This window comes from Rhizobium sp. Leaf341, from assembly GCF_001424325.1.
GTDB lineage: Bacteria > Pseudomonadota > Alphaproteobacteria > Rhizobiales > Rhizobiaceae > Ferranicluibacter.
In genome coordinates, this window is sequence record NZ_LMPE01000005.1 from 262,047 (window position 1) to 377,389 (window position 115,343).

The 115,343-nt window shown below is 62.0% G+C and carries 90 protein-coding genes, 1 tRNA gene and 2 pseudogenes (2 of these 93 cut by a window edge); 55 read left to right on the forward strand and 38 right to left on the reverse strand.

The features are described from left to right. The 4 genes and pseudogenes from ASG03_RS08480 to ASG03_RS08490 all read left to right on the forward strand — a co-directional run. Window positions 1-768, forward strand: the 3' portion of a protein-coding gene (locus ASG03_RS08480) for an N-formylglutamate amidohydrolase (RefSeq protein ID WP_062693257.1). The gene continues 27 nt to the left of window position 1, outside the view; the window shows 768 of its 795 coding nt (coding positions 28-795); its start codon lies off the left edge, out of view; its stop codon occupies window positions 766-768. A 76-nt stretch (window positions 769-844) separates the two neighbouring features. Beyond that, on the forward strand, window positions 845-1,219 hold the full coding sequence (locus ASG03_RS08485) for a DUF1244 domain-containing protein (protein WP_082475626.1): 375 nt from the start codon (window positions 845-847) through the stop codon (window positions 1,217-1,219). A gap of 213 nt (window positions 1,220-1,432) precedes the next feature. Continuing rightward, a pseudogene (locus ASG03_RS21015) lies at window positions 1,433-1,552 on the forward strand (GapR family DNA-binding domain-containing protein); the annotation flags it as partial. A 225-nt stretch (window positions 1,553-1,777) separates the two neighbouring features. Continuing rightward, complete coding sequence (locus tag ASG03_RS08490) at window positions 1,778-2,038, forward strand: DUF2312 domain-containing protein (RefSeq protein ID WP_062595812.1); 261 nt, start codon at window positions 1,778-1,780, stop codon at window positions 2,036-2,038. Window positions 2,039-2,080: 42 nt separating this feature from the next. Here ASG03_RS08490 and ASG03_RS08495 read toward each other — a convergent pair whose 3' ends face one another. From ASG03_RS08495 to ASG03_RS08525, 7 genes are all read right to left on the reverse strand, one after another. Then, window positions 2,081-2,578, reverse strand: coding sequence for a hypothetical protein (locus ASG03_RS08495; RefSeq protein ID WP_156381770.1), 498 nt, complete (start codon window positions 2,576-2,578; stop codon window positions 2,081-2,083). Between the two features lie 17 nt (window positions 2,579-2,595). After that, window positions 2,596-4,800 carry a tyrosine-type recombinase/integrase gene (locus tag ASG03_RS08500; protein ID WP_162241368.1) on the reverse strand — a complete coding sequence of 735 codons (2,205 nt, stop codon included), beginning with the start codon at window positions 4,798-4,800 and terminating at the stop codon, window positions 2,596-2,598. Beyond that, a complete protein-coding gene (locus ASG03_RS08505) occupies window positions 4,772-6,739 on the reverse strand; it encodes a hypothetical protein (RefSeq protein WP_062693260.1) in 1,968 nt (655 codons plus the stop codon). Before ASG03_RS08505 ends, ASG03_RS08500 begins: the two co-directional genes overlap by 29 nt. Window positions 6,740-6,744: 5 nt before the next feature. After that, entirely contained in the window at window positions 6,745-7,875 is a 1,131-nt protein-coding gene (locus ASG03_RS08510; protein ID WP_156381771.1) for a hypothetical protein, read from the reverse strand. Between the two features lie 659 nt (window positions 7,876-8,534). Continuing rightward, the gene (locus ASG03_RS08515; RefSeq protein ID WP_062693262.1) at window positions 8,535-11,798 is read right to left on the reverse strand and encodes an error-prone DNA polymerase; all 3,264 of its coding nucleotides are present in this window, start codon (window positions 11,796-11,798) and stop codon (window positions 8,535-8,537) included. Between the two features lie 10 nt (window positions 11,799-11,808). Further along, on the reverse strand, window positions 11,809-13,320 hold the full coding sequence (locus ASG03_RS08520) for a Y-family DNA polymerase (RefSeq protein ID WP_062693263.1): 1,512 nt from the start codon (window positions 13,318-13,320) through the stop codon (window positions 11,809-11,811). Further along, on the reverse strand, window positions 13,241-13,993 hold the full coding sequence (locus ASG03_RS08525) for an ImuA family protein (protein ID WP_062693264.1): 753 nt from the start codon (window positions 13,991-13,993) through the stop codon (window positions 13,241-13,243). Before ASG03_RS08525 ends, ASG03_RS08520 begins: the two co-directional genes overlap by 80 nt. A gap of 330 nt (window positions 13,994-14,323) precedes the next feature. Between ASG03_RS08525 and ASG03_RS08530 the strand changes: the two genes are divergently transcribed. From ASG03_RS08530 to ASG03_RS08555, 6 genes are all read left to right on the forward strand, one after another. Then, window positions 14,324-15,043, forward strand: coding sequence for an SOS response-associated peptidase (locus ASG03_RS08530; protein WP_062693265.1), 720 nt, complete (start codon window positions 14,324-14,326; stop codon window positions 15,041-15,043). 164 nt (window positions 15,044-15,207) lie between these two features. Next, on the forward strand, window positions 15,208-16,173 hold the full coding sequence (locus tag ASG03_RS08535) for a magnesium and cobalt transport protein CorA (RefSeq protein WP_062693266.1): 966 nt from the start codon (window positions 15,208-15,210) through the stop codon (window positions 16,171-16,173). A gap of 63 nt (window positions 16,174-16,236) precedes the next feature. Further along, the gene (locus ASG03_RS08540; RefSeq protein WP_062693267.1) at window positions 16,237-16,866 is read left to right on the forward strand and encodes a hypothetical protein; all 630 of its coding nucleotides are present in this window, start codon (window positions 16,237-16,239) and stop codon (window positions 16,864-16,866) included. A 258-nt stretch (window positions 16,867-17,124) separates the two neighbouring features. Next, window positions 17,125-17,769: a MarR family winged helix-turn-helix transcriptional regulator gene (locus tag ASG03_RS08545; protein ID WP_062693425.1), complete on the forward strand. Its 645-nt coding sequence runs from the start codon at window positions 17,125-17,127 to the stop codon at window positions 17,767-17,769. Between the two features lie 44 nt (window positions 17,770-17,813). Then, window positions 17,814-18,530 carry a hypothetical protein gene (locus ASG03_RS08550; protein ID WP_062693426.1) on the forward strand — a complete coding sequence of 239 codons (717 nt, stop codon included), beginning with the start codon at window positions 17,814-17,816 and terminating at the stop codon, window positions 18,528-18,530. Window positions 18,531-18,607: 77 nt separating this feature from the next. Beyond that, window positions 18,608-19,156 (forward strand): carboxymuconolactone decarboxylase family protein, encoded by a 549-nt coding sequence (locus ASG03_RS08555; RefSeq protein ID WP_062693268.1) that lies wholly within the window; start codon window positions 18,608-18,610, stop codon window positions 19,154-19,156. Window positions 19,157-19,298: 142 nt separating this feature from the next. On the opposite strand, the gene ASG03_RS22185 is transcribed toward ASG03_RS08555, so the two are convergent. After that, window positions 19,299-19,505: a hypothetical protein gene (locus ASG03_RS22185; protein ID WP_156381772.1), complete on the reverse strand. Its 207-nt coding sequence runs from the start codon at window positions 19,503-19,505 to the stop codon at window positions 19,299-19,301. A 280-nt stretch (window positions 19,506-19,785) separates the two neighbouring features. Continuing rightward, window positions 19,786-21,162, reverse strand: coding sequence for an aminotransferase-like domain-containing protein (locus tag ASG03_RS08565; protein ID WP_062693269.1), 1,377 nt, complete (start codon window positions 21,160-21,162; stop codon window positions 19,786-19,788). A gap of 304 nt (window positions 21,163-21,466) precedes the next feature. On the opposite strand from ASG03_RS08565, the gene ASG03_RS08570 reads away from it, so the two are divergent. From ASG03_RS08570 to ASG03_RS08580, 3 genes are all read left to right on the forward strand, one after another. Then, window positions 21,467-21,886: a DUF983 domain-containing protein gene (locus tag ASG03_RS08570; protein WP_062693270.1), complete on the forward strand. Its 420-nt coding sequence runs from the start codon at window positions 21,467-21,469 to the stop codon at window positions 21,884-21,886. A 58-nt stretch (window positions 21,887-21,944) separates the two neighbouring features. Next, the gene (locus tag ASG03_RS08575; protein ID WP_062693271.1) at window positions 21,945-22,361 is read left to right on the forward strand and encodes a DUF983 domain-containing protein; all 417 of its coding nucleotides are present in this window, start codon (window positions 21,945-21,947) and stop codon (window positions 22,359-22,361) included. 172 nt (window positions 22,362-22,533) lie between these two features. Beyond that, a complete protein-coding gene (locus ASG03_RS08580) occupies window positions 22,534-22,764 on the forward strand; it encodes a hypothetical protein (RefSeq protein WP_062693272.1) in 231 nt (76 codons plus the stop codon). Window positions 22,765-22,791: 27 nt separating this feature from the next. Here ASG03_RS08580 and gcvA read toward each other — a convergent pair whose 3' ends face one another. Continuing rightward, window positions 22,792-23,691: a transcriptional regulator GcvA gene (gene gcvA / locus ASG03_RS08585; protein ID WP_062693273.1), complete on the reverse strand. Its 900-nt coding sequence runs from the start codon at window positions 23,689-23,691 to the stop codon at window positions 22,792-22,794. Window positions 23,692-23,811: 120 nt separating this feature from the next. Between gcvA and ASG03_RS08590 the strand changes: the two genes are divergently transcribed. Next, on the forward strand, window positions 23,812-24,516 hold the full coding sequence (locus ASG03_RS08590) for an SDR family oxidoreductase (protein WP_062693274.1): 705 nt from the start codon (window positions 23,812-23,814) through the stop codon (window positions 24,514-24,516). Between the two features lie 4 nt (window positions 24,517-24,520). Further along, window positions 24,521-25,420 (forward strand): DMT family transporter, encoded by a 900-nt coding sequence (locus ASG03_RS08595; protein WP_062693275.1) that lies wholly within the window; start codon window positions 24,521-24,523, stop codon window positions 25,418-25,420. A 461-nt stretch (window positions 25,421-25,881) separates the two neighbouring features. Here ASG03_RS08595 and ASG03_RS08600 read toward each other — a convergent pair whose 3' ends face one another. The 3 genes and pseudogenes from ASG03_RS08600 to ASG03_RS08610 form a co-directional block, all read right to left on the reverse strand. Continuing rightward, window positions 25,882-26,637 carry an SDR family NAD(P)-dependent oxidoreductase gene (locus ASG03_RS08600; RefSeq protein ID WP_062693276.1) on the reverse strand — a complete coding sequence of 252 codons (756 nt, stop codon included), beginning with the start codon at window positions 26,635-26,637 and terminating at the stop codon, window positions 25,882-25,884. A gap of 166 nt (window positions 26,638-26,803) precedes the next feature. Continuing rightward, a complete protein-coding gene (locus ASG03_RS08605; RefSeq protein WP_062693277.1) occupies window positions 26,804-27,742 on the reverse strand; it encodes a LysR family transcriptional regulator in 939 nt (312 codons plus the stop codon). Window positions 27,743-27,980: 238 nt separating this feature from the next. After that, a pseudogene (locus tag ASG03_RS08610) lies at window positions 27,981-28,333 on the reverse strand (OsmC family protein). Window positions 28,334-28,889: 556 nt separating this feature from the next. Between ASG03_RS08610 and ASG03_RS08615 the strand changes: the two are divergent. The 9 genes from ASG03_RS08615 (at window position 28,890) to ASG03_RS08655 (ending at window position 38,142) form a co-directional block, all read left to right on the forward strand. Continuing rightward, window positions 28,890-29,249, forward strand: coding sequence for an ArsR/SmtB family transcription factor (locus ASG03_RS08615; protein WP_062693278.1), 360 nt, complete (start codon window positions 28,890-28,892; stop codon window positions 29,247-29,249). Further along, a complete protein-coding gene (locus ASG03_RS08620; protein ID WP_062693279.1) occupies window positions 29,246-29,776 on the forward strand; it encodes an arsenate reductase ArsC in 531 nt (176 codons plus the stop codon). Before ASG03_RS08615 ends, ASG03_RS08620 begins: the two co-directional genes overlap by 4 nt. Beyond that, window positions 29,776-30,810 (forward strand): ACR3 family arsenite efflux transporter, encoded by a 1,035-nt coding sequence (gene arsB / locus ASG03_RS08625; protein WP_062693280.1) that lies wholly within the window; start codon window positions 29,776-29,778, stop codon window positions 30,808-30,810. The genes ASG03_RS08620 and arsB overlap by 1 nt, the downstream gene beginning before the upstream one ends. Before the next feature lie 4 nt (window positions 30,811-30,814). Next, on the forward strand, window positions 30,815-31,237 hold the full coding sequence (gene arsC, locus ASG03_RS08630) for an arsenate reductase (glutaredoxin) (protein WP_062693281.1): 423 nt from the start codon (window positions 30,815-30,817) through the stop codon (window positions 31,235-31,237). Further along, window positions 31,212-31,937, forward strand: a complete 726-nt coding sequence (gene arsH, locus ASG03_RS08635; protein ID WP_062693282.1) for an arsenical resistance protein ArsH — start codon at window positions 31,212-31,214, stop codon at window positions 31,935-31,937. The genes arsC and arsH overlap by 26 nt, the downstream gene beginning before the upstream one ends. After that, window positions 31,934-33,121, forward strand: a complete 1,188-nt coding sequence (gene arsK, locus ASG03_RS08640) for an arsenite efflux MFS transporter ArsK (protein WP_062693283.1) — start codon at window positions 31,934-31,936, stop codon at window positions 33,119-33,121. Before arsH ends, arsK begins: the two co-directional genes overlap by 4 nt. A 258-nt stretch (window positions 33,122-33,379) precedes the next feature. After that, the gene (locus ASG03_RS08645) at window positions 33,380-35,173 is read left to right on the forward strand and encodes an ATP-dependent nuclease (protein ID WP_062693284.1); all 1,794 of its coding nucleotides are present in this window, start codon (window positions 33,380-33,382) and stop codon (window positions 35,171-35,173) included. Beyond that, entirely contained in the window at window positions 35,166-36,956 is a 1,791-nt protein-coding gene (locus ASG03_RS08650) for an ATP-dependent helicase (protein WP_082475629.1), read from the forward strand. The genes ASG03_RS08645 and ASG03_RS08650 overlap by 8 nt, the downstream gene beginning before the upstream one ends. 160 nt (window positions 36,957-37,116) lie before the next feature. Next, window positions 37,117-38,142: a putative phage abortive infection protein gene (locus tag ASG03_RS08655; RefSeq protein WP_062693286.1), complete on the forward strand. Its 1,026-nt coding sequence runs from the start codon at window positions 37,117-37,119 to the stop codon at window positions 38,140-38,142. A gap of 515 nt (window positions 38,143-38,657) precedes the next feature. On the opposite strand, the gene ASG03_RS08660 is transcribed toward ASG03_RS08655, so the two are convergent. Together ASG03_RS08660 and ASG03_RS08665 are read right to left on the reverse strand one after the other, a co-directional pair. Next, the gene (locus ASG03_RS08660; protein ID WP_062693287.1) at window positions 38,658-40,040 is read right to left on the reverse strand and encodes a YncE family protein; all 1,383 of its coding nucleotides are present in this window, start codon (window positions 40,038-40,040) and stop codon (window positions 38,658-38,660) included. Continuing rightward, window positions 40,037-40,441, reverse strand: a complete 405-nt coding sequence (locus ASG03_RS08665) for a DUF305 domain-containing protein (protein ID WP_200934694.1) — start codon at window positions 40,439-40,441, stop codon at window positions 40,037-40,039. The genes ASG03_RS08660 and ASG03_RS08665 overlap by 4 nt, the downstream gene beginning before the upstream one ends. Window positions 40,442-40,638: 197 nt before the next feature. Here ASG03_RS08665 and ASG03_RS08670 point away from each other — a divergent pair, with 197 nt between their 5' ends. Continuing rightward, a complete protein-coding gene (locus ASG03_RS08670; protein WP_062595833.1) occupies window positions 40,639-41,790 on the forward strand; it encodes a TDT family transporter in 1,152 nt (383 codons plus the stop codon). Here ASG03_RS08670 and ASG03_RS08675 read toward each other — a convergent pair. From ASG03_RS08675 to ASG03_RS08695, 5 genes are read right to left on the reverse strand one after another with little or no spacing between them, the layout of a single operon-like run. Then, entirely contained in the window at window positions 41,777-42,481 is a 705-nt protein-coding gene (locus ASG03_RS08675; RefSeq protein ID WP_062595834.1) for a uracil-DNA glycosylase family protein, read from the reverse strand. The two genes, ASG03_RS08670 and ASG03_RS08675, sit on opposite strands and share 14 nt — an antisense overlap. Continuing rightward, window positions 42,478-43,371, reverse strand: coding sequence for a LysR family transcriptional regulator (locus ASG03_RS08680; protein WP_062595835.1), 894 nt, complete (start codon window positions 43,369-43,371; stop codon window positions 42,478-42,480). Before ASG03_RS08680 ends, ASG03_RS08675 begins: the two co-directional genes overlap by 4 nt. Then, window positions 43,368-44,177, reverse strand: coding sequence for an anti-sigma factor family protein (locus ASG03_RS08685; RefSeq protein ID WP_062595836.1), 810 nt, complete (start codon window positions 44,175-44,177; stop codon window positions 43,368-43,370). The genes ASG03_RS08680 and ASG03_RS08685 overlap by 4 nt, the downstream gene beginning before the upstream one ends. Next, window positions 44,174-44,689, reverse strand: coding sequence for a sigma-70 family RNA polymerase sigma factor (locus ASG03_RS08690; protein WP_062693288.1), 516 nt, complete (start codon window positions 44,687-44,689; stop codon window positions 44,174-44,176). The genes ASG03_RS08685 and ASG03_RS08690 overlap by 4 nt, the downstream gene beginning before the upstream one ends. Window positions 44,690-44,692: 3 nt before the next feature. Next, window positions 44,693-45,109: a nuclear transport factor 2 family protein gene (locus ASG03_RS08695; protein WP_062595838.1), complete on the reverse strand. Its 417-nt coding sequence runs from the start codon at window positions 45,107-45,109 to the stop codon at window positions 44,693-44,695. Between the two features lie 624 nt (window positions 45,110-45,733). Between ASG03_RS08695 and ASG03_RS08700 the strand changes: the two genes are divergently transcribed. Together ASG03_RS08700 and ASG03_RS08705 are read left to right on the forward strand one after the other, a co-directional pair. After that, window positions 45,734-46,624, forward strand: coding sequence for a hypothetical protein (locus ASG03_RS08700; RefSeq protein ID WP_062693289.1), 891 nt, complete (start codon window positions 45,734-45,736; stop codon window positions 46,622-46,624). 310 nt (window positions 46,625-46,934) lie between these two features. After that, a complete protein-coding gene (locus tag ASG03_RS08705) occupies window positions 46,935-52,268 on the forward strand; it encodes an AAA family ATPase (RefSeq protein WP_062693290.1) in 5,334 nt (1,777 codons plus the stop codon). 254 nt (window positions 52,269-52,522) lie between these two features. On the opposite strand, the gene ASG03_RS21420 is transcribed toward ASG03_RS08705, so the two are convergent. Together ASG03_RS21420 and ASG03_RS21020 are read right to left on the reverse strand one after the other, a co-directional pair. Then, window positions 52,523-52,660, reverse strand: a complete 138-nt coding sequence (locus ASG03_RS21420) for a hypothetical protein (protein WP_156381775.1) — start codon at window positions 52,658-52,660, stop codon at window positions 52,523-52,525. Continuing rightward, window positions 52,657-54,192, reverse strand: coding sequence for an AAA family ATPase (locus ASG03_RS21020; RefSeq protein WP_162241369.1), 1,536 nt, complete (start codon window positions 54,190-54,192; stop codon window positions 52,657-52,659). The genes ASG03_RS21420 and ASG03_RS21020 overlap by 4 nt, the downstream gene beginning before the upstream one ends. A gap of 629 nt (window positions 54,193-54,821) precedes the next feature. On the opposite strand from ASG03_RS21020, the gene ASG03_RS08720 reads away from it, so the two are divergent. Together ASG03_RS08720 and ASG03_RS08725 are read left to right on the forward strand one after the other, a co-directional pair. Further along, entirely contained in the window at window positions 54,822-55,064 is a 243-nt protein-coding gene (locus tag ASG03_RS08720; protein WP_062693292.1) for a helix-turn-helix domain-containing protein, read from the forward strand. Between the two features lie 521 nt (window positions 55,065-55,585). After that, entirely contained in the window at window positions 55,586-55,828 is a 243-nt protein-coding gene (locus ASG03_RS08725) for a DUF2312 domain-containing protein (RefSeq protein ID WP_110730163.1), read from the forward strand. Between the two features lie 203 nt (window positions 55,829-56,031). Here ASG03_RS08725 and ASG03_RS08730 read toward each other — a convergent pair whose 3' ends face one another. The 4 genes from ASG03_RS08730 to ASG03_RS08745 all read right to left on the reverse strand — a co-directional run bounded on the left by ASG03_RS08730 (window position 56,032) and on the right by ASG03_RS08745 (window position 63,431). After that, window positions 56,032-57,951, reverse strand: coding sequence for a methyl-accepting chemotaxis protein (locus tag ASG03_RS08730; RefSeq protein WP_062693293.1), 1,920 nt, complete (start codon window positions 57,949-57,951; stop codon window positions 56,032-56,034). A gap of 696 nt (window positions 57,952-58,647) precedes the next feature. Then, on the reverse strand, window positions 58,648-59,376 hold the full coding sequence (locus ASG03_RS08735) for a helix-turn-helix transcriptional regulator (protein ID WP_062475209.1): 729 nt from the start codon (window positions 59,374-59,376) through the stop codon (window positions 58,648-58,650). A 187-nt stretch (window positions 59,377-59,563) separates the two neighbouring features. Then, window positions 59,564-61,591, reverse strand: a complete 2,028-nt coding sequence (locus ASG03_RS08740) for a DUF882 domain-containing protein (protein WP_062475805.1) — start codon at window positions 61,589-61,591, stop codon at window positions 59,564-59,566. A gap of 229 nt (window positions 61,592-61,820) precedes the next feature. Further along, window positions 61,821-63,431, reverse strand: a complete 1,611-nt coding sequence (locus ASG03_RS08745; protein WP_062693294.1) for a sigma-54-dependent transcriptional regulator — start codon at window positions 63,429-63,431, stop codon at window positions 61,821-61,823. A gap of 296 nt (window positions 63,432-63,727) precedes the next feature. Between ASG03_RS08745 and ASG03_RS08750 the strand changes: the two genes are divergently transcribed. The 10 genes from ASG03_RS08750 (at window position 63,728) to ASG03_RS08795 (ending at window position 76,513) form a co-directional block, all read left to right on the forward strand. Further along, window positions 63,728-65,572, forward strand: a complete 1,845-nt coding sequence (locus ASG03_RS08750; RefSeq protein ID WP_062693428.1) for a M3 family oligoendopeptidase — start codon at window positions 63,728-63,730, stop codon at window positions 65,570-65,572. A 5-nt stretch (window positions 65,573-65,577) separates the two neighbouring features. Beyond that, window positions 65,578-66,762, forward strand: a complete 1,185-nt coding sequence (locus ASG03_RS08755) for an aminodeoxychorismate synthase component I (RefSeq protein ID WP_062693429.1) — start codon at window positions 65,578-65,580, stop codon at window positions 66,760-66,762. Next, window positions 66,759-67,412 (forward strand): aminotransferase class IV family protein, encoded by a 654-nt coding sequence (locus tag ASG03_RS08760; RefSeq protein ID WP_062693295.1) that lies wholly within the window; start codon window positions 66,759-66,761, stop codon window positions 67,410-67,412. The genes ASG03_RS08755 and ASG03_RS08760 overlap by 4 nt, the downstream gene beginning before the upstream one ends. A 213-nt stretch (window positions 67,413-67,625) precedes the next feature. Then, window positions 67,626-69,077, forward strand: a complete 1,452-nt coding sequence (locus ASG03_RS08765) for a homospermidine synthase (protein ID WP_062475216.1) — start codon at window positions 67,626-67,628, stop codon at window positions 69,075-69,077. A gap of 208 nt (window positions 69,078-69,285) precedes the next feature. Beyond that, entirely contained in the window at window positions 69,286-69,657 is a 372-nt protein-coding gene (omp10, locus tag ASG03_RS08770) for an outer membrane lipoprotein Omp10 (protein WP_062475219.1), read from the forward strand. 136 nt (window positions 69,658-69,793) lie between these two features. Then, window positions 69,794-71,893 (forward strand): 5'-nucleotidase C-terminal domain-containing protein, encoded by a 2,100-nt coding sequence (locus tag ASG03_RS08775; protein WP_062693296.1) that lies wholly within the window; start codon window positions 69,794-69,796, stop codon window positions 71,891-71,893. Window positions 71,894-72,189: 296 nt separating this feature from the next. Next, window positions 72,190-73,275 (forward strand): ferrochelatase, encoded by a 1,086-nt coding sequence (gene hemH / locus ASG03_RS08780; RefSeq protein ID WP_062693430.1) that lies wholly within the window; start codon window positions 72,190-72,192, stop codon window positions 73,273-73,275. An 87-nt stretch (window positions 73,276-73,362) separates the two neighbouring features. Next, on the forward strand, window positions 73,363-74,382 hold the full coding sequence (locus ASG03_RS08785) for an SPFH domain-containing protein (protein WP_062475224.1): 1,020 nt from the start codon (window positions 73,363-73,365) through the stop codon (window positions 74,380-74,382). Continuing rightward, window positions 74,382-74,852, forward strand: a complete 471-nt coding sequence (locus ASG03_RS08790; RefSeq protein ID WP_062475226.1) for an NfeD family protein — start codon at window positions 74,382-74,384, stop codon at window positions 74,850-74,852. The genes ASG03_RS08785 and ASG03_RS08790 overlap by 1 nt, the downstream gene beginning before the upstream one ends. Window positions 74,853-74,971: 119 nt before the next feature. After that, window positions 74,972-76,513: an outer membrane beta-barrel protein gene (locus ASG03_RS08795; RefSeq protein ID WP_244475203.1), complete on the forward strand. Its 1,542-nt coding sequence runs from the start codon at window positions 74,972-74,974 to the stop codon at window positions 76,511-76,513. A gap of 82 nt (window positions 76,514-76,595) precedes the next feature. Here the strand turns inward: ASG03_RS08795 and galU are convergent, their stop codons facing one another. Further along, window positions 76,596-77,477 carry a UTP--glucose-1-phosphate uridylyltransferase GalU gene (gene galU, locus ASG03_RS08800; RefSeq protein WP_062475234.1) on the reverse strand — a complete coding sequence of 294 codons (882 nt, stop codon included), beginning with the start codon at window positions 77,475-77,477 and terminating at the stop codon, window positions 76,596-76,598. A gap of 556 nt (window positions 77,478-78,033) precedes the next feature. Between galU and ASG03_RS08805 the strand changes: the two genes are divergently transcribed. Both ASG03_RS08805 and ASG03_RS08810 read left to right on the forward strand, forming a co-directional pair. Continuing rightward, window positions 78,034-79,254 carry a lytic murein transglycosylase gene (locus ASG03_RS08805; protein WP_062693297.1) on the forward strand — a complete coding sequence of 407 codons (1,221 nt, stop codon included), beginning with the start codon at window positions 78,034-78,036 and terminating at the stop codon, window positions 79,252-79,254. Window positions 79,255-79,339: 85 nt separating this feature from the next. Further along, window positions 79,340-80,692 carry an SGNH/GDSL hydrolase family protein gene (locus ASG03_RS08810; RefSeq protein ID WP_082475656.1) on the forward strand — a complete coding sequence of 451 codons (1,353 nt, stop codon included), beginning with the start codon at window positions 79,340-79,342 and terminating at the stop codon, window positions 80,690-80,692. A gap of 22 nt (window positions 80,693-80,714) precedes the next feature. Here the strand turns inward: ASG03_RS08810 and ASG03_RS08815 are convergent, their stop codons facing one another. Then, on the reverse strand, window positions 80,715-81,326 hold the full coding sequence (locus ASG03_RS08815) for an FMN-dependent NADH-azoreductase (protein ID WP_062693298.1): 612 nt from the start codon (window positions 81,324-81,326) through the stop codon (window positions 80,715-80,717). Between the two features lie 162 nt (window positions 81,327-81,488). Here ASG03_RS08815 and ASG03_RS08820 point away from each other — a divergent pair, with 162 nt between their 5' ends. Further along, complete coding sequence (locus ASG03_RS08820; RefSeq protein ID WP_062693432.1) at window positions 81,489-81,878, forward strand: winged helix-turn-helix transcriptional regulator; 390 nt, start codon at window positions 81,489-81,491, stop codon at window positions 81,876-81,878. A gap of 130 nt (window positions 81,879-82,008) precedes the next feature. Here the strand turns inward: ASG03_RS08820 and ASG03_RS08825 are convergent, their stop codons facing one another. Together ASG03_RS08825 and gltB are read right to left on the reverse strand one after the other, a co-directional pair. Beyond that, window positions 82,009-83,463 (reverse strand): glutamate synthase subunit beta, encoded by a 1,455-nt coding sequence (locus ASG03_RS08825; protein ID WP_062693299.1) that lies wholly within the window; start codon window positions 83,461-83,463, stop codon window positions 82,009-82,011. A 293-nt stretch (window positions 83,464-83,756) separates the two neighbouring features. Then, on the reverse strand, window positions 83,757-88,508 hold the full coding sequence (gltB, locus tag ASG03_RS08830) for a glutamate synthase large subunit (protein WP_062693300.1): 4,752 nt from the start codon (window positions 88,506-88,508) through the stop codon (window positions 83,757-83,759). Window positions 88,509-89,102: 594 nt separating this feature from the next. Here gltB and ASG03_RS08835 point away from each other — a divergent pair. Then, window positions 89,103-90,158 (forward strand): threonine aldolase family protein, encoded by a 1,056-nt coding sequence (locus tag ASG03_RS08835; RefSeq protein ID WP_062693301.1) that lies wholly within the window; start codon window positions 89,103-89,105, stop codon window positions 90,156-90,158. 63 nt (window positions 90,159-90,221) lie between these two features. On the opposite strand, the gene ASG03_RS08840 is transcribed toward ASG03_RS08835, so the two are convergent. Then, complete coding sequence (locus ASG03_RS08840; RefSeq protein WP_062693302.1) at window positions 90,222-90,698, reverse strand: Hsp20 family protein; 477 nt, start codon at window positions 90,696-90,698, stop codon at window positions 90,222-90,224. Window positions 90,699-91,358: 660 nt separating this feature from the next. Here ASG03_RS08840 and ASG03_RS08845 point away from each other — a divergent pair. After that, a complete protein-coding gene (locus ASG03_RS08845) occupies window positions 91,359-92,360 on the forward strand; it encodes an alpha/beta fold hydrolase (protein ID WP_062693433.1) in 1,002 nt (333 codons plus the stop codon). On the opposite strand, the gene hisN is transcribed toward ASG03_RS08845, so the two are convergent. Beyond that, complete coding sequence (gene hisN, locus ASG03_RS08850) at window positions 92,361-93,134, reverse strand: histidinol-phosphatase (RefSeq protein WP_062693303.1); 774 nt, start codon at window positions 93,132-93,134, stop codon at window positions 92,361-92,363. Between the two features lie 429 nt (window positions 93,135-93,563). Further along, a complete protein-coding gene (locus tag ASG03_RS08855; RefSeq protein ID WP_062475265.1) occupies window positions 93,564-94,448 on the reverse strand; it encodes an N-formylglutamate amidohydrolase in 885 nt (294 codons plus the stop codon). A gap of 217 nt (window positions 94,449-94,665) precedes the next feature. Here ASG03_RS08855 and cpdR1 point away from each other — a divergent pair, with 217 nt between their 5' ends. Continuing rightward, the gene (cpdR1, locus tag ASG03_RS08860) at window positions 94,666-95,028 is read left to right on the forward strand and encodes a response regulator CpdR1 (RefSeq protein WP_018327941.1); all 363 of its coding nucleotides are present in this window, start codon (window positions 94,666-94,668) and stop codon (window positions 95,026-95,028) included. 106 nt (window positions 95,029-95,134) lie between these two features. Next, a tRNA-Val gene (locus ASG03_RS08865) sits at window positions 95,135-95,209 on the forward strand. Window positions 95,210-95,317: 108 nt separating this feature from the next. On the opposite strand, the gene ASG03_RS08870 is transcribed toward ASG03_RS08865, so the two are convergent. Then, window positions 95,318-96,148 carry a DUF1206 domain-containing protein gene (locus ASG03_RS08870; RefSeq protein ID WP_162241370.1) on the reverse strand — a complete coding sequence of 277 codons (831 nt, stop codon included), beginning with the start codon at window positions 96,146-96,148 and terminating at the stop codon, window positions 95,318-95,320. A gap of 254 nt (window positions 96,149-96,402) precedes the next feature. Here ASG03_RS08870 and ASG03_RS08875 point away from each other — a divergent pair, with 254 nt between their 5' ends. After that, window positions 96,403-96,840, forward strand: a complete 438-nt coding sequence (locus ASG03_RS08875) for a plastocyanin/azurin family copper-binding protein (RefSeq protein WP_062693305.1) — start codon at window positions 96,403-96,405, stop codon at window positions 96,838-96,840. 197 nt (window positions 96,841-97,037) lie between these two features. Next, on the forward strand, window positions 97,038-97,256 hold the full coding sequence (locus ASG03_RS08880; RefSeq protein ID WP_156379864.1) for a CopG family transcriptional regulator: 219 nt from the start codon (window positions 97,038-97,040) through the stop codon (window positions 97,254-97,256). Window positions 97,257-97,349: 93 nt separating this feature from the next. On the opposite strand, the gene ASG03_RS08885 is transcribed toward ASG03_RS08880, so the two are convergent. Then, complete coding sequence (locus ASG03_RS08885; protein ID WP_062693307.1) at window positions 97,350-97,535, reverse strand: hypothetical protein; 186 nt, start codon at window positions 97,533-97,535, stop codon at window positions 97,350-97,352. Between the two features lie 31 nt (window positions 97,536-97,566). Further along, the gene (locus ASG03_RS08890; RefSeq protein ID WP_062693308.1) at window positions 97,567-98,418 is read right to left on the reverse strand and encodes an endonuclease/exonuclease/phosphatase family protein; all 852 of its coding nucleotides are present in this window, start codon (window positions 98,416-98,418) and stop codon (window positions 97,567-97,569) included. Window positions 98,419-98,566: 148 nt separating this feature from the next. On the opposite strand from ASG03_RS08890, the gene ASG03_RS08895 reads away from it, so the two are divergent. Then, entirely contained in the window at window positions 98,567-99,535 is a 969-nt protein-coding gene (locus tag ASG03_RS08895) for a lysylphosphatidylglycerol synthase domain-containing protein (protein ID WP_062693309.1), read from the forward strand. A gap of 76 nt (window positions 99,536-99,611) precedes the next feature. Here ASG03_RS08895 and ASG03_RS08900 read toward each other — a convergent pair whose 3' ends face one another. Together ASG03_RS08900 and treY are read right to left on the reverse strand one after the other, a co-directional pair. After that, window positions 99,612-101,126, reverse strand: coding sequence for a phospholipase D-like domain-containing protein (locus ASG03_RS08900; protein ID WP_156381776.1), 1,515 nt, complete (start codon window positions 101,124-101,126; stop codon window positions 99,612-99,614). Window positions 101,127-101,224: 98 nt separating this feature from the next. Then, the gene (gene treY, locus ASG03_RS08905; protein ID WP_062693310.1) at window positions 101,225-103,858 is read right to left on the reverse strand and encodes a malto-oligosyltrehalose synthase; all 2,634 of its coding nucleotides are present in this window, start codon (window positions 103,856-103,858) and stop codon (window positions 101,225-101,227) included. Window positions 103,859-104,173: 315 nt separating this feature from the next. Here treY and ilvD point away from each other — a divergent pair, with 315 nt between their 5' ends. From ilvD to ASG03_RS08935, 6 genes are all read left to right on the forward strand, one after another. Beyond that, window positions 104,174-106,012 carry a dihydroxy-acid dehydratase gene (gene ilvD, locus ASG03_RS08910; RefSeq protein ID WP_062475291.1) on the forward strand — a complete coding sequence of 613 codons (1,839 nt, stop codon included), beginning with the start codon at window positions 104,174-104,176 and terminating at the stop codon, window positions 106,010-106,012. 247 nt (window positions 106,013-106,259) lie between these two features. Then, window positions 106,260-109,628, forward strand: a complete 3,369-nt coding sequence (locus ASG03_RS08915) for a transglutaminase family protein (RefSeq protein ID WP_062693311.1) — start codon at window positions 106,260-106,262, stop codon at window positions 109,626-109,628. 6 nt (window positions 109,629-109,634) lie between these two features. Further along, a complete protein-coding gene (locus ASG03_RS08920) occupies window positions 109,635-112,070 on the forward strand; it encodes a circularly permuted type 2 ATP-grasp protein (RefSeq protein WP_062693312.1) in 2,436 nt (811 codons plus the stop codon). Between the two features lie 136 nt (window positions 112,071-112,206). Then, window positions 112,207-113,085, forward strand: coding sequence for a transglutaminase family protein (locus tag ASG03_RS08925; RefSeq protein ID WP_062693313.1), 879 nt, complete (start codon window positions 112,207-112,209; stop codon window positions 113,083-113,085). Between the two features lie 192 nt (window positions 113,086-113,277). Then, window positions 113,278-114,531 carry a vWA domain-containing protein gene (locus ASG03_RS08930; protein ID WP_062693314.1) on the forward strand — a complete coding sequence of 418 codons (1,254 nt, stop codon included), beginning with the start codon at window positions 113,278-113,280 and terminating at the stop codon, window positions 114,529-114,531. A gap of 315 nt (window positions 114,532-114,846) precedes the next feature. Beyond that, window positions 114,847-115,343: the start of a glycogen/starch/alpha-glucan phosphorylase gene (locus ASG03_RS08935; protein WP_062475303.1), read on the forward strand. 1,969 nt of this gene lie beyond the right edge of the window; 497 of the gene's 2,466 nt are visible here — the first part of the coding sequence; the start codon lies at window positions 114,847-114,849; the stop codon falls past the right edge of the window.

A 115,343-nucleotide genomic window follows, 5' to 3' on the forward strand; every position in this document is an offset into this window, starting at 1 on the left:
ATCAGAGGCGATGGACGCAAGGGTCTCGTGCTCCTCGGCGATCACGCGACCAACAGGCTGCCGCTGCGCTACGGCACGCTCGGCCTGCCCGAAAGCGCGTTCGCGCGGCACATTGCCTATGATATCGGCGTGGAACCGCTGATGCGTGGACTGGCCGCGCGGCTCGACGTTCCCGCCGTGATGAGCCGTTTTTCCCGCCTCCTGATCGACCCCAACCGCGGCGAGGACGATCCGACGCTCATCATGAAAATTTCCGACGGCGCCATCATTTCCGGCAATCACCCCATGTCTCCGGAAGAAGCCCGAGCGCGCCTCGAACAGTTCCATCGCCCCTATCACCAAGCCGTTGCGGACACGATCGCCGAGGTCGCGGACGCGGGCGGGCGCACACCGCTCATCCTGTCGCTGCACTCGTTCACGCCGGCCTGGAAGGGCGTGCCCCGACCCTGGCACGTCACCGTGCTCTGGGATACGGACGACCGCGCCGTGCTGCCGCTTCTCGCGGCGCTCCGCGATGAGGGCGATGTGGTCGTCGGCGACAACGAGCCTTATGACGGGGCGCTTCGCGGCGACACGCTCTATCGGCACTGCATGGAAACCGGCATGCCGCATGCGCTGATCGAAGTGCGCCAAGACCAGATCGGGACGCCGGAAGGCGTTGCCGCCTGGGTCGACCGGCTGGCACCGATCTTTGCGCAGTTGAACGCGCGCGACGACCTGCACCACACCAAGCGATACCCGTCCCGCACGGGCCCCTACGCCACGTGACGCCGCGACATCCCGCGTTTCCGTCACACCCCTTCCTGCGGAGCGACCGCTCCTGCGCCGACCGAAAGGACATGCCATGCCGGACGATATCCACACCCCCGCCCCCGCCCCCGCCCGTGCCTCCGACCCTGCACCGACAACCGCTGGACCCGATCTCACGCCGGAACAGCGGACGGCCTTCGAGGCCGCCGCCTTTCGTCGCCTGCTGGCGCATCTCGACGCGCGCAGCGACGTCCAGAACATCGACCTGATGAACCTTGCGGGGTTCTGCCGGAACTGCCTCTCGAACTGGTACCGCGACGCGGCCGAAGCGGGCGGCCAGACGCTGACCAAGGAGCAGTCCCGCGAGATCGTCTACGGCATGCCCTATGAGGACTGGCGCCGGAAACACCAGCGGGACGCGAGCCCGGAGCAGCAATCGGCGTTCGAGAGCTCGCGCCCGAAGGCGTGACGGTCCCGCACCGGGCGGCATGCGGGTCATCGGAGCACCGACCCGTGCGCAAAACAGCTTGACCTCGACGCCGCTTCGCGGCAGGTGACGGCCCAGCCGGGCATGAGGCCCCAAGGCCCGAACGCCTCCGAAATTCCCGCATCCCGTCGCGGCTCTTCGCCGGACGGCAGGTGCATGGTCAACCAAACAGCCGGAACGAAAAGGACAACAGGAATGGACGAAAGATCAATCCCGGAAACGGGCGTGGAAAACGTCGCCGCTGCCGAGCTTCGCCAGTTCATCGAGCGAATCGAGCGCCTGGAAGAGGAAAAGGCTGCGATTGCCTCTGATTTGCACACATTCTGACGTTGCCTACCCGACTGATTTAGCCATGAAATTAATCGCTTAACGCCATCTGACGATGCGGTAGCCTATCGATAGCAAATGAGCTGCGCTTATTTTAGATAACAATCAATAAGACACGGCGTGGCTCTGGCTGTTGTGCAGTCAATCAACCTCAACATCGCGTAGTATGCCACCCTATGCTGCGTGCTGACCCAAGAATGAAAGGCCGAATGAATGACAGACGAAATTCAAACAGATTCCACTAACGTCGCGGCAGCAGAGCTTCGCCAGTTCATAGAGCGCATCGAGCGCCTAGAGGAAGAGAAACAGGCAATACAGGATGACATAAAAGACGTTTTTGGAGAATCAAAGGGCCGCGGCTACGATGTGAAGGCTATTAAGACGATCATCCGGCTTAGGAAAAAAGATGCGAATGAGCGCATTGAAGAAGAGACCATCCTACAAACTTACATGGCTGCCCTTGGAATGGAGTAATATCGCCGTTTATGAACAGCAGAGGCCCCAAATGGGGCCTTTTTAGTTATTTGGAAGCTTTAATGCCATGCTTAACTTGAGGACTAGGTCGAGAATTTCCTCTTGTGCATTTATCAGTAGCTGCTTTTGGATCCTATTTTCCTCTCTCAACCTTTGCAGTTCGGCTCCCTCCGAAGAGACCTGGACCTTACGAATACTCTTAGTCCTAGATTCTTGAGGTCTACTTTTGCCTTTCGCTGCCTGCCCTCTAAGCCGTTGTCCAGCCACCCGCTCAAGGACCAACAGCCTGTCTCGGACCTTCTCGAAAAGATCGCTATTCGTTACTCGAAACGTCCCGGTACCAACGCGGATACGCTTGGCGAAGCCTTCGTGTGAAAACTGCAAACCGCGAGTGAGCGCCGCATCAATCTCGGCTTTCGTATTTAGCTGGTAAAGTTCATCCAGTGCGAGTTGGATACGGCGCCGAGGATCATCGATATCTTCGAACGCCGCCAGGTTTTCGTTGTCGCTAGAGCCGTGTCCCTCAACCTTACGCTTCAACCTAAATTTCTGCATACCTAAAATACCTTACTCAAAGCACGGCCGGCCATTTCAACGAAACGGTTTGCCACAGCGCGCAGAGCGCGAGATGCGCGAGGGTTTGCGGCGATGCGTGCGTGGCGCTCTGCACCGGCTTCGTAGAAGGGATCAAAAACGTGATCCCGTAAGAGATTTTGGCATCCATCGCAGTTGATGCAGGATCTCTCCGCATCAATTCTATCTGTGCCAGCTTTGCGCAACTCGAATTCTAAGCATTTTGCATATAAGGCGGCAGAGTGATGCCACGCGCAGTAGCCCCAAGCCATTGGAAACAATTCCACTCCTTGGTCCTCCACAAAGTCTGCCAGCTCCCTTGACATCTCCTCCAACGGTAGCGCGCGCACCCGAAGCTTGTCGAGAAAAGGAAGGATGCTTCCAGGCAGATTAGAAAGCTCGCCCGCACCGTCCAGTAGTTTACGGTACAGAACCTTTGCCGACAGTTTTGCCTGAGCTTGCGACAGTCGCGGCACATCGTCTCTTCGGAGGCCATAACGGACAGTGGTCGTAATCCATGCATGGTTCAGGAACCGGCGCAACGACTCGTACTTACCAGCATATTCGTAGTAATTAACCCACATCGTGGCGAAGAATCTTCGCATCTCGTTGGGCACCACGGCTCGATGCCCTTCACCTTCTATGGAACTTGCCCCTGTGCGCCTGCCGAACAATTTAAGTCGCTGTCGAACGGTACTGTCTTCGAGATTCGACGCGCCGTGCCTGTGTTCCACGAAGAAAAGGTCTTTGGTATTATGCTTCTTTCGAGCCTCAGCACTTAGCTCCGTCAGCACTTGCACTGCGCGTACGACAATGTCAGGACATGGCCGCTCGACGAGTGAGCCCCCTTCCGTATTGGCAGCCTTGGAGGTGCGATACCTAATGTAAGGGCCGTCGATACGCTCGACAATGCAGTCGACCTTTATCGTCAAGCCTTCTTCTAGCCGAACTGCTATATATGCAAGGATGAGGAGGTAGCAGGACGTCCAAAGGTCGGTCACTGCCTCCTCAACGCTACTGCCAGAAACGCCACTCGACCCAAGCGCCGTTAGTGGCCACGGTGCAAACTCTCCATCTTCTCCAGAGAACGGTAGGCCGACGCACGCAGCGGTGTTCCGCTGTTTCGGGGTACGCGCGTCGAGCTTGTTAAATTGCTCGATCTCAGCAACAAGATAAGCTTGGGCTGAGGAGAATGCTGCGGCACTTGGAACATTTAGCCAACGTTCTACTGAGGATATCATGCCTGAATACCTCTCTTTATAGAGCGTTTGAACTTCGATGCCGCAAATGGACCCAAGCTTCCTTTTGTTTACGGTATTTCCAGAAAATATTTTTCTTCGATCCGATCTGAGTAAAGCATCCAGCAGTGTTCGAGCAACATATGCAATTATCTCACCTGGACGCGCTCGCTTGCTGTCCGGCACTTTTTGCTGTGCCTCCAGCCCTCGCCTCTTCAACTGCATTATGTCTTCCGAATAGAGCTGAACGTACTCCACTGCCGCAGCTACATGCGCGAAGACGACCTCCTCTGGGACATCGTCTGTCTGACCAGTGTCTTTCCCTTTTCGTGCCATAGCTCTCCGGTCGTCTGCAGAAAGAAGGCAAGCAAACCTGAAGCCGTCGTTCAACAAGAAGCGCCCATCTTCGAGGGGGCGAGCGAAAAGCGTATGAAGATCATCGAGAACGTTGAAGGTAGTCTGTAGCCGTCCCCGCGTTACGGTGTTTTGAGTAAAACCTGTCCTACCTTCGTTGAACTCGGCCAAAAGGCCTTCGTAGTGCCGGCTGTTAAATTCTTCTAAGGATGAAAGTCCCAACCTTATAGCGTAATCGCATATAGCCAGTACGGTGTATGTTTTTTGAAAAACAGTCGAGAGGGCAATCTTTCTGCCGTTCGGGTGCAGCTCGTTCCTAAGTACTGTTTGATATCTCCGGGCGAGCTCCCAATATTTCCGGTTGTCGTTGTGACGAATCGACTTGCCGTTCGCCATCACACGACGCCAGCGAAAGATCATCGGCCGCCCAGATCTCAACAAGCTGTATTTCCACTCGATATCATCCCATCCCCCCAAGAGACCTGCGGGTCGCTCCATAGGCACCAGCAGCCTTGCATTAGGGTCGCCCTCGATGCTGCCGATAACGGTGCGCGGAGCGGAAAGCCTTTCAGACAATTGGCGGCTCCAGATATTCAATTCCCATTTCCGCAGCCACTTTCCGGCCACGTTGGCGCACGTCTGGAAGCATGGCTTCGATAGCGGCATTCAGGAATACAAGAAGAGGAAGCCAACTGGTCTCATAGTCTGGATGTCCCTTCAAGGTCGGTAGCTCGGTCACGAGATGTTCCTTGAATACAATAAGTTCTGCAGCCACTTCCGGATCCTCGAGCACGATGATTTCACCGGTAAGAAAGAACCGCACGAGTTCCGACTGAACCTCCTCGCGAACATTTTCAGCTTCTTTGTTATGTTCCAGAAACCCGAGATTCGCGGCTTGACGCAGAACCCGCTTGGCGCTCTGCTCGTTGATCCGCAGGTCGCCCCTTAGTTCGGGGCGCTTCTCCAATATCTTTAAACTTATCGCGCCCTGTACGTTCCGCGCATCTTCGGCACTGAGCTGCTCGCTCACCTGCTCATTGAGATATCGCTGCGTCGTGCCTAGCAGCTTGTGCTGCGCCACTCTGTACGCTTCGAAGATGTCTCCCCCGGAAACGATATACGCTCGCAGGATTAAGGTAGGTCTGATCTTATCTAATGTGAAACGATAGCGGGTAAGTATCGGATCACCAGCCCTGAACCGGTCCCAGGCATCGAGCCAAGCCCTGGGAGAAACAGCTTTTACAGTTTTGCGCGTCCCACCGTTCCCGAGAACCAGGAAAAGCTTATCCGCATCCTGGGCCTCGGCGAATTTGATCAAAGGCTCTCGCATGCTCTGCACGCAGCGGAAAGCGGTTGCCGGATCGATGGATCGTCGGCTACTTGAAGCTAGGGAACGATCGTCTCCAGACGCCCAGATTGTTGTGATCATCCGGTGTCCTGCTCGCTTCTTGACGTAAGTAATCTTCATATTGTTGGGATTAGCCGTACTCCTCATCGCATCGACCGCAAATCCAGCCGCGTACGACACTTCGATCGGACGATCGATGAGCATGGTGACAAGAAAGGGGATCACGTTGTCTGGAGTTGAGTGAAGCAGATTCCGGATGTGACGAACCGAGTATTGATTATAGATCCAACGAACTAACGGGTTGCCAGGCTCATCGATTGGAATGATACCGTCGTAAAGATGCTGTAAGAGGGCGATCATGTCCGTGTCGTCCGTCAGCTCATACTTCCAACCTCGTCGCAATTTCAACGGCTCGCGGGAAACACAATGTCTCTCAAGGAAGCCTATGGGGTCGAAGATACCGCTTGAAACGATTTGACGAGCTTCCTGCCAATCGTACCAGAAATGTCGGATTCGGTTTTCGATCGCCTTCCTCGTCGCACCTAGAAGAAGGTCTATCCGCCGCAGAACCTGCGCGGAGTCGGTCAGATCGTTTAAGTTATCCAGTTCCGAAAGGGCATCGCGAGTGGCAACGTCGATGATATGAATGTCTTCGCCGTCTCGAAGCGCCTTTTTAACCAGTGCGATAGACAGCTTCTTCCCCCCCTCCGGTTTTTTGATGCCGTTTAAGATTCTGAAGGCAGGAAGCACGCCTGCTGTCTGCATCCGAGCAACAAAGGCATGCACATTCGAACGGTACTGGTTCTTGGTTCTATCTCCGAGGTCAGGATCTGACAGGATAGAAAGCAACCACTCACCGGTTTGCAAACCCCACTTTTGGGCCGTCCAATCGGTAGTATTTGATCCGTCAACCCTGGCTAAGTCGGAAAGATATCTCATCCATCCCCGGATGGGGACCAAAGCGGCTAAAGCAGAGCCTTTCTCTTTTGGTGCCGTCCAGATTGTGAACTCTGCCGCCAGCTTCGCCGCCAGGGGTCCCAGACCAGAGCACGTTCTAAAGTTGAAGTAGACCCGAGTTCGTTCTGAACTGTGAGCTGAAGAGTAGACGAACAACTCGCCGTAACTCGTTGGGTTGATTTTCCCGGCCACAAATTTGAGCTTGTTAAGGTCGACATACTGCGTTGCCAAGACACCTACCTCCTTCGCTGGCGAAAGTCGCCTCCTAAGACGTCAGATAGGCTCCATCGAAGCTTCGCGAGATTGTCAAAGGCAGTCGATGCCTTCATGAACTCTGGGCTCTCCACGTTCATTTCCTCCTGTGCGATGTGCAGATAATGACACATAACATCAAAGGTCACGTCCATTTCGGCCTGAACTAACAGACAAGCTTTGACAACATCCATGCCTGCAGCCAGGTATTCTTTGATTTTCGTCGTGGCAGACCTGTGTCTGTAGAAATGAGGTCGGATCTTCTTTAAATGCTCTCCATTTTTAAGAGCCGCAACCTTCGCGGCGGCCTTCACCAAATTGGTGATCGACTGCGGGAGGTAACCCACGCCGCTTTTGGAAGAGACGAAGAGCTCGGGCGGGTCCAAGCCTTCCTTAAGCAGCCGTGGACGGATTTCATCACGAAACTCTATCAATTGCCGGACAAGGCTTACAGACATATAGGCGCGCCTTCGCCGATCTCGTTGCTTTTTAGCGCGCCAGAATGTGATCTCCATCACAGGCGGCTTGCCTTCCTTCTGAAGCTTTTCCAAGAGGCACCTAAATTCCGCAGCAGAGGGTATGTCGGCTTTTCCAAAGGTCGTGAGCTCCGATCTGCGAAGCGGTCCTCCATGTAAGAGCGCTATCATCGCGTGTCGCTGTTTCCGGAGTACCCAAGACTTGGCAGAGGTCATCTCCGCTTCGACAAGCGCAAATTCGCCATCCGCCGGAAGATCCGGGACGTCTTTCTTTTCGCCGCGCTGCTTGAGCAGTTCGTGTTTAACGCCTTCTTCGGACATCAGGGAAATACGAAAATCTCTGGATCCTTCGCGGTTAGTCCCGATCATTCCGTGACATAACCCTTGCGATTCCGCGAAAACGAGCATCCTTAGAAAGACCGAAAGTACATTCTTCCAACTGCGAACCTTTGCTCCTCTTACAGTGAGCGCATGAGCTTGAAGCAACAGCAGGGTATCTTCGCTGACCTCAAACAAAGCAATGGACGAAACTTCAAGAACTCTGAGCACAGACACAATCTGGCCTCCGTATTGAAGCACCGTCTTCGGAGACCTTCCGTATGTAAGAAGGTGCAAGAGGAACATTGTGGCTGCCAGCACGATCCTTCCCTGCCTGTCATAAACGATGAGCCGCTCTCCACGGCGGACCAGCTTAGTACGAGGGAAAACTATCGTGGCCGGCCGCATTCTCATGCGCCACCAATATCGTCTTGATCGGTATCTGAGAGTCGCTGGGAACCCGAGTAGTCATCAGAGGCCTCCAAACCCAAGACACGGCAACTTCGAAACCCAGCCAGGAAATGGACGCTCCACTGTTCAGCTATTGCCAGCGGACTACTCGATAGCGAGGCTTCCAAGTTGCAACCCCTAATCATTTCCCCTCCACGAATCGGTGACGAATGGAGCATGTAGATAATAACTTATGATGTAAACGTCGATAATCATTATTTATATGAGGATATAATCGAATTTATAATTTACATACAAAGGAAATTGTAGTATGGAGAAACCATAATTGTTGACAATTTACACTATTTTCGGATAACCCGGCCAATCCTTTTCTTTTTAAACAAAAATCTCAATTTTATATAAATCGGTTAATCTTTACAGGATTCAAAAAAAGCTTTGAGTTCAGGAATCGCGTGGCAGTGTTTTGCAAATCTGTGAGAGATGCGCACTCGGCCATAGTGCTTCAAGGATTGCGGCCGTGTCCTGCCGGGATGTTGCTTCGTTCCCTCAAGGATTCGGTTAGTCTCCTGCTAATGGAAGTTCCGCGCCTTCACCTTCAGCGTATCGATATGCAGATCGGGTACGAAGATGTCCCGCGGCTGCGGCGCTTTCTTCGGCCGGTCCCGCGCATCGCCCCCGCCCACGGAGCCATGCGCGAACTCGTCGCCACGCCCTGACGTGACCTTGAATGCCGCATCCATGTCCGCCAATGCGGACAGGTCGCCCGAGAGATCGAAGAGCTGTTGCGCCACGAGGTGAACGACCTCCCCTTCCCGCTGGATGCGCCCGTTGATCGCCATCATGGACGACCCCAGCACCACGCGCCGGCGCTTCTCGAACAGGCTTGGCCAGACCACGATATTGGCCGCCCCCGTCTCGTCCTCGATGGTGATGAACATCACGCCCTTCGCCGATCCCGGCTTCTGGCGGACGAGCACGAGGCCGGCCGTGTAGACCCAGCGCCCGTCCCTGCCCGTCATGGCCTCCTCGCAAGTAACCATGCTGCGCTTGGTAAGCTCTTTCCGCAGAAACGCGACCGGATGCTCGCGCAGTGTCAGGCCGACATGGCCATAGTCCTCGACCACATTGTGCCCCTCCGTCATCTGGCGCAGCGCCACATCCGGCTCCTGCTGTTCGGCAATCGCCTTCATCTCGCGCTCGGCCGCGGCGGCAAACAGCGGCAGGGGCTCGTCGCGCAGCGCCTTGATGGCCCAGAGCGCGTCCCGGCGCTCAAGCTTCAGACTCGGCAGAAAGGCATCTGCCTCCGCCAGCTCGACGAGCGAGGCCGCCGGCACGCCGGAGCGCCGCCACATGTCGTTGACGCTTTCGAAGGGATCGTCCATGCGGGCGGCGACGATCCGGGCGGCATCGGCAGCGGCGAGCCCCCGCACTATCCGCATGCCCAGACGCACAGCCCGCATCTTGGTGCCCGCCACCTTCTCCAGCGTGCAGTCCCAGCGGGAGCGGTTGACGCAGACCGGGCGGATTTCGACACCATGCGCACGCGCGTCACCGACGATCTGTGCCGGTGCATAGAAGCCCATCGGCTGGGAATTGAGGAGGGCCGCGCAGAAGGCGTCGGGATGATGGCACTTCACGAAGCTGGAGGCGTAGGCGATCAGCGCGAAGGACGCGGCATGGCTTTCGGGAAAGCCGTAGGACCCGAAGCCTTCGAGCTGGCTGAAGGTTTTTTCCGCGAACTCCGGCGGGTAGCCGTTCCTGACCATGCCCGAGACCAGCTTGTCCTTGAAGCGCGAGACCCCGCCTGTGAACTTGAAGGTCGCCATGCTCTTGCGCAACTGGTCGGCCTCACCACCCGTAAAGCCTGCGCAGACCATGGCGACCCGCATGGCACTTTCCTGGAAGAGCGGCACGCCGAGCGTCTTGCCGAGCACGGACTCGAGCTCGGGCGTGGGGTACTCGACCTTCTCCTTGCCCTCGCGGCGCCGGAGATAGGGATGCACCATATCGCCCTGGATGGGGCCGGGCCGCACGATCGCCACCTGGACGACAAGATCATAGAAGGTCCGGGGCTTGAGCCGCGGCAGCATGGCCATCTGCGCCCGGCTTTCGATCTGGAAGGTGCCGAGCGTGTCGGCCTTGCGGATCATCGCATAGGTCGCGGCATCCTCCTGAGGGAGGCTGCCGAGATCGAGGTCTTCATGCTTGTGCTCGCGGATGAGGTCGAAGGCCTTGGACATGCAGGTGAGCATGCCAAGCGCGAGCACGTCGACCTTCATCATCTTGAGCGCCTCGACATCGTCCTTGTCCCACTCGATGATCTGCCGGTCGGCCATGCTCGCCGGCTCGATGGGCACGAGATCATCCAGGCGATCATGGGTCAGCACGAAGCCACCCGGATGCTGGCCGAGATGTCGCGGCGCACCCATGAGCTGTTGGGCGAGCGACAGCGTCAGCACCAGCCGCCGATCGTCAGGATTGAGGTTCAGCTCCTTGACGTTCCTCTCGCTAACCGCCTCCGACCACGACCACATGCCCGACGACAGCGCCTTGATCAGATCCTCCGGCAGGCCCAGCGCCTTGCCGACATCGCGGATCGCGCCCTTTGCCCTATAGCGCGTGACGGTGGAACAGAGCGCTGCCTTCTGATGCGTGTAGGTCTTGTAGATCCACTGGATAACCTCTTCGCGCCGCTCATGCTCGAAGTCGACATCGATATCCGGCGGCTCGTCCCGCTCCTGGCTGACGAAGCGCTCGAACAGGAGATCGTTAGTCTCCGGATCGATCGAGGTGATGCCGAGGATGTAGCAGACGGCGGAGTTCGCAGCCGATCCCCGTCCCTGGCAGAGGATGCCTTGCGAGCGGGCAAAACGCACGATCGAGAAGACGGTGAGGAAGTAGGGCGCATAGCGCATGGTGCGGATGAGATCGAGCTCATGGCGCACGGTTTTCAGGACACTTGGTGGCAGACCTTCCGGATAGCGGTCTGGGATACATTCCCAGACATAGTGCTCGAGGGACTCTTGCGGTGTCTTGCCCGGAATGATCGCCTCTTCCGGATATTGGTAGGTTAGCTCTTCCAGGCTGAAGGTGCAGCGGGACACGATCTCCATCGTACGAGCGAGCGCCTCGCGGTGGCGCGGAAACAGACGCTCCATCTCATGCGGCGGCTTCAGGTAGCGGTCGGCATGGCGCTCCCGCTCGAAGCCGACCTCATCGATGGTCGTGTTGTTGCGGATGCAGGTGACGATGTCCTGGAGTTGCCGACGGCCCGGCTCGTGGAAGAGCACGTCGTTGGTCACCACGGTGCGCACCCGGTAGCGGTGGGCAAGGATCTCCAGCTCATGCAGCCGCATCTGATCGTTTGGCCGGCGGCGCAGCGACAGCGCGAGATAGGCACGGTCGCTGAAGGCCCCCGACAGCTTGCGGAGCTGCACCGCGCAGGTCTCGTCAGGCAGATCGGGCACGAGCACGGCGATGAGGCCTTCGGCGTAGAGTTCGAGGTCCTCGAACGACAGGATGCAGTTGCCCTTGCCGCCCCTGCCCTTGCCGAGCGTCAGAAGACGGGTCAGGCGGGAATAAGCGGCGCGGTTGGTCGGATAGACAAGCACCGACATGCCGTCCGCAAGATCGAGGCGGCAGCCGACCACGAGACGGATGCCGGTCGTGCGCGAGGCCTCGAGCGCCCGCACGATGCCAGCAAGCGAGTTGCGATCGACAATCCCCAGCGCCTCGATGCCAAGCGCATGGGCGGTCGCAAACAGCTCTTCTGCCGAGGACGCACCACGCAGGAAGGAGAAGTGAGTGGTGACCTGGAGCTCGGCATATCTCATACGGCGTACCTCACGCGAAGATCCCGTGCAGGAACCAGCGGTGCGAGCCGGTGGCCAGGTTCTCGCCGTCGCCGCTGCGGAACACCCAGAAGCGTTCGCCGGCCTCGTCCTCCAGCGTGAAGTAATCGCGCACGGCGGCAGTCTCGCTGTCGCGCTTCCACCACTCGCCGAACACACGTTCCGGCCCGTCCGCCCGCCTGACGCGTCTCCGCTTGCCCCGCCAGGTAAAGGACACCGGCGGCTGGTCGGGCAGGAGCGCGATGACGTCGATGGGGTCGGGGTGCGCTAGAAGACGCGTCGGGCGCGGCCAGTGTAGCGTCCATGACTCCAGCACATCGGCGGCGGCCGCAGCAATCCGGCGCACGCTACGTTCCGGCACGTCGCTGGCAACAGCGGCGTAGCGATAGACCCTGTGGCCGCGATTGCCGAAGATGTCGATCAACGGCGTGATGTCGCGATCGGTGTCATCGACAAGCGTTGACACGCTCTGCGTCTCCTCCAGCGGCTCGGCAATGACAGCGGCCAGCGACAGCTTTTCGATACCGAAGCCCGGCTCGATCTTCTCGGTGCGGTCACGGAAGAGCTTTGTCAGCCAGGCGATGTCGCGCGCGGGCTTTGCCGTGCCGGCCCGGATCGCCTGCCTCGTGCCGTCCACCGTCTCGACAAGGAGATCGGCACGCCGGATGCCGAGACCCCTCTCCTGCAGCTTCTCCACGAGTTCCACGACCAGACGACCAACATATTTGTCGATGGTCTCGGCAGCGCCAATGGGCTCGGCAAAGGAGCGCGAGACGACGATGAGGTCGGGGTCACGGACCGGATCGATCGGTTCGGACACGCGGCCGAACATCTGGTCGAGCCGGCGGCCGATCTCGGGGCCGAAGCGCAGCGCCAGCGGCGCACGTGGTGTTGCAGAGAGTTCTCCGATCGTGCGGAAGCCGAGCGTGCGAAGATCGGACACGGTCTTCTCGGGCAGTCGCAGCCGCGAGATCGGCAGGCGCTCGACGGCCTTTATTGTCTGGCCCGCAGGCACGATCACCGTTTCGCGCGTGATGGTACGCGCACAGGCGTGGGCTGCCCCCCATGTATCGGCGATGGCGACGCGTGCGGTGAGGCCCTTTGGCCGGAAGCGGTTGGCGATGCCCGAGATCATCATCGCCTCGCCGCCTTGGAGATGATCGGCGCCTTCCGTGTCGAGCACGATGCCGTCGGTGCCATCCACGGCAACGACGGGCGAGTAGATCTTCAGCGCCCAGAGCGACAACCGCTCGAGCGCCCGTGCGTCGGCCGAGGGATCGGCATCCACCATCATCAGCCCGCAGAACAGAGCCTGTGCCTTGGCCGCCGCCATGCCGACGCGCACGCCCGCGGTCACGGCTGCCGCATCCGCCGACGACACCCAGCGCCTGGCGCCGCTGCGCGCGATCACCACCACCGGCTGCTCAGGCGGAATATCCGGATCGTCGCGACGAATGCGATCGGTCGGCAGCGTCGGCAGATAGATGGATACGACCCTGGGCATCACAGGCTCCGACAGTAAATTCCGCGCATTCTCCCGACTTGACCCGCATCAGCTCCAGGAACCATTGCGGCCGGCCGACACCGGGAACCGGCAGCGCCACCGACGGCAGCACGCTGACCCGCCACCGCGTGGTGGATGCCGTCGGCTGGCCGAAGTCGTTGGCCTCCGTCTGACGTCGCCATCGCCGCACCACCAGGCCGAGCGTGCCGGACTTCTCGGCGGCAAGCTGGAGCCGGCGCGAGGCCGTCATCGGCAGGCGCACGAGTTCGCCGACCACGGCACCGAGACCGCCATGCGACAGGCCCTCCTCCATGGACGCCAGTACATCCTCCTCGCGATCGACTTCCACGAAGACGACACGATTGGCATCGAGGCCGACCTGGGCGAGCGCCGGGAAGAACAGGTCCGGCCGGGTGAGACACCAGACGACCTTGCCTTTCGTGCGGGCCGCGATCCCCGCGGCAAACAGGGCTGCCGCCGCACCGTCGACCGTGCCCGATCCGCCGCCGGCGATTTCGTGCAGGGCGCCACGGGCAAGACCGCCGCCCGGCAGCACGGCATCGATGGCCACCACACCGAACGGCAGCCAGCCGGCCTGTCGCGGAACGCTGCGCTCCAGCGTTGCGATCCGGTCGCGAAGCTCGGTGAGAACCTGTGCGCGGGCAGCCGTCATCGATCACGCACTCCTCTCGGTTTTGCGGGTTACAAGCGCGGCATCATGCCGCTTACGAAGTTGATGTTCATGACTTGTTCTTTTCGGGATAGGAGTCAAGTCCGCCGTGAATAGGAAAATAGTCGGACGAGAAGCGAGCCCAAGGATTCCGCTTTTGATTCAGAATGGTAAGTCGCGAGCCACAGCCGGATCATCAACAGGAAATGCACCGGCCTGTGGAGGACGCATCGCCGCAACCTTCCACAGGGGTGGTTGCTCGCAAAATCGCGTCCGCATGCTAGGATCGTCCGACCCGGCCTCTCGACCAGCCGTTCCCAAGGGAAGCAACAGATGTGCAACCTCTACAACATCACGACGAACCAGGAAGCGATCCGCGCCTTTGCCAATGCTGCCCGTGACATCATCGGCAACATGGAGCCGTCGCTGGATGTCTACCCCGATCGGATGGCGCCGATCGTGCGCAATGCAGCCGACGGGGCGCGCGAGCTCGCGTCGGTGCGATGGGGCATGCCGAGCTCAAGCCAGGCGCTGTACGAGGCCGCGACCAAGCGGGCGGACAAGCTGCGGGCCAAGGGCAAGGACGTGGACTTCGACGCGCTCCTCAAACAGGAGCCGGACGGTGGCACGACCAATGTGCGCAACACCGCAAGTCGCCACTGGACGCGCTGGCTGGGCGTCGAGAACCGCTGCGTGGTGCCCCTCACCCGCTTTGCCGAGCCGAACCCGGCCGCCAAGGTAGAAGGCGATCGCACGCCGAATGCCTGGTTTGCGGGCGACGCGAGTGAGCCGCTGATGTTCTTCGCCGGCATCTGGGTCAAGGACTGGACGAGTGTGCGCAAGGTCAAGGAAGGGCTGATCACCGCCGACTACTATGCGTTCCTTACCTGTCCGCCCAACGCGGTCGTTGGCCCGATCCATCCGAAGGCGATGCCGGTGATCCTGACGACACCCGACGAGGTCGAGGCGTGGCTGACCTTGCCCTGGGCTGAGGCGAAGGCGCTGCAGCGTGCCCTGCCGGATGACCGGCTGGTTTGCCTCGTGACGGCCTAGCATTCAAGTTGCTGATCATTCGGTAGCGCGGGAGGAGCCACGAGCACGTGCCTTCGCCGATTAGAAAGCACAACGGAACCTGCGAGACCGGCTGCGATACCAATGGCTATTCTGCCGCTGATCCCCTATCTCGTGACCGACCTCAACACGCAGCGGTACCATTCATGACAGTCGTCGCCTCCTACCTCTACCGTGACGGCAAACGCGAGGTGGACGTGCCGCTTGTGGAGCAACTCCACCAACCCGAAGACGGGACATTCGTTTGGGTTGGGATCACCGATCCAACCCCTGGGGAGTTGTCATGTCTAAAGACCATGTTTGGTCTGCATGCTCTCGCAGTTGAGGATGCATTAAACGGCAAGCAGGTTCCGAAGGTCGATGTCTACGGTGAGCAGCTCTTCGTGGTCGTCAAAACTGCCCACCTGGATGGCGACAAGATCGCCTACGGCGAGACCTGCATCTTCGTTGGCAAACACCACCTCGTATCTGTCAGGCATGGGTCGGCGCGTTCGCATAAGGCACTTAGGGATCAGTTGGAGCAGTCACCCCGGCTTCTCGCCCACGGACCCGACTATGTCCTTCACGGCATCATAGATTTTGTCGTGGACGGCTATCTTCCAATGGTCGAGACGCTGGAAGACAAGGTCCTGGAACTTGAGAAACATATTCTGGTTTCGTTGCTGCAGCCCGAGCAGATCCGACGGATCTTCCGCATGCGACGGCAGGTCATCCGGTTCCAGCGCGTGCTCGGGCCCATGTCCGAAGTTGTAGGAAAGCTCGGTCATCTCGAACTTCCCTGTGTCGATGATAATGCACGCCCCTTCTTCAAGGATGTTCACGACCACCTCCGTCGGGTAGAGGGCATGGTTGGAGGCCTGCGCGAAATCATGACATCCGTCTTTGAGGCCTCAAACCTTCTGGAGCAACAGCGGCAAGGGACGATCACGCGGCAATTGGCAGCTTGGGCTGCTATCCTTGCGGTGCCGACCGCCATTGCCGGCATCTACGGCATGAACTTCCAGAATATGCCCGAACTCACCACACGCTATGGCTACTACGTCGTGCTGATCGTGATAGCGACGCTGTGCGGTATCCTTTACGCGCGCTTTAGGCGCGCTGGCTGGTTGTAGCCACTGCTATTGGCTCAGTCCCGCTGCGTTGACTTGGACGGATCGGGGACCCATCTCACTGTCATGCCGAAGCTCGAACAAGATGATGTCGAACTCCTGAAATCCTGGACGTTGCCGTCAGCGGCGACGCTCGGTTCATCCGTTCGCGCGCATGGCATTCTTCTGGAGATGCGGGCCCGACTGCCGGCATCGTCGAAGAAACTGATCACTCTGGAGGCCGGAGAGCTTGTCCTGGCTATGCCGGCCAGCGCGAAATCTGAGTTCAATGCAGCAGCGGGCATTATATCTGCAGCAATGATAGGCATTGAAGGCCTCCCGGTGATCCCGCGCGAGATCCAGGACATCCTGACGATCAAGCCGGGGGAAAGGCACCGCTGGCTTGGAGACGGTCGCCTTCCAAGTGCGGGAACGAGAACAGTCCGATTGGCAGGCCGTGCAAAGAAGATCACCTTTCATGTCTTCGATCCCAAAATCGTGGAAGACCTACTCAACAGTGGCGCTGTTGACGAATGGAGAGAGGACGACGTGGCAGCAGCCACCGAGAACCGTCGCCGCGCTGCTTACAAAGCGAAGCTAACCAGATCGTTGAAGAAAGGTCTCGGTGCCGTTTCGTCTCAGCCAACGGGTCAGGATGAGCCAGCATCCGAACTCGAAGGCTGGGATGCGTTTGGACACGACGGACTCCTGCGATAGAGGGCTTCTGAACAAGGGCGCTGGTCGGTTTCGTCACCCGCTACAAGCACTCCCGAGCCGAACCGTAGAGCTAATCCGTCGCCCTCTACACCAGGTTCCTGTTCGTCCATCTTCTGCCGCCGGAATTCCCCTACCTTACCTTCATCCCAGCCGTCATCGTGACCGCTTTTCTTGCAGGCATCCTGCCGGGAGTAGATCGTTCGTTAAACTAACGGGATGCTTCTTGCGACACATAGGATTCCTATGTATATAGGCTGTATGGAAACGCCGAAAAACCCAACCTCTGTCAATCACCGCATCCGCGAGGGCCTTTCGCGTATCGCAATGGCGCTGCGGATCGACGACTGGAACAGATCAAAGACCAGCGGCGTAAACCCGACCCAGCTCGCAATCCTTGACTTGCTTGACGGGCGGCAGAACGGCCTCGCCGTCAAGGAAATCGCAGCTAACCTCGGGGTTTCGCAGCCGACGGCGACGGACTCCATCGCCGCTCTCGAGCGCAAGGGGTTCGTGGCGAAGCGTAGCGTCGGAACAGACAGACGCGGTGTCAATGTCGGCCTTACGCCCGACGGGCATTCGTTGCTCGAGGTTGGCGAGCCGACCCAAAGCTTAGCCGAGCGGACGGTCGAAGCTCTCACTGAACATGAACAGGAAGACCTGCTCATCATGCTGGTGAAGATGATCAGACACTTGCAGGAAATGGACGCGATCCCGATCCAGCGCATGTGCGCCAGTTGTCGGTACTTCGCGCCGTTCGCTCATTCCGATGCGGCAAAACCGCATCACTGCAATTTCGTCGACGCGGCATTCGGACAGCGGGACCTCCGCATCGACTGCCGCGAACACGAAGCCGCCGATCCCGCGTCACGGGCAGCCACCTGGGACGTTTTCCAACAGGGATAGTACCGCAACCCCTCCAGGCTATGGAGAACAAGGAGAATATGGAAATGATCAGGAAACTTGCAGCCGGCGCGCTTATCGCCGGAACGGCCTCGCTATGGCTGACGACCGCCGGCGCCCATTCGATCAAGGCGGACCCGGCCGATGCCGTACAGGCGTCGTTCGACATCGTGGAGACGACGATCGTGACCAAGGGAGACTCTGCGGTCTTCTCGACCCGCGTCCGCGGAAAGGCAGGCGTGGAAAAGCCCGCTGCCACGGGCAAGTTCGAAGGCTCCGACGTCTACGCCTATGTCTGGCCGACGTCTCTGAACAGCGCGGAGATCGGCTTCGACAAGGATCAGGGCATCGTCGCGCTCGCCGTCACCTTCCATCCCGACTTCGACGACGCGGCCAAGGGCGGCAAGAACCGCGATGTCTGGCACCCGCATTGGGTGGTACTCGCCAAGGACAAGGCTTGCGGTGGCGGTCTCAAGGTCATCGACATTCCGAAAGGCACCAAACCCAAGGTTCCGGAGACTTGGCCCGGCGTTCCGCTTCTGATCGACAGCCCCGACTATCCGACCATCCTCAAGGGCGACGCTGTCGACGTCACGATCCCTCTGTCTCTGATCGGCGGCATCGCAGGCGCGTCCTATGACGGCGTGACTGCGGGCCTGAAGGTCAACGGCAACCTGCACGCCCCGCTCCTGTGCGTCAGCAACGTCTTCAAGGTCGCTTCCGGCAACCTCAGCCTTCCTGGCAAGGTCATGCCCTCGAAGTGACTTGAACAGCGCGGGTCCGCCGACAGCCATCGACGAACCCGCATATTCCCCCCTCCAGGCTAATAGAGAGAAAGAACATGTCCAGAATTACACTTATCGACCCGGCCAACGCAACAGGCCAGACATCGGAACAGCTTGCCCAGATCAAGGGCGCGTTTGGCATGGTGCCGAACATGTTCAAAGCCGCGGCCAATTCACCCGCTGCGCTGAGCAGCCTCTGGGGCGCGTTCGGTGCTTTGGGCGGTGGTCGCCTCGGTGCCAAGCTCGGCGAGCAGATCGCGGTCGCCATCGCCGACCGCAACAACTGCAGCTATTGCCTCGCCGCCCACACGGGCCTCGGTCGCAAGGCCGGAGCCACGGCGCAGGAAATGGCGGAGGCACAGGCTGGTCGCTCGGCCGATCCTCGAACGGCCGCTGCCCTTACCTTCGTTCACGCTGTCGTCGATAAACGGGCGGGGGTCGAAACCGCCGATGTCGACACGCTGCGCTCCGCAGGCTTCGATGACGGGGAGATCGTCGAGATCGTCGCCCACGTCGCGCTCAACCTGTTCACCAACTACCTGAACGTCGCCCTCGACGTGCCGGTCGACTTTCCAGGTGTGAAGCTCACCCGAGCCGTCGCGTAACAATTGGGGGCGGATCGACCTGTCTATTGTTCCGCCCCACGACATCAGGAAGAGAGACATGTCTACGACATCGACAAAGCTCGCGCCGGAACTAGCGGTGAGCGAATGGTTCAACACGCCTGCCCCTTTGACGCTGACCGCCTTACGCGGTCGTCCGGTATTCATTCACACCTTCCAGCTTCTCTGCCCCGGATGCGTCGCGAATTCCATTCCGTAGGTCCAGCGCATAGAGCGCCTTTTCGGTCATACCGATCTCCACGTCATAGGTATTCACACGGTCTTCGAGCACCATGCGGCAATGTCTGCCGTGACTTTGAAGGCTTTCCTGCGCGAATACCGCATCAAGCATCCCGTAGGTGTCGATCTAGCCGACGACCGCTCCGATATTCCAATCACGATGCGGCGCTTCGCCTTGCAAGGCACCCCCTCGTCCATCCTGATTGGACGCGACGGCTGCGTTATGCATCAGCAGTTTGGGGTTGAGGACGACCTTGCGGTGGGAGCGCGGATCGCTATGGCGCTATCCGTCCGGATACCCGGTCCTGCTTCTCGGTTGACTGTGCAGGAAGACGACGGATGTGCCGCCGGCCGTTGCGAAGTCCCTTTGGGAAGCGCTGTGGGAGCGACCCTCAAACCACCATCGTAGAAGTGGCTGGCGCTTGGGAGAGCAGGTCACCGAGGATAGCCAAGCTCCGCTTCAGTTCCTCGACGGTACCCGCAGCACCTAGACCGATCCTGACTGCCTCGGGAGCGCTCGATATCGCGAAGGCATCGCTGGCCACGACGCCAACCCCTACCGAACGCAGCCTCGACACCAGTTCCCCTCGTGTCCAAGGTTCCTGTACGCGAAGCCATGCGTGGAAACCTCCAGTGGAAGCCTCGGCATTGTCAGGCAGTGTCGCTCGCAATACCTGCAGCCTCGTTGCACTCTCTCTCACTATTTCGTCGCGCACCTCGTCAGCCAATCCTGTCTCGATCCACCGCGAAGCGATCGCGCTGGTGAGTGGCGAGACGAGGGATGCCGAGGCCCTGATAGCGTTGGCGACCCTGAGGGAGCGACCTTCCGGTACCACGATGTAGGCGACGCGCAGCGCTGGCGACAGGCATTTCGACAGACTGGCGACATGAAAGACAGTCTCCGGCGCTATCGCCGCAAGGGGTGTGGGCGCATCGGGAACCAGTGCGCTGTAAGCATCGTCCTCGATTACCGGAACATCATAGGCGCGCGCCAAGATCATTAGCTCACGGCGGCGGTCAAGCGGCATGGTCCTCGTTGTGGGGTTATGAAGCGTCGGCATGCAGTACAGCGCCTTCGGCCTTGAGGCCTTGCAGGCCTCTTCAAAGGCCGTCGGGAGCAGACCATGATCGTCCATCTCCAAGGGCACGAGCTTCAGCCTTAGATGCGACGCGACGGACCGGAAGCCTGGATAGGTCAGTTGCTCCACGCAAACCGTATCCCCAGGCTCGGTAAGCACGCTGAGTACCGCATGAAGCGCCCCTTGTGCGCCGGCGGCTACGAGGACGCGTTCCGTTGGGACATCCGGAAGCTTCCGAGACAGCCATCCCGCTGCAACCGCGCGATCGCTCATGATGCCTCCCGGCTCCTGATAGCGCATCAGCAGATCGAGGCCCTGATCCTCCAGGTCTCCCGCCGCCTCCCACATTCTGCGCGTGAGAGAGCTGTTCTGAAAACGCGGTGGCAGGTTCATGCTCATGTCGACCAAGCCAGAAGGCTGTACGCGCGAGAGCGTGCTTCGCCGTGCCTTCACATACGTCCCCTGACCGACCCGCCCTTCGATCAAGCCACGGCTCTGAGCTTCCGCATAAGCGCGGCTCACTGTGGTGAAGTCGATACTGAGGTCTTCTGCCAATCTTCGCTGCGTCGGAAGACGCATACCTTCGGCAAGCACTCCGCTGGCGATGTCGGCGGCCAGTGCGTCAGCAATCGCCAGATAGATCGGCCCGTCCTTTGTGCTCAGCTTAGGTGACCATGTTTTCGAAGTCATCAGCGCTCCGGCCCCTACATCCAATCAATACCAAACTATATGGACATTATAGGCTCGTAGCAACGGCGGTCATGAACGACGAATTCCCCTGAGGGAACTGGAATGTGTGTTAGCGGCCAGCCAACGCAAGGAACGAAGTGATCGTTTCAACGGCTACATGGCGTTCGTACGGGTTCACGGGATACGCGCAGTACCGAAGAGCGAGACCGCAAATCGAGTGCGACAATTTGCACATTTTTGTATTGATCGGATTATTGTATGTAGAATCAATACATATAATCGCCGACATTGAAAGGCTTGAGCGATGACAACGCAACCACAGCCGCTTTCTCCGATGAAGACGGGTGTCCGTGGACTTTGCCCCCGATGTGGCCAGGGACACATCTTCGACGGGTTTCTGAAGCTGAAGCCGAGATGTGAGGTCTGTGGTCTCGACAACGGGTTCGCCGATCCTGCCACTGGCACAGCGTTCTTCGTGAACGCCTTCACTTTCATTCTGGTTGCCGTTGTTATCTGCGCCTGGATCGAGATCGCGTTGAGCCCATCACTGTGGGTGCACGTCCTTGTTTCTCTGCCCATTATTCTGATGGCTTGCGTACTGCCGTTGCGTCCGTTGAAGGGGTGGCTCGTAAACAGCCAGTTCTCATACAAAACCAGGAGAGGCAAGATTCCGTCGGACTCTGGAGCGCAGGAGACGGCAACTCCGGGTGCGGACAAAGGTTGAATGGACATATTTTGCCGTATCCACTCGGTAGATCACAAAACGCATAGAGGATTGATCGATGACAAGCCAATTGCCCCCATTGCCTCCCGTAAAGACGGGTATCCAAGGGCTCTGCCCCCGGTGCGGGCGGGGACACCTCTTTGATGGGTTCCTGACGCTGAAGCCAATATGCGAAGTCTGCGGCCTCGACTACAGCTTCGCTGATCCGGCTGACGGACCCGCCTTCTTCGTGATCTGCTTTACCTGTGTGCCGGCTGTCGCAGTCGCCTGCTGGATCGAGGTCGCCTTCAATCCCTCGCCCTGGCTGCACCTGTTCACAACGCTGCCTCTGACCCTTCTGTCATGCGTCTTGCCGCTCCGGCCGTTGAAGGGATGGCTTGTCAACAGCCAGTTCTTCTACAAGGCCGAGGAAGGAAAGATTGATCGCGACTACGTCAGGCCGAAGACCGTGCCCACAGACGCTGATCGGGACTGAGGCGTCCTGACTTCCAACGTCGGAGAGATGTAGCGGTATGAGTGGACGGGACGACGCGCTGCGCCCTCCCAGCCGCCTTGGAAGAACGCTTCGGCATGATCGAAGTGCCCTGAGATCGTCAGATACCCTGGGCCTCATAACAGACACCTGCTAACGACCGCTTGGAACAAAAATGTGGGATTGGGTCCCGATAGTCTTCGTCACGTTCAAGGTCCTCGCACTAGGCTTGGCCATGTTCTTCGCCATCAAGTGGCACTACGACCAGAGCAAGAAAGAGGAGAGGCGCGCGGCTCTACGCACCGGCGCAATAATGGCCGCAGCCTTCCTGCTGGCGCTCGTAGCCGTGATGCTCTTGGCTTTCGTCCTTGGCCGGACGCTGGGTTTGGACCTCAGCCTTCCTTGACAAACTACACGCTACGCAGGTGACGTCCTAATCCTTCGACGCAGTGGTCGCTACCTCTGCGATCAACCAAGCTACCAGAGCGGCGATTGCAGGGCTTTTCCGATATCTCTGCCATATGAGGTAGAAATTCGCGGGCCCTTGCAACGATCCGTCGAGAACGCGGACTAATCGTCCCTCATCGAGATCCCTCTCGACGAATTCTCTGTTCGCTAAGGCTATCCCCTGACCCGCAATCGCAGCCTCGATCGCGTGCGAGGTCTGCGAAAAGCTGATCCCCTTGAACGTGGTGTCCGTCGGACTACCCAGACGTTCAATGATCTCGGGCCAGAAATTATGGGCGTCGTGGAGTAGCGTGTGTTCGGCGAGTTCTTCGGCGGACCGAGGCGGCTCCCGGTTTATCAGCAGCGCAGGGCTCCCCACCGCGATGATCTCCTGTTCGAACAGAAGCTCGGCGGCAAGTCCTGTCCCGAAGGGCGGCTTGCCGTATCGCACGGCGAGGTCCACGCCGTCCGCCAGGAAGCTGGACATCCGTTCCGTCGCCAGGATGTGAAGATCGTAGCCGGGATGACGGGCGGTGAAATCGGGAAGACGCGGGATGAGCCAGCGGGATGCGAACGTGGGCGTCGTGCTGATTGTCAGGCGAACAGCCTGAGGTTTCAGCTCGACCGTCGCCCGCCCGATGATTTCGAAGGCGCGGCGGATGTCGGCGATATAGCTCCGGCCTTCTCCCGTTAACGCCAGAGTTCGCGGCTTGCGCTCGAAGAGCTTCACCCCGAGTTCCGCTTCAAGCCCGCGGACATGCTGCGCCACCGCTCCCTGCGTCACGCCGAGTTCTTCGGCTGCCAGTCTAAAATTCAAGTGACGCGCTGACACCTCGAAGGCCTTCAGGGCATTGAGCGATGGCAGCTTTCCGTGAACGTTCGCCATTCGATAGTTTTTCTACTGCCAGACAAAAAGGAAACTGCGTCGTGTTCGGACCGGACGAATGATAACTCAGAGGCAGCCAACAGACAAACGGCCAAACCTCGGTTGAGATAGGGAATTGCGATGCCAGTAGAAAAGGTAGCGATTATCACGGCAGGCGGTAGTGGCATGGGTGCCGAAAGCGCGAAGCGTTTGGCTTCCGACGGCTACAAGGTCGCCATCCTGTCGTCCTCCGGCAGAGGCAAGGCATTGGCTGAGGAACTGGGCGGTCTTGGTGTCACTGGCTCAAACCAGTCCACCGACGACCTGAAGCGTCTGGTCGACGGCGCGACGGACCGTTGGGGACGCGTCGACGTGCTCGTCAACAGCGCCGGTCATGGGCCGAGAAAGCAAATCCTCGAAATCACGGACGAGGACTGGCATGCGGGGATCGACGTCTATTTCCTGAATGCGGTGCGACCCGCTCGTCTGGTCACGCCAATCATGCAAAGCCAGAAGTCGGGCTCGATCATCAACATCTCAACCGCTTGGGCTTTTGAACCGAGCGCGATGTTTCCGACATCGGCGGTAGCCCGTGCTGGGCTTGCCTCCTTCACCAAGGTATTCGCCGACACCTACGCGGGGGACGGCGTTCGCATGAACAACGTGCTGCCGGGCTGGATCGACAGCCTCCCTTCGACAGAAGAGCGGCGCGACAGCGTGCCGATGAAACGCTACGGCACAAGCGCCGAGATTGCCGCCACCGTGTCATTCCTCGCCTCCGATGGCGCTGCCTATATCACGGGGCAGAACATCCGCGTCGACGGCGGCGTGACGAGGTCGGTGTGATCCGATGAAAAGGTCTGCGCTTCTCGCGTTCTGCTTTCTCGGCCTCATCTGGGGATCGAACTTCATCTTCGTCAAATGGGCCGCCGTTCACATCAACCCCGTGCAGATTACCATGTTGCGAGTGATTTTTGGCTTCGTACCAGTCTTTCTCTCTGCGCTGTGGCGAGGAGACCTGAGCTGGAGCCAGCTTCGGCATATCCATCACTTCGTCGTCATGGCGCTTATGGCGACTGCGCTTTACTACTATGCCTTCGCCCGCGGTACGGTTCTCCTGCCCTCGGGTATCGCAGGCATGCTGAGCGGAGCCATTCCCCTTTTCACGCTCGTCTGCACGTTCCTGTTCTTGCGCGAGGAGCCCCTTGGTTCCGGCAAGGTCGCTGGGTTGGCTCTCGGCTTCCTTGGCGTGCTTTTGGTCGCTCGGCCTTGGTCGGCGAGCGGAGAGATCGACATCCATGGCATAGGCTGGATGATCGGCGGCTCGCTGAGTGTCGGGTGTTCTTTCGTCTATGCCCGCAAGTTCGTCAGTCCGCTCAAGCTTCCCGCCGCCGCTCTGACCACGTGGCAGATCGGGATCGGGATGGTCCTGCTCGCCCTTGTCACCCCCACGCAGGGAATAACCGAAGTCTTTGCCGACCACCGCGCCGCCGGTGGACTGATCTTCGGCTTGGGACTTTGCGGTACTGGCCTCGCCTATGTCGCCTACTACCACATTGTCGAAAACCTCGGCGCGCTCGCCGCATCCAGCGTCACCTATGTTCCGCCCGTCGTCGCCTTGCTGATTGGCGTGGCACTTGTGGGAGAAAACGTGCCACCCACAGGGTACATGGCCCTCGTGCTGATCCTCGCAGGTGTCGGCCTGATCCAGTGGTCGTCGCCGTCCCGAGCAAGACATGGCACGAAGTAAGGACGCGCATCGTCCCGTCTCACCAGTTATCTCGCGACATGCACCAAGCTTCAATTGTGGTAGTTGCTATCGATCCTTCGTTTGCCTCCACTGGACCAGATAACCGAAGCCTGGTCCGATAAGAACTCCACGGATCACACACTCGATCAAGGTGAGAGGGCTCTCCTACTCCGCGTTGTCCTCGACGGTTGATGAAGTTCTCTGGACGACGACGCGCCATCATCTCAGTGTTGTGCGCCGTCTGATAACGCAGCAGGCGAGCCGCTCGGGCTTGCGGCAAAAACGGTGCTGAGTAGCGTCGTCGTCATTATCCTGTCTTGCCGTGGCAGGACCAAATAGCCCCGCACAAGTGCTGTGCGCTCGACCGATCTTGCGGACTAACAGGCTTGCTCAGAAATAGCGTCTTCCTATGAGGTAGCCGACCGTAACTGGGAGCGGTTATCAGCCGCTCCCTTTACGTGTCAGACCTGAGCCTGGCCGCCGTCGGCGAAGAGCTCCGCGCCGTTCACGAAGCTTGCGTCATCTGATGCAAGGAACAGGCTGGCCTTGGCAATCTCGTCCGGGTTGCCCACGCGGCCGAGCGGGATCCGGGCAGCCAGGACATCGAGGAGCCCCTGCTGTTGCGCCTTGTCATCTCCGGCCAGTTCAACGAGGCCGGGCGTGTGGGTCGCTCCAGGTGAGACCACGTTGACCCTGATGCCGGTACCTTTCAGATCGAGCGCCCAGGAGCGGGCGAGATTGCGGACTGCGGCCTTGGACGCGGAATAGACGGAGAAGGCTGCCGTTCCCTCAGTGCCGGCCGTCGAACCTGTAAGGACGACGGAGGAGCCGTTGCCCATCAAAGGCAGCGCCTTCTGGACAGTGAAGATCACGGCCTTGACGTTGCGGCCGAAAGTGTCGTCGACCTGTTGTTCGGTAATCTCACCAAGTGGCAGCATGGTGCCGCCGCCAGCATTGACAACCAGTACGTCCAGGCGACCTGCATCTGACTTTACCTGAGCGAACAGGCGATCTAGATCTGCAAGCTTCTGAGAATCTGCTTGTATGCCAACCGACCCGTGGCCGATCTCGTGAGTGGCTTGATCGAGCGCGTCTTTGCGGCGTCCGGTAATGAAGACGCGCGCACCCTCAGAGGCGAAGAGCTTGGCGGTGGCAAGACCGATGCCGCTCGTGGCACCGGTGACGACTGCAATCTTGTCTTGAAGTCTTTTGGTCATTTCGATCTCCTTTTTCTGGCCACGCGAGAGCGTTCAGCCTGAGCGCGGCCGGCCTGTTACTGCTGTATTGTTCGGGAACGCGCTGACGTTCAGACTGTCGCCGTCGTCCAATGGTCAGAAGATAGGCTTGCGAGAACAGCACCGGAAGCTGCTTTTCCTGAAAACATTATTCAGCGTGATGGACAATCCGGTCGACTTCCAGGCGGACATCGAAGTGTCTGAAGACATCCGCTGCCCAGTTGGAAAAGACCTGCAGCCGTGTGTTTGGAAAGCGCTCTGCAGGATAAACGAGGTGCAGCAGGCGATGCGCCGGCTTCCAATCGGGCAGAAGTTCGATGAGAGATCCGTCTTCGAAATGCGGCCTCGCAAGAAAGCCAAAAGTCTGCCCAATCCCGAGCCCGGCAAGAATGCAATTCAGATGTGCGGTGCTTTCATTGACGGCGATCCCTGAATTGGCAGGTGTGAAGTCACGCTTCTCCTCCCCATTTTGAAGAAGCAAGGGAAACAGCTTTCCTGACGACGCCGAGAAATAGCTGGCAACACGATGCTCCGAGAGGTCGGTGGGGTGCATTGGCATAGGCCGGCTGGCAAAGTAGGAGGGTGCCGCGCAAACTACGAAGTCGAATTCACAAAGCTTCCTGGCCTTTAGCGTTGAGTCAGTGAGCGGCCCACCGCGAATGACGCAGTCTATACCCTCACCGACGAGATCGGCGGCGCGATCGTTCACGCCGAACATCAGGTCTATGTCTGGATAGAGATCTTGGAATTCCGCGAGACGCGGAATGAGGATCTGATTGGCCATGACGGATCCGATGTCCACACGCAGCCGCCCTTTCGGCACGCTTCGGGAGCCCGCGACAGTTCCATCCATTTCATCGAGATCCGCGAGAAGGCGAAGAGCGCGCTCGTGATAGGCATCACCTTCCGCTGTTATCTTGACGGAACGCGTCGTGCGCTCGACCAGCTTGGTGCCAAGATGCGCTTCCAGATCCTGCACAAGCTTGCTGACGGAGGAACGCGGAAGGTTCAACGTGTCTGCTGCCTTGGCAAAAGAGCCAACTTCGGCGACGCGAACAAAAGTGCGTATAGCGAGGAGTTGGTCCAAGGGATGCCTCGAGCTGGAGGGGGCACGCTGTGGTTTCGGTGTATACACCTACGTTCTTGAAAATAGTCGAAGTTGCCCATGAAGAACGGCACCTACCACAGCGCTCTTAGCACGAGCTTCGGCACGCGAAAGCAGCGATAATGGTGCTGCAGTCGCTTCTATCGGCATCAGGCTCAGCGTCACGCCCCTCAAATTTGTTAGAACGAAGTCACCTACGCAGAAGGCCAAGACGCAAGGGTCAGATCATCCTCATCGTCGTCGGGACACCATGATTAAGAGACCTGGCCACCGTGCAGACTGCCCAGGCTTGACGATGATGGATTGAGGATCCGAGCCGTACAATGTCTGGCACTTGACCGAGAGCACCGCATTGGTGACGAGGAGAGGCTCACCCTCCAGCTCGAGCATGACTGTCACGGCGATCTTGCAGATATTGATGCTGCGCTGATAGGCGACATAGCGAAGGTCATTGCAATAGCAGCCACCAATTGCCAACGCGAGCAACTGGCCGCCGTTGAAACCAAGCCCTGAGCCGCCAGCCTTGCCTTCAGGTCGGTCAACAATAACCGTATGGCTGCCTACCCACCCCATCGCGGCCTCCGTGCCCACGACATTCCGCAACTCGACGACCGACTATGCCATAGCAAGACTCCGTCTATGCCAGCGCTCAGCAGGTTCGCTATAAACGTTCAACCCGTCAACCACTTTGACAGGCACTGTCCTTGGCTGGACGCCTGCCGATGACGGCTCCGCAAGCACGTGTTTATTGGGAATGCACCTCCATTGTGGTCATAGAGATCTTCGCCGTAGCTGCTCAGATGCGGCCATCGCTCCGTCGGCGGTATCATGTCCGCTTTGCGCCCCCATCTCCGACATTGGAGCGGTGATGGCGCCTACCTGAAAGCAGTCATCCGGCCGGCGGGGGATCACGTCGCCTCTGCGCCGCCAACAGCGGCCATGTCGCCCTAAGAAGACATCGGATATCAGGGAAGGATGCTGGCAACTACGGCTGACAGCACAGCAGTGGCGCCAACGGCCTTAGAATCGCGGGACATTCACTGGAAGCACAAGCGCACTGATGATGAGGTCACATCGCTAACCGGACCGCGACGATTGACAAGATCCATGCATCCAATAATCTAGATACATGGAATCAGACAATGCTATCGCGGCACTTGCCGCACTTGCCCAATCCACCCGCCTCGACACCTTCCGGCTGCTGGTCCGCCATGAACCGGAGGGCGTGCCCGCCGGTGAACTTGCCCGCCTGCTCGGCGTGCCGCAGAACACCATGTCGGCCCACCTCGCGATCCTGTCGCGCGCTGGGCTGATCAAAGGCGAGCGCCATAGCCGCTCGATAATCTACCGCGCCGAGATCGACGCCCTTCGCGACCTGACCCTTTACCTGGTCAAGGACTGCTGCGGCGGCAGCGCTGAACTATGCGCGCCTATCATCACCGCTCTCACCCCCTGCTGCGACCCGTCCGCTCCGGAGAACCTGCAATGACCACCGACCGCGTCTACAACGTGCTGTTCCTGTGCACCGGCAATTCCGCCCGCTCGATCCTTGCCGAGTCCATCCTCAACGGCGAAGGGAAAGGGCGCTTCAAGGCCTATTCGGCTGGAAGCCAGCCCAAAGGCCAGGTGCACCCGCTGGCCCTCGATACGCTGCGCGCCCTCGGCTACGAGTCCACCGGCTTCCGCTCAAAGACCTGGGACGAGTTCGCCGAACCCGGCGCACCGCAGATGGATTTCATATTCACCGTCTGCGACAACGCCGCTGGCGAAGCCTGCCCGGTGTGGCTCGGCCACCCGATGACCGCTCACTGGGGCGTCGAGGACCCGGCCGCCGTGGAAGGCACCGAGATCGAGAAGGGCCAGGCATTCTCCAAGGCCGCGCGCTTCCTCAAGAACCGGATCTCGGCGTTCCTGAGCCTGCCGCTGACGTCGATCGACAAGCTGGCGCTGGAAACCCGCCTGCGCGAGATCGGCGCACTCGAAGGCAGCACCCGTCCGCAAGGGCAGGTCGCCTGATGTCTACGTTCGAACGCTACCTGACCCTGTGGGTCGCCCTCTGCATCATCGTTGGCATCGGCCTCGGGCACCTCATGCCCGGCGTGTTCCAAGCCATCGGTGCGGCCGAAGTCGCCAAGGTCAACCTGCCCGTGGCGGTGCTGATCTGGCTGATGATCATTCCCATGTTGCTGAAGATCGATTTTGCCTCCCTGGCGCAGGTCGGTCGCCACTGGCGGGGCATCGGTGTGACCCTGTTCATCAACTGGGCGGTCAAGCCGTTCTCCATGGCGCTGCTCGGCTGGCTGTTCATCGGCTGGCTGTTCCGGCCGTACCTGCCGGAAACCCAGATCGACAGCTACATCGCGGGCTTGATTATCCTTGCGGCGGCGCCCTGCACGGCCATGGTGTTCGTTTGGTCGAACCTCACTAAGGGCGAGCCGCACTTCACGCTGAGCCAGGTGGCGCTCAACGATGCGATCATGGTGGTCGCGTTTGCCCCGATCGTTGCATTGCTGCTGGGACTTTCCGCCATCACCGTGCCGTGGAATACGCTGATCCTCTCGGTGGTGCTTTATATCGTTCTGCCCGTGATCGTGGCGCAGGTTCTACGCCGCAGCTCGGACGTTGAACGCATGGCCGGTCGCCTGCAGCCGGTCTCGCTGGTGGCCCTGCTGACCACGCTCGTGCTGCTGTTCGGCTTTCAGGGCGAGCAGATTATCGCGCAGCCCACCGTCATCGCGCTCCTCGCCGTGCCGATCCTGATCCAGGTCTACTTCAATTCGGGCCTCGCCTACCTGCTGAACCGCGTCAGCGGCGAAGAGCACTGCGTGGCCGGTCCGTCGGCCTTGATCGGGGCCTCGAACTTCTTCGAGCTCGCAGTGGCGGCGGCCATCAGCCTGTTCGGCTTCACCTCCGGCGCAGCGCTGGCCACCGTGGTCGGCGTCCTTGTCGAGGTGCCGGTGATGCTGTCGGTGGTCTGGATCGTTAACCGCAGCAAGAACTGGTACGAGCGCGGCGCCGCCGTCCGGACCAACGCCATCAAAAAGGCCTGAGACCATGGACGTCACCATCTACCACAACCCCGCCTGCGGCACGTCGCGCAACACCTTGGAGATGATCCGCAACGCCGGCATCGAACCCACCGTCGTCGAGTATGTAAAGCATCCGCCGTCGAAAGCGACGCTGGCCACCATGATCGCAGACGCGGGCCTGACCGTGCGGGACGCCATCCGCGAGAAGGGTACGCCCTATGCCGAGCTTGGTCTCGACAACCTGGATCTTTCCGACGACCAGCTCCTCGACGCCATGCTGAAGGACACGATCCTGATCAACCGGCCGTTCGTGGTCACCCCTCTCGGCACGCGGCTATCGCGTCCGTCCGAAGTCGTGCTCGACATCCTGCCGGAGACGCACAAGGGTGCGTTCACGAAAGAAGATGGCGAGCAGGTTCTGGATGCGGAGGGCAAGCGCATTGGCTGATCTGCCTGCCATCGACCGTCACCACCTGCGCCAACCGGACCTCGACGCGCTGCGACCGCCATTTTCGACCCACAAGCCGCGTATCCTGATTCTCTACGGCTCGCTACGCACGGTATCGTACAGCCGCCTGCTTGCGTTCGAGGCTGGCAGGTTGCTGGAAGAGCTTGGCTGTGAGGTGCGGGTCTTCGATCCCACAGACCTGCCGCTGCCTGATGCCGCACCGATCACCCACCCCAAGGTCCAGGAACTGCGCGACCTGACGCAATGGTCGGAAGGCCATGTCTGGATATCGCCGGAGCGCCACGGTGCGATGACCGGCATTATGAAGGCGCAGATTGACTGGATTCCGCTGGCGGTCGGCTCGATCCGACCGACGCAGGGCAAGACCCTTGCCGTCATGCAGGTGTCGGGCGGCTCCCAATCGTTCAACACGGTCAATCACCTGCGCATGCTCGGCCGCTGGATGCGGATGATCACCATCCCTAACCAGTCCTCGGTTGCCAAGGCCTTCCAGAAGTTCGACGCCGACGGCCGCATGAAGCCCTCTTCCTATTACGACCGGGTCGTCGACGTCTGCGAGGAACTGGTCAAGTTCACATGGCTGACCCGCGACGCATCCGGCTATGTCACCGATCGCTACAGCGAGCGAAAGGAAGACGCCAAAAAGCTGGAGCAGCGCGTGAGCCTCAAGTCCATATGACCGCACGGCTACCGGTTGCAGCCATCCTGGCACTCGGTGTCACCCAGATCATCGGGTACGGCACCCTCTATTACAGCTTCAGTATCCTGGCGCCGGACATGGGTGCCAGCCTCGGCTGGTCGCAGGAATGGATCTTCGGCGCGCTTTCGGTTGCCCTGCTGATCGGCGGGTTCACCGCGCCATGGCTCGGCAGCCTGATCGACCGCGCTGGCGCGGGTGTGGTGATGACCATCGGCTCGGCCGTAGCCGCCGCCGCCTTGGTTGCCTGCGCATATGCGCCCGGCAGAACCACCTATGTCGCCGCCCTGATCGGCATCGAGGTTGCCGCCAACCTCGTCCAGTACGGGGCCGCCTTTGCGCTCCTGGTTCAGCTTCAGCCGACCGTGGCCCAGCGCAGCATCACCTACCTGACCCTAATCGCGGGTTTCGCCTCGACACTCTTCTGGCCGCTCACCTCGAGCCTGCACACGCACCTCTCGTGGCAGAACGTCTATCTGGCTTTTGCAGGCCTCAACCTGTTGATCTGCCTGCCGCTACATACGTGGCTGGCAACGAGGTCGACCCACAGCCGCAAGCAGGCCGCATCATCCCCGACCAAGCCGGTGCTCGGCACACTACCGCCGGAGCACCGGCGCTCGGGGTTCCTACTCATGACCACGGCCTTCGCCCTGCAATACCTCGCGGGCGCAGCCGTGCTGGTGCACATGGTGCCGCTGCTGGCTGGACTAGGACTCGGTGCAAGCGCCGCCATCGTCGGCACACTCTTCGGTCCGTCGCAGGTGGCGAGCCGCCTGATCAATATGGTGTTCGGCAAGCGCCTCAACGCCCTGCATCTTGCCATGATCTCGTCGGCTTTGATTCCGGTCAGCGCGGTGATCCTGATCCTGACTGCTCCCTCGATACCCGGTGCCATGGTTTTTGCCGTCATCTTCGGCATGGGCAACGGCTTGCTGAGCATCGTGTCCGGCACCCTGCCGCTGGCGCTGTTCGGCAGTGAAGGCTACGGCAAGCTTCAGGGTAGGATGATGGCGGCCCGCCTGGTGGCTTCGGCACTTGCGCCCTTCGTGCTGGCCCTCACGATGGAGTGGTTCGGGATCCGTTTCTCGATCGGCGGGATTATTGTCGTGGCACTGCTGGCAGTCGCCGCCTTTACAACTCTGTTCCGCTTCCAACCACAAGCCTGATAGAACCGAAGCTGAATCCATCGTTGATGACGACCCCAAGGTTCCGGTTTGCCCGAAGGCGGCGTCGGCTTCGCGCCTTCAACTCGGCCATTGCTCACATTCTAGCAGCTTCCTAGGACCAGACATCGGCAGGAATCGTTCACAGCCGAAGCCATCCGTTGCTGTGCCTGTAGGATTGTTAAATGTGACGTCGTTGCTTGCGGACAACCCAGCCTAGAATCGGGTATCGTTTCTGAATATCATCTCGCGGGACAGCCGATGTACCTTTCAAGAATTACGGCAGATAACTTCAGGAACTTCCGGTGCCTCGACGTCTCGCTGGCTGGCAACGTCGTCATCGTCGGTGAGAACCGGGTTGGCAAGTCGAACTTGCTCTATGGCCTCCGTCTGATATTCGACCCGTCGCTGCCAGACAGCGCTCGAGAGCTGTCTCTCGGTGATTTCTGGGACGGGCTTGAAGAACTTGACGAAGGAAGTCGAATCTTGGTGTCCGTTGAGATAAAGGACTTCGATGATGACCCCGATGTCCTTGCGGTGCTGACGGACTACCGTGTCCCCGGAAGCCCGGATACGGTGGCGCTGACGTACGAATACAGGACGCGCCCCGGACTTGGGCGGGCTCCGACGAGCGAGAGGGACTTCCAGTTCTCGTGCTACGGCGGCAGGGATCCTACACGAAAATTCGGCCATGACGTGCGAAGCAGGGTTTCCATGGATGTGCTTCCCGCTCTTAGGGATGCGGAAGGGGACCTAGCTGTCTGGAGACGCTCTCCTCTTAGACCGCTGATCGAGACGGCTTTTGGTGCGATCGACCGTGACGAGTTGCAGGAAGTCGCCGACCAGATTGGCACAGCAACCTCGAGCCTGATGGAGTTCGAGTCCGTCTCCGAACTTGAGGAGGCCATAGCGACATCGTTCCGGGCCATGAGCGGGGAGCGGCAGGACGTCGAGCCGACGCTCGGCTTCTCCGCCACCGATGCCTCGAAGCTTCATCGGCAAATCAGGCTGCTGATCGACTCCGGACAGAGGGCCGTTTCCGACGCCAGCCTTGGCTCTGCGAATCTCATCTTCCTGACGCTGAAGACCATGGAGTTGCGCAACCTCATTGCAGGGGACAAGCGCGATCATTCCCTTCTCGCGATAGAGGAACCCGAAGCGCATCTGCACCCGCATCTGCAAAGACTCGTCTACCGAAGCCTGTTCCAAGATGCGAGCAGCCCGGATGAGGACGGCGAGGATCCTCCGCTGTCAGTGATCATGACAACGCACTCGCCGCACATCGCGAGCGTTGCTCCGGTGACATCGATCGTACTGCTCCGAGAATACGGCGACGAGACTGTCGGCTGTTCCACGGCCTCCCTGGATCTGTCGACCGACGAGGCGGATGACCTACAGCGCTACCTGGATTTCACGCGCGCAGAAATGTTGTTCGCTCGCGGAGTCATCCTCGTCGAGGGCGATGCGGAACGCTTTCTGGTTCCAAGCTTTGCCGAGGAACTCGCCGCCGATTTGGACGGCCTTGGGATCACGATCTGCTCGGTCGCCGGCGCGAACTTCACGCCCTACGCAAAGTTTCTTGAAGCGTTGAAAATCCCCTTTTCCGTAATCACCGATTTCGACCCTGATGGTGATCGGGGCCAGAAACGGACAGTTGCGTTGTCCCGGCTCCTGGATGGGATGCGCACCGAGAAGTACGACGAGGAATATTTCGACGAGCTCCTCGAGACCGATGACTGGCCTCGCTTCGATGAAAGCATCGAGGAGTTCGGGGTATTCACCAACGGCGACACGCTCGAGATGGATCTCTTCAAGGGCGCCTTCACGGCGTCTATCATCGAGGGCCTCAGGGAGGGCAACTTCGGCAAGGAACGAATGACACGGATCGACGCCTGGGAAAAGGATCCTACGACGGTCAACCGGAAACAGCTACTCGCCATGATGGAGGACATCGGCAAGGGCCGCTTCGCACAGCGTATGGCAGCCCGTATTAGCGGTCTTGAGGTACCCGGCTACATCGCGCGCGCAATCAGCTACGTGGTCGACCGTGTCTAGCAGCGCACTTTATCTCGACGCTGCGGAAGAACTAAGGCCGAACAACGCCCAGTGGCAGGCCTATGAGTCTACCGGGCACTGCGTCGTTCTCGCAGGTCCCGGAAGCGGCAAGACCAAGACACTAACGATTAAACTTGCCCGGATCCTTGCCGAGGATGTGAAGGCTCCGCGTGGCGTCGCCTGCATCACCTACAACAACGAATGTGCGCGGGAATTGGAGGAACGGCTTGGCGCCCTCGGGGTCGAACCGGGAAAGCGAGTATTCGTCGGCACGGTCCACTCCTTTTCCCTGACACAAATCCTGATCCCATATGCCGATTCCCTAGATGTCGGACTTCCTTCCCGGTTCCAGATAGCAAACGCCCAGCAAAAGGGACTGGCGATGGCCAGGGCTCACCGGGACGTGGTCGGCGGTCCCGGCAATCCAGAGGATTTTCGGTTCGGCATGGACCTCCACCGTCGCACCTACTTGGACAGAACCAAGCCGATATGGATGGAAGCTAACCCGCAACGAGCTGCGCTCGCAACGTCATACGAGCAGTATCTGCGCGAAGCTGGCTTGATAGACTTCGAGGACATGCCTCTTCTTGCGCTGCGTGCCCTTGTCAGGAATCCATGGCTGCGCGATGCGTTGCTTGCCAAATTCCCTGTTCTCGCCGTCGACGAATATCAGGATCTCGGTACCGCACTTCACCTGATGGTGCTAGGACTTTGCTTTCGCACCGGAATACGCCTGCTCGCGGTCGGCGATGCCGATCAATCGATCTACGGCTTCATTGGAGCGAGACCGGAGCTGCTGCAGCAGCTTTCGCAGCGTGAAGACGTGGAGACGGTGAGACTGGCGCTGAACTACCGAAGCGGCACACGGATCGTTGCCGTTTCGGAATATGCCCTCGGAGAGGTGCGCGGCTACCAGGCGGCTGAAGGCGCCGCTGAAGGCACGGTCTACTTCCACCCGCTGGCTGGAAGCTACGAATACCACGCCGCTTGGATGTTCTCAACGTTGCTTCCTGAAGTGGAGGTGAGAAATCCCGGCCTTCAGCGCGGTAACATCGCTGTCCTCTATGCGGCGGCGTTCATGGGCGACGCCGTTGCCGAGGCGGCTGCTGATCATGGCTGGGCATTCGTGCGGGCTGACGCGAATGCCCTTTATTCCAGGTCGAACAAATTGATGCGATGGATCGAGCGCTGCGCTGCGTGGTGTTGTGGCGGATGGGAGGTCGGCGAGCCACGCTGGTCAAGGATTGTCTCCGAAGGTAGGCGCCTGTTCTCCGAGACGATCTTGTCCGATCAAGATTGGCGGGAGTTCAAACGGGCCCTGCTCGCCTTCACTTGGTCGTCGCGGGACAGCACCCTTCACCTTTCCGCCTGGCTTCGGGCGCTAGACGCCGCGATCGTCCAACGGTTTGCGATCGGTTGCAGAGGCTTGTCCGACGATGTGTCCGCGATGAGATCCCTCATACAGCGGCTTGAACAGGATCAGGGATTGTCAGGCATGACACTTGGCCAGTTCTCGGGAGCTGGCGAAGGAAACGATCGCGTCAATCTCAGCACTCTCCACAGCTCGAAGGGCCGGGAATTCGATGTCGTGGTGATGTTCGGCATCGACGAAGGCAGAATCCCTCGATCCAATCCGGCACCAAGGGACATCATCGAACAGCGTCGCCTTTTCTACGTAGGGTTCACCCGCGCACGCTCGGAAGTTCACCTAGCATTCTCGTCCACCCGTCCATCGAGGTTCGTCCTCGAAGTCGACGAGCGCATCCAGGCGGAAGATGATTGAACTGCCAGCGATCGATCGATTGCAACCATCCAATCCTGCCGCGTGGTGAACAGCCGACGGCAGTATCAATCCACTTTGCGGGGACGTCCTGCCAGAGGAGGGACTCGATTCGCCCGAGGGGGCAGTCTTAGAAGGGTAGAGGGACGTAGTAAGGGAATCAATGCAGAAGTATTTCATAGCCTTTAGGAGGAATTTCGACCAGTTCATAGGTGTCGAAACGGGTCAGAAAAGCCATTCTGGACTGTTTTACCTTTTCATCACCGCTATAACTGTATCGTTGTTCATTTTACTGACGGCAATTGTAGCCAGAGCGTTTGGAAAGGACCTTGGAACGTTCGGCGATTTCATCGGGGGCACGTTGAACCCCGTCCTGACGTTCTTAACGTTTATGGGCCTGCTTATTACCATCGTTTTGCAGCAAACGGAATTGCGCGAATCTCGTGTGGAGCTTGGCCGGTCAGCAACGGCTCTCGAAAGCCAGCTCGCCGCCACCGATCGACAGAATTTCGAGTCAACCTTTTTTCAGATGCTCACGCTGCACAACACAATCGTAAACTCGATTGATCTCTATTACAGCGGGCGCGAGCGTGCCATGGGCCTCGACATCAACAAGGCGGCACGAGAAACCAAGGGCCGTGATTGCTTCGAGCAGTTCTTCCGCAATTTCGAGGCTGCTTATGCTCAAGCGGCGGGTCTCCCCGATCGCGATCGCCTCCAGCAGGCCTATGATAGCTTCTGGAGCGACCGGCAGCAGGACCTCGCTCACTATTATCGATATCTGTACAACGTCCTCAGGTTTGTCCATGAGGCTAAGGGCATTAAGGACAGGGGGCCTTACGTAAAACTTTTGAGAGCACAGCTTTCCGATTATGAGCTCGTGATGCTATTCTACACAGCCCTGAACAAACATGGCATCAACTACTGGCTATACATTCATGAGTACCAGTTGTTTGACAATCTGCCGGAAGGGATGCTCATCGAGGATAGTCACCGTGCATTCTATTCTGACAGGTCATTTGGTGAGCCCAAACGAGAGCATCCTGCTCAGTGGCCTCCAAGAATCCTCGCTTTTCACTTTGATGCGGATCGAGACAAAAGGAGGGAACGAGCAGCGGCAGGTTTTCCCGAGGTCGAAGTATTGACTTCTGATGAAATTCTCCAAACGGAATTAAAGCGCGACCTCTAGGGCTTGTGTAATCCTGCTGCAGAAGGTCAATGCCTTCATACACGATCGCACTCCGAAAAGCGCGCGGCGTTGTCCCGCGACACCTGACCACGTGCGGCTCGGTTATTCTTTGAATAAATCTAATGCAAGTTCTGGTCTCCCGCTCGACCGTGCACGACTGCTTCTCCAAATCCGCTATCTAAACCGGACAGACCGTTCTCGGCCCCTTTGCGGAAATGATTTCCGCTATGCGCCCTCATTTCAGCCATCCACCGGGCCTCGGCCGAATACCGAAAGCAGATCTTCTTTTTTGGTCGGTGCTACTGCCGAAATGGGGTGGTTTTCCGCCTGTCCGCTTACTGCTGCTACTCGTCGATAGCTGACATTCAGTTGCTCCCGACGGGTTCGGCGACACCCAAATTTGAGTCCAATCATCGGCCCCAGAGACAGCGCCATACGCAGCGAACATGCCACCAAGCCAATTCGGCGCGGACTGTTGCTCGCGGCGAAAATGGCGATTTTGGACCCAGCCGTCTCTAGCGGCTGGCGAGGACCGGGGTAGCCTTGCCCTTCAGACCCTCGACCACAACCAGCCGCGGCTCCTTGCCCGCCGTCGGCTCCCTGGGGGCACCGATCGTGCGCACCGGGCCGATGCTGGAGGCCATGCCGGCGCCCTTGTCGTTGGTCTTCAGCACCACGACGGGCTCGTCCTCACCTTCGAAGAACATGCCGTATTCGGTCATCGGCTTCAGCTTGGCGACGCTGACGTCGATCGCATCGACGAGCCCGAGATTGCGCGAGACGACCATGCCGGAACCGTCCGCGCCCTCAGGCGCCTTAAGCGATAGCGTCAGGTTCTCTGGACCCGCCTTCAACGGCATGAGGTTCTCGGTGCCCGCGCCCTCAGGCACCGCGCCCGGCACGAAGACAAGGGCCTGCGGGGCCTGACCGATCGGGATCTCGGCCACAACCTTCTGCTCGGCCGTGTCGATCACGTCGGCCTTGTCGCCGTTCTCCAGCCCGACGAAGATGCGGCTGCCGTCTTCCGATCCCCAGATGCCGTGCGGTAATGCGCCGACGGGGATGGTCGCGACGAGCTGCGTTGTCTCGCCGGGCTTGTAGACCTTCACGACGTTCTCGCCGCCGATCGTCACGTAAACCAGCGTCTCGCCGTCCACCGTGCCGAAGCCGAGATGGTTGGAGATCGGTCCGCTGTCGATGACCTCCTTCACCTCGAGCGTCCTGGCATCGACGCGCGTGACCTTGCCGACGTCCTTGTGCGTCAGCCAGACGTCGCTGCCGTCAGGGCTCACCTGTACGAAGGGCACGAAGGGCGAGACGACCGGGATCCGCTTCACCAGCGCATGGCTCGCGACGTCGAAGACCTCGAGCACCGGGTTGAACGAGTTGGCGACGAAGGCGAGCTTGCCGTCTCGCGAGAACTTGGTCATGCCGGGGCCGCTTGTCGTCGGGATACGGCCCATCTCCTTGAAGGTCGTGGCATCGATCACCGAGAGGTAGTCCTCGCCGCGCACCGTCGCCCAGACTTCCCTCCCGTCCGGCGTGAAGAAGGCCTCGTGCGGGTTGCGCCCGACATAGGTCGTGCCCTTCACGGCATTGGTCGCCGTGTCGATGAAGGTGACGGAGTTCGTCACCGTCGAGACGACGACGAGCGTCTTGTGGTCCGGCGAAAATCCTAGGCCGTGGACGTTGACCTCGCCCTTGTAGAGGGGGCTCAGAACGTCCGGCCGCGGATTGCCGAGCCGGATCTGGCCCAGAAGCTTGTTTGAGACGGGGTCGATGACCGAGACCGTGTTGGAGTTCTGGTCGGCGGTGTAGACGCGGTCTGAGGCGGCGGGCAGCGCGAAGGCCGATGTCGAGACGAGGAGCGCGGCGGCGAGAATGGCGGTGCGGGTCATGGGGTTGTCTCCGGAACGGGCTTTGGTTTGTTGGCAGATGCGGCGAGCATCGAGCGCATCAGCGTAATCTCGTAGGTCTGTTCGGTGATGATGGACTGCGCGAGGTTGCGGATCGCCGGGTCCCGTGTCGAGCCGAGGACGGCCTTGGCCATGTCGATCGCGCCCTGGTGATGCGGGATCATCTGGGACAGGAAGTCGTGCTCGGGATCCCCGGTCACCGGGGCCGACATCATGCCGGCGTGCATCCTCTCCATCGCCTCCGCGGTCGCTTCGGCATAGTGTGGACCGTCGGGCGTGGCCGGCACCATCGGCGAGTGCTGATGGGCGTGCGCGTCCTGCGCCTCTGCCGAGGAGAGTGACACCCCGGCGAAGGCCAGGGTCAGGAAAAGCGTCTTCAGCATGGAATCACAAGATCCTCGAAGTACGGGTTCGACAAAAAGACGCTTGCGGAAGCCTTTTATTCCCGTGGCGGCAAAATTTATTCGGGGCGAAGCGCCTGAAGGATTAATCGCCTCCATCGATCGAAATGACCAAAACAACGCGTTGGATCGAACGATTCCCGTTGTGTATGGTCCCCAGCAGGATAAGGACCCCGCCAATGACCTTCGAACAGATGCGTGCCGTCACCCTCGGCCTCCAACCGCTGTCGCGCCTCGACAGCCCGCGCGAGGTCGTGCGCCAGTTCACCCCGAACTGGTTCGCCGCCACGATGGGCACCGGGATCCTGGCAATCGCGCTCTCGCAGTTCCAGGCAGACATGCCGATGCTGCATCCGGTGGCCGAGGGCCTCTGGATGTTCAACATCGCGTTGTTCACACTCTTCGCCGGCCTCTACGCCGCCCGCTGGATCTTCTTCTTCGACGGGGCCAAGCGCATCTTTGGCCATTCCGTCGTGTCGATGTTCTTCGGCTGCATCCCGATGGGCCTCGCCACCATCGTCAACGGCTTCCTGATCTTCGGCCTGCCGCGCTATGGTGAGGTCGCAGTCAGGATCGCAGGGACGCTCTGGTGGATCGACATTGCGATGGCAGCAGCCTGCGGGGTTGCCATCCCCTTCATGATGTTCACCCGGCAGAGCCACTCGATCGACCAGATGACGGCGGTCTGGCTCCTGCCGGTGGTCGCGGCCGAAGTCGCCGCCGTCTCCGGCGGCTTGCTCGCGCCGCATCTCGTCGACCCGCATTCACAGCTCGTGGTGTTGACGCTCTGCTATGCGCTCTGGGCGCTGTCGGTGCCGATCGCGCTCAGCATCCTTGTCGTGCTCCTCCTGCGCATGGCCATCCACAAGCTGCCGCACGCCAACATGGCGGCGTCGAGCTGGCTGGCGCTCGGACCGATCGGCACTGGCGCGCTCGGGCTGATGACGCTGGGCGGCGCGGCACCCGCGATCCTTTCCGCCAACGGGCTGGAGCGTTTCGGCGCGTTTGCGGAAGGGCTCGGCTTCTTCGGCGGTCTGCTCCTTTGGGGTTACGGGCTTTGGTGGCTGGCGATGGCTGTGCTCGTGACGCTGCGCTACCTGCGCGATGGCCTTCCCTTCAACATCGGCTGGTGGGGCTACACGTTCCCGCTTGGTGTCTATGCCGTGACTACGCTGAAGCTCGGCACCCTTTTGCCGATCGCTGCCATCCACGTCTTCGGCACGTTGCTCGTCGCGGTGCTGGCGCTGCTTTGGCTGATCGTCGGCACGAGGACGGTGCGCGGCGCCTGGAGGGGAGATCTCTTTGTCTCGCCCTGCCTCAAGGCCGACTGAGAGAAGGAGGGGCATCCGCCGGCGGTCGGTCGTTGAGGAACGCGGCGACGCCAGCCCGGAACCGGACGGCGCCGCCCTGGGCGGGGTGGCGCACGTAGGTGGCGGGGATACCGAGCCCGTCCGCCGCACGCTGCGCCACCCGGCCGATGCAGAGGATTCGGCGCGGCGCGAAGATCGCGACGATTATCTCCAGCACCTTCCGATGTTCGGCGATCTCGGTCCAGGTGGGCGTCCGGTTGCGCAAGGGCAGAACGCCGCGATGGGGATGGAAGAGCACCGCGTTCCAGAACAGCGGCAGCGGGTCGGGTATCGCGTTCCAGATCTCCAGGGAGGTTCCAGACTCCGGTGTCGGCAGGGTCTCGCGGGTCGCCCGCGCCAGCGGCGGATCGAGGCCGAGCCGCTCCGACAGGTCGGCGAGCCGCCGGTCACCGGTGAACGGCACGCCCGTCCGACGCGCTCCGAAGCGCGAGGGCGCTTCGCCGAGCCAAAGGTCACGGACGCCGCGATCCGCCAACGCGGCGAGATAGCGTTGAAGATTGCGACGGCGAGTCACCGGCGCGTCAGCGTCCTCAATCTCCGCGTCGAACCCGGCATAGGGGTTGAACAGGTTGGCCTTGCCGGGCAGCGCCGCGAGACGCTCGACGATCGCGTCGACTGAATGTCGTCCGGACGTGGTCGATCCATCGATCACGCCGGCGGCACCTTGATCGTCGGCAGCTCGGCGAGAAAGGCGGCGACGGCGCGGCTCGAGTGACGGTCCCTCGCCAACACCGAATAGAACCCGCGCGACGGCAGGTCGAAGGGTAGCGCCACCAGTGTCCCCGTGCGAAGGGCGGCATCCGCGACCACGGCGGGGAGGATCCCGACGCCGGCGCCCGCCTCGATCGCCGCGCGCACGGCCTCGTTCGAGGGCAGTTCGAGTTCGACCGACAGCGCGGTGAGATCGACACCGAAGGCTTCGAGCGCACCTTCGAGGATCGCGCGGGTGCCCGAGCCTCGTTCGCGAAGCACCCAGCGCGCCGATGCAAGATCCCCGGCCGCGACGGGAGACCCAGAGCCTCTGTGCCCTGATGCCGCGACCAGCATCAGCCGATCATCGGCGACGCGTTGCGTGCCGAGCCGGACATCGCCGAGCTCGTCCTCCACGAAGCCGAGATCGGCCGTGCCATCCAGCACCGCCTCGGCCGTGCGCGCCGTGTTGGCGATGCTCAGCCGAAGTTCGATGCCGGGATGGCGGGCCTTGAAGCCCGCGAGCACCGGCGGCAACCAGTGGTTCGCCACCGTCTGGCTGGCGACGATGCAGAGACGACCCCGCTTCAGTCCGGCAAGTTCGGAAAGCATGAGGCCGGCATCCTCGGCCCGCGCAAGCACCGCGCGGGCCTCGGGCAAGAACAGGCGCCCCGCTTCGGTCAGTTCGATCCGTCGTCCGACGCGGTCGAACAGCCGGACATCGTGGCGCTCCTCCAGCGCAGCGATAGCGGCGCTCGTCGCCGACTGCGTGAGGTTCAGCGCCTTCGCCGCCTCCGTTACATGCTCGCGCTCGGCCACGGCGACGAATACGCGAAGCTGGTCGAGCGTCACAGCGTATCGCCGGAAAGGCTCGGCGCCGAGCGGTTCAGGCTGTCGTAGACGGCGGTCGCCACCTGCATCAGCCGCTCGCGCGGTGCCTCGGCCGAGACAACGTAGCCAAGGCCGGCGTCGCGCCAGAAGAAGGCGGAGATGCCGTCCTCCTCGACGAACTGGAACGACGTCTCGGCCTTCTCGTCGGTCTTCACGAAGAGCGTCAGACGCGTGCCCTGGTCGTCATCGTACATCAGCATCGCGGCAGGACCTGCGCCCGCAGGCAGCAGGCGCCCACCCATCAGCCGATATCCGAGCCCTGTCAGGTCCGGAGCCGACAGCCGCGTTCCAAGCCGCTTCGACAGCCATTGCAGGAGATGCGCCTCCTCGTCCGCGCGCACTTCGACGGGATGGACCACCTCGACCACGAAGGTGCGATGCGCCGCGATTGCCTCGTCGGCCATGACCGCCACGCGAGGCATCTGCGGCGGCACGCGCAGGACGTCGTTCGCCAGCCACCCGCCGGAGCTGCCGAGGATCAGCCAGCCCATGACAGCCGCGAGGCGCAGACGCGTGACAGCAAACCGACCGCGCCGGGCCTCGCGGATGTTGGCGATGCGTAACCGCGCCGGGATCGGCTCCCCGGCCTTGAAGGCAAGGCGTTCGCGCAGTGTCCGGGCGATCTCGCGGTCGCGATCGAGGGCCGCGGCGATCTCCGGTCGCTCCGTGAGATAGGCCTCGACTGCGGACAGCCGCTCGGCCTCGAGCCGTCCGTCCACATAGGCTTGCAGGTCGTCCTCGCCGACTGGCGTGTCCCTGCGGCTCATTTGACTCTCCTCAAGGGCGCGCGGATCCCGGTCTCCAGGATGGCGCGCAGCTTCTCACGCGCCCGCGACAGGCGCGACATGACCGTGCCGACCGGAAGCCCGATCACCCGTGCCGCCTCGTCGTAGCTCATGTCTTCGACGCTGACGAGAAGGAGGACGGTGCGGTGCTCTTCGCTGAGCGCATCGAGCCCAGCCAGGACGTCGCGGAGCCCGGCGCGACCGTCCTGGTCGCCGTCCACCGCCGGCGGCGAGGCCATCTCGTCGAGCGCCACGTGGGGCCCACGCCGCTTGTGCTGGCGCAGGCCTGAGATGTGGAGGTTGCGCAGGATGGCGAACAGCCAGGCGCGCAGGTCGCCGTCGGGCCGGCGCAGGTGCCAGCGCCCGACGGCGCGCTCCAGGCAGTCCTGGACGAGATCGTCGGCGGCGTCGCTGTCGCGCATCAGCGCATAGGCATAGCGCCTCAGGCCCGGAATGAGCGGTTCGATCCGCGCCGCGATCTCGTCGGTGGACATGCCTTACTTCTCCAGCGCGGGGTCGATCTGCCAGATCTCATCGGTGAGCGTGCCGTCCCGGAACATCATGACGTAGCGCACCGGGATCTTGTTGTCGTTGGCGAAGACGACATCGGCGACGACGGTGGCGCCCTTCGAGTTCACGCTCTCGCGCATCTCGACGATGGTGGCCTTGAGGCCCGTCTGCGCCTTGGCGAACTTTGCCCAAGTCGCGGCGATCTCGGGGCCCGTGTAGGTGCCATCGAGCGGCCCCCCGACCCAGTGAAGCGTTGCGGACGGGGCATAGGCGGCGGTGACCGCGGCGCTATCGCCCTTGGCGATCGCTTCGATATGCGCCTTCGCCATGTCGCCGGCGGGACCCGCAAGCGCGGTCGAAGCCGCGGCGGAAAGAATGGTGATGGCTGCGAAAAGGGTCTTCATGGCTCGGTGTCCTTCGGTTCGGCCGCGATTGGCCAACGGAAGACGTTCAGCAACGGCGCTTATTCCCAAAGGACTAAAAATTAGAGACGAGCAGGTTCAGTTCGGCGTTCAGACGCAACGTCCGCTAACGGCGGCAAGCTGAAAGGGCGCCAAACGACTCCAAGGCGTCGGAATCGGTCATGAAGGTCTCTCACGCTCTATGGCAGCTAATTCTTCCTTGAGCTCCAGAACCAGTCGGTCTGCTCACGGCCCCTTTGCGGAAATGATTTCCGCTATGCGCCTTCACTCTGGTCGTTCAGGCATTTCCGGCCTGTCTCCGAAACCAGACATTTCTGCAGCCAGCCAAGGCACCATTTGGGATCGTCTCGTGGTCTATCCAAGTCTTCATTTTTCCATGGAAAACCCAGATGTCCCTACCGGGGACGAGCGATTCCACTAAGATAAGGACGATGGCAGAATTGCACTCAACCATTTGTACAATCGCTTTGAGACAATCGAGCGCCGTTAGCCACGCTCGAACCCCTACCTTCGAGCTCGACGGGACAGGAACGCCTTATCCGGCCGTAACTTGCTTCCAGTTATGCCGCAGCGCATAACACAAACCCGGTGCACGGGAGGGGCGTAATGACACAACCAGATTTCTCCGAATTCAGCTTTGGGTACGGCGTCACGCGTTATATTGAGGACCGGTTTGGTGGGCGGCGGGTTCTGCCGAATTTCCCTACCCAGAACGAGGAGGCCGACGGCGGGTATGACGTCGATCTACTGGCTCACGGGGTGCCCCTCTTCATCCAGTTCAAGCGTTCGGAAATCATGACGCGGCGCTCGGCCACGGAATACAAGTTGCATCCCGCGGATTGGGAGTTTCCGATTTTCCGGATGCATCTCCACGGGCATAACGAATTTCGCCAGCATTATCTCCTGCAGGGACTGGAGGACGAGGGCAACATTGCCGTCTACATAACCAGCCAAGTTCCCAGCAAGGCCCTGCTAAACCAGTATTATCAGGGTAACCGCATCCTCGAGGCGTCCCGGATGTTCTTTCCCAACGAGATCGTCCTGCCCAATGTTCACCAGCGGCACCATGTTTCGTTCAATTCCGGCGCACCGTTCCACCGTGTGTATTCCGAGACAGGGGAGAGAATGGAAAGCCGCATGCGCCAGCCCGCCGATCTAATCGAGGTGCTGCGCCAACGCAGTAAGGGAAAGGACGCACGCACCAGCCTTGAGGCGTTCATCACGGAAATAGAGCGCCTGACGCCGGAAGGTTTAGCTTCCCGGCAGCGGCGACGCCGGCCTGTTTGGTCCTCGGGCAAAGTAGATCGGCGCGATGATGAGCTTAACGGCCGCTTGGTCGAGGCAAGCGTCGAGTCCCCTTCACAAATGTCCATCAGCAGCCGGATCTTTTTCGAGCGGCTCAGTGGCGTTCAAAGCGTGGCGAGACGGGCGGCAATCCTGGCTCACCGCGAGGCGGACGCTCACTTGGTCATTGTCCCCCAGTCGGTGCTCGGCTGAGCGGCTATGCGCCCTCATTCCGGTCGTTCGATGGTCCTCCGCGAAACCCAGAAGCGGACATCGATGAACACGTCCTCCACTTTCTTTCTGAGGGCTTCATATTGGTTCGGGAAGTCATTCTTTTCCCAGGCAACGTGCGTTAGCGTGACCCACGCGTTTTGATCTATAAATGCCACCTGCGCGTCATTGGTCCGACCTTGCGCTCACAGCCCCGTCAATTCACTATATCCAATTGTCGCCTCCTGGTCGGCATCTCTTTCGGCCGGGTGGAATCGCTTTTTGGGCGGGTCGAGTTAGGAAGAATGGGCGAATGTCAGGGAACAAGTACAACACAAATTCTGCCCCAGCTGCATCCACCGAATTAGCGGGCGGCGCAGGCTTTACCTTTGAGGATTTGGTTGTTTCTTATTACCTCTGTGCCCTGCTTCGGGACGAGGGAGCCTTCGGCCTCAATGGTCGAGTGGTCAGCGTCGCTGTACAGCGCGCGGGCCACGATCAACCGATGGATGATCTGGTCGTCGAATTTGACGATGGAGGGACAGTCAGGACGCTCGGTTTGCAGGTGAAGCGGCGTCTCTCCGTAGGCTCAGGTAATGCTGACTTCCGTGCGGTCCTGACGGCTGCACTGGCCGTGATACAGAAGGCGGATTTCAACCCGGATAATGACTGGTACGGGTTCGTGGCGGAGTTTGTGGCTGTCGAGCCGCTACGCTCCCTTCAACGCCTGATTGAATGGGCGAAGGCCAGCCCCTCGGAGGCAGATTTTACCCGCCGTTTTGAACCCGGAGGGGCGGCAGCCGCTGCTGAAAGAAATATGCGTGCCGATCTCGCCACCATCATCGACGACAACGACCATGCCGCGTTCTTGCGACAGCTTGTTGCCCAGAAGATGGAAGGTCTTGGGGACGGCGGCCCGGCGCGGGCGGACCTAATCAATCGCCTGCGCGAAAGTTCGGCTTCTGCTGAGTTGAACGATGGCCTGCTCCTGTTTGACAGGCTGTGTCGATTAGTCAGGGAAGGCGAAGCAAGCGCAAAAAAATGGACTCGGGCGACACTTCTCAACGACCTAGGCGGTGCTATTCCCCTGAAAGTCAGCCCGAGTTATACCCGTGATATCGAGCAACTTTCGTCCTTCTCGCTTTCGGGCCTCACGGCAATACCCGGTGATATCGAGGGATTCCATGTTCCTCGCATTGCGGTCGAGCAACAGATATCCGAACGTCTAAAAGCTCATCGTCTCGTGAATATCACCGGCTTGCCCGGCTGCGGCAAATCCGTGATGCTCAAGAACATCGCAAGCGTTGCGTCGGCCACAGGTCCCATCCTGTTTCTAAAGTCGGACCAATTGGTGGGGACCAATTGGCCCACCTTCGCGGGACAGCTCGGTCTTTCGCATCCCCTTGGCGAACTGCTGACGGAAATAGGGACCAAGGGAACACCGATACTCTTCATTGACGGCATCGACCGCCTTCGGACTGACCAAAAAGCAATTGTCACAGATATACTTCATGCCGTCGAAAAACAGGAGGATGCCACCAAGTGGCGTGTCCTCGCAAGTTCCCGCGATCAGGGACTTGAGCCCTTTCGGGCGTGGTTTCCCCCCAGTTTCTACCGCGAGGGAGGCATGGGCGATGTCACGGTAGGGGCATTCTCCAATGAAGAAGTTGAGACCCTTGCAGAGCAGAAGCCAATACTTCGCCGCTTGCTGAACGGAGACACGCATGTAAGGCAGATCGCTCGCCGTCCCTTCTTCGCCGCGGTGATGGCACGGTCAATTCCCGAAGACGCGCCGGCGCCTCGCACTGAGGTGGACCTCATAGCGGCATGGTGGGCACGTGGCGGGCACGATGCCGCTCCGGGCGACGTCCTGCTGCGCCAGCGCGCGATGCTGGACGTGGCGGAATGTGGTGTGCAATCGCTGGGCAAGAATATCGCCACCCGGTCGATACCCACCGCTACGCTTCCGCAACTTGCTGCCCTTGAGTCCGACAGGATTATCCGGGGCATAAACGAGAATCTGTCCTACTCATTCGCCCACGACATATTCTTCGAGTGGGCCTTTTTCCGGCTGCTCCTTGATCTTGGTCAGGATTGGCTATCGGCGATTACGCGCGCTGGCGAGCCGCCGCTTTTGGGCCGTGTTGTGGGCCTACTAGCGCAATACTCACTGGGGACGGCCGGTGAGTGGACCAAGGGCCTGCGACTGCTCGAGGGTACATCGCTGAGGCCTCAGTGGCGCAGGGAATGGCTTACCGCACCACCATTCACCGCAACGTTTGATGAAAGTTCCGCAGAGTTCGATCAGTTTCTATTTGCGGATGAGCAGGCTCTGCTGGAAAAGGTGCTGGTGTGGTTTCAAGCCCAGCACACCACTCCCAGCCCGGTAATCTTGGCGCAGGCCTCGCCGATCGATGAATCGATGGACAAGCTGCGTATCGCGGACCTGTTAGGTTGGCCTTCGGACTTTATCAGCTGGGAGCGTTTCATCCTATGGCTGCTATCTCGTGAGGAACTGCTACCCGTCAGATTGCTCCCCTCCGTACTAGAGATTCTTGACGTCTGGCAGAACGCCTGCGCGGACTTCAAGCATCCCGTATCTAAGCTGATTATCGGCAGGGCTGAGCGCTGGCTTATGGACGTTGAGCAGGTTCGCTATGTCGATGGTCGGCGAAGGTTCGATGCAGGGAAATGGGACCCGCTGGGCGGGGAATCCCTCGACCGATTTGAAAGTTCTCTTCGGCAAATGCTGCTGCGGGCAGCGCGCGCATTTCCGGAGGCCGCCATTGCCCTGCTTGATCGCGCTGTGGCGAACAAGGCCATGCGAGAAAAGGCATACGGCGACCTGATGGGCTACTCGCTGATTATGTCGGAGGTGGCGCCGGACCGACTTGTAGCTGTTGCCAAGGCCAAAATTCTGGAAGAGTTGCCTCGCGATCGGCTCGAGCGGGAGAGACGCGAACGACGAGCGCGAATAGAGAGGCTAGACCGTATTCGCGCCATTCCGGAGAACGAACGGACGCCCGACCAGCAAAAGATATTGGATCACGCGCCAATGTCCGTGATGTTCCAGAGCTCGCCAGGCCACGACGAAATTGGCATCGACCGGCTACCAACGCACTATTTCCCCGCATCTGCATTGGAGCAGCCGTTTGCGGCTCTGTTCCATCAGAAACCAGAATTCGGATTGCAACTGGTCAAAGAACTGGCCGACCACGCCACAAAGGGGTGGGTCCAACTTCGGGAACTGGGTGGTGCAACACCTGTGCCAGTAGATCTCGACTTCCCATGGGGTAGACAGCGTTTTTGGGGTGGATGGGAGGTATATTCCTGGGCGCAAGGGCAGTTGGCCCCAGGTCCCCTTGAATGCGCTTTTCTGGCATTGGCACACTGGGCTCACAAGCAACTCGATGCTGGCAAGCCTACCGATGAGGTTATCCGATCGATTGTGGAAGGGTGCGAGTGCTATGCGATGGCCGGTCTGGCGCTCACGCTTGCCCATGAAACCCGTACAGTCTCCGACACAACACTCCCGCTTATGATGTGCCAAAGATTATGGGAGCACGACATCGCGCGGATGACACAGGCGCCAATGCGCGATATCGAAATTCCTGCATTCGGACTCATAGACCGTCTCAAGGGTGCCAAAGCAGAAGCGAAGAAGTATCTGGCACATCGACCCAGTAATCAGCGCGAGGTGAGGGAACTCGCGATGCTCTTCGCGCTCGGCCATGACGAGGGCCTACGAGAGCAATTTAGTAATGCGCTCGCACAGTTTCCTGAGAACTTGCCTTTTGAGTTCGAAGAGGAACGCGGCGATGCCGAGGTAACGGCGAACCTGCGGGAAAAAGCGGAGCGCTGGGCAGGTTTGGGAGATCGTACCAATTATCGGCAGTCACAGGTGCAGGAAAACGTCTACATCCACTACGACCCACCCGAAGGCATGTCGCCGGTACAACAGCGACGGATGGACTCAGCGACAACCTACCTGCATGAGCAGGGTGTCCTCGCGTGGGCGACACGCTACCTTGAGACAGGTACGCCTCGGGACGGCATGTCACTGGCAGAGGCCGTAGCGTTCGCGCGCGGCAAGGACAAACCGACGTTGTTCAAGCAGCGAGAGGATGTCGGAGGGCATACGGCTCAAAGCGTGGTCTCTGCCGTTGCCGCTTGCGTGATCCGTTACGGCTTCGATGACCATGTGAACTTCGATTGGGCATTCGATGTGCTGCGGCGGATAGAAAAAATGAAGGAGCTGCCCGATCAATTCATGGGTTCTCGCATTCCGTGGCACCCCGCTAATCACTTGGTCGTCAGCTTTGCAGAGCTGCGTAAGCGAAGTACTTCCGACAAGAAGCTTGTGAAGCGCCTTCTGCTGCTCACCACATACCCGTTCGAGGACGTCGCAAAGTTGGCTTTGCTTGCTCTGCTGCGTGACCCGGACGACTCTGTGTCATGGGTTGCAGCACAGTTGGCCTTTGACCTGGCTCTTTCATACAGACCTATCGTCCGCCGCGATGGCCGCCGCGACAATGCGACTGAAAGAGACGCCCATGCAAAGGCCTTAGAAAAAGCCAAGCGGCGGTTGAAAAGGGACGTCATTGGGGGCCTAGACCCACTTCCACCACCGTGGGCAAAATCATCGATCCAGAGGCGGGGCCGAGCCTGGGAAGACGAAGACAACTGGATCGATCCCGACCCGTTCTTCTACTCAAAGGGGGTGGCGGACATTGCCAAAGAGTTTCCCATTGAGGCTTGGTTGGCCTCTCCGAGGATCCGTCCACTGCTAGAAAATGCCCTTGAACAATGGGTGCAGTGGACCGCCGAAAAGCTCATGCCATCGGGCAAAGGACACAATGGCCGCGACCGGGCAGCGGCGGACACTTTCGAATGGGCTAGAGCGCTGGGTGATATCCTATCGCGTGTCGCTCCCCTGATAAACGAAACGTTGATGGCACGCCTAATTGGACCATTTCTGGTCGAAGGCGATGCCGCATTGGCGGTTCTCGCCCGTTTCACTGACCGCTTAGTCTGTCGGCACGTTCTTGATGCGGCGACGGTAGCGCCTGGAACGTTGAAACTGCTGGACGCCTGCCTAGATCGAGTTCTTGCTGATCGTGCCTTCCAGGGTGGGTGGCGAGCAGGCGAGATGTACGGTCACGATCTGCCTCGGATGGTAGATGCTCTATTGTTCGTGAATGTCGAACTGGCACCCGGTGCGGCTCAATTTGCCAACGGTGACTGGTCGCAGATCGACCTTATCATGCCGTTGGTGACAAAACTCGTTGGAGAAATCGGATGGGCGACGGCGGTGGCAAGCCGTTTCTTGACCCTATGCGAACGCGCAGGCATTTCCTATCCCGTCGCCATCTTCGCCGATCAAGCCAATGTAGTTCTTTGTTCCCTAGCTTCGCGGCAGGAGCTTTGGAGTGGCACACGGCTACCGGCTCGCATGGCGTCCGTCGTACAACGTCTCGCAGAGGCCAATTATCCTCTCACACCCGACATCGCGCAGCGGCTTCTTACAGTGCTTGATGGGTTAGTCGATCTCGGGGACCGACGTAGCGCAGCACTCGAACAAAGTGATGCCTTTCGGCGTGTGCAGAGCGCCGGCAGTCGGGATGCAACTCGAGCGCAAAGTCTCTGATTGCCGGACCGCCGCGTTTCCGACGTGAAGCTGTCGTCAGGCTGCGTCGCAGAGCGTTCAGTCTGAGACCAGCCGCCCTTGCGGTAGTGAAGTCGGAATCTCATGTCTACTTTTGAAAGACCCCCAGCAAAAGCTGACAGTCCGCCTGCGGCCCCTAACCAGCCTTTTCTTTTAATCTCAACTCCTACGAAAAGCTCTTCCTAGGGCTCCGCGCACGACGACGCGGCTCACGCAGAGTGCTCGGCGATTGCTCGTCAAGAGTTTTTAGTGCCCGGCTTCAGCCCGCCTTCGCCCTTGGCGGCGGCCAGCGTTTTGGGGATGCGCGCCGACACATCGTCGTTGCTGGCATCGACCGTTGCCAAAAAGAGTAGGCAGCCTTCGAAGAGTCTCAATGTTGCTGCCTTGCGCGTTCGCGCGCCTCCCGCAATCCCTCCACAAGACGTTCCAGCCTTCGAAGCGAACCACCTGTCCAAACGTCCGCTAACGCATCCAGCTCAAATTGTTCAAGCGGTGTTGCCCAGCGGGGATCGTGACCCGCTTCGATGTACAGCCGCTCGAGAATACGCGCAGAGAAGACGGCTAACTGGTCAGCTTCCGGATCTGGGAAACGCAGGATCCGGCACCTGTCCCGCAGAGCGCTCGGGATTGGCTCGATCGAGTTTGCAGTCATCAACCAGGATACGTGGGACAAATCACAGTTGGCCTGAAGATAGGGGTCGTGCCAGCGCTCAGACGTCTCTAGCTCCAAAAGTCCGATCAGTACATCGTGAACGTTGCCATTATGTCGACTGGTTCCGATCTTCTCGATCTCATCGAGAATGACAATCGGGTTGGCGCATCCATGTTGGCACACCGCCATGATCGGCAGGCTAGGTTCGCCCGACGACCATCGCCGAGCTGTTCCGCCAATGGCACTGTCACTCAATCCCCCGCAGGAAACGAGGTTGTAGCGCGTACCCAGCTCCTCAGACAATCGCCGGGCGTAGCGAGTCTTTCCACTTCCGGGTGATCCAAGAAAAATGACCGGCCGCATGTGGACGGTCGACCGACCGCTCAGGTCTTGTAGCAATTTGTCAGTAACCGCTGCGGCATGCGGGAACTCCGCAACCAGTCGCGATCGGATTCCGGTCAGCTCTGGTGTGGCTGACAGCGGCAACGGACGTTGGCTCAACTTCGCGAACTCCCTTGCCACTCGCTTACCGTCAGCCGTCCCCTCATTTCCAACGCCGCCGAAAACGACCACACCGTCGCAAGGGCGCTCGAGACCTTCCAACGACTTCTTTTCACAGTTGGCTACCCCAAGGACATCCAATGCTGACTCAAGGGCTTCAGACTCGTTGCCCGCAGCTTTTGTGATCGCTTTACTGAAGTGGACTTCGTACGTCCTAATCTCTGGCAAGAACCAATCAGGATATCCTTGAACGGAAATGCCAAGCCGCTGTCGCCGATCGAGAGCACGGGATTGCAGCGCCCAGCCTAGAGACCTTGAAAGTAGTTCATTCCCCCTTCCCGACCCAAGATCCTCAGACGCAAGATGCGCGATTTCGCCAGCTACCAGAGCTGTCGCTTGGCCGTTCCCAAATACCGCCCGATAGAAACGGCACCGCATGCGGCATTGATCGATGGGCAATCGCTCGGCTTTATCGCTGTGATCAAGAGCAACCTCAACCGCAAGCACACCATCTTCACTCGGATCGAGATTGAGCATGTCCAAGCTGGCAGAAAGAAGCTTGAGTCCAGCCCCGTTACGCTTCTTGACGCTCGCGGACAGTCGTCCGGAATATTCGCGGATGTCTTCAACCATGTCATCGCGGAAGAACGCCATCCCTCGTAGCAATTCTTCGATCGTCGGCAAGTGCAGTCCGGCGATTGCAGCCTTCTGGCGACGTTGGAAATGGCGGTTCAATGATGGCGATCCGTTCATCACAGGATGATCCCTTGAGAGCATTTATTGGGCAATGCGGCGAAGAAGCCGCAGCGATGCTTGGACATGTGGTGCGGTGGCACGTCCACGCATCGGGATGGCGCCATCAACCAGCAACGCGGGACAGGTAGCTTTGAGGATCGAAGGAGTTGTTGGGTTCATTCGTTTCAGCTCTCGGCCGGACGTCCAAGATGACAAGAACGCTTACCTGTTCGAGCGATACCCACTTCCGTGCCCATGTAGATATGCTGACTGGTAATGATTTCACAATCGTCGTCCAGAGTTGGATGGGTCAAATACGTACCCTGACCGGCAGGCTGTCCTGCATGAAAACAACCGGAAGACGCCTAGGATTGAAGCTGCAACAACTGTCAGCGACGGGCGAACTCCAGCCTCAATCCAGCGCATAACGCAGGCGAGTCTACGCGCATTGTCCGCTTTCAGGTACGGAAACATCATCAATCTCTTTCATTCTGATTCGCAGAAATCGATATTAAGTCGAATGGCGAATCAGTCGCAATATTTTGCTGCTGATATGCTTTTTTTTGCGATCCCATCGCAATTGTCAACATTTGTTTGCGGAAAGAAGCGTTTGATGACACCAAAGCTCTATGAGGCCGCCGTCACGAATGCTTGCTGTCGCTCGACTAGTCCTTGGTCAGACCCAGGCCGAGGTCGCCGAAGATTCCGGCATCAGCCCGCGCACTGTCTATATGATCGAAAAGGGCGTGGCCGGCATCGCGAGTGTGGAAAAACTCGTCCGGTACTACGCTAAGCGTGGCGTAGGTTTTCTTCCGCCAAGTGCAGCAGATGGCTGGGGCATCCGCACGAATTTTGTGACTGGGTCTTATGATGACGAGCGAACTGATTGACTGATGGGCCGTAGCCCTGACTGTGATACCCAAATCGCTTGTCCGCTTGATCGCAGATCGCTTCACCAGCTTTGCCAGTTGTCCGCCGTGGGCGCGTGATGAATGATAGCAGACGTCTGTAAGGAAGCATGGAGCAATGCACTCATACTTCTCTCCATAACACGGAAGCAGAGCTCCTCGGTCAAAGCACGTTGCCCAGTCGTGAAGGATCGCAACTACCATACGGGCGTACTAAACTTCAAATAACATCGATTCGCGCCGGAGAGGGGTACCATTTTCGGCGCTCTTAACGAAACCATGCGTTTCAAATCGCGGCTGTTACCGCTACTCTCGCCTCACTGCGTTAGTCAGCGCCTGCGCCACCACCCATGAGTCGGCGTAGCCAGCAACTCACCTTCTTCTTGATGCCAATCGAGTAGGCCCCTGCCTTCCGGCAGGGGTCCAACGGCTGCGCCGAACTGACGGGCTACGCCCGACACTACTTTGGTTTAGATAAGCCTGATGACACCGTAGTAGTAGTCATGGCCTCATCAGGCTTATCTAAAGACATATGGAATCCGCCTAGTCGGCGGATACTTGGTAGGCTTAATTTCAGAATGGTTGAAAACGACGATATCAAGGACGTGATGGGCGAGGCCAAGGGCCGCGGCTACGACACCAAGGCCATCCGCACGATCATCCGCCTGCGCAAGAAGGATGCAAACGAGCGGATCGAGGAAGAAACGATCCTCCAGACCTACATGGCCGCTCTCGGCATGGAATGACCCGGAACGGGACCGCGTGCCGCCGTGAGGAATGGCAGCACGCGGTCATCCGAGAAATGCGGGTCTTCTCTGACGTTAAGGAGACCCCCGCGCAGATCGAGACGCGAATGACGGGATCCCCGGTTCGCGTGCCTGCATCCCGCCACATGCGCCGGGGTCTCGCTGCACCCTTTCCTCAGCTGCGCAGGAATGCCAAGGGCGCATCAAAAGTCCTCCCAGGCTTCGCTGACGGCGGCGTTTCCGGAAAAAGCCGTTGCGACCTTCGCCGCCAGCTTTCTGACGGGTGACGCGACCGGGCGATGCGCCGCACCCGCCGCCATGACGGCAGCGGTCTGACGCAATGCGCCTCCCAGCTGGAACTGGGAAATCAGCTCGCGCAGGCGTCCGCTTTCCGTGGCGAGACTTGCGCCCGCCGCACTGGTCTCTTCGACCATGGCCGCGTTCTGCTGGGTCACCTGGTCCATCTGGTTGACGGCGGTGTTGACCTCGCTGAGCCCGACGGACTGTTCCCTTGCGGATGTTGCAATCGAGTCCATGTGCTGGTTGACGGTGACGATATAGGACTCGATCGTCTTCAGTTCTTCGCCGGTCGCGCTCACCAGCCTGACACCATTCTGCACTTCCAACGATGAATTCCGGATCAGGTCCTTGATCTCCTTGGCGGCCTTCGCCGAGCGCTGTGCCAGTTCCCGGACCTCCTGCGCGACGACGGCAAAGCCTTTTCCTGCCTCGCCTGCCCGTGCAGCCTCGACACCGGCATTCAGCGCCAGAAGATTGGTCTGGAAAGCGATCTCGTCGATCACGCCGATGATGTTGGAAATCTCGTTGGAGGACTGCTCGATCTTATGCATGGCATCGACAGCATCGGCGACGACCTTGCCCGACTGGGCCGCACTTTCATTGGCCAGAACGGCGATCTTTCGGGCCTCGTCGGCGCGTTTGGAGGAATTCGCGACGTTGACAGTAATCTCGTCCAGGGCTGCGGCCGTTTCTTCGAGAGAGGCCGCCTGCTGCTCGGTCCGCTTGGAAAGATCATCGGCACTGGCGCTGACCTCGCGGCTGCCATTGTCGATGGCGCCCGTCGCATCGGCCACGGCGCGCAGGGTCTTGGACAACTGACCAACGGCGGCGTTGAAGTCGGCCCGCAGCGATTCGAAATCGGCCGCGAAGCTCTCGGAGATCTGCACCGTCAGATCGCCTGCCGAAAGCGATCTGAGGCCCGAGGCCAGGCCCGTGGTCGCCTGGGCCATCGCTTCCGCACGCGCACGGTCTGCGGCTTCCTGCGCCATGCGGTCTTTCTCCGACTGCGAGCGATTGGCCTCGATCAGGCGATCGGATTCCATCTTGGCGAGCGCTGTCTGGCGGAAGACCTCGACAGCCGCTGCCATCGAGCCGATCTCGTCAGCGCGGCCGTTGAACGGAATTTCCTTCGCTGTATCGCCGGAAGCAAGCGTCGTCATCGACTGGGTGATCACCATGATCGGCTTGGATATGCCCATCATGGCAAAGGCCGTGGCGCCGCCCAGAAGCATCAGGATGCTTACCGACATGGCAAGCGATATCAACCGGGACAACTCGAAGTTTGCCTGCCCCGCCTCAGTCGCGGCCTGGCCACCCTGATTGTTGAACTCCAGAAGGTCGCGCGTGGTGTCGACGATCCTGTCCGTCACAGGGGTTAACTCCTGCAGATAGGCGCGAACAGCGGCGTTCTGTCCGGCCGCGGACAATTGCAGCGCCTTCGGCAGAGCGGAAATATAGTCACCCACCGCGGTCTTCACCTTGGTGTAGAGGCCACGCTCCTTTTCCGACGCGATGACCGCTTCGTAGGACGTTATGTCTCTCCGGGTGACCTCGATCTGCGCATCCAGCGCTTTCGCAATATCGGCCATGACGGCGGGGTCTTCCGCAATGACGTGATCCCTGATGATGAGCCGCAGTCCAGCGGCATCCAACGCGATCTGGGACGAAATCTGGGCACTCGGCATCCAGTTGGTCGTGATCTCGCGCGTGCCGTCATTCAATGACGACATGCGATTCATGGCGAATCCTGCAAATCCCAGGAAGATCAGGGCGACGACGGCGAAGATCGCCACCAGAGAACCCTTGATTGACGGTCTTTTCATCTCAAATTCCTTAATCGGTTGTCAGCATGTCGAGGCGCCTGCGGGACATCGATCTGCCAAGGGCTTTTTTAGGACAGGTATTTCAGGGTTTATAATATTCAGACCGCAATTCAAGGTTGCGTTAACAGTTGAGACGGGGGGCCCGTGCCGGACGGGTCGCGTTTGTCAGGGTCAGGATTGTCGGGATCAAAGAGACCGAGGGAACCGTGGGTCTTCATCCGCAGTCGGAACCGTCATCATCTCGGCTTCCGCAAGGTGGCGCAAATTTAGCCATCCCTGTTTTAGCGGAATTCCTTTACTTGACGGTTAACGCCGCGTTGCACCCCGACCGCAATCGGCAGTGTGGCGTCGGCCATGGCCTGACGTTCGGGTGTGGGAAGCGTCGGAGACCTGAAGCGCGTTGTGGAAAAAAGGATGCACGCAACGCGCTTGAAGTTCTTTCTTGGATGCATGCCGCTTCCCGAAACCGCTGCACATTTTCGGGAAACGACATGCATCATCGCTGCGCGACAGGTTCACGCCGGTGGGGCCATCGCGAAAGACGCGAGCCCTTGGACCGAGAAGGCCGCGCTGGCATGGCGTACCAAGCCAGGCGGCGAAGCGGGAAAGCAGACCAACGCCGCGCGTCGCAACCGACACGCCGCGTTGCGTGTGCGGCCTGGAGGCAAGGCTCCGGCAGGGGCCAAGGGCCGAACCTCAGTGAATGAGGCTCCGGCGGATCGCATCGGCGATGGCATGGGTGCGGTTGGCTGCGCCGAGCTTCTTGATCGCAGATTTGATGTAGCTGTTGACGGTGTCGTTCTGATAGCCCGTCACCCGTGCGATGCCTTCGCTTGTCAGCCCGTGACTGGCCTGCATCAGACAGGCGACCTCGCCGCGCGACAGCCGCAGATGCGCGGCAGCAAAGCGCTCCATCAGCGGCCGCGACACGGCTGCGTGGACGCACGGTGCGATCAGCGCCAGGAAGGCGATCTCCTCGCTGTCGAACGGCGTCTGGCGGGTGAACATGACCGCGCCGTAGACAAGGGAGGATCGCATGACCGGAACGAGCGTCCGGTTGTGGATGTTGAAGGCAGACGTCACCTGCTCGAGGCGTTCAGGCTTTGGCTGGGTCGCAAACATCTCGGCGTCGGTGACGAGCTCGCCCGCCATCAGCTTCTCGATGAGAGGGTCGATCTCGTAGAGACGCTCGCGATCATAGGCTTCGATATAGGCCGGCGGCAGGTCCGTATCCACGGATGCCCCGCGACCGATGTGGTATCCTTCGAGGTCAAGACCGCTGATCGCGATATGATCGAAAGGCACCGCCCGCCGCAGGCGGTCAACCACAGGATTGGACGTGAAATAGCGATGGCGAGGAACGGTGCGAAGATCGCGCCATTCCGAACGCAACGGCGAGAGTGGCGAAAGCGGCGTGCTGGCCATAACGGACTCCGAATGCCGACTTGCTGTAAGTCTGCAGGGACATTGTCAAATTCGGCACGGCGCCACAACCAAAAGATCTATTTCTAGGGGTTTTTACCGTATAAAGACACAAATGCCCCGGTTTCCCGGGGCATCGATGTGACAATGACGATATTTGCATGTCGGAGACGGGCGTCTGTCCGCAGCGTCAATTGAACCGTTTGACTTCCATGAAGTTGACGGCGGTCCCACTGAATCTTGCCGTGTCCGGGGCCGAGGGGCCCGTCGTGAACCCGGCGGAATAGACGGTGGTCGGCGATGCGCGCAGCGAACTGGAGACGAAACGCGGCGCCTTGACCGGCTTCGACAGCGTCGCCATGCGGCTGGTCGACAGTGCCCATTCCGCAATGATCTTTTGCGTCAGCTTCGGCTCGGTTCGCACCGAAGAGCGATGCGCTGCATCCGCCTGGACCTTTTTCGGACGCGCAGCCTTGACCGGCGCCTCGGCAGGAACGTCGAAGGCATTGCCGAAAGGATCGCGCGGCGCGGCCGATGGGGACGGCGCATAGGAGGCGAGTTCCACCGGCGGCGACGGGCGAACCGGTGCCGCAGCCATGCGGGTTGCGTCCTGCGCCGGCGGCGTTGGACGGGCCGGAACCGATGCGACCGCATCCGGTCGGGCTGCCGGGACTACACCAGAATTGAGGGCGCCAGGATTGCCGGCGCCAGGATTGCCGGCCGTCGGGGCGGCAAGGGCGACCCGGGTCTGGGCAGCCGCTGCATTGTCACGAGGCGCCTGGGCGGTCGCGACCACGGCGGGTGCCGTTGTTGCCGGAAGCTGGGCCGGAACCTGGGTCGGAAGCGGCTCGGCCGCCATGCTCGTCGGCGCACCGGCAACGTCGGCCTGGGCGACGGCCATCAGGGCGGCTTCTCCGGCCGGGCGAAGAGCGGGCACGGGAACGAAGCCGAGCGCCTCGGAATCTTCCGTCATCGCATTGGGATCGGCGCTGGCAAGAAGGGCCTCGCTACCCTGCGGATCGGTCTGGCGCGCCAGAGGCACGGGAACCTTGTAGCTCCGAAGATCGGCAAATTCCTCGCCCGCCGGCGGTGTCGCGGGGAGCGCTGCGGCAAGAGCATCCTGCGCGGCGTTTCTCGGCGGCGCGACAAGCGCCGTCTGGACGGACGTATCGGCTTCCTGGAACGCAGGACGGTTGAGCGGAACCGGCGCCTTGAGCGTCTGCTCGGCAACGAGGGGAGCGTCTTCGGCGCCCTCGACACCGGCCAGAACCGGCTGCTGGACCGGAGCGGCGGCAGGCTTGGTCGTCCGGGCCGGAGCCTGGGAAGGTGCTTCGGAATCGTCGCTGTCGGCACCGCTTGCAATCGCGGTTGCATCCTCGTCCTCGTCGCCGCTGCCAAACAGCATGGCAAAGAGGTTCTTGCCACCCCGCTTCGTGTCGCGATCGCCCGCGCCCTTGGCGCCGCCGCCCGCCACTTCGATGGCGCTGGATCCGACGCGGCGCTTGTAGTCCGCCACAGCCTGCTCATAGCCGGGAAGCGGCGAGCCGTCGGAGGGAAGGTGCATGGTCTTTCCGTCCGGGAACAGGCGAACGAGTTCGCCGCGGCTCATGCGCGGCCAGGCGCGCACGCCACCGACGTCCATGTGGACGAACGGCGAACCGGAGGTCGGGTAGTAGCCGACGCCGCCGACCTGGAACTTCATGCCGATTTCGCGCAGCGTCTTCAACTTCACGTCGGGGAGATAGAAGTCCATCGCCTTGCCGAGCATGTGCTGGCTCTTCTTGGCGACACCCTTGGTGCGCGAGCGCAGCATGCCGTTGGTGGCCGGCGAACGATAGGCGGAAACGACGTGGATGTAGTCGCGCGACCCGCTCTTCTGGTAGACTTCCCAGATGAGGTCGAGAAGACGCGGGTCCATTTTCGTCGGTTCGTTGCGACGCCAGTCGCGCAGCATGTTGTTGACCTGCTGGAGACCCTTGGGATCATAGCGGCCGTTGCGCTTGAAGGTGATTTCGGCCTTCTCGCGGGTATGAATGAAGTAGATCTTGAGCGTGCGGGTCTGGCCGGCAGCTTCGACGGCGGGCACGATGCCAGGGGTCACCATGGAAGCGGCGATCACCAGCGATCCGAGGAGGCGCGGCATGCGACGGGCCCAACGGCTGCAAAGGTCGCGCACTTTGGCGCCGAAAGGCGTTATCATTCCCGACAAATCCTGCAAACCTTCTTCCCCGTCGACGAACGCGCCGCTCCCTGCGGCCATCCAGTTGACTGTCAAATACGGTGACAGCATGGCATTTATGCCACAGTCGTCACTTATCCTTATAATATAGTGAACGGATCACTAACAAGGTCTAAACGACACCGAATGAATTTGACGAAGGCTTGGGGCAAGAATGTCCCGGCAGGCGGCTTTTTCGCACAGCTTCGGGGCGGCTTCAGGGCGGATTTCACGCGGCTTCGGAGAACGGATCGTCGGGGTCGATGCCGTAATCCTTGAGCTTGCGGTAGAGTGTCGAGCGCCCGATGCCCAGCTTGCGCGCCACCTGGCTCATCTGCCCGCGATAGAACTTCAGCGCAAAGCGGATCAGCTCTTCCTCGACCTCTGCCAGCTTGCGGACGTTGCCCCCGGCATCGACGCTCGGAATGGCCTGCTCGACAATGACCGTCTCGGCGGATCGCAACGCCCGCCGTTCGGATGGGGCGATGAACGACCCACCCTGCACCGACCCACCCTGCACCGACCCGCCCTGTGCCGGCCGACCCTCAGCCAGCGTGCCCTGCGGCGCGATGCCGTGATGGGCAACCGCGGCGATCGATGCCCCGGAACGGAACGGTTCGGGTGAGAGATGCGGGACGACACCCCGCGCATGACCCTCGGGAAGGGTGACGGCAAGCTGTGGAAAATCGGCAATGTCGAGTTCGGGGCGTTCCGCCATGACGACGGCGCGATAGATGGCGCTTTCCAGCTCCCTGATATTGCCCGGCCAGTCATAGGCCGTCAGCAGGGCCATGGCCCCATGGCTGACGGTGAGCGTCTTCGGCAGCCGCTGTTCGCTGGAAAAGATCTCCACGAAATTGCGCACCAGCAGCGGAATGTCTTCCTTGCGGCGGCGCAGCGCGGGAATGGCGATGGGAAACACGTTGAGGCGGTAGTAGAGATCCTCCCGGAACCGGCCCTCGCGCACTTCGGTGATGAGATCCTTGTTGGTCGCCGAGATCAGCCGCACATCGACCTTCTGCGGCATGCGCGCGCCCACCGTCTCGATTTCGCCCTGCTGAACGGCCCGCAGCAGCTTGACCTGAACCGCGAGCGGCAGGTCGCCGATCTCGTCGAGGAACAGCGTGCCGCCATCCGCTTCGACGAACTTGCCGGCATGCTTTTCGGTCGCGCCGGTGAAGGCGCCCTTCTCATGGCCGAACAGGATGCTTTCTACCAGATTGGCCGGGATCGCCCCGCAATTGACGGTCACGAAGGACTTGCCGGCCCGGTCGCTGCCGGACTGGATGGCGCGGGCGACCATTTCCTTGCCCACACCCGATTCGCCTTCGAGCACCACGGGAATGCTCGACTGCGCAGCGCGCTTGGCGAGCTCGAGCACGCGGATCATCGCCTCGCTGGCGGACACGACATCCTCGAACCGCACGACGTCCCCGCGGCTGCGTCGACCGGCTGCGCGGGTCGGACGGCCGGACTGCTTCAGCGCATTGCCGAGCGCGACGGCCAGGCGTTCCGGCGACACCGGCTTGACGACGAAATCGAAGGCACCGGCCTGCATGGCGAGAACCACCGTCTCGATGCCGCCCTGCCCGGTCTGCACGATCGCAGGCGTCGAGATATGGCGCTCCGCCAGGGCCGCCAGAACCGCATGGCCATCCATTTCCGGCATCATCAGATCGAGAAGGATGACATCGATGCGCGCCCCGCGGCGCAGCAAGAGCTCGAGCCCCGCGCGCCCGTTTTCCGCCACATGGGCGATATGGCCGAGGCGCTCGATCATCCCTGTCAGGATCCGACGCTGGACCGGATCGTCCTCGATCACGAGTATCTGCGCTGCCATGGAACCTCCCGCTTGACGTCGTCGGCGCGCCATCATGCACGCCACCTTGAGCGTCCATTCCTGGCACAAAGGATTGAACACGGTGTTTGGCGAAACACTTGCATTTTAACCATCGACGACGTTACGGTTCGCCCCCGCGACGGGCCTTGCCAGTGCCCTGCAGCGCGTTCTCCCGGCCTCTGGCCGACCTCTCGAAATGTCCGGCCGCCCCGGTGCGCCGAAGCCAATGAGTGACCGCAATGACCTTCTGCCCCCGGACATCGATCGCCCCCCAGCCCGTCATGAGCCAGCCCGTCATGAGCCCGCCCGACGCCGCGCCCGCCGCCAGTGCGGCCGTCTCCGCAGCGACGGACGCGGCTCTTGGCGATTTGCCGACCTGGAGGCTCGAGGATCTCTATCCCGCACCCGGGTCTCAGCTCTTCCGGAACGATCTGGAACAGGCGGGCGCGGAATGCCTGGCATTCGAGGCGAAGTGGAAGGGGCGCCTGGCGGAGGCCGCCACCAAAACCGGCGACGAGGGCCTGGGAAAAGCCGTGGAGGAATTCGAGGCGCTGGAAGAGCGCATGGGACGGATCGGATCCTATGCCGGGCTGACCTACTACACGGACACGTCCGATCCCGAGGTCGGAAAATTCTTTGGCGATGTCCAGGCCAAGCTGACCGACTATGCGAGCAGCCTTCTGTTTTTCGCGCTGGAGATGAACCGGATCGATGACGCCGTGCTCGAAGCCGCGCTTTCGGCCGATGCCCGCGCCGCGCATTACCGCCCCTGGATTGCCGACCTCCGGATGGACAAGCCCTACCAGCTGGACGACCGCCTGGAGCAGCTGTTTCTCGAAAAGTCCATGACCGGAGCCGGTGCGTTCAACCGCCTGTTCGACGAGACCATGGCCGCACTCACCTTCACCGTGGAGGGCGCGGAACTGCCACTCGAGCGCACGCTCAGCCTCCTCCAGGAGAGCGACCCGGAAACGCGCCGCAAGGCCGCGCAGGCGCTGGCCACCACGTTCAAGGCGCATATCCGGACCTTTGCGCTCATCACCAACACGCTGGCCAAGGACAAGGAGATCTCCGACCGCTGGCGCGGTTTTGCCGATATCGCGGACAGCCGGCATTTGGCCAACCGGGTGGAGCGCGCGGTCGTCGATGCCCTGGCCGAAGCTGTGCGCGCGGCCTATCCGCGCCTGTCCCACCGCTACTACGCGATGAAGGCGAACTGGCTCGGCATGGAGCGGATGAACTTCTGGGACCGCAACGCGCCGCTGCCGGAAGCGCCGAACCACGTCATTCCCTGGAGCGAGGCGCGCGAGACGGTGCTGTCGGCCTATGCTGCCTTCGATCCGGAGATGGCGGCCATCGCGCAGCGCTTCTTCGACGGCGGCTGGATCGATGCGCCGGTGCGGCCGGGCAAGGCGCCGGGTGCCTTCGCGCATCCGACCGTGCCGTCGGCGCACCCCTATGTGCTCGTCAACTACATGGGCAAGCCGCGCGACGTGATGACGCTGGCCCACGAACTCGGCCACGGCGTGCACCAGGTCCTGGCCGGCGGACAGGGCGCCCTGATGGCCTCGACGCCGCTGACGCTCGCGGAAACCGCCTCCGTTTTCGGCGAGATGCTGACCTTCCGCGCGCTCCTGGAGCGCACGACGGACCGGCGCGAACGCAAGGCGATGCTCGCCCAGAAGGTCGAGGACATGATCAACACGGTCGTGCGCCAGATCGCCTTCTACGAATTCGAGCGCAAGCTGCACACGGCGCGCAAGAACGGCGAACTGACGCCGGAGGCCATCGGTCAGCTCTGGCTGTCCGTGCAGGCCGACAGCCTCGGACCGGCGATCGCGATCTCGGAGGGCTACGAGACCTACTGGGCCTATATCCCTCACTTCATCCATTCGCCCTTCTACGTCTACGCCTATGCCTTCGGCGATTGCCTGGTGAACTCGCTCTACGCCGTCTACGAAAAAGCCGAGGGCGGATTTCAGCAAAAATACTTCGAGATGCTCAAGGCCGGCGGCAGCAAGCATCACAGCGAACTCCTCGCACCCTTCGGCCTCGATGCCACGGACCCCGCTTTCTGGGAAAAAGGCCTCTCGATGATCGAAGGCCTGATCGACGAGCTGGAAGCGCTGGACGCCGCGTGATCGCCATGACGCCGCAAACGTCCGTGCTGACCGACCCCTTTGTTCTCTTCCGGGACGACACGACGCACACGGTGACGCTCTTTGCCGAGCCGCTGGAGGTCATCACCGCCCGCACCGCCGCCGAGGTCCTCCCGGCGCTGGCCCGCATGGAGGCAGCAAAGGCGCAAGGCCGCTGGCTGGCGGGGTTCATGGCCTACGAGACCGGCTATCTGTTCGAGGAACGGCTGGCGGCGCTCGCGCAGGAGGGTGGGGAAACCCCGTTCCTCTCTTTCGGCGTCTTCTCCGGACCGGCCGACGCCGCCCATCCCCTGGCCGCGCCACGCCGGCGGCGCGACAACACGCCGTTTCTGGCCGCGCCCCGCGCCGCCTGGGATTTTGCCACCTACCGCGACCGTTTCGACAGGCTGCACCGGCACCTGCGCCAAGGCGACTGCTACCAGGCGAACCTGACGATGCCGATTTCCGCCCGCTGGAACGGAGATCCGCTCGACGCCTTCTGGTCGCTGATCGAACGCCAGCCGGTGCGCTACGGCGCACTCGTCAGGCTCGACGGCCCGACACTTCTGTCGCGCTCGCCGGAATTGTTCTTTGAGGTTCTGAACGGCGCGATCGAGACGCATCCGATGAAGGGAACCGCCCCGCGCGGCGCGTCCGCGCTCGAGGACGCGGCGATCGTCGCGGCGATGCTGGCCGACGACAAGACCCAGGCCGAAAACCGCATGATCGTCGATCTCCTGCGCAACGACATTTCGCGGATCACCGAGGTCGGAACGCTCGACGTGTCCCGTCTCTTCGACATCGAGACCTACCCGACCGTGCACCAGATGGTCAGCCATATCCGCGCGAAACTCGTGCCCGGCGTCGCCATCGCCGATATTTTCAGGGCCCTCTTTCCCTGCGGCTCGGTGACAGGCGCCCCCAAGATCCGGGCGATGGAGATCCTGCACGGGCTGGAAACCGGGCCGCGCGACGCCTATTGCGGCGCCATCGGCTTTATCGCGCCGAACGGCGACATGCGGTTCAGCGTCGCCATCCGCACCTTGTCGCTCTTCGAGACAGGCGAGGCCGTCTTCAATGTCGGGGGCGGCATCGTCTATGATTCCACCGCCGAGGCGGAATATGCCGAGTGCCTGCTGAAGGCGCGCTTCGCGCTCGGCGACGAAGCCCCTGCGCTCGGCCTTGCGTCGTGACCGAGCTTTCGCTGATCGAGACATGGCGCATCGAGCCATCCCCTGGTGGCAACCAGCCGCTCGAGACGCGCATTCCGCGTCTGCGGCTGCACGTCGCCCGCCTGTCCCGGTCTGCCCGACGCCTCGGCTTTCCCCTGCCGCCGGATCTCCTGCCGCGTCTGGAAGACGCCGCTGCGCCGGCGATCGCCCCCGCCCGCGGCCGGCTGGAACTGTTTCGCGACGGCCGGCTGGAGATCGCGGTCGTCCCCTTCACGCCGCAGCCGGCCGGAACCGTCTGGCGCCTGCGCGTGGCCGAAACCCGGCTGGCCTCGTCCGACCCGCTACTGCGCTACAAGACCAGCCGCCGTGCCGTCTACGATGCCGCGCGCGCGGAATGGCCGGCCGGAGACGCCGACGAGATCCTGCTGCTCAACGAACGCGGCGAGCCCTGCGAGGGAACCATCACTTCGCTGTTTCTCGATGACGGCTCGGGCCTTCTCAAGACGCCGCCGATCGCCTGCGGTCTGCTTGCGGGTGTGTTGCGAACGGAGCTGATCTGCGCGCGCCGCGCGCGCACCCAGCGCCTGACGCTCGACGACCTCCGCAAGGGCACCCTGTTCATGGGCAATTCGCTGCGTGGTCTCATTCCCGCCCGGCTGGTCGAATCCTGAATGGTCCGGCCGGCACGGTCGGCTGGCACGGTCGGCTGTCTCTCGGCCCGTGCGACAGGCTCTTGGCACCGGCAAAGCCTTCATTTAAGGGGTGTTGGAAAGACGCTGCCCTTTATTGTGACATCGAATTATGATCTAGGGCGCGCAGATTGCCTGGAGCCGACCGAACCCGGATCGGCTTGCCTCGAAAGAAAACGTTCAGGAGAAGACCCCATGGCGGAAGCCTCTCATCCGGTTTACGGCGAAATCACCGGCCCGATCGTCATGATCGGTTTCGGCTCCATCGGCCGCGGCACCTTGCCGCTGATCGAACGGCATTTCACCTATGACAAGAGCCGGATGGTCGTGATCGACCCGCGTGAAGACGCGGCCGACATGGAGATCCTGAAGAAGCATGGCGTCAAGCACATCAAGGCCGCCGTCACCAAGGACAACTACAAGGAGCTGCTGAAGCCGCTCCTGACGGCGGGATCCGGCCAGGGCTTCTGCGTCAACCTGTCGGTCGATACCGGCTCGGTCGACCTCGTCAAGCTCTGCCGCAAGCTCGACGTTCTCTATATCGACACGGTCGTCGAGCCTTGGCTCGGCTTCTATTTCGACAAGAACATGAAGAACTCCGAGCGCACCAACTACGCGCTGCGCGAAACCATGCGCCACGAGAAGAAGAAGAACCCGGGCGGCACGACGGCCGTTTCCACCTGCGGCGCCAACCCGGGCATGGTCTCCTGGTTCGTCAAGCAGGCCCTGGTGAACCTCGCCCATGACCTCGACATCAAGTTCGACGAGCCCGACCAGCACGACCGCGAAGGCTGGGCGAAGCTGATGAAGAAGGTCGGCGTCAAGGGCGTCCACATTGCCGAGCGCGACACGCAGCGCGCCAAGAACCCGAAGCCGCTCAACGTCTTCTGGAACACCTGGTCCGTCGAAGGCTTCATCTCGGAAGGCCTGCAGCCGGCCGAACTTGGCTGGGGCACCCATGAAAACTGGATGCCGAAGAATGCCAAGAAGCACAAGAAGGGCTGCCAGGCCGCCATCTACCTCGAACAGCCCGGCGCCAACACCCGCGTGCGCACCTGGTGCCCGACCCCGGGCGCACAGTACGGCTTTCTCGTGACGCATAACGAGTCGATCTCGATTGCCGACTACTTCACGGTGCGCGACAAGGACGACGAGGTCACCTTCCGTCCCACCTGCCACTACGCCTATCACCCGGCCAACGACGCCGTGCTGTCGCTGCACGAGATGTTCGGCAATGGCGGCACGCCCCAGCCGGTCCTCCACGTTCTCGACGAGAACGAACTGGTGGACGGCGTCGACGAACTCGGCGTCTTGCTCTATGGCCACGACAAGAATGCCTACTGGTACGGTTCGCGCCTGTCGCTCGAGGAAACCCGCCGCATCGCGCCCTACCAGAACGCGACCGGCCTGCAGGTGACCTCGGCCGTTCTCGCCGGCATGGTCTGGGCCCTCGAAAACCCGAAGGCCGGCATCGTGGAAGCCGACGAGATCGACTACAAGCGCTGCCTCGAAGTGCAGACGCCGTATCTCGGCCCGGTCGAAGGTCATTACACCGACTGGACTCCGCTCGACGGCCGCCCGGGCCTCTTCCCGGAAGAGATCGACGAGAGCGATCCCTGGCAGTTCAAGAACATTCTGGTTCGGTAAACCGCAACCAAAGACAATCCAAAGCCCGGAGCGGTCTCGTTCCGGGCTTTTTCGTGCGCCTCTCCGTCCGACTGTCTCCCGAAAGCCGCGCCTGCGCGCTTGTGTAACGGAAGGCTGCCGATAGGGCCTTGCGCCGCTTGCAAACAGGGTTCGATCACGTCATGGTTTTTCCACTTCCGATCGTTCCGAGCATCACGGAGACCTTGCCATGAACGCCAAAGCCATCATGACCGCCCTCGCCGTCGCTGCATCTCTTGCCTCGTGCCAGTCGGCCCCGCGCGAGGTCAGCCAGATGCCGAGAAGTCAGGCCATGCCGGTGGGCGTCGAGGGAACCTGGGCCGATCCGAACGGCATCGTGTCGACGTTTGCAAGCGGAACATTCTCCACCCGCACGACCGACACCAACCAGCTGCTCGCCTCCGGAAGCTATGTCAGCATCACGCCGAAGCTGGTCGAGATCAACATGACGTCGATGGTCCGCAAGACGCAGCAGAAGGTCAATTGCGCGATGGTCACGACCTCGCAGCTCAACTGCACGACGGATACGGGCGCCCAGTTCTCGCTGTCGCGTCGCGCCTGATGTGACCACGTCCGGCGGCAAAATTCGCCGGGCCTTGCTCTTTCTCCTTGATGTCGCGTCGGCGGGATGAAACGATCCCGCTGTCCGGTGCCGGATCCCCGGCAGCGGGCCTGCGTTCGACAAAGAGGAGATCGTGATGATCCGCACCCTGCAGACCGGCCTGATGGCTGCGTCCCTGCTGGCCCTGTCCACAGGCGCCGCTTTTGCCGATTACGAACTGAACATCCTTCACATCAACGACTTCCATTCCCGCATCGAGGCGATCAACAAGTCCGATGCGACCTGCTCTGCAGAGGAGGAAGCCAAGAGCGCCTGTTTCGGCGGCGCCGCCCGCCTGCTCACCGCCATCAACACGACGCGCGGCGCGCTCGAAGCTGCCGGCAAGAACACGCTCTTGCTGAATGCCGGTGACAATTTCCAGGGCTCCCTCTTCTACACGACCTACAAGGGGGCGACGGAAGCCGAGGTGCTGAATGCCATGAAGTTCGACGCGATGACCGTCGGCAATCATGAATTCGACGACAGCGACGACGTGCTCGCGACCTTTCTCGACAAGGTGCAGTTTCCCGTCGTGACGGCCAATGTCGTGCCGAGTGCGGCGGCCAAGATCGGCGACCGCATCAAGCCGTCGATCGTCATCGACAAGGGCGGCCAGAAGATCGGCATCGTCGGCGCCGTCACCAACGACACGCCCGAGATCGCCAATCCCGGGCCGAACATCACGATTGCCGACGATGTCGCAAAGATCACCGAAGCCGTCGCAGCGCTGAAGGCGCAGGGCGTCAACAAGATCATCGCGCTGACCCATGTCGGCTACCCGCGCGACCTCTCGGCCATCGCCAAGATCCCCGATGTCGATGTGGTGGTCGGCGGGCACTCCCACACCTTGCTGTCGAACACGGTCGAAGGCGCAGAAGGCCCCTATCCGACCTGGGTCGACAACCCTGACGGCCACAAGGTGCCGGTGGTCCAGGCCTTCCAGTATTCGCGCTATCTCGGCGATCTCAGGATCGTCTTCGACGATGCCGGCGTGGTCAAGGAAGCCACCGGCGAGCCGATCCTGATCGACAGCGCGTTCCAGCCCGATCCCGCCTTGACGGCCCGCATCAACGACCTGAAGGCGCCGATCGAAACGCTGAAGCAGAAGGTTGTCGGCGAGACCTCCGGACCCATCGAGGGCGACCGGAAGATCTGCCGCGCGCGCGAATGCAGCATGGGCAACCTGCTCGCCGATGCGCAGCTCGACCGCGTCAAGGATCAGGGCATCACGATCGCGCTGCAGAACGGTGGCGGGCTGCGCGCACCGATCGATGCAGGCCCGGTGACCATGGGTGAAGTGCTGACCGTGCTTCCGTTCCAGAACACAATCGCCACCTTCCAGCTGACCGGCGCGGACCTTCTGACGGCGCTCGAGAATGCGGTGAGCCAGGTGGACGACGGCGGTGGCCGCTTCCTGCAGGTTGCGGGCATGAAATACGCCTTCGACCGGTCGAAGCCGGTCGGCAGCCGCATCAGCACCGTCGAAGTGAAGGAGGGCAACGCCTTCGTTCCGATCGATCCCGCCAAGACCTACGGTGTCGTCACCAACAATTACGTGCGCGGCGGCGGCGACGGCTTCAAGATCTTTGCGACCAATGCAAAGAATGCCTATGACTTCGGCCCCAATCTCGAAGAGGCTGTCGCAGCCTATCTCGGTGCGCACAATCCCTACACGCCCTATACCGAGGGCCGCATCACCGACCTGACGCCCGCTGATTACGTCCCCCCCGCAAAACAGGCTCCCGCGGCTCCGCCGGCGGCGAGCACCCCGGCGACGACGGCCCCCGCAGCGACGGCCCCGGCAGCGACGGCCCCGTCTCCGGCAACCCCATCTCCGGCAAACCCGTCTCCGGCGACCTCGCCGGCGACCGTGCCTGCGGCGCCCCCTGCCACACCGCCGGCACCCGTACCCGCCGAACCCGCAGCGCCGGCAGCGCCCCAACCTTCAGCGCCCCAACCTGCGGCACCCGAGGCTGCGGCGCCCCAGCCCTCAACATCCGAGCCTTCAACACCCGAGCCCGCACCCTCGACCACCGCCGAAACGCGCCATGTCGTCGTCAAGGGTGACACGCTGTGGGACATCGCGAAGTCGGCCTATGGCTATGGCGAGCGGTGGAAGGCGATTGCAGCGGCCAACGGCAACCCGGTTCCCGAGAGACTGCATGTCGGCACGGAACTGACCTTGCCGCCCCGCTGAGCGCGCGCCCGGCGACATCGAGACGAAACGGGATCCGGTCGTGCGCGAGCGGATCCCGTCAAGGGCCTTCGGAGGGCCCTTGGCGGAGAATGTTCGCCTGCGCGAACCTCACCGTGATGTGTTGTCCGGTCCGACCTTGAAGAAAGGGGCCAATGAGACAATCGGCCTCATCCGCTTCCACCCGGCCGGGCTTCCCCGGCCCCGATTTTGTTTTACATAGAGACAGATGAACCGATGAGGGCCATATCCGTATAGGATGGCACCCGTCGTCCTTGCCTCAGGAAACCGCCATGAACATGACCGTCACGCCTCTCCCCGCCGATCACCCCAAGGTGGCTTTTGGAAAAGTTGGCGTTCTCCTGGTCAATCTCGGCACGCCCGACGGCACGGACAAGGTGTCCATGCGGCGCTATCTCAAGCAGTTCCTCAGTGACAAACGCGTCATCGAATGGTCGCGCGTGTTCTGGTACCCGATCCTCTACGGCATCGTGCTCAACACGCGTCCGGCAAAAGTGGGCAAGGCCTACGAGACGATCTGGAACAAGGATCTCGATGAAAGCTACCTGCGCACCTACACCCGCAGCCAAGCCGAGAAAATGGCGGCAAGCCTTGCCGGCCACGACAATGTCGTGGTCGACTGGGCCATGCGCTACGGCCAGCCGTCGATCCCCGATCGCATGGAGGCCTTGAAGCAGGCGGGCTGTGAAAAGATCCTGCTGTTTCCGCTCTATCCGCAATATGCCGCCGCAACCACGGCCACCGTCAACGACGAGGCTTTCCGGCTGCTGCTGAAATCCCGCTGGCAGCCGGCGCTGCGCACCGTGCCGCCCTATCACGACGATCCGGTCTACATCGAAAGCCTCGCCAACTCGATCCACGCGCATCTGGCGACGCTCGACTGGGAGCCGGAGGTGCTGCTGACCTCCTTCCATGGCATTCCCCAGTCCTATTTCCGGAAGGGCGATCCCTACCATTGCCAGTGCTACAAGACCGCGCGCCTCCTGCGCGAGAAACTCGGCTGGTCGAAGGAGAAACTGCAGGTCACCTTCCAGTCCCGCTTCGGCCCGGAAGAGTGGCTGCAGCCCTATACCGACAAGACCGTGGAGGCCCTCGGCCAGAAGGGCATCAAGCGGATCGCCGTGATGAATCCCGGCTTTGTCTCCGACTGCCTGGAAACGCTCGAGGAAATTGCCGTGGAAGCCGAAGAAACCTTCCACCATGCGGGCGGCGAGAAGTTCACGCATATTCCCTGCCTCAACGACAGCGATGACGGCATGCGCGTGCTGGAGCACGTGGTGCGCCGGGAACTCGGCGGCTGGGTGGACGCGACGGCACCGCAGCCCGTGTCCCTCGAGCGCGTGCTGGGCGGGCCCAGCATCTGATGTCCGTCAACGCCACATCGCGTCGACGGCACGGTTCCGCAATCTGCCCGGGCATGCTAAGCCGGAGCCTGGCCTGACACGGAGGAGATGACCTTGGGCGGACTGGATATCGTGGTAGTGGCCTTCGCGGTCCTCGTCATCCTCGTGCTCATCGCCGGGATCAAGACCGTTCCGCAGGGATATCGTCACACGATCGAGCGTTTCGGTCGCTACACGCGGACCCTGGAGCCCGGGCTCAACCTCATCATTCCCTTCATCGATCGCGTCGGCGCCCGCATGAACGTGATGGAGCAGGTGCTCGATGTGCCGACCCAGGAGGTCATCACCAAGGACAATGCCAGCGTCTCGGCCGATGCCGTCGCCTTTTATCAGGTGTTGAACGCGGCAGAGGCTGCCTATCAGGTCGCCAATCTCCAGAGCGCCATCCTGAACCTGACGATGACGAATATTCGCTCCGTCATGGGCTCCATGGATCTCGACGAACTGCTGTCGAACCGCGACACCATCAATGACCGCCTGCTGCGGGTCGTCGACGAGGCCGTCGGTCCCTGGGGCATCAAGGTGACCCGCGTCGAGATCAAGGATATCCAGCCGCCCAAGGACCTCGTAGACGCCATGGCGCGCCAGATGAAGGCCGAGCGCGAGAAGCGCGCGCAGGTGCTGGAAGCCGAGGGATCGCGCAACGCGCAGATCCTGCGGGCCGAAGGCGCCAAGCAATCGGCGATCCTGCAGGCAGAGGGACAGCGCGAGGCTGCCTTCCGTGATGCCGAGGCACGCGAGCGGCTGGCCGAAGCCGAGGCGAAGGCGACCCGCATGGTCTCCGAAGCGATCGCCGCGGGCGACGTGCAGGCGATCAACTACTTCGTTGCCCAGAAATACACCGAAGCTGTCGCCGCGATCGGCACCGCGCCAAATTCCAAGATCGTGCTCATGCCGATGGAAGCCTCGGCGCTCATCGGATCGCTCGGCGGCATCGGCGCCATCGCCCGAGACGTCTTCGGCGGTGCGCCGACCCCGCCGGAGCGTCCTCGTGGCCCGGCGCGCGCCGTCCCAGCGACTGCCCCGGCCGCCCCTTCCCCCTTTGCGACGCCGCGGACCGGCGCCTGATGGTCGCGCGCGTCATCGAGGAACTCGGCCCCTGGGCCTGGTGGGTTCTCGGACTGGCTCTTCTGGCCGCGGAAATCCTTGTTCCCGGCGTCTTTCTCGTCTGGATCGGCATGGCGGCGATCCTGACCGGCGCCCTCGCGCTGATGTTCTGGAACGCGGACATGTTCGGCTGGCATGTGCAGCTGCCGCTCTTTGCCGTTCTCTCCGTCGTCTCCGTGCTGGTCGGGCGCCGTCTGCTCGCCCGTTTCGACGCCACATCCGACGCCCCCTTGCTGAACCAGCGCGGCCGCAGCCTGATCGGGCGGACCGCGATCCTCGAGGAGCCGATCGCCGAAGGGCGTGGCCGCGTGCGCCTCGGCGACACCACATGGCCCGTCAGCGGACCCGACCTTCCGGTCGGTGCCCGCGTTCGCGTGATTTCGGCCGATGGGCAATGGCTTCGCGTCGAAGCGGCCGCCGCCACCGCCTGAGCCACCGCTAAGCCACTGCCTGAACCGGATGCGCCACCGGACGCCTCGCGGCTAAGGATTGGTTAACCACAAGCGTTTACGATTGCGAAACAATTGCTTCGAGCTTGCGGACCCGGCACATGGCGCCTTCTGATTTTCTGGACATGGATGCGTGTGCCGTTCGGCCCGCTCGTGCCGCCATGGCCGTCCTGCTTCTGTCGTCCGTCTGCCTGACGGCACTTAGCCCACCATCGCACGCCTGGGCTCAGGCCGTGGAGGACGAGGCAGCCGATACGGCGCTTGCCGGGCCGCAGGACCCCGATGCCCCCCCGACATCCGGCACGCTCAGCGCGCAGGCGGCCGGCGCGGCCGCGGCAGCCGTTCCCGCGACCGGCACGACGAGCGCCGTCTCCCCCACGGGCGACACCGAGATCACGGGTGCGATCGGTGACGACGCCGTGGTCGGCGGCGGCTTGCTACGCGACCAAGACCTGATCCGCTCGAACCTGCGCGAAACCAGCGTCGACGGCTTGAAGTCGGCCCTCGCGGACGACGACGACGTGCCCGGCATTCCGCTCGGCACCTTCACGCTGAAACCGTCGATCGGCCAGACCATCAACTCCGAAACAACCCGCAGCGGCGAGACGCGCGAGCGGCGGACCTATACCGAAACGGGCCTCAAGGGCACCCTGACGTCCGACTGGTCCCGCCATCAGCTGAGCGTCACCGGCGAAGGTTACTGGCAACGCAACCTCTCCGGCACCGGCGAGACCAAGCCCCGCGCCGATATCGACGCCGCCCTGCGGTTCGATATCAGTCGCGACACGATCGCAACCCTGCGCGCCGGCTACAGCTTCGACCGCGAGGATGCAACGGACCCCAATGCCGTGAACGGTGCGGAGACGCAGGCCGGCGTCAACCAGTACACGCTCGGCGCCGGCATCGAGCATGACTTCGGCATCCTGCGTGGCTCGGCAAAGGTCGATGTCAACCGCCTGACCTATTCGGACGTTGATCTCTCCGCCGGCACGACCCTGTCGCAAAAGGACCGGAACCGGGATGTCGGTACGTTGACGACCCGGATCGGCTACGCGCTGTCACCGGCCCTGATCCCGTTTCTCGAGGCCTCGATCGGCCGGGGCATCTACGAGCTCCGTTCGGACAGCCTCGGCTACAGCCGCTCCTACAAGAGCTATTCCGGCCGCGCCGGCGTGGAGGCCGACCTTGGCGAAAAGCTGAAGGGCGAACTGGCCTTCGGCTACAACACCTATCGTTTCGACGACGCGCGGCTGAAAGACCTGAACGGCGCCACGATCGATGGCCTCATCAACTGGTCGCCACAGCGCGGGACGGACGTGTCGACAGGTTTGTCCACGACGCTGGAGCCGTCGACCACGTCAGGCGAGAGCGGCGCCCTTGCCTACACGCTGTCCAGCCGGGTCACGCACGAATTGCGCTCGGCCCTCGTCGCGCGGCTCTCCAACAGCCTGACATTCCGCAACTACCCCTCCGGCAGCATCTCGTCCGACACCAGGGTGTGGCTGGCGGGTGCCGGGCTGACCTACGACATCAACCGCTATCTCGCGCTGACGGGCGACGTCAGCTACGAGCGGACCACGCCGGACCGAGGCCAGGCGACGTCCGTCGCCCGGATCGGTGTCGGCCTGACGCTGCGACGCTGACCGTCCCGAACGAAAAAAGCCGCGCTGCCCCGGGGGCAACGCGGCTTCGTCTTAAGAGGTCAACGCCTCAAGAGGCCATGGATCAGCGGGCGAGAAGCGCCTTGAGCGGACCTTCGACCGAGTCGCGGATATCGTCGCGCGACAGGGCGAACGCGACATTGGCGAGGATGAAACCATCCTTGGCGCCGCAGTCATAGGTTTCGCCGCGGAAGACATAGCCCGCAAAACCCTGGCTCTTCAGCAGCTTCAGCATGCCGTCCGTGAGCTGGATCTCGTTGCCGGCGCCGCGCTCCTGCGTTTCCAGGATCTTGAAGATTTCCGGCTGCAGGATGTAGCGGCCATTGATGAAGAAGTTGGACGGCGCGGTTCCCGCCGCCGGCTTCTCGACCATGGCATTGATAGCGAAGCCTTCGCCGATGGTTTCGCCCACCCCGACGATGCCGTACTTGTGGGCGACTTCCGGCGCGCATTCCTCGACGGCAAGCACGTTGCCGCCGCTCTGCTCGTAGAGTTCGACCATGCCCTTGAGGCAGCCCTTTTCGCCGCGCATGATCATGTCGGGCAGAAGAACCGCGAAGGGCTCGTCGCCGACGATATCGCGCGCGCACCAGACGGCATGGCCAAGGCCGAGCGGCGCCTGCTGGCGGGTGAAGCTCGTCATGCCGGCAGCCGGCAGGATATCGGCCAGAAGCGTCAGTTCGGCCTTCTTGTTGCGCTCGCGCAAGGTCTGCTCGAGCTCGGTCTGGATGTCGAAATAGTCTTCGATCACGCCCTTGCCGCGGCCCGTCACGAAGATCAGGTGCTCGATGCCGGCTTCGATCGCCTCATCGACGACATACTGGATGACAGGCTTGTCGACGACCGTCAGCATTTCCTTCGGGACAGCCTTGGTGGCGGGCAGAAAACGTGTGCCGAGGCCGGCAACAGGAAAGACGGCCTTTCGGACCTTACGCTTCTCACTCATCAATATCTCCAGTTCTCAGTCATTCTACAAAGGGACGGATGGGATCCAACCGCCGCGGCGTGATATCGTCTTACCGGAAACCGGCCTGAAAGGACCGTCGATCCCGATGGGTCCGTGGCAGCGCCGTTTCCACCGGATGACGTCGCTGCTCCCGAAAGCCCGGCGTCTGACGGACAGTGATATGTCGTACCCGCCCGCAGTCTCCAGACCGGTGCGATCCGTTTCTGGAAATACGCGGCCGGGCGGGCCTGCATGCCCGTTCCATGAACGATCCGGGGTGAATGTCCGGTGAACATGACACGGGTCCGTCACATGAACGTGAACATCTATAGCCTCGTCACGCTATTTTTTCGCTGCTCAAGACGCAAGACCCCCGACATGGTAAAGAACTTGTTGACCACATTTCGATAGTCTCGATGGAACCGGCGCGAAACCAATGCCGGCACGCGTCAGATCCGTCCCCGCGAGCGCAAGAGGGACGGTTCTGGAATGGTACAGTGATGGTTTGCGCGTCGCGTCCGGCGCCCATGACCAAGATTACGGAAACGACAGACCGATGAACAGCAACAGTCTGCCCCTTCGCCGCCACCTCCGCGCCGCCCTGGTCGCCGCCGCCACGTTCCTTGCCACCACGCCCGCCTTTGCCGATGCCGGCTTCCAGAAGTGGATCAACGGCTTCTATGCGACGGCCGCCAAGGCCGGCATCACCGAGAGCACATACCGCAAGGCTTTCGCCGGCGTGAAGAGCCCCGATGAGACCGTGATCGAGAAGGCCAACTACCAGCCGGAATTCAAGCACAAGATCTGGGAATATATCGATAGCCGCGTGAACCCCTACACGCAGAAGGTCGGCCAGGAAATGGCGGTCAAGCACCGGCGCACGCTGGACGCGATCGAGAAGCATTTCGGGGTCGACCGCACCGTGCTGCTGGCCATCTGGTCGATGGAATCCAACTACGGCGCCGTTCTGGAAAAGGACGACCGCCTGCATTACGTGCCGCGGGCGCTGGCGACCCTTGCCTATGCCGATCCGAAGCGCGCCAAGTTTGCCAAGACCCAGCTGATTGCCGCGCTGAAGATCCTGCAGTCGGGAGACGTCGGGCCGCGCGAACTCAACGGTTCCTGGGCCGGGGCGATGGGCCACACGCAGTTCATCCCCACGAGCTACCTGCTGTATGCGGTCGACGCCGACGGCAACGGCCATCGCGATATCTGGAACTCCGTGCCCGACGCCCTGGCGACCGCGGCAAACCTTCTGAAGAAGAACGGCTGGCAGCCCGGCATGACCTGGGGCTACGAGACGGCCGTCCCGGCCGGCGGATCCGATCTGCAGGGGCAGACGAAGACGCTCAAGCAGTGGGCCGCCCTCGGCTTCACCCGGCCGAACGGCAAGGGCTTTCGTGACGGCAGCATTCGTGCCACGCTGAAAATGCCGGGCGGCAGCAACGGCCCGGGCTTCCTGATGACCAAGAACTTTTCCGTGATCAAGCGCTACAACGCCTCCGACAGCTACGCGCTCGGCGTCGGCCTCCTTGCCGACGAAATCGCCGGCTATGGCGGCATGCAGCAAGCCTGGAGCCGGCCGGACGGCACGCTGGACGTCAAGCAGAAGTTCGAGCTCCAGTCGCGGCTGAAGGAACTCGGCTACTACGATGGCGAGGTCGACGGCAATTTCGGCTCCGGCTCGAAGGCCGCGATCCAGGCCTTCCAGAGCCGGAACGGCATGGCCCCGGACGGCCAGCCGACGCAGAACCTCCTGCGCGCCCTGCGGGATTGAACGCGGAACCGGCGGGCCTTCGTGAGAGGGCTTGCCGGATCAGAAGAGAACCGGGCAGGATGCCCGGGCGGGAATGCCGATGTCGATGCCGAGAACAGCCAGCCGTCCCCGTCGCCAGAGCAGCGTGCTGCTGAGACCGGCGTGGAGAACCTGTCTGCACCGGATCGCCGTCTTCGTCCTGGCCTTCGTTCTGGCCTTCGCCCTCGCCGTACCCGTCGTGACGGGACTGCCGCCTGTCGGCAGCGCACACGCGCAGGAACGCCGGACGATCCTCGACATGTTCTTCGGCCGGCCGCGCCAGCAGCAGCGCGTCTACGAGACCTACGGCGACGAGGGGACCGTCTACCGGGAGGCCCCCCCAAGGGTACGTCGTCCGCCCAAGCCCCAGCGCACCAAGCCGCGTGCCGCCCCGGTCGTACCCGAAGCGCCGGCAGCCGTGGAGAAACAGCCGGACGCAAAGACGGTGCTCGTGGTGGGCGATTTCATCGCGGGCAGCCTCAGCGACGGCCTGAAAGCGGCATTCGTCGACAGCCCGGGAATCGTCGTCGAGGATCGCAGCGAAGGCTCCTCGGGCATGGTCCGCGACGATTATTTCGATTGGCCCGACATGCTCCCCGTCTACGCGGACGACGTGAAGCCGGCCTTGATCATCGTCAGCTTCGGGGCGAACGACCGCCAGCAGATGCGGATCGGCGCCGTGCGCGAAAAGTATCGCACGGATGCCTGGACCGCCGAATATACCCGCCGCGTCGCCGCCTTCGCAGCTCTTGCCCGCGGCCGCAACGTTCCGCTGCTCTGGGTCGGCATGCCCTCGTTCCAGTCACCGGCGATGACCACCGACATGGTGACCTTCAACGGCATCTTCCGTGCCGAGGCAGAGAAGGTCGGAGGGCAGTTCATCGATATCTGGGACGGCTTCGTCGACGAGCAGGGCAGGTTCGTGACGACTGGCTCCGACATCAACGGACAGCAGGTGCGCCTGCGCGGTGCGGACGGCATCAATCTGACGCCGGCCGGCAAGCGCAAGCTCGCCTTCTATGTGGAGAAGGACATCCGGCGTCTCCTCGGCGAAACCGTGGCGCCGGGCGAAGACATTCCGGATCCCAGCGGCATGAAGGACCTTGTCGTCACCGCGCCGACCAGCGAGACGATCGTCAAGACCCAGCCGATCAGCCTTGTCGACCCGGAACTCGACGGTGCATCCGCATTGCTCGACGGCGCCAGCCTGCCGGCCAGCACAGGGCGCAGCGCGCGAGACCTCCTCGTTGAGAAAGGGGAGCCCTCCCCTGCGCCCCTCGGGCGGATCGACGATTTCCGGCTGGTGAAGACGGCGCTGGTGCCGGAAACACCAAAACCCGCCGAACCGGCAACGCCCGTTGCAGGTCCCGTTCCATCGGCGCCAGCACCGCCGCCTTGGCAGGCGGTCCCGCTCAGATAGTCCAAGCGGGCGCAGCCGTTCCTCAGGCAGCCTTCAGCGCGGCGATCGTTGCGAGTGCCGCCTCTGTCGCGGCTTCCCGCTTGTCTGCGCCGAGCGCCAGACCCTCGGCCACAAAGACCTCCGGTGCGGTGACGCCGATGAAGGCGAGAACGGACCGCATATAGGTCTCGGCATGCTCGAAGGACTGCGACGGCGTTCCCGGTCCATAGAGCCCGCCTCGCGCGATCGCCAGGATGACGCGCTTGTCGCCAGCCAGACCCTGCGGACCGGCATCGGTGTAGCGAAAGGTCTTGCCGGCGACGCAGATGCGGTCCACCCAGCTTTTCAGCTGGCTTGCGATGCCGAAATTGTAGAGTGCCACGCCGATAACGACGATGTCGGCCTCCAGAAACGCCTCGAGAACCTTGCCGCCCAGCGCCAAGTCCTCCTGCAGCGCCTGATCGTGCTGCACATCGTCGCTTTGTCCGGCCAGATACCGGCCGGACAGATGGGCGACCGGCTCGGCGGCGAGATCGTGATAGGTGACCTCGATGTCGGGATGGACGGACGTCAGGCGTTCGACGGCCGCCCTGGACAGGGCCCGGCTGACCGAGTGATCGCCGAGAATGCTGGAATCGAGGTGAAGAAGCTTCATGGTGTCTATCCTTTGCTGCACGATGTGCAAGGTCTTCGATGAGGATGGCGCATGGAAACGCAACGCCGCGCTGTGTTCTGCGAGACGCTGGAAAATCCAGTTACTTTTCCATACCGAGGCACTATGAATGATCTGTCGAAGCGTGCGCAAGGAGGCACATTGATGACACCTGCAGATAAGGACATGACGCTGGAGATGCTGCACGAGAGCCATGACTGCCGCGCGGCGAGCGCCCTTCTGTCCCGGATCGGCGACAAATGGTCGGTGCTGGTGGTGATGTTGCTGACGCCCGGACCGAAGCGCTTCAACGCGCTCAAGCGGGCCCTGGGCAGCATCTCGCAGCGTATGTTGACGCTGACGCTGCGCAATCTCGAGCGAGACGGTCTGGTGACGCGGACGATCTACCCGACCATTCCGCCAAAGGTGGAATATGCGCTGACCGATCTCGGCCAATCGCTGCGCGAGCCCGTCCAGGCGCTCGGCTCATGGGCCTTCGAGAATCAGGACCAGATCGACAAGGCGCGCCTGGCCTACGACCAGCGGCAGGCCTGATCGGCCGAGAGGCCGTCGCCAGATCTCCGCGCCTGCACCCCACAGGCGTCGCAATCTACTGCGTGCGGGCGCCGCTCCCGCACCGCGGATGTCCGGCGAACCGGACACCGATCGATGGTAAGCCGCGGGGTCAGCGCGGCAGGACGCTCGAGCCCATCAGGGCCTCGTCGATCGCACGGGCCGCCTGTCGACCCTCGCGGATGGCCCAGACGACGAGCGACTGGCCCCGACGGACGTCGCCGGCGGCCCAGACCTTGTCGACCGAGGTCCGATAGTCCTTGTCGTCGGCGATCACGTTGCTGGAGCCGCGACGGTCGGTGTGGATGGCCAGCGCATCGCCGAGTTCCGCGAGGACACCGGTCTTCAAGGGGCCGCTGAAGCCGATGGCGATGAAGGCGAGGTCGGCCTTGATGACGAACTCCGTGCCGGGAACCGGCTTGCGGCGATCGTCGACCTGACAGCACTTCACGCCGGTCAGAACGCCGTCCTCTCCGACGAATTCGAGCGTTGCGACCTGGAATTCGCGGACGGCGCCTTCGGCCTGCGACGAGGACGTGCGCATCTTGGTGGCCCAGAATGGCCAGACGGCGAGCTTGTCTTCCTTTTCCGGCGGCTGTGGCCGGATGTCGAGCTGGGTCACCTTGACGGCGCCCTGGCGAAACGCGGTGCCGACGCAGTCGGACGCGGTGTCGCCACCGCCGACGACGACGATGTGCTTGCCGCCGGCCAAGATCGGATCCGACGGCCAGCCGACGCTGTCGATGTTCTCGCGGCCCACGCGGCGGTTCTGCTGCACGAGATAGGGCATGGCATCATGGACGCCGGCAAAATCGACGCCCGGGATGCCCGCGTCGCGCGGTGTCTCGGACCCCCCGCAGTAAAGCACGGCATCGTGCTCGTCGCGCAGGCTCTCCACCGTGCGATCTACGCCGATATTCACGCCATAATGGAAGGTGACGCCTTCGCCGGTCATCTGCTCGACGCGCCGGTCGATGAAGTTCTTCTCCATCTTGAAGTCCGGGATGCCGTAACGCAGCAGGCCGCCGGCCTTGGTTTCGCGCTCGTAGACGTGCACCGCATGGCCGGCGCGCGCCAGCTGCTGGGCCGCCGCCATGCCCGCCGGACCGGAACCGATGATGCCGATCGACTTGCCGGTCTTCGTCACGGCCGGCTTCGGCACGATGTAGCCCATCTCGTACGCCTTGTCGGCGATCGCCTGCTCGATGGTCTTGATGGTGACCGGCGCATCCTCGAGGTTCAGCGTGCAGGCTTCCTCGCACGGCGCGGGGCAGATGCGGCCCGTGAACTCCGGGAAGTTGTTGGTCGAGTGCAGGTTGCGGATCGCCTCTTCCCAGTTGCCGCTGTAGACGAGGTCGTTCCAGTCGGGGATCTGGTTGTGCACCGGGCAGCCGGTCGGGCCGTGACAGAAGGGGATGCCGCAATCCATGCAGCGCGCCGCCTGCTTCTGGACTTCAGGCTCCGACATCGGGATCGTGAATTCCCGGAAATGACGGATGCGATCAGAGGCCGGCTGATACTTTGCCAGCTGCCGGTCGATCTCCATGAAACCTGTAACCTTGCCCATGACTCTACCCTCAATCGTCGCCGTGAAAGCGCTGATGCCACCCGCTCAGCCTTCCACCCGTTTCTGTTGCTGACTGCCGGGCGCCCGGCAGCTTTTCATCATAGTCTCGCCCGATCCGACGAACGCGCCCGAGGACATCTTGCCGAGAGAGATCTCCCCGCAAGGCCCTGTCGTCCCGGCGCGGCCTTGCCTTGTGGCCGGCACGCCGATGCCGAAGCAACGGGCGGGACAACGAACCAGGCGCGGTGCGGCACGCATTGCCGCGCCGCCTCCGCCTTCCAGGCACCTCTGCCCTATGCGGCGACTTCCGCCATCTTCATCCGCTCCATATCCTCGAGCGCGCGACGATACTCGACCGGCATGACCTTGCGGAATTTCGGCCGGAACTCCGCCCAGTTGTCGAGGATCTCCTTGGCGCGGGGCGAGCCGGTGTAGTGAAGATGGTTGGAGATAAGCTGCACCAGCCGCTCCTCGTCATGGCGCGTCATGTCGCCGGAAACGTCCACCATGCCCTTGTGCATGAGGTCGCCGCCATGATGATGTAGTTTTTCCAGCATGTCGTCTTCCTCGGGCACCGGCTGCAGCTCGACCATGGCCATGTTGCAGCGCTGCGGGAAATCGGCGCTCTCGTCGAGCACATAGGCTACCCCGCCGGACATGCCCGCCGCGAAGTTGCGGCCGGTCTCGCCGAGCACGACCACCACGCCGCCCGTCATGTATTCGCAGCCATGGTCGCCCACGCCTTCGACCACCGCGATGGCGCCCGAATTGCGCACCGCGAAGCGTTCGCCGGCAACGCCATTGAAGTAGCACTCGCCCGAGATCGCGCCGTAGAGCACGGTGTTGCCGACGATGATCGACTCCGCCGCCTTGATCTTCGACTCCTCGGAGGGACGCACCACGATGCGCCCGCCGGACAGACCCTTGCCGACATAGTCGTTGCCGTCACCGATCAGATCGAAGGTGATGCCGCGAGCGAGAAACGCGCCGAACGACTGGCCGGCCGTGCCACGGAGCGTCACGACGATCGTGTCGTCCTTCAGCCCCTTGTGCCGCCAGCGCTTGGCCAGTTCGCCCGAAAGCATGGCGCCGGCCGAGCGGTCGACGTTCTTGATCGTGGCCTCGATCTTCACGGGCGTCTTGGATTCCAGGGCCGGCATCGCTTCCGCGATCAGCCTGCGGTCGAGAATGTCGTGGATCGGATGGTTCTGCTTCTCGGTCCAGTAGGTCGCTTCCTTCGGCGCATCCACCTTGTAGAAGATGTTGGAGAAATCGAGACCGTTCGCCTTCCAGTGCGAGATCAGCGTGTCCTTCTCCAGGAGTTCGGACGCACCGATGATGTCGTCGAACTTCGACACGCCGAGCGAGGCGAGGATTTCCCGTACCTCTTCCGCGACGAAGAAGAAGTAGTTGACCACATGCTCGGGCGCACCTTTGAAGCGCTTGCGCAGGACCGGGTCCTGCGTCGCCACGCCTACCGGACAGGTGTTCAGATGGCACTTCCGCATCATGATGCAGCCGGCGGCGATCAGCGGTGCGGTGGAGAAGCCGAACTCGTCGGCACCGAGCAACGCTCCGATGATCACATCGCGACCGGTCTTCAACCCGCCATCGACCTGCAGGGCGATGCGCGAGCGCAGGCCGTTCAGCACCAGCGTCTGGTGCGTCTCTGCAAGGCCGATTTCCCAAGGGCTGCCGGCATGCTTCAGCGAGGTCAGCGGCGAGGCGCCCGTGCCGCCGTCATAGCCCGAGACGGTGATATGGTCGGCGCGCGCCTTGGCCACACCGGCCGCAACCGTGCCGACGCCGACTTCCGAGACGAGCTTCACCGAGACATTGGCGTCGGGGTTCACATTCTTCAGATCGTAGATCAGCTGCGCCAGATCCTCGATCGAATAGATGTCGTGGTGCGGCGGCGGCGAGATGAGGCCGACGCCCGGCGTGGAGTGCCGGGTCTTGGCAACGGTCGCATCCACCTTGTGGCCGGGCAACTGACCGCCCTCGCCGGGCTTTGCACCCTGCGCCACCTTGATCTGCAACATGTCGGCATTGACGAGATATTCCGTCGTCACGCCAAACCGGCCGGAGGCCACCTGCTTGATCGCAGACCGCTCCGGATTGGCCGAACCGTCATGAAGCGGGAAATAGCGGTCGCTCTCCTCGCCGCCTTCGCCGGTGTTCGACTTGCCGCCGATCCGGTTCATGGCGATGGCGAGCGTCGTGTGCGCCTCGCGCGAAATCGAGCCGAACGACATGGCCCCGGTCGAGAAGCGCTTGACGATCTCGGCGGCCGGCTCGACCTCCTCGATCGGAATCGGCGTGCGGCCGAGACCTTCCGCACCCTTTATGGTGAACAGCCCGCGAATGGTGTTCATCCGCAGGGCATCGCCGTTCACCATGTCAGCGAACGCCCGATAATGGTCCTGTGCATTGCCACGCACGGCATGCTGGAGCGACGCGATCGAATCCGGCGACCAGGCATGGCCTTCGCCGCGCATGCGGTAGGCGTATTCGCCGCCCACATCCAGCGTGTTCGTGAGAACCGGATCGGGACCGAAGGCCGCCTGGTGACGGTTGAAGGTCTCTTCGGCGATTTCCTTGAGGCCGATCCCCTCGATCTGCGTGGCCGTGCCGAAGAAATAGCGCTCGATCAGCTCGCTCGAAAGACCGACGGCATCGAAGATCTGCCCGCCGCAATAGGACTGGTAGGTCGAAATCCCCATCTTGGACATGACCTTGAGAATGCCCTTCCCCACGGCCTTGATGTAGCGATAGACGATCTCGCTGCTGTCGACTTCCTTGGGGAATTCGCCGCGCTTGTGCATGTCGGTCAGCGTGTCGAAGGCGAGATAGGGATTGATCGCCTCGGCGCCGTAGCCGGCGAGAAGTGCAAAGTGATGGATCTCGCGCGGCTCGCCCGATTCCACGACGAGGCCGACCGAGGTGCGAAGGCCCTTGCGGATCAGGTGATGGTGCACGGCCGCCGTGGCGAGCAGCGCCGGAATGGCGACGCGATCCGGACCGACCTGGCGATCGGACAGCACAATGATGTTGTAGCCGCCCTTGACGGCGGCTTCCGCACGCTCGCAGAGCCGGTCGAGAATTTCGGGCATGCCTTCAGCGCCGCGCGCGACATCATAGGTGAAGTCGAGCGTCTTCGTGTCGAACCGGTCTTCGGTGTGGCCAATGGAGCGGATCTTTTCCAGATCGCCATTGGTGAGGATCGGCTGGCGCACCTCGAGCCGCTTGGCATGCGAGGCCCCGACATGGTCGAGAATGTTCGGCCGCGGTCCGATGAAGGACACGAGGCTCATCACCAGCTCCTCGCGGATCGGATCGATCGGCGGGTTGGTGACCTGCGCGAAGTTCTGCTTGAAATAGGTGTAGAGCAGCTTGGATTTGGACGACATGGCCGAGATCGGCGTATCCGTTCCCATCGAGCCGATCGCTTCCTGCCCGGTCGTCGCCATCGGCGACATCAGGATCTTCGTGTCTTCGAGCGTGTAGCCGAACGCCTGCTGGCGATCGAGCAACGAGACATCGCGACGCAACGCCCGCGGCTCCACCGGCTTCAGCTCTTCAAGGATCAGCTGCGTGTTGTCGAGCCACTTGCGATAGGGATGCTGGCCGGCGAGCGAAGACTTCACCTCCTCGTCCGAGATGATGCGGCCCTGCTCCATGTCGATCAGCAGCATCTTGCCCGGCTGGAGACGCCACTTCTTCACGATGCTCTCTTCCGGAACCGGCAGCGTGCCGGCTTCCGACGCGAGGATCACGCGGTCGTCATCGGTGACCAGGTAGCGGGCTGGACGCAGGCCGTTGCGGTCGAGCGTTGCGCCGATCTGCCGGCCGTCGGTGAAACAGACCGCTGCCGGACCGTCCCACGGCTCCATCAGGGCGGCATGGTATTCGTAGAAAGCCTTGCGCTCCGGCCCCATCAACTGGTTGCCGGCCCAGGCCTCGGGGATCAGCATCATCACCGCATGCGCGAGCGAGTAGCCGCCCTGCACGAGGAATTCGAGCGCATTGTCGAAGCAGGCGGTGTCCGACTGCCCCTCATAGGAGATCGGCCAGAGCTTCGAGATGTCGTCGCCGAAGAGCGGCGAGGACACCGACGCCTGGCGGGCCGCCATCCAGTTGACGTTGGAGCGCAGCGTGTTGATCTCGCCGTTATGGGCGACCATGCGATAAGGATGCGCCAGCTTCCAGGACGGGAAGGTGTTGGTGGAGAAGCGCTGGTGCACGAGCGCGACCGCACTCTCGAAGCGCGGGTCTTCCAGATCCTTGAAATAGGCCGCGACCTGATAGGCGAGGAACATGCCCTTGTAGATGATCGTCTTCGACGACAGCGACACGGGATAAAAGCCGGTTTCCGCACCCTTGTAGGCGTCGTAGATCCGGTTGGAGATGACCTTGCGCAGCGTGAACAGACGACGCTCGAATTCGGCATTCGTCGCGGCATCGCGGCCGGCGCCGATGAACACCTGGATATGGCGGGGCTCGGTGGCCGCAATATGCGGCGCCTTCGACAGCGAAGCATTGTCGACCGGCACGTCGCGGAAGCCGAGCAGCGACTGGCCCTCTTCAGCCACCACGTCGGCGATGACCTGCTTGAAGTGCGCGATCTGCGCCTCGTCCTGCGGCATGAACAGATAGCCGACGGCATAATCGCCGGCGCGCGGCAGCGTCACGCCCTGGGCCGCCATCTCCTCGCGGAAGAAGCGATCCGGGATCTGCACCAGAATGCCGGCGCCGTCCCCCATCAGCGGATCGGCACCGACGGCACCGCGATGCGTCAGGTTTTCCAGAATGAACAGGCCGTCCCGCACGATCTTGTGCGACTTGACGCCTTTCATGTGCGCGACGAAGCCGACGCCGCAGGCATCGTGCTCGTTGCGCGGATCATAGAGGCCCTGCTTGGCCGGCAGGCCACCCTTGTATGTGTTTTCGGGAAACGCTTTCGGGAACACGGCCGTCGTCGTCGCAGTGGCCTCGACCTCTGCGCGATGGGATCCGGCGTCATGTGATGGCGTGATACGCGTCATCGTCTTCCCTCCAGTTGCGGCCCATGTCTATTGGGCCTGCCGTCGTCGGGGCGCACGCGCGGCTTCAAACACGCGGTGACGCCCGGTCTATCGTTGCATGATCCTGTTCCGCTCGCAAACAAAGCTTGGCGGTGTCGGGTCAGGTGATCCGCGACCATTTGACAGGGGACTCCGGCATCGGCCGACGGCGCAAAGGAGCCCTTCGGGCCCGCCGCGAGAGAGTGTTTCCCTGTACCAGCCCCGCGCCACGTGATGGGCGCTTCGGGCCTTTCGGTCTCCAGACCGAAATAGGACAGCAAGCCTGTCCTATTTCACAGGCTCTATGCCAGAAACCTCCGGTGACCGCAAGGGATTGCGCTTAAATAAACAGCACCACCAATGCAAAAATGTCGGTTATCCCGCAATTGGCGAAAGAAAGTTGCGCGGCTGATGAAGAGTGTTTCCATTGGTTTCAAACTGGTCTGCAAGTGTCGTTCGCGACACGAGCGGGATTGATTGCCGGGACCGGGCGATTATGGTCACGCTCGGTTCGACACCCTCCTGCCTTCGAACCTGCCCCTTCCTTGACCCTTTCTCTCGACCATCGGAAGCCCCATGATCTTTTCCTCCGACAACTGGGCCGGTGCCCACCCTCTGATTGCGGAAAGTCTGGTCAAGGCCGCGCCCGGCTTCGCCCCGGCCTACGGCACAAGCCCCCTGGACCGACGGGTCGAGGCCATGCTGGCCGAGGTGTTTGAACGCGAGGTCGCCGTCTTCTTCGTCGGGACGGGCACGGCGGCGAATTCGCTTGCCTTTGCCAGCGTCACGCGCCCCGGCGGACACGTGTTCTGCCACCGCGAGGCCCATGTAAATTCGGACGAATGCGGGGCGCCCGAATTCTTCTCTCTCGGTGCGCGCATGGCGCCGGTCGATGGCGCCCTGGGCAAGATGGATCCGGAACGCCTGGAGGCTGAAATCAAGCGGTTTCCCCCAGGCTCCGTTCATGCGGGGCAACCCATGGCCGTGACGTTGACGCAAGCGACCGAAGCCGGCACCGTCTATACGCTCGACGAGATTTCCGCGGTTTCGGAGATCGCGGGCCGCTATGCCTTGCCGTTGCATATGGACGGTGCGCGCTTTGCCAATGCACTGGTTGCCCTGGATGCGACGCCGGCCGAAATGACCTGGAAACGGGGCGTCGACATCCTCTCCTTCGGCGGCACCAAAAACGGCTGCTGGTGCGCGGAAGCGCTGATCCTGTTCGATCCTGCAAAAACCGGCGACATGCCCTACCTGCGCAAGCGCTCGGCCCAGCTCTTCTCCAAGACCCGGTTCGTGTCCGCACAGCTCGAAGCCTATCTCGACAAGGACCTCTGGCTTGACCTTGCGCGACATGCCAACACGATGGCCAAGCGCCTCGCGGACGGTCTCACAGACAGCAACAGCGCCCGCCTTGCCTGGCCGTCCAATGCCAACGAACTGTTCGTGATCCTGAAAACAGCGAACGCCGAGGCGCTGAAGGAAAAGGGCGCGCTGTTCTATCCCTGGCCGGTCCCCCACGCCCTGGCGGGGTCACTCGCCGCCGACGAGGGGCTCTATCGCCTCGTCACCAGCTTTGCGACCGAGCCCGGCGATGTCGATGCGTTCCTCGAGGGCTGCCGCAGCGCCTGATCCCCAAACGAAAAACGGCGCCCCTTTCGGGACGCCGTCCTACGTTCAACGACGAGCGGTCGATCAGTTGACGCTCGCGTCCACGTGGTTGGCTTCGATCTGCTTCGGTGCGCTTTGGGCGGCCGAGATCTCGATGCGGCGCGGCTTGGCAGCTTCCGGGATCTCGCGCAGGAGATCGATGTGCAGCAGGCCGTTCTTCAGGGAAGCAGAGCGGATTTCCACATATTCGGCCAGCTGGAAGCGGCGCTCGAAAGCGCGCTTGGCGATGCCGCGATACAGGAACTGGTTTTCAGCCGTCTGCTCTTCACTTTTTTCACCCTTGACCGTCAGCGTGTGTTCCCGCGCCTCGATCGAAAGCTCGCTTTCGTCGAAACCGGCAACCGCCATGGTGATCCGGTAGGTGTTGTCGCCGGTCCGCTCGATATTATAGGGCGGATAGCTCTGCGACTGGTCGGGCTGGCCGAGGCTGTCGAGCATGGTGAACAGCCGGTCAAAGCCGACGGTGGAGCGATAAAGGGGAGAAAAATCAACGTGACGCATGGTGTCCTCACTGGTCGAGCAACGTGTTGCGATGTCTGGTCCGTCATCCCGAAAGCGGCGATGGCGAGCCGGTGGCCGGGCCCTCTTCGGCGCCCGTGACCTTGAGATGGGAATGGCGATTTCGACCGTCAAGAGGCGTCCGAACGACAAAATCACCGACATAAACCGGAGATGAACAGCCAATTCCATTTCGGTTCACCCGTGCTCGGCTAGAACGGCTTCATCGGAACAGGAGCAAGACACGCAGCCGGATCGTCCCTGAAAGGCTGCAGTCCCCGTTGCGCTCCTGTTTCGCCCTTCCGGGCCGGACGCGGTTCCCCGCCGCTCCGGCCCTTTTTTCGTCCCGGACCCACCTTGCCTGCGAACGCTGGCAAGACGTCCAGGCGGGCGCGTGTTCTTTGACGGCATGCCGCCTTTAAAATAGGTCTGCTGGTCGAGGATCACGGGTTCGATGGCCTCGTCTGTCGTTCACCCGCCTTAAACACCGAAGCGCTAGGGTGTCGGCGACGGCACCGCACCCGAATGCCGAGACCGCCGATCGGAACATTGATGCAGACACCCTCCGCTCCGCAAAGCCAGAACCTCACCCAGGAGCCCGACGCCGGCGCCATGACCGCACCGCGCGCGGCGGACGGCCCGCGGGCCGCGGATGCGACGCAGTTGACGCCACGACTGTTTCCGACACCGGACAATCCGATCCCCGCCGCCGCTGCCGATCCACGACGCCATACCGTCGGCCTTTTTACCGGGACCGGCGGGCGACGCCTGCGCTACGCCGTCTTCCGCAGCGGCGACACCGCCGCCAAGGGCACGGTCGTCCTGCTGCATGGACGCAATGAATCGATCGAGAAATATTTCGAGATGATCGGCGATCTCCTCGCCCGCGGTCTCTGGGTCGCAACCTTCGACTGGCGCGGACAGGCTGGCTCCGAGCGCCTTTTGAAACAGCTGCGACGCGGCCATGTGCGCCGCTTTTCCGACTATGAGCAGGACCTGTCGATCTTCCTCGAAAAGATCGTGCTACCGGATACGCGCCTTCCGTTCTTCCTGGTCGCGCATTCCATGGGTGCGCTCGTGGCGCTCGCCCAGGCACCGCGACTGGCAACGCGCATCGACCGCATGGTGCTGAATGCGCCCTTTGTCGCACTGGGCAACCAGCGAATGAGCCACGGCAAGATCGGCCTGCTCTCGGGCGCGGTCAGCCTGCTCGGCCTCGGCGCGCTCGCCTTGTCGAAGGAGCAGCCCATGCTCTTTCCACAGAACCTCGTCTCGTCGGATCCGCTGCGCTACGCCCGCAACGCCGCCATCGCGCAGGCGCATCCCGAATTGGCGCTGGGGGCGCCGAGCGCGCGCTGGCTGCACGAAACCTTCCGCGCCATCCGGCGCGTCACGCGCCGTGAGCATCTGACGCGCATCACCGTGCCGACGCTCCTTTTGGCACCGACCCGCGACCGGCTTGTGCCCTATGCTGCCGTCGAAGCCCTGGCGCGCAATTTCCGCGCAGCCACCCTGATCCCGATCGACGGCGCCCGACACGAGGTCTTCCAGGAGGACGATCGCTACCGCGCGCAGGCATTGGCCGCCATCGACGCCTTCATTCCCGGAAGCGCAGGCCCGGACGTGACGGAAAGCCTGAGCGGCGACGACATGCTCGTGCTCTGATTACCCCTTGAGCATTGCCAGAGCTTCGGCATGAACGGCTGCGCTGCCCGCCGCGAGCACCTCTCCGCCCATCTCCGCGCGGCCGCCGTTCCAGTCGGTGACGATTCCGCCCGCCTGCTCGATCAGCGGAATGAGGCCGCCGACGTCGTACGGCTTCAGGCCGGCTTCGATGACCAGATCGATATGCCCGGCTGCCAGCAGTGCGAAGGCGTAGCAATCGCAGCCGTAGCGGGCGAGCTGGACCTTGTCCTGCACGGCCTCGAATTTTGTCCTGACGTCGCCATGGAACAGCGAAGGCGATGTCGTGAACATGGTTGCTGCCGACAGCGCGCCGCAGTCGCGGGTCTGGAGCGTCCCTACGCCCTCGGGGCCTTGATAGTGCGTGACGCCGTCGGCGGCAAAAAAGCGCTCGCCGGTGAAGGGCTGGTCCATCAGCCCCATCACGGCGCGCCCCTTGTGATAAAGGCCGATCAGCGTCCCCCAGACCGGCAGGCCCGAGATGAAGGCGCGCGTGCCGTCGATCGGATCGATGACCCAGACATAATCGCGATCGGCACCCACGGTGCCGTATTCCTCGCCCAGGATACCGTGATCGGGAAAGGTCGCCTCGATCAGCGCCCGGATGGCGCGTTCCGCTGCCTGATCTCCCTCCGTCACGGGATCGAAACCGGTTTCGAGCTTGTTGGAGACCCCGATCCCCATGCGGAACCGCGGCAGGGTCTCGGCCTTGGCTGCGTCGGCCAGGCGATCGAAGAAAAGACGGTCCGGCAGCATGGCACTCTCCTGAAACGACCCGTTCGAGCCTCGAGATGACGATGGAGGATGCTTAGACGAAATTATTTTGAAAAGAAATTGCAGAACAAGTTTTCAGCAATCGTGACCGACAACGCACATGTCATATGCAGACGGTGGCATTCCATCCGATTTCGCGCACAAATATTCGGCAATTTCAAAAATTATCAAACAAATTTCGTCTCTTAGCATGTCACCGATTCGTCACTCAAGCCCCAACGGTCTTGACAATGGTGCGCCGCAATATCACACTCGCCCTACAGTCACTCGTGGCTGTAGATACCCTCCTTGGGTGTTTCCTCCCTAGACTTAACCGCGCGACAAGCGCGGTTTTTTTTGGCCAGTGCCCGTGGCCAATGGTCAGGGCCACCCCGGTCAGGGCATGAAAGCCCCGCGTATCCTTGCGAAGATCTATTCTGCTGCGAGCGGCAGGCTCTCTGTCGAGCCCGCGACATGGGCTGCAAAATCGGCCACGAACGTGCCGAGGAGATGGGCCAGCCATTCGAATTCCGGCTTTTTCACCAGCGTCGTCTCGTCCACGTAGAGCCCACGATTGATCTCGATCTGCAAGGCGTGCAGACCGCGCGTCGGACGGCCGTAATGCTCCGTGATGAATCCACCGGCATAGGGCTTGTTGCGCGTCACGGTGAAGCCGAGATTTTCAAGCAGGGTTACGGCCATGCGGGACAGGTCCGCCGAGGCGCTGGTGCCGTATCGGTCGCCGATGATGATGTCGGGCCGCAGGCCACTCCCGGCCACCCGGACATTGCCGGGCATGGAGTGGCAGTCGATGAGGATTGCCCGCCCGAACAGCACATGCGTGCGTGCGATCAAGCGGCGAAGCGTTGCATGATAAGGCTTGTAGATCGTCTCGATTCGTTCGAGCGCATGCTCGACGGGCATGCGGGTGCGATAGATCTCCATGTTCTCGGCCACCAGTCGCGGTATGGTGCCGAGCCCGCCGGCGACGCGCATCGAGCTGATATTGGCATGCGGCGGCAGGGCACCGTCGAACATGCGCGGATCCAGCTCGTAGGGTTCGCGATTGACGTCGAGGAAAGCCCGCGGGAAATGCGCGACCAGCATCGGCGCGCCGAGCCCGACCGCGCGGCCGAAAAGCTCGTCCACATAATGATCCTCGGAGCGACGAATGGCGCGCGCATCGAGTCGCGACTGCGCCAGAAACGCCTCGCTATAGAGCCTTCCACTGTGCGGAGAGTTGAAAACAAAAGGGATTTTCTGATCGTCCGGCTCGCGAACGCAAAACAGGTCGTGTTCCCGAACCGTCTCCTCCATCGCGATCCTTTTTACCATGTCGTCATCTTGCCGCTTCGTTCATGTTGCCAGTTGCCCGCATCTGTGTCCATAGTCGCCCCTCACGAGGGTTGCGGGCTCGCGTGTCGCCCGGTCTTGACGTCCGGTCTTCACGGGATATTTACCCCATGGCGGTTTCATGAGGCGACCGCACCTTCCCGTCTATAGAGAAGACCTAGACAGCAACGGCTGGAAATCCATGAGTCCCAAAATTCTCCTCGCAGAAGACGACAACGACATGCGCCGTTTCCTGGTGAAGGCGTTGGAAAAAGCCGGTTACAAGGTCCTTTCCTTCGACAACGGAGCGAGTGCCTATGACCGCCTGCGGGAAGAGCCCTTTTCGCTCCTCCTGACCGACATCGTCATGCCGGAAATGGACGGTATCGAACTGGCGCGCCGCGCGACCGAGCTTGATCCCGATCTGAAGGTGATGTTCATCACCGGCTTTGCGGCCGTGGCGCTGAACCCCGACAGCAAGGCTCCGAAGGACGCCAAGGTCCTGTCCAAGCCCTTCCACCTTCGCGACCTGGTCGACGAAGTCAACAAGATGCTGGCGGCCTGACAGGTCACCAGCCCGGCCCCGCGCACCGGCGCTCTCCTTTTGTCAAAAAAGCATCACGATGCCTGTTGACGCTCAAAAAGGTTTGTGGTCTATGCGCGGCACGGATGGGCGTGTAGCTCAGCGGGAGAGCACTACGTTGACATCGTAGGGGTCACAGGTTCAATCCCTGTCACGCCCACCATCCTCTTCAAAAGCCCTGTTTCGACAGGGCTTTTTGCATTTCAGGGATTGGCCGCCACGACGCTTTCCGTTCGGTCGACGCGCCTTGGCGCGCGATACCCAGCTATCTTCACGACAGTCTGTCGACGGCCGACGCTGCCTTGGCGACGCCGCGCTTCACGTCAGCCTGTTCGGGTGCATCGATGCTGCGATAGCGCGCCTCGATGAAGCTGTAGAGGCCGAACGCGATCAGACCGGCTGCCGCCAGGGCGTAGAGATATGTGCCCGTCGGCAGGTTGCGGACCCAGTCGAGTGCTTCCGGTACGCTGCCGGCCTGGCCCGAATCCACCACGACCGCGGCGAAAAGGACGAACCCGCCGGTGATCGACAGAACGAGCCCACGCGCCGCAAGGCCGAAGACGGAGACGCCCCCGAGCAGGTTGCGCTTGTCGGACGGCAGCGAGAGACGCTTGCGGTACGCGCCGGAGATCCCCCGCCAGGCCTGGACGGCACCGGCGGCGATGATGACGGCGCCTGCGGCACCCACGAGAAAGCGGCCGAACGGCTGCTGCATCAGCCACGCCACAGGGCTCTTGCCTTCGCCCGATCGGTCTCCGGATGCCAGCACGAGGCGGGCGGCGGCCAGAGCGAGCGTGCCGTTGATGACGGCGCTTGCGAGATTGCCGGCGCGCGCCAGATAGCCCTTGGCGTTGTTCTCCTGGCGGTCGGCGTTGAGAAGCGCCTGCGCCAGCCGCCAGAGGACATGGCCGACCAGTCCGATGGCGACGGTTGCCAGAAGAAACCGGCCGAACGGCTGGCCAAGCAGGTTGGACAGGGCGCCATGCGTGCTGGCCTCTTCACCGGACGAAGAACCGATGAGGGCGATCAGGCCGAGCGTGATGTAGACGACGCCGCGCGCCGCATAACCCCATCTGGCAAGAAATTCGAATGTGTTGGTCATCGTCCCCCCGATCATGATGCTTCCGCATGTGCGCCGGCTGGATGCCGGATCGCCTGCGTCTGTTGGTCTGCTCTGTGTCAGGAAGATTGACCGGCCGCGCCGGATGTCAATGTGCGGTGGGCATTCCCCTCCCCTTGACGCTCGTATCGTCTGGACGGGTGATCGACAGGCTCTCTGAACCAAGCTCCAGCCTCGCAGTCGGAATGCGGACGCTCGTTCCCATACGACGCGAGTTTCAGATAAAGGATGATCCTATGACCTCTTTTTCCCGCTCGGCGCTTTCTCTCGTTGCAGCCGCTGGATTTGCTCTTCTCAGCACAACGGCCTTTGCCGCCAACACGATCAAGGTGGTGGAAAGCGGCGAAGGCGGCGGTGAAATGGGCCTCAGCCTGGAGCCTGCAACGGTCAAGGCGGGTGCAACGGTGTTCACCGTTCACAATGCAGCTGTCGGCGAAGAGCATGAGATGATCGTCGTGCGGCTGAAGTCGCCCGACCAGAAAATTCCGCTGAACACGGCCAAGCACCGCGTCGAGGAAGGCAAGCTGAAGAGCCTCGGCGAAGTCGAAGACCTGAAGCCGGGCGCCGACGGCCAGCTGAAGACGACCCTGAAGGCCGGCACCTACCTGGTGTTCTGCAACATCAAGGGTCACTACGAAGCGGGCATGCAGGCAAAGCTGACGGTCACGCCGTAACACCTGTTTCTCCAGGAGCGGTGGCCGGGGCACGGTCACCGCGTCCGGCGCCCTGGCTTCGCTCCGGCATAATACGCGGAAAGGCTGTCTTTGATGTCCAGCAAGCCTTGCCGAAGCATCTCTCGGTCGTGGCTTGCGGGAACGTTTGGGCCAAGGGCACGTTGTTGGCCATCGGCACCGGACAGCGAGGCTTCGGCATGACAAACTTTCCCGACGATCTCGAAGCGGCCTTGACGACGCACGCGCGGCAGCAGAACATTTCACGCGACGAGGCAATCCAGCGCATTGTCCGGGAATGGATGCGCACGCACGGATTTCTCGACAATATGGACGAGGCAGCGCCGCCCGTACCCGGCAAGCCGGATCCGGAATTCGTCCAATATCCGGGCTATTTCAAAGGCGACGGCAGTCTCTGACATATCTTCTGAAACGCAAAGGACCGCAGCAGAGATGCCGCGGTCCTTTTGTCATCGTCGTCGAGATAAACGATGCCAGCGAATTAGCTCCGGTCAGGCAATCCCGGCAGGATCACCGATCGGCAGCAACGCCGGATCGTTCGGGTTTTTCGTGTCGCCCGGTGTGATCACGGGCGGCACCGGTGAACTGTCCTGACCGCGGTCGGGGATCCCCGGCGTGGAAATCGGCCCCCGCGGCGTATCGGTTTCGGGCGTCGGAAGCGGGTCACGATTTGGCATGATCTCATCCTTTCCTGTTACATTCCTGCAGTTAACGGGTCGGGTTGGCGATGGTTCCGATCTTTCCCGACCCACCGATCCGCAGGCTTGCTTGCAGTGGCAGGTGGTCGGAGGCAATGCGGGAGAGCGGCGTGCGGACGGGCCCGGCGTAGACCGTCTCGATGTCTTCCGAGACGAAGATGTGATCGAGCCGCAGAAGCGGAAAGCGCGACGGAAATGTCGGCCCGATCCGCCTGCGTCTCCCACCCGCTTTCCCCGGATCGTCGCCGACCCGGACAGGCGGAAGCCTGCGCTTCAGAAGCCCGTAGGCGACCGAGGACGGGATGGCGTTGAAGTCTCCGGCAAGAATGACCGGCGCGTCACGGCAGGCGTCGTTGCCGATCCACGCGTCCCCGAGGAGCGCCTCGGCCTGGCGTCGCCGTTCGGTGCGGCCGAGGCCGAAATGCGTGTTGAAGATCTGGACGGTGCGACCGTCCACCTCGACCTCGACCCAGAGCGCGCCCCGGGTCTCGCCCATGGACGGGATGGGACCAGCCTTCACCAGCCGCGATGGCAGTGCCGTCAGGATGGCGTCGCCATATTGCTCTTCGCGGAAATGCAGCGCGGGATGGAAGTGTGCCGTCACCTTCAGGGCATCGGCGATCCGAGCTGCCTGATCGATACCACCGGTGCGCGCGCGGCCGACATCGACCTCCTGCAGCGCGATCACGTCCGGCTGCGCCGCCGCAATGACCTCGGCAATGCGCTCCGGATCCATGCGCCGGTCCGTGCCGATACAGCTGTGGACATTGTATGTGAGGATCGACAGGACGCTCGGCTGCGGCATGGAGGAGAATGGTGCGGCATGCGAGGGGATGAATGACGGGGCAGGATGTTCAGGCATGGCGAGGGAACCCGATGGGGGGCCAATTCGTTCCGTGCGACAAAGCGGTCGCGATCGTCGCGCCTGTGCCCTGATATGCGATGCGCAGGACAAGAGAAACGCCTGCCAACGCGGTTTCGGCCTCACGTCTTGAGAGAGCGACCATCGAATGAGCCTTCGGATTATCTTTCGCGTTGTCGCTGTCGCGGCCGTTCTCTTCGCCCTTTATCTGCTTTTCCAGACGCTGCGTCAGTATACGCTGGACGAAATCCTGACGGCCTTGCGGGCGATTCCGGTTTCGCACCTGCTTCTCGGTCTCGCATTCGCGGCGGCATCCTATGCATGCCTTTCTTGCTTCGATGCGCTGGGCGTCCGCTACACCGGCAAGCGCCTGCCCTTCTACAAGACAGCCCTCGCGTCCTTCGTCAGCCTGTCGATCGGCCACAATGTCGGCGTTGCCGCGCTCAGCAGCGGTGCGGTGCGATACCGCTATTACGCCCGCTGGGGCCTGACGGCCGAGGATGTGGCGAAGATCGTGCTCTTCTGCGGCGTAACGGTTGCGCTTGGCCTGATGACGCTCGGAGGCGCCAGCCTGCTGCTCCGCCCGCAGGACGCGGCCGATATGACCGGTCTCAGCCGCAGCGCGGTCTTTGCCATCGGCATCATTTCGCTGATCGCGCCTGTCGTCTACCTCGTGCTCTCCGCTTTCGTCCGCAAGCCGCTGACCATCAAAAGCTGGAGCTTCGACCTGCCGAAGCTGCCGATCGCCGCAGCGCAGATCGTCGTCGGTACGCTCAATTTCGCCTTTGTCGCAGCCAGCCTCCATCAGATGCTTTCGGCTTTCGCGGAGGCCGGCTATCTCAAGGTCGCCTCGGTCTCGATCATCGCCAATGTTGCAGCCATCATCAGCCACGTCCCGGGCGGCATCGGCGTTCTAGAAGCGACGGTCGCGCATATCCTTCCGGGTGCAGAATCGGTGGCCGCCGTCATCGCCTTCCGGGTGATCTACTATTTCATCCCGCTTGCCATCGGTCTGCCAACCCTGCTGATCAGCGAAATCCTCGTGAAAAGGAAGTCTGCGCTGTCCGCAGATGAAAGCGACGAGATGGACGGCCGACATGCAGGCTCGCCTGCCTGACGGCCCATCGCCGTTCGCAGATCGTTTCGATCAGTGTTTGAGAGGCGCACGGTGTGGAAGCGCGGCAAGCCGGCCGTCAGGTGGCACTGCCGAAAATGCGGCTGGCAATGGCGCTGGCGCCGCGACGCAGCGTATCGATCGGGTGGATCGGTCCGGCAGGATCAACGAGATCGGTGCCCGGCAGCGGATCTTCTTCGCCGTCCGTTAGGTCGATATCGAAATGCCGAAGCCCGCGCCGCCCCATGTTCAGCGCCTCCACCCCGTCATGCAGCGAGTTCAGACGTGCAATCGTGTCGCGGACCGCATCCGGCGTGCTGTCGAGATGCTCGGCGAGCAGCCGGTAGCGGATATCGGCGATGGCTGCGCGCTGTTCCTCGCTGACGGCCTCGATCGCCATGTCGGCTTCGGTGTCCATGCCTTCGGAGCGGTTGTTGAGATTCGACGAGCCCAATCGGAGAAACCGGTCGTCGATGATGACCAGCTTGGAATGGACCAGCACCTCCTGCTGCCCGTCTTCGTCGTCGCTCGGCACGACGGCATACATCACGCGCAGCCGGTCATAGGGGTCGTTGCGCTTCAGCCGGCGGATCAGCCGGTCGCGATTGGTGCCCATGATGACCTTCTCGATGAACCCGTGCGAGATCCGGGTCACGACGATCAGGACTTCGGGGCCGTCCGGCCGTGCCAACCGCTCGATGAGGATATCGGCGATGCCGAAGGCAGCAAGATATTGCGCTTCGATATAGACGACATGCTGGGCCGAGGTCAGCGCATCGGTCAGCATGTGAATGGATTCGTGGATACCCTCGTTGCCGATCGTTGCCGGTGTGGTCCGGGCGATCGCGACAGGGCATCCGGTCAGCGCCGGCGCCAGCGTTTCAGGCCAGGCGGTTTCCGCCCCGTCGACGGGCACGATTGTCTCGTCCATGGCATAGAACCAGCGTTCACGGCAGACATCGCCCAGCATGCGCGCGGCAGGTCCGGAAACGGCGGCCTGCATGTCGTGCACCGGCTCGTAGGCCTCGCCATCCGGCGTCACGCGCAGCGGATGGTCCGGCCTGTGGTCACTGTCGTCCCAGCGCCGCGCGGTCAGGTCGATTCCGCCGATGAAACCCGTGGTATCGTCGATGCAGACGATCTTCTGGTGGTGCGAGCCGCGCAGCGGATGATGCGTGTCGAAATTCAGATGAATGCGGGGATGGCTCGCCCAGCCCTTCTTGCGGAAAAGCTTCAGCGACTTGCCCGAATAGATGGGCCCCATCGCCCAGACGAGAATATGGATCTCGAGCCCAGGCTTGGCCTCGACAAGGGACAGCAGGAGGTTTCCCAGCGTCGGGCTCTCCGGATCTTCCGGCGTCAGGCGGATGTCGGGGCTGAAATCCCAGCCGATGATCCAGATCCGCCGCGAGGCAAGCCGCAAGGCCCGATTCAACGTCTCGAAATAGGCCTTGCCGTCGATCATGAAGGCGATCTTGTCTGCCGTCTCGCGACGCCAGGCATTCTCGCCAATTCGGATGATGCTTGTCTCGCTGTCGCCAGAAGACCCCTCTTGGAGAGGGCCACCGTCATTCTCCTGGCCGACATGATACACGTGCAAATCCCCCGACCGGTTCTTCAGGCCATACTCCGTGGCGTTTCCAAACGCCACGAATGCCGAAAAGTTCCGGGAGATTTCGACGGGTGGGGCAACTATTCCGTGATCAGGAGAAGATAGGGTGAGCCGTCGACGTCTCGCAGATCCAGCGTTTGCCCGACCTCGACCGTTCCGCCATGGAGGACATTGCGGTAGGACCGGCCGGCCAGACCGTCCGGCAGGGAGACCCGGATCGCATCGAAGGCTCTGCTGAGATCGCCCTTGCCGAGCAATCCGAGCACCTTGCAGGGAGCAACGATAATGGCGGCGGCATTGCCCGACCGGCGCGCATAGGCGACCACGCTGCCGCTCGCCATCCCGGAGACATCGAGCGGCTGATAGTCGCCATCCTCAAAAAGACTGGGCGACGCACGTCGCGCCGAGATCAGGCGTGCAGTCAGAGCGATTTTTGCCTGTCCGGATGCACGCGCCTCGGCATCGAAAGAAAACCCGTCGGCCGCTTCCAGACGTTCTGCCATGGCCGCATAGTCCGGCATGCGCCGATTGTCGGGATCGACCAGGCTGAAATCCGAACGTTCCGACCCCTGATAAACGTCCGGCACGCCGGGTGCCGTCATCTTCACCAGTGTTTGGGTGAGCCCGTTGACGAGCCCTGCCTGTGCGAAAGGCTGCAGCGTCCTCACGAAATCATCGCGAAACGCCTTGTTATCCGGCGAAAGAAGCCCGGCGGCAAACGCCTGCACGGCGCCTTCATACGCCTCGTTCACCTCGGACCAGTTGCTGCGCTGCTTTGCTTCCCGCAGCATCTTTTCCACATAGGCGGAAAAGCGCTCCGCCAAGGCCTCGAGCGCTGCGGCGTCCGGCGCCGACGACGTTTCTTCCCAGGCACCGGCGAGCGCCTGATAGAGCGCCCACTCGACCGCAGGCTCCGGCGCCGGGCCGTCATCGAGCGTCGTGATCAGGCGGATGTTCATGGCGTGCCAGCGGGACACGGCCTCTGCCCATTCGGCAGGCGCCTCGCTGATGGCATACAGCCTGGCACGCGCATCCTCGCCGCGCTTGGTGTCGTGGGTCGACGTGGTGGTGATTGCATGCGGCTGCTCGGCGGCACGGCGCCGCATCGCGGCATGGAAATGCGCAATCGACATCTCTTCCTCGGCCGGATCGCCGCCCACTTCGTTCAAGGCGAGAAGCCGGTGGTAGCGGTAGAACGCCGTATCCTCCATGGCCTTCGCCATGACCGGGCCCGTGACCTGCTGGAACCGGCTGCGGAACTCGAACGCGTCCCCCTGCGTCGCGCCGGACAGCACGGCAACGATGGCATCGAGCGCTTTGCGCCCGTCGGTCGACAGCGTTTCGGAAGCCTCGCCGGCGGCACGATCGAGAACCTTTCGATCGTCCGCGTTCATCGCATCCCGCATGCCGTAGGTCCGGTAGATCGGAAAAGCCGTGATCAAGGCCTTGAGTGCCGCATCCAGCGCTGCGGCGTGATGCTCTCCCCCGACCGAGGAACCTGCCAAAGCCACGAGCCGCTTGATCTCGCCCGCAAAGTTGACATCGAGCATGAGCGCCTTGGCGTCCTTCAGGATCGACGCATAGTCCTCACCACCGGCAAACTCCGTATACGCCGCATCAAGCGCTTTTGCCTGCGCGGAATCGACGAAAAGATGCGCCAGGGCCGCGATGAATTCGTAGCCCGTCGTTCCCGCAATCGGCCAGCTCGCAGGCACGCGCTCGTCCCCCTCGATGATCTTCTCGACGACGAGATAGACATCGGGACCGACCGCATCGCGCAAGGTCTGCAGATAGGCTTCCGGATCGGCGAGACCGTCGACATGGTCGATGCGCAGCCCATCGACCGTGCCGTCGCGGACCAGTTCGAGAATGAGGCGATGCGCTGCTTCGAAGACATCCGGCGCTTCGACCCGCAGACCGGCAAGGCCCGCCACCTCGAAAAAGCGGCGATAGCTGAGATCGCTCGCCGCCGTCTTCCAGTGCACGAGCCGGAACGCCTGTGCCGCGTGCGCAGCCCTGACCCTTTCGGTTGGCAAGCCGGAGAGAAACGTCGAAAGCGCCGTTCGATCAGCCTGCGAACCGCCCGCGATGAGGGTGTGCATCGTATGGTGGAAGGCCTCGTCTTCCTGTGCGGAGGCGGATGCGGCGAGCGCTGCGATCTTCGCCCCGAGCGTGCCTGGCGCACCCTCCAGCACCATCCCGTAGCTCGAAGGGTGAAGCGGGATGTTGCTCTCGTAGTAGCCGAGTGCGAGGTTTCCGGCGGTTTCGTCGAGCCGGATCTCGATCTCGGCATCGTCCAGGGCCTCGTCGAAGCTCTTGCCGAGTTCTGCGATCGTCAGGGGGCGGGACCAGTCGATATCGTAGTAGTGCGCATAGGGGCTTTGCTCGCCCCATTCGACGACACTCCGCCACCAGCGGTTCTCCAGCGATGCGGCCATATGGTTCGGCACGATATCGAGGATGAGCCCGATATCGGCGGCCTTCAGGGCTGCCGAGAGGCGATCGAAGCCCTCTCGCCCGCCGAGCGTCGCGTCGAACGCGTTGGGGTCGGTCACGTCGTAGCCATGCGTCGAACCTTCCGTCGCGGCAAAGATCGGCGAGGCGTAGAGATGGCTGATGCCGAGCGCCTTCCAGTGGTCGATCAGCGTGATGGCCTTGTCGAAGGTCATGCCGTTGCGGAACTGGAGCCGATAGGTGGCGATCGGAACTGTCATCGTGGAGGACTGCCTTTTGGAGAGGTCGGAACATGCGCAGGAGCCCGGCGCGCAAGGCGACGGACCTTGCTCGGGCGCAGCATGAACAGGCATCCCTGCCTGTTGGTTCCCGCCTCGGGCGGTGCGGGCGCAAACTCTTTGCCTGCGCGGAGGCAGAAACGCGCGAAAACTTGATCGCGGCGAACCGGATTGGCGTGAGAAGACCGTGACGCGACGGCAGTTTTACGCTAGGACGCCCCGAAACTGTCGTCGGACGTCGCGCCCAAGCGAATATCAGGCCCCGCCCGATCCTCACCAACGCCTCGAGGAAACGCCATGCCAGCCTATCGCTCCAGAACCACCACCCACGGCCGCAACATGGCCGGCGCCCGCGGCCTGTGGCGCGCCACCGGCATGAAGGACAGCGACTTCGGCAAGCCGATCATCGCCGTGGTCAACTCCTTCACCCAGTTCGTGCCGGGCCACGTGCACCTGAAGGACCTCGGCCAGCTGGTCGCCCGCGAGATCGAAGCGTCCGGCGGCGTCGCCAAGGAATTCAACACGATCGCGGTCGATGACGGCATCGCCATGGGCCATGACGGCATGCTCTACTCGCTGCCGTCGCGCGAGATCATCGCCGACTCGGTCGAATACATGGTGAATGCCCATTGCGCCGACGCGATGGTCTGCATTTCCAACTGCGACAAGATCACGCCCGGCATGCTGATGGCTTCGCTGCGCCTTAACATCCCGACCATCTTCGTCTCCGGTGGTCCGATGGAAGCCGGCAAGGTGCTTTTGTCCGATGGCAAGATCCACGCGCTCGACCTCGTGGACGCCATGGTGGCTGCGGCCGACGACAATATGTCGGATGCCGACGTCCAGACCATCGAGCGGTCCGCATGCCCGACCTGCGGCTCCTGCTCCGGCATGTTCACCGCAAATTCGATGAACTGTCTGACGGAAGCGCTCGGCCTGTCCCTGCCCGGCAACGGTTCGACGCTCGCCACGCATTCGGATCGCGAGAAGCTGTTCCTGGAGGCCGGCCGCAGCATCGTCGGCCTGACCAAGCGCTATTACGAACAGGACGACGAAACCGCGCTGCCGCGCACGATCGCCTCCAAGGGCGCGTTCGAGAATGCCATGGCGCTCGACATCGCCATGGGCGGCTCGACCAACACCGTCCTGCACATTCTGGCCGCCGCCCACGAAGGCGAAATCGATTTCAACCTCGACGACATCGACCGGCTGTCGCGCAAGGTGCCCTGCCTGTCGAAGGTGGCGCCGGCCAAGGCCGACGTCCACATGGAAGACGTGCATCGCGCAGGCGGCATCATGGCGATCCTGGGCGAACTGAACCGGGCCGGCCTCATCAATGCGGATCTGCCGACCGTGCACGCAAAAACGCTCGGCGATGCGCTGTCGCAATGGGACATTGCCGTTACCGACAATCCCGCCGCACTCGAACTCTTTTCCGCCGCACCCGGCGGCGTGCCGACGCAGGTGGCCTTCAGCCAGAGCGCCCGCTGGAAGGAGCTCGATTTCGACCGCGAAAAGGGCGTCATCCGCGACGCGCAGCACCCCTTCTCCAAGGATGGGGGCCTTGCCGTGCTCAAGGGCAACATCGCGCTCGACGGCTGCATCGTGAAGACCGCCGGCGTGGACGAGTCCATCCTCAAATTCTCGGGCCCCGCCCGCGTCTTTGAAAGCCAGGATGCGTCCGTCAAGGCGATCCTCTCCAACCAGGTGGTCGCGGGCGACGTCGTCGTCATCCGCTACGAAGGCCCGAAGGGCGGCCCCGGCATGCAGGAAATGCTCTATCCCACGAGCTACCTGAAATCGAAGGGCCTGGGGAAAGCCTGCGCGCTCATCACCGACGGGCGCTTCTCGGGCGGCACGTCCGGTCTCTCGATCGGTCACGTTTCCCCGGAAGCGGCCAATGGCGGCACGATCGGCCTCGTGCGCGAAGGCGACATGATCGATATCGACATCCCCAATCGCACGATCTCGCTGCGCGTTTCCGAAGACGAGCTGGCGCAGCGCCGAAGGGAGCAGGATGCCTATGGCTGGAAGCCGACGGAAGAGCGCAAGCGCAAGGTTACGACGGCGCTGAAGGCCTATGCCGCCTTCGCAACCTCGGCCGACCGCGGTGCCGTCCGCATCCTGCCCGAGTAGGAAAACATCCGGGCCTGCCGCTGACGGCAGGCCCGGATCCCGGCGGCTCAAAGCGGGCCGGCGCGGGTGACGAAGGCTGACAAAACCGGTCGATCACGGTCGGACCGCAGCCTGCCTTGGCAGCGAGACGGCGCGTCATCCGGTCCCGTCGCAGCAGACGACCTGCCGATTTTTCAGCCTTGCTTTATTTCGTTGCATTGCACACAGTCCCGGCATGATGGCCATCATCCGTCATCGAGGGGACCGCATGTCGATCAAAGCCAGCATCTATCATCTGACCCATTACACCTATGACCGGCCGGTCCGCCTCGGCCCGCAGGTGATCCGGCTGAAGCCGGCCCCGCATTCCAAGACGAAGGTGCTGAGCCATTCCCTCAAGGTAACCCCTGCCAACCATTTCGTGACCCTGCAGCAGGATCCCTACGGCAGCTACCTCGCGCGGTACGTCTTCCCCGACCCGGTGACCGAGTTCAAGATCGAAGTCGATCTCGTGGCCGACATGACCGTCTACAATCCGTTCGATTTCTTCGTGGAAGAAAGCGCCGAGACCTGGCCCTTCGACTATCCCGCCGATATCCGGCAAGACCTGGAGATCTACAGCCGGCCGGAGCCGGCCGGCCCTGCCCTCCAGGCCTATCTCGATGGCCTCGACCGCACGCCGATGAACACGGTCGACTTCGTGGTCGGCATCAACATGCGTCTGCAGCAGGCGGTCAACTACGTCATCCGCATGGAGCCCGGCGTGCAGACGCCCGAGGAGACCCTGACGAAGGCGCTCGGCTCCTGCCGCGACAGCAGCTGGCTTCTCGTCCAGATCCTGCGCCATCTCGGCCTCGCCGCACGCTTCGTATCCGGCTATCTCATCCAGCTGGCGCCGGATTTGAAGGCCCTTGACGGGCCCTCCGGCACCGAGGTGGATTTCACCGACCTGCACGCCTGGTGCGAGGTCTATCTTCCCGGCGCCGGCTGGGTCGGGCTCGATCCGACCTCGGGCCTCCTCACGGGCGAAAGCCATATTCCGCTGTCAGCCACGCCGCACTACAGCAACGCCGCGCCGATCGCCGGCGGCTTTTCCGGCGATCCAGACACGCAGACCGCCTTCGCTTTCGAGATGCGGGTCGACCGTGTCGCCGAGCATCCGCGGATCACCAAGCCGTTTTCCGACCAGAGCTGGGACGCCCTGAACGCGCTCGGCCACGAGGTGGACGCCGCGCTTACAGCCAACGACGTCCGCCTGACCATGGGGGGAGAGCCGACCTTCGTGTCGATCGACGACTTCGAATCCGGCGAATGGAACACGGACGCGGTCGGACCGACGAAGCGCGCCAAGGCCGACGACCTGATCCGGCGCCTGCGCGAGCGTTTCGCCCCCGGCGGCTTCCTCCATTACGGTCAGGGAAAGTGGTATCCTGGCGAAAGTCTGCCGCGCTGGACCTTCTCGCTCTATTGGCGCCGCGATGGCGTGCCGATCTGGCGCAATCCGGATCTCGTCGCGCGCGAGCACGTGGACACCAAGGCGGGACCGGAAGAAGCCGAAAAGCTGCTGACCGGCATTGCCGTGGCGCTCGGGATCGAGCCGGACATGGTCCTGCCGGCCTATGAAGATCCGGCAGAATGGATCATCAAGGAAGGCAGCCTGCCGGAAAATGTCGATCCGTCCAATTCCAAGCTGAAGGATGCCGAGGAACGCAGCCGCATCGCCCGCGTCTTCGAGCGCGGACTGACGGTCCCCACCGGCTTCGTGCTGCCCGTACAGGCCTGGAATGCGCACGCCTCGGGCGAGCAGGCGGCCGGTCGCCGGTGGATGAGCGAACGCTGGCGTACGCGCCGGGGCAAGATCTTTCTCGTGCCGGGCGACAGCCCGGTCGGCTACCGCATCCCGCTCGGCGCCCTGCCCTATATCCCGCCGCCCCAGTTTCCCTATATCCACGAGGCCGACCCTTCGATCCCCCGCGCCTCCCTGCCGGACTTTCCCGTCGGCCCGGACCGCTCCGCTACGGCTCAGAAACCCGATCGTGCGATGGCGGAGGCCTCCTTCCAGGCTGCGGAAGCGCAGCAGGACCGCAACGAACAGGTGCTGGCCGAGATTGGCGGTGCCGTGCGCACGGCGATGACCGTGGAGCCCCAGAACGGCCGCCTCTGCGTCTTCATGCCGCCCGTGGAGCGGATCGAGGACTATCTCGACCTGATCGCCGCCGCCGAAACAGCCGCGAGCGACCTGGGACTGGCCGTCCATATCGAAGGATACGCGCCGCCGCATGACGAGCGCGTCAACGTCATGCGCGTCGCCCCGGATCCCGGCGTCATCGAAGTCAACGTGCATCCGGCCGCAAGCTGGCAGGAATGCGTCGACATCACCTCGGTCATCTACGAGGAGGCGCGCCAGTCGCGGCTGGGGGCGGACAAGTTCATGATCGACGGTCGCCACACCGGCACCGGCGGCGGAAATCACGTGGTGGTCGGCGGACGAAACCCGAACGACAGCCCGTTCCTTCGTCGTCCGGACCTGTTGAAAAGTCTCGTGATCCACTGGCAGCGCCACCCGTCGCTCTCCTACCTGTTTTCAGGCATGTTCATCGGCCCGACCAGCCAGGCGCCGCGCATCGACGAGGCGCGTCACGACAGTCTTTACGAGCTCGAGACCGCCATGGCGCAGGTGCCGCTGCCCGGCGAGGGCGTGCCGCCGCTGCCCTGGCTGACCGACCGCCTGTTCCGCAACCTGCTGACGGACGTGACCGGCAACACGCATCGCTCGGAAATCTGCATCGACAAGCTGTTCTCGCCCGATGGCCCGACCGGTCGTCTCGGCCTCGTCGAGTTCCGCGGCTTTGAAATGCCGCCGAACGCGCGCATGTCGCTCGCCCAGCAGCTTCTGGTGCGCGCCCTCATCGCCCGTTTCTGGCAAAATCCGATCGATGGCCGTCTCGTGCGCTGGGGTACGACCCTGCACGACCGCTTCATGCTGCCGCACCATGTCTGGGCCGACTTCCTCGACGTCCTCGCCGACCTCCGCGCCAACGGCTTCGATTTCCGTCCGGAATGGTTCGAGGCGCAGCTGGAGTTCCGCTTCCCGTTCTGCGGCGAGGTGATCTACGAGGGGGCGAAACTCGAGCTGCGACAGGCGCTGGAGCCCTGGAACGTCATGGGCGAGCAGGGTGCGATCGGCGGGACCGTGCGCTACGTCGACAGCTCGGTCGAACGCTTGCAGGTGCGCTTCGAGACCGCCAATCCCGGCCGCTATACCGTGGCCTGCAACGGCCGCCCGGTGCCGCTCAACGCGACGGGCGTGAACGGCGTCTCCGTCGCCGGCGTGCGCTACAAGGCCTGGCAGCCGGCTGCCGGGCTGCACCCGGTGCTGCCGGTCAACACGCCCCTGACCTTCGATATTTACGACACCTGGTCGCAACGTTCGATCGGCGGCTGCATCTACCATGTAGCCCATCCCGGCGGCCGCAACTACGACACGTTCCCGGTCAACGGCAACGAGGCGGAAGCGCGGCGGCTGGCGCGGTTCGAGCCCTGGGGTCATACGGCCGGCGGCTATGTGCTGGCGCCGGAACCGCCCTCGCCGGAGTTTCCCTTCACCCTGGACCTGCGCCGGCCTGCGGGACTGTAAAGCGACATGACACAAAAGCCGACGGCAGAGGCCATCAAGGGGAGACACGGTAGCACGAGCGCCGGGAGCGCCAAGGGCGACAACCCGGTCGCCGACTATCGCGCGCTTCCCGGCATCGCGGACGAGATGGTGGATGCACACGGCAAGGTGCGGCCGGTCTGGCAGAATCTTGTTTCCGCCATCGGCCGCATGGATGCAGCGGAGCTTGCCAACCGCTTCGCCCGCGCCGATCGGTATCTCCGGGATGCCGGCGTTTTCTATCGCGCCTACGGGACGAAGGAAAACTCCGAACGCAACTGGCCGCTGTCGCATATCCCCGTGCTGATCGCCGAGCGCGAATGGGAGAACCTGTCGCGCGGTCTCATCCAGCGCGCCGACCTGCTGGAGCGGATCGCGGCCGACATTTACGGGCCCAACACGCTCGTCAACGAAGGCTTTCTGCCGCCGTCTCTCGTCGGCGGGAACGCGGAATTCCTCCGCCCCATGGTCGGCGTAAAGCCGGCCGACGGCAATTTCCTGCACTTCGTGTCGTTCGAGATCGGGCGTGGCCCGGACGGAAACTGGTGGGTGCTCGCTGACCGCACGGAAGCCCCATCCGGCGCCGGCTTCGCACTCGAAAACCGGGTCGCGACGACACGCGCCTTCTCCGACATCTACGCCGAGACCCATGTCCATCGTCTCGCCCGCTTTTTCGTCGCCTTCCGCGATGCCCTGCAGATGCGCAAGCGTTCGCCGGATGACCGCATCGCCGTGCTGACGCCGGGCCTTGCCAACGAGACCTATTTCGAACACGCCTATATCGCCCGCTATCTCGGCTTCATGCTGCTGGAAGGCGAGGACCTCACCGTGGTGGACGGGCGCGTGATGGTGCGCACCGTCGCCGGCCTGAAGCCGGTCGGCATTCTCTGGCGACGGCTGGACTCCTCCTTCGCCGATCCCCTCGAGCTCAATCAGCGCTCCCATATCGGCACGCCCGGTCTTCTGGCGGCGTTGCGTGCCGGCACCGTGTCGATCGTCAACGCGCTCGGCTCCGGCATTCTGGAAACACGCGCGCTGCTCGCCTTCATGCCGACCATCTGCCATCATCTGCTCGGGGAAGATCTGCTGCTGCCGAGCATCGCCACCTGGTGGTGCGGGCAGAAGCCGGAACGGGAGCAGGTGGCGCGCAACATCGAGAAGATGGTTATCGGGCCTGCCTATTCGACCCGCCCCTTTTTCGACGACAACGGCCAGTCGGTGCTGGGATCAGCGATGCGCGAAACCGCCAAGCTGTCGATCCGCGACTGGCTGGAGAATGAGGGGCAGAAACTGGTCGGCCAGGAGGTCGTCACCCTGTCGACGACGCCGGCCTGGGTCGATGGCAAGCTTACACCGCGCCCGATGAGTCTGCGCGTCTACCTCGCCCGGACGCGGAACGGCTGGCAGGTCATGCCCGGCGGCTTTGCGCGGATTTCCAGCGGCGCGGATGCCGCGGCCATCGCCATGCAGGCGGGCGGCTCCGCAGCCGACGTCTGGATCGTCAGCGATCGCCCCGTCGAGCGCACCACCCTCCTCACCTCCGACGAAACCTTCATCCGCACCATGCCCGGCAGCCTGCCGAGCCGCGCGGCCGACAACCTTTTCTGGCTCGGCCGCTATATCGAACGTTCGGAAGGCGCGCTGCGAATCCTGCGCGCCTGGCACGGGCGCTTCGCCGAAAATGCCAACAGCGAAATGCCGCTGCTGAAGAACGTTTCCGACTATCTGAAAGTGCTCGACATCGACAGCGCGCAGCCCGTGCCCGATAGCCTCGTCGCCAATATCGACAGCGCTCTCTACTCTGCGAGCAATATCCGCGACCGCTTTTCCGCCGATGGCTGGCTCGCGCTGAACGATCTGTCGAAAACGGTACGGAAATTTCGGGCGACGGTCGAAGCCGGCGATGACGCGACGCATGCCATGACCATCCTGCTGCGCAAGCTTGCCGGCTTTGCCGGTCTCGTGCACGAAAACATGTACCGCTTCACCGGCTGGCGGTTTCTGTCGATCGGACGATATCTCGAGCGCGGCATGCATATGACCCGGCTGCTCGGCCACATGTCCGGCCGGGATGCGCCGGACGGATCGCTCGACATGTTGCTGGAAATCGGCGACAGCGTGATGACCCACCGGCGCCGCTACAACGTGAACACGGCCCCCTTGACGGTGACCGACCTCCTGGCGCTCGACCCGCTCAACCCACGGTCCATCCTCTACCAGCTGAACGAGATCCGCGCCGAAGTCGAGCAACTGCCAAACGCCTATGCCAACGGCCAGATGTCGCCCTTCTATCGCGAGGCGGTACGCTTGCATTCGGGTCTTGCGGTGATGACGCCCGAGGGGATGACCAGCGAGGTCTATGATCATCTCGAGAAGGACATGGAGCGTTTCTCCGACATTCTCGCCCAGACCTATCTGAGCTGACCGGCGTCACGACGGCACGTGTCACAAGCTTCTTCCGGTCGCTGCTTTTCTGATGCGCCGCTGCGTCAAACAGGGCATAGAGTGGGACGGACGGCTCTGCCACGCGACAGGGCGGGGCGACAGGCGCGGCGGATCCATGCTCTACGACATCAGCCTCAAGATCACCTACAGCTACGAGATCCCGGTGTCCGGCGGGCGCCATATCGTGCGCGTCCTGCCCCTGTCCCTGCCCGCGCGCCAGCGGCTGGTGGCCGGCACCGTCACCTGCTCCCCCGTGCCCGAGGAGCGGACCGACATGTTCGACTTCTTCCAGAACCCGGCGACGTCCATCCTTTTTCGCAAGTTGCATGACGAACTGGTGATCCATATGAAGGCGCGGGTGCAGCTGGATGCGGCCATGCCGACGGCCGACTTCTCGCCGGATCTTGCCGCCTTCCCTGCGGAGATCGGTGCCGTCTGGTCGCTCGATGCCGGTTCGCCACACCATTTCCTCGCACCGAGCCCCCGCCTTGCCGAGGATCCGACGATCGCGGCCTATGCCCGCGGGCTCGCTAAGCCCGGCATGACGGTTCGCGAGATCGCAGGTCTCCTGTGCGAGCGGATCTACAGGGATTTCAAATACGACCCCAAGGCGACGTCCGTCGACAGCACCCCGATCGAGGCCTTCCGCCTGAAAAAAGGCGTGTGCCAGGATTTCGCGCATATCATGATCGTCGCGCTGCGTGCGCTCGGCATTCCCGCCGGCTATGTCAGCGGGTTTCTGCGCACGCTGCCGCCGCCGGGCAAGGAGCGCCTGGAAGGGGCCGACGCGATGCACGCCTGGGTGCGCGTCTGGTGCGGCAAGACGCTGGGCTGGGTGGAACTCGACCCGACCAACAACGTCCCGGCCGGCACCGACCACATCGTCGTCGGTCACGGACGCGACTATTCCGATGTCGCCCCTGTGATCGGCGTTCTCAAAAGCTATGGCAGCCACAAAACGGATCAGGCGGTCGACGTCGTGCCCGTTTCCTGACGCTGCCCCGCCCTCATCTGTGCCGTTCCGCACCACCTGTCCCGCCCGCGGGACAGGCCGGCGATGAAAATCCGCGATGCCCGTAAAAGTTTAACGTCTCTCGTAAGCGAGCGCCAACGAAGCCCTGCTATTCGGGGGCGACGGCTGGCGACAGAACCATCGTCGAGCGGAACGTGAACGCGGGAGACGGATATGACAGGCATGATCGGCTTGGTCGGACGCAGCCTGAAGGACAGGAGCGGCAACATCGCGCTGATGGCGGCCATGGTCCTTCCCGTCGTTCTCTTCGGTGCCGGCGTCGCGGTCGACACGACCAACATCGTCCTGCAAAAGAACCGGTTGCAGGCAGCCGTCGACAGCGGTGCGCTGGCCGCAGCGTCAGGGCTTGCAAACAAGCATATGAGTGTGGACGAGGCCAAGAAGACGGCGCGCGACTATCTCGTCACGGCGATGCGAACCACCGCGTCGAGCCTCGTGCCGGATGGCGCCGGCGCAGCCGGAGCCGAAGCCGGCGCCAAACAGGCGAAGGCAGACCAGGAGCTGATCGACAATACGGTGATCTCGATCGAGCCCAAAACCCTTCAGACGGGCGCCAAGGCTTACGACATCAGTGTCCAGACCACGCTGACCGTCGAACTCAATGCCATGACCCGCCTCCTCAGCAGCGGCGTCGTCAACCTCGCCGCAACCGGCAAGTCGGAGGGCGTATCGGAAACGAAGAATGCCCTGTCCATGGTGCTCGTGCTCGATCGCTCCGGATCGATGGCCTGGAAGACGGACACGACGGACCCTTCGACCAGCGGCTGCTATATCTACGAGGAAGCCTATTGGCCGAAATCCAAGTGGAACGTGCCCTGCTACGTCTCCAAGATCGATACGCTGAAGAAGGCGGTCAAAAGCCTCCTCACCCAGTTGAAGACCGCCGACCCGAACGCGGACTATGTGAGAACGTCGGCCGTTTCCTACAACAATGCACAGGATCCGGCCGGCACCCTGTCCTGGGGCACCGCCAGCACGGAGACCTATGTCAACGCTCTGATCGCCTCGGGGGGAACCGACTCCAGCGACGCCTTCACATCGGCCTATCGCGATCTGTCGAAGGCCATCGAGCTGCAGGCCCACGCCCAGAAAAGTGGCGCCGTGCCGACCAAATACATCGTCTTCATGACGGATGGCGAGAACAACTATTTCCAAAACAAGACCGGCGCCGCGCAGGCGACCCGATCCGACGATGCCACGAAGTTCTATTGCGACAAGGCCCGGGAAGACGGCATCAAGGTCTTTACCGTCGCCTTCAAGGCACCCAAGCGCGGCCAGACGCTGCTTCAGGGCTGCGCAACGGATGCCAGTTACTACTTCCAGGCGGAAAAGAGCGAGGATCTCGTCGCCGCATTCAAGGCGATCGGCGACAAGGCCAGCAGCCTCGTGGTCCGGCTGACGCAGTAATCACCGTTTGATCCCTGAAGGACTGAGAAACCGCGCGATCCGTTCGCGCGGTTTTTGCGCGCGCAGGCCTCCAGCTCGACCGCTGTCCTGGGCTGTCGGGAAGTCTTCGGCGTCAGCGTCGGCCTACCCCTTGCACGCGCGACCGAGCCGGCTAAAGACGGTCGGCATGCGGACGCCACGCCCCGGGTTCATTTTACATCCTCTTGAAAACACTTATTGCAAGCGCTTCGTATCGGTGCATACATTGCGGAAAATCTCTGTCGGCATGCGCCATCGGTGGTGTCGGAACAACGTTCAAGAGGGTAGCCCGGATCCATGGTCAGCCATATCTCCAATGAGAAAATTCCGCACGCCGCACGCCGTGAGTCGAGCGCCGAAATTCTGGCGCAGGAGATCATCGAGCGCCTGACCTACCGCATCGGCAAGGACCCGAAAGTGGCCAAGCCGCACGACTGGCTGACGGCCGCCATCCTGGTCGTGCGCGACCGCATCACCGACAACTGGATGGAGTCCACCCGCAAGGCGTATTCCGAGAGCTCCAAGCGCGTCTATTACCTCTCGCTCGAGTTCCTCATCGGCCGCCTGATGCGCGATGCCGTGACCAATATCGGCCTGATGGACGAGTTGAAGGAAGCCTTGGCCTCCTTCGGCGTCGATATCGACGTGATCGCCGAACTGGAGCCGGACGCCGCCCTCGGCAATGGCGGTCTCGGCCGGCTCGCTGCCTGTTTCATGGAGAGCATGGCAAGCGTCGACATCCCGGCCTACGGCTACGGCATCCGTTATGTCCACGGCCTTTTCCGCCAGCAGAT

What these genes read in the sequence shown, in the direction of transcription:
- ASG03_RS08485 (WP_082475626.1), top strand. Translation starts at nt 845, where the DNA reads ATGCCGGACGATATCCACACCCCCGCCCCCGCCCCCGCCCGTGCCTCC.
- ASG03_RS08490 (WP_062595812.1), top strand. Translation starts at nt 1,778, where the DNA reads ATGACAGACGAAATTCAAACAGATTCCACTAACGTCGCGGCAGCAGAG.
- ASG03_RS08515 (WP_062693262.1), bottom strand. Translation starts at nt 11,798, where the DNA reads ATGAGATATGCCGAGCTCCAGGTCACCACTCACTTCTCCTTCCTGCGT.
- ASG03_RS08520 (WP_062693263.1), bottom strand. Translation starts at nt 13,320, where the DNA reads ATGCCCAGGGTCGTATCCATCTATCTGCCGACGCTGCCGACCGATCGC.
- ASG03_RS08525 (WP_062693264.1), bottom strand. Translation starts at nt 13,993, where the DNA reads ATGACGGCTGCCCGCGCACAGGTTCTCACCGAGCTTCGCGACCGGATC.
- ASG03_RS08530 (WP_062693265.1), top strand. Translation starts at nt 14,324, where the DNA reads ATGTGCAACCTCTACAACATCACGACGAACCAGGAAGCGATCCGCGCC.
- ASG03_RS08535 (WP_062693266.1), top strand. Translation starts at nt 15,208, where the DNA reads ATGACAGTCGTCGCCTCCTACCTCTACCGTGACGGCAAACGCGAGGTG.
- ASG03_RS08540 (WP_062693267.1), top strand. Translation starts at nt 16,237, where the DNA reads ATGCCGAAGCTCGAACAAGATGATGTCGAACTCCTGAAATCCTGGACG.
- ASG03_RS08545 (WP_062693425.1), top strand. Translation starts at nt 17,125, where the DNA reads ATGGAAACGCCGAAAAACCCAACCTCTGTCAATCACCGCATCCGCGAG.
- ASG03_RS08550 (WP_062693426.1), top strand. Translation starts at nt 17,814, where the DNA reads ATGATCAGGAAACTTGCAGCCGGCGCGCTTATCGCCGGAACGGCCTCG.
- ASG03_RS08555 (WP_062693268.1), top strand. Translation starts at nt 18,608, where the DNA reads ATGTCCAGAATTACACTTATCGACCCGGCCAACGCAACAGGCCAGACA.
- ASG03_RS22185 (WP_156381772.1), bottom strand. Translation starts at nt 19,505, where the DNA reads ATGCTTGATGCGGTATTCGCGCAGGAAAGCCTTCAAAGTCACGGCAGA.
- ASG03_RS08565 (WP_062693269.1), bottom strand. Translation starts at nt 21,162, where the DNA reads ATGACTTCGAAAACATGGTCACCTAAGCTGAGCACAAAGGACGGGCCG.
- ASG03_RS08570 (WP_062693270.1), top strand. Translation starts at nt 21,467, where the DNA reads ATGACAACGCAACCACAGCCGCTTTCTCCGATGAAGACGGGTGTCCGT.
- ASG03_RS08575 (WP_062693271.1), top strand. Translation starts at nt 21,945, where the DNA reads ATGACAAGCCAATTGCCCCCATTGCCTCCCGTAAAGACGGGTATCCAA.
- ASG03_RS08580 (WP_062693272.1), top strand. Translation starts at nt 22,534, where the DNA reads ATGTGGGATTGGGTCCCGATAGTCTTCGTCACGTTCAAGGTCCTCGCA.
- gcvA (WP_062693273.1), bottom strand. Translation starts at nt 23,691, where the DNA reads ATGGCGAACGTTCACGGAAAGCTGCCATCGCTCAATGCCCTGAAGGCC.
- ASG03_RS08590 (WP_062693274.1), top strand. Translation starts at nt 23,812, where the DNA reads ATGCCAGTAGAAAAGGTAGCGATTATCACGGCAGGCGGTAGTGGCATG.
- ASG03_RS08595 (WP_062693275.1), top strand. Translation starts at nt 24,521, where the DNA reads ATGAAAAGGTCTGCGCTTCTCGCGTTCTGCTTTCTCGGCCTCATCTGG.
- ASG03_RS08600 (WP_062693276.1), bottom strand. Translation starts at nt 26,637, where the DNA reads ATGACCAAAAGACTTCAAGACAAGATTGCAGTCGTCACCGGTGCCACG.
- ASG03_RS08615 (WP_062693278.1), top strand. Translation starts at nt 28,890, where the DNA reads ATGGAATCAGACAATGCTATCGCGGCACTTGCCGCACTTGCCCAATCC.
- ASG03_RS08620 (WP_062693279.1), top strand. Translation starts at nt 29,246, where the DNA reads ATGACCACCGACCGCGTCTACAACGTGCTGTTCCTGTGCACCGGCAAT.
- arsB (WP_062693280.1), top strand. Translation starts at nt 29,776, where the DNA reads ATGTCTACGTTCGAACGCTACCTGACCCTGTGGGTCGCCCTCTGCATC.
- arsC (WP_062693281.1), top strand. Translation starts at nt 30,815, where the DNA reads ATGGACGTCACCATCTACCACAACCCCGCCTGCGGCACGTCGCGCAAC.
- arsH (WP_062693282.1), top strand. Translation starts at nt 31,212, where the DNA reads ATGCGGAGGGCAAGCGCATTGGCTGATCTGCCTGCCATCGACCGTCAC.
- arsK (WP_062693283.1), top strand. Translation starts at nt 31,934, where the DNA reads ATGACCGCACGGCTACCGGTTGCAGCCATCCTGGCACTCGGTGTCACC.
- ASG03_RS08645 (WP_062693284.1), top strand. Translation starts at nt 33,380, where the DNA reads ATGTACCTTTCAAGAATTACGGCAGATAACTTCAGGAACTTCCGGTGC.
- ASG03_RS08655 (WP_062693286.1), top strand. Translation starts at nt 37,117, where the DNA reads ATGCAGAAGTATTTCATAGCCTTTAGGAGGAATTTCGACCAGTTCATA.
- ASG03_RS08660 (WP_062693287.1), bottom strand. Translation starts at nt 40,040, where the DNA reads ATGACCCGCACCGCCATTCTCGCCGCCGCGCTCCTCGTCTCGACATCG.
- ASG03_RS08665 (WP_200934694.1), bottom strand. Translation starts at nt 40,441, where the DNA reads ATGCTGAAGACGCTTTTCCTGACCCTGGCCTTCGCCGGGGTGTCACTC.
- ASG03_RS08670 (WP_062595833.1), top strand. Translation starts at nt 40,639, where the DNA reads ATGACCTTCGAACAGATGCGTGCCGTCACCCTCGGCCTCCAACCGCTG.
- ASG03_RS08685 (WP_062595836.1), bottom strand. Translation starts at nt 44,177, where the DNA reads ATGAGCCGCAGGGACACGCCAGTCGGCGAGGACGACCTGCAAGCCTAT.
- ASG03_RS08690 (WP_062693288.1), bottom strand. Translation starts at nt 44,689, where the DNA reads ATGTCCACCGACGAGATCGCGGCGCGGATCGAACCGCTCATTCCGGGC.
- ASG03_RS08695 (WP_062595838.1), bottom strand. Translation starts at nt 45,109, where the DNA reads ATGAAGACCCTTTTCGCAGCCATCACCATTCTTTCCGCCGCGGCTTCG.
- ASG03_RS08700 (WP_062693289.1), top strand. Translation starts at nt 45,734, where the DNA reads ATGACACAACCAGATTTCTCCGAATTCAGCTTTGGGTACGGCGTCACG.
- ASG03_RS08705 (WP_062693290.1), top strand. Translation starts at nt 46,935, where the DNA reads ATGTCAGGGAACAAGTACAACACAAATTCTGCCCCAGCTGCATCCACC.
- ASG03_RS21020 (WP_162241369.1), bottom strand. Translation starts at nt 54,192, where the DNA reads ATGAACGGATCGCCATCATTGAACCGCCATTTCCAACGTCGCCAGAAG.
- ASG03_RS08720 (WP_062693292.1), top strand. Translation starts at nt 54,822, where the DNA reads ATGCTTGCTGTCGCTCGACTAGTCCTTGGTCAGACCCAGGCCGAGGTC.
- ASG03_RS08725 (WP_110730163.1), top strand. Translation starts at nt 55,586, where the DNA reads ATGGCCTCATCAGGCTTATCTAAAGACATATGGAATCCGCCTAGTCGG.
- ASG03_RS08730 (WP_062693293.1), bottom strand. Translation starts at nt 57,951, where the DNA reads ATGAAAAGACCGTCAATCAAGGGTTCTCTGGTGGCGATCTTCGCCGTC.
- ASG03_RS08735 (WP_062475209.1), bottom strand. Translation starts at nt 59,376, where the DNA reads ATGGCCAGCACGCCGCTTTCGCCACTCTCGCCGTTGCGTTCGGAATGG.
- ASG03_RS08745 (WP_062693294.1), bottom strand. Translation starts at nt 63,431, where the DNA reads ATGGCAGCGCAGATACTCGTGATCGAGGACGATCCGGTCCAGCGTCGG.
- ASG03_RS08750 (WP_062693428.1), top strand. Translation starts at nt 63,728, where the DNA reads ATGAGCCCGCCCGACGCCGCGCCCGCCGCCAGTGCGGCCGTCTCCGCA.
- ASG03_RS08755 (WP_062693429.1), top strand. Translation starts at nt 65,578, where the DNA reads ATGACGCCGCAAACGTCCGTGCTGACCGACCCCTTTGTTCTCTTCCGG.
- ASG03_RS08765 (WP_062475216.1), top strand. Translation starts at nt 67,626, where the DNA reads ATGGCGGAAGCCTCTCATCCGGTTTACGGCGAAATCACCGGCCCGATC.
- omp10 (WP_062475219.1), top strand. Translation starts at nt 69,286, where the DNA reads ATGAACGCCAAAGCCATCATGACCGCCCTCGCCGTCGCTGCATCTCTT.
- ASG03_RS08775 (WP_062693296.1), top strand. Translation starts at nt 69,794, where the DNA reads ATGATCCGCACCCTGCAGACCGGCCTGATGGCTGCGTCCCTGCTGGCC.
- hemH (WP_062693430.1), top strand. Translation starts at nt 72,190, where the DNA reads ATGACCGTCACGCCTCTCCCCGCCGATCACCCCAAGGTGGCTTTTGGA.
- ASG03_RS08785 (WP_062475224.1), top strand. Translation starts at nt 73,363, where the DNA reads ATGACCTTGGGCGGACTGGATATCGTGGTAGTGGCCTTCGCGGTCCTC.
- ASG03_RS08790 (WP_062475226.1), top strand. Translation starts at nt 74,382, where the DNA reads ATGGTCGCGCGCGTCATCGAGGAACTCGGCCCCTGGGCCTGGTGGGTT.
- ASG03_RS08795 (WP_244475203.1), top strand. Translation starts at nt 74,972, where the DNA reads ATGGCGCCTTCTGATTTTCTGGACATGGATGCGTGTGCCGTTCGGCCC.
- galU (WP_062475234.1), bottom strand. Translation starts at nt 77,477, where the DNA reads ATGAGTGAGAAGCGTAAGGTCCGAAAGGCCGTCTTTCCTGTTGCCGGC.
- ASG03_RS08805 (WP_062693297.1), top strand. Translation starts at nt 78,034, where the DNA reads ATGAACAGCAACAGTCTGCCCCTTCGCCGCCACCTCCGCGCCGCCCTG.
- ASG03_RS08810 (WP_082475656.1), top strand. Translation starts at nt 79,340, where the DNA reads ATGCCGAGAACAGCCAGCCGTCCCCGTCGCCAGAGCAGCGTGCTGCTG.
- ASG03_RS08815 (WP_062693298.1), bottom strand. Translation starts at nt 81,326, where the DNA reads ATGAAGCTTCTTCACCTCGATTCCAGCATTCTCGGCGATCACTCGGTC.
- ASG03_RS08820 (WP_062693432.1), top strand. Translation starts at nt 81,489, where the DNA reads ATGACACCTGCAGATAAGGACATGACGCTGGAGATGCTGCACGAGAGC.
- ASG03_RS08825 (WP_062693299.1), bottom strand. Translation starts at nt 83,463, where the DNA reads ATGGGCAAGGTTACAGGTTTCATGGAGATCGACCGGCAGCTGGCAAAG.
- gltB (WP_062693300.1), bottom strand. Translation starts at nt 88,508, where the DNA reads ATGACGCGTATCACGCCATCACATGACGCCGGATCCCATCGCGCAGAG.
- ASG03_RS08835 (WP_062693301.1), top strand. Translation starts at nt 89,103, where the DNA reads ATGATCTTTTCCTCCGACAACTGGGCCGGTGCCCACCCTCTGATTGCG.
- ASG03_RS08840 (WP_062693302.1), bottom strand. Translation starts at nt 90,698, where the DNA reads ATGCGTCACGTTGATTTTTCTCCCCTTTATCGCTCCACCGTCGGCTTT.
- hisN (WP_062693303.1), bottom strand. Translation starts at nt 93,134, where the DNA reads ATGCTGCCGGACCGTCTTTTCTTCGATCGCCTGGCCGACGCAGCCAAG.
- ASG03_RS08855 (WP_062475265.1), bottom strand. Translation starts at nt 94,448, where the DNA reads ATGGAGGAGACGGTTCGGGAACACGACCTGTTTTGCGTTCGCGAGCCG.
- cpdR1 (WP_018327941.1), top strand. Translation starts at nt 94,666, where the DNA reads ATGAGTCCCAAAATTCTCCTCGCAGAAGACGACAACGACATGCGCCGT.
- ASG03_RS08870 (WP_162241370.1), bottom strand. Translation starts at nt 96,148, where the DNA reads ATGACCAACACATTCGAATTTCTTGCCAGATGGGGTTATGCGGCGCGC.
- ASG03_RS08875 (WP_062693305.1), top strand. Translation starts at nt 96,403, where the DNA reads ATGACCTCTTTTTCCCGCTCGGCGCTTTCTCTCGTTGCAGCCGCTGGA.
- ASG03_RS08880 (WP_156379864.1), top strand. Translation starts at nt 97,038, where the DNA reads ATGACAAACTTTCCCGACGATCTCGAAGCGGCCTTGACGACGCACGCG.
- ASG03_RS08885 (WP_062693307.1), bottom strand. Translation starts at nt 97,535, where the DNA reads ATGCCAAATCGTGACCCGCTTCCGACGCCCGAAACCGATACGCCGCGG.
- ASG03_RS08890 (WP_062693308.1), bottom strand. Translation starts at nt 98,418, where the DNA reads ATGCCTGAACATCCTGCCCCGTCATTCATCCCCTCGCATGCCGCACCA.
- ASG03_RS08895 (WP_062693309.1), top strand. Translation starts at nt 98,567, where the DNA reads ATGAGCCTTCGGATTATCTTTCGCGTTGTCGCTGTCGCGGCCGTTCTC.
- treY (WP_062693310.1), bottom strand. Translation starts at nt 103,858, where the DNA reads ATGACAGTTCCGATCGCCACCTATCGGCTCCAGTTCCGCAACGGCATG.
- ilvD (WP_062475291.1), top strand. Translation starts at nt 104,174, where the DNA reads ATGCCAGCCTATCGCTCCAGAACCACCACCCACGGCCGCAACATGGCC.
- ASG03_RS08915 (WP_062693311.1), top strand. Translation starts at nt 106,260, where the DNA reads ATGTCGATCAAAGCCAGCATCTATCATCTGACCCATTACACCTATGAC.
- ASG03_RS08920 (WP_062693312.1), top strand. Translation starts at nt 109,635, where the DNA reads ATGACACAAAAGCCGACGGCAGAGGCCATCAAGGGGAGACACGGTAGC.
- ASG03_RS08925 (WP_062693313.1), top strand. Translation starts at nt 112,207, where the DNA reads ATGCTCTACGACATCAGCCTCAAGATCACCTACAGCTACGAGATCCCG.
- ASG03_RS08930 (WP_062693314.1), top strand. Translation starts at nt 113,278, where the DNA reads ATGACAGGCATGATCGGCTTGGTCGGACGCAGCCTGAAGGACAGGAGC.